Annotated in this window: 101 protein-coding genes, 1 tRNA gene and 1 pseudogene (2 of these 103 cut by a window edge); 34 read left to right on the top strand and 69 right to left on the bottom strand. The window is 65.0% G+C overall.

Going from position 1 to position 115,343, the window contains the following annotated elements; all coding sequences use genetic code 11:
• Together nosZ and RPPS3_RS10505 are read right to left on the bottom strand one after the other, a co-directional pair.
• A protein-coding gene (gene nosZ / locus RPPS3_RS10510; RefSeq protein ID WP_107344022.1) for a TAT-dependent nitrous-oxide reductase crosses the window boundary here: on the bottom strand, positions 1-427 show its 5' end (the start). Its footprint begins 1,511 nt before the window's first position; only the first 427 of its 1,938 coding nucleotides appear in the window; it begins with the start codon at positions 425-427; its stop codon lies off the left edge, out of view.
• A gap of 18 nt (positions 428-445) precedes the next feature.
• Positions 446-2,677: a 4Fe-4S binding protein gene (locus tag RPPS3_RS10505; protein ID WP_434006781.1), complete on the bottom strand. Its 2,232-nt coding sequence runs from the start codon at positions 2,675-2,677 to the stop codon at positions 446-448.
• Positions 2,678-2,918: 241 nt separating this feature from the next.
• Between RPPS3_RS10505 and RPPS3_RS10500 the strand changes: the two genes are divergently transcribed.
• Positions 2,919-3,782: a hypothetical protein gene (locus RPPS3_RS10500; RefSeq protein WP_434006780.1), complete on the top strand. Its 864-nt coding sequence runs from the start codon at positions 2,919-2,921 to the stop codon at positions 3,780-3,782.
• A gap of 73 nt (positions 3,783-3,855) precedes the next feature.
• Positions 3,856-4,125, top strand: coding sequence for a DUF2249 domain-containing protein (locus RPPS3_RS10495; protein ID WP_107344020.1), 270 nt, complete (start codon positions 3,856-3,858; stop codon positions 4,123-4,125).
• 60 nt (positions 4,126-4,185) lie between these two features.
• Here RPPS3_RS10495 and RPPS3_RS10490 read toward each other — a convergent pair whose 3' ends face one another.
• The 8 genes from RPPS3_RS10490 to RPPS3_RS10455 form a co-directional block, all read right to left on the bottom strand.
• Positions 4,186-4,554 carry a hypothetical protein gene (locus tag RPPS3_RS10490; RefSeq protein ID WP_107344019.1) on the bottom strand — a complete coding sequence of 123 codons (369 nt, stop codon included), beginning with the start codon at positions 4,552-4,554 and terminating at the stop codon, positions 4,186-4,188.
• A gap of 11 nt (positions 4,555-4,565) precedes the next feature.
• Positions 4,566-7,766: an efflux RND transporter permease subunit gene (locus tag RPPS3_RS10485; protein ID WP_107344018.1), complete on the bottom strand. Its 3,201-nt coding sequence runs from the start codon at positions 7,764-7,766 to the stop codon at positions 4,566-4,568.
• A gap of 30 nt (positions 7,767-7,796) precedes the next feature.
• Positions 7,797-8,792 (bottom strand): divalent metal ion exporter adaptor subunit IhpB, encoded by a 996-nt coding sequence (ihpB, locus tag RPPS3_RS10480; protein WP_107344017.1) that lies wholly within the window; start codon positions 8,790-8,792, stop codon positions 7,797-7,799.
• Positions 8,789-10,060, bottom strand: coding sequence for a divalent metal ion exporter subunit IhpA (gene ihpA, locus RPPS3_RS10475; protein WP_107344016.1), 1,272 nt, complete (start codon positions 10,058-10,060; stop codon positions 8,789-8,791). The genes ihpB and ihpA overlap by 4 nt, the downstream gene beginning before the upstream one ends.
• 54 nt (positions 10,061-10,114) lie before the next feature.
• The gene (locus RPPS3_RS10470; RefSeq protein ID WP_107346544.1) at positions 10,115-10,474 is read right to left on the bottom strand and encodes a hypothetical protein; all 360 of its coding nucleotides are present in this window, start codon (positions 10,472-10,474) and stop codon (positions 10,115-10,117) included.
• A 126-nt stretch (positions 10,475-10,600) separates the two neighbouring features.
• Entirely contained in the window at positions 10,601-12,085 is a 1,485-nt protein-coding gene (locus RPPS3_RS10465; protein WP_107344015.1) for an efflux transporter outer membrane subunit, read from the bottom strand.
• The gene (locus tag RPPS3_RS10460; protein WP_107344014.1) at positions 12,085-15,306 is read right to left on the bottom strand and encodes an efflux RND transporter permease subunit; all 3,222 of its coding nucleotides are present in this window, start codon (positions 15,304-15,306) and stop codon (positions 12,085-12,087) included. Before RPPS3_RS10460 ends, RPPS3_RS10465 begins: the two co-directional genes overlap by 1 nt.
• A 27-nt stretch (positions 15,307-15,333) precedes the next feature.
• Positions 15,334-16,461 carry an efflux RND transporter periplasmic adaptor subunit gene (locus RPPS3_RS10455; RefSeq protein ID WP_107346543.1) on the bottom strand — a complete coding sequence of 376 codons (1,128 nt, stop codon included), beginning with the start codon at positions 16,459-16,461 and terminating at the stop codon, positions 15,334-15,336.
• 274 nt (positions 16,462-16,735) lie between these two features.
• Here RPPS3_RS10455 and RPPS3_RS10450 point away from each other — a divergent pair, with 274 nt between their 5' ends.
• Both RPPS3_RS10450 and RPPS3_RS10445 read left to right on the top strand, forming a co-directional pair.
• Positions 16,736-17,410: a response regulator transcription factor gene (locus tag RPPS3_RS10450; RefSeq protein ID WP_107344013.1), complete on the top strand. Its 675-nt coding sequence runs from the start codon at positions 16,736-16,738 to the stop codon at positions 17,408-17,410.
• Positions 17,411-18,778 (top strand): sensor histidine kinase, encoded by a 1,368-nt coding sequence (locus tag RPPS3_RS10445; protein ID WP_107344012.1) that lies wholly within the window; start codon positions 17,411-17,413, stop codon positions 18,776-18,778.
• Positions 18,779-18,819: 41 nt separating this feature from the next.
• Here RPPS3_RS10445 and RPPS3_RS10440 read toward each other — a convergent pair whose 3' ends face one another.
• Positions 18,820-19,401: a GNAT family N-acetyltransferase gene (locus RPPS3_RS10440; protein ID WP_107344011.1), complete on the bottom strand. Its 582-nt coding sequence runs from the start codon at positions 19,399-19,401 to the stop codon at positions 18,820-18,822.
• The gene (locus tag RPPS3_RS10435) at positions 19,385-21,742 is read right to left on the bottom strand and encodes an Orn/Lys/Arg decarboxylase N-terminal domain-containing protein (protein WP_107344010.1); all 2,358 of its coding nucleotides are present in this window, start codon (positions 21,740-21,742) and stop codon (positions 19,385-19,387) included. The genes RPPS3_RS10440 and RPPS3_RS10435 overlap by 17 nt, the downstream gene beginning before the upstream one ends.
• A gap of 356 nt (positions 21,743-22,098) precedes the next feature.
• Between RPPS3_RS10435 and RPPS3_RS10430 the strand changes: the two genes are divergently transcribed.
• Positions 22,099-22,944, top strand: coding sequence for an alpha/beta hydrolase (locus RPPS3_RS10430; protein ID WP_107344009.1), 846 nt, complete (start codon positions 22,099-22,101; stop codon positions 22,942-22,944).
• A 3-nt stretch (positions 22,945-22,947) separates the two neighbouring features.
• Here the strand turns inward: RPPS3_RS10430 and RPPS3_RS10425 are convergent, their stop codons facing one another.
• From RPPS3_RS10425 to RPPS3_RS10380, 10 genes are all read right to left on the bottom strand, one after another.
• Positions 22,948-23,319, bottom strand: a complete 372-nt coding sequence (locus tag RPPS3_RS10425) for a Rieske (2Fe-2S) protein (RefSeq protein ID WP_107344008.1) — start codon at positions 23,317-23,319, stop codon at positions 22,948-22,950.
• On the bottom strand, positions 23,312-24,016 hold the full coding sequence (locus tag RPPS3_RS10420) for an ABC transporter ATP-binding protein (protein ID WP_107344007.1): 705 nt from the start codon (positions 24,014-24,016) through the stop codon (positions 23,312-23,314). Before RPPS3_RS10420 ends, RPPS3_RS10425 begins: the two co-directional genes overlap by 8 nt.
• The gene (locus RPPS3_RS10415; protein ID WP_107344006.1) at positions 24,009-24,782 is read right to left on the bottom strand and encodes an ABC transporter ATP-binding protein; all 774 of its coding nucleotides are present in this window, start codon (positions 24,780-24,782) and stop codon (positions 24,009-24,011) included. The genes RPPS3_RS10420 and RPPS3_RS10415 overlap by 8 nt, the downstream gene beginning before the upstream one ends.
• A 32-nt stretch (positions 24,783-24,814) precedes the next feature.
• Positions 24,815-25,849 carry a branched-chain amino acid ABC transporter permease gene (locus RPPS3_RS10410; protein ID WP_107344005.1) on the bottom strand — a complete coding sequence of 345 codons (1,035 nt, stop codon included), beginning with the start codon at positions 25,847-25,849 and terminating at the stop codon, positions 24,815-24,817.
• Entirely contained in the window at positions 25,846-26,718 is an 873-nt protein-coding gene (locus RPPS3_RS10405; protein WP_107344004.1) for a branched-chain amino acid ABC transporter permease, read from the bottom strand. The genes RPPS3_RS10410 and RPPS3_RS10405 overlap by 4 nt, the downstream gene beginning before the upstream one ends.
• Positions 26,719-26,786: 68 nt before the next feature.
• On the bottom strand, positions 26,787-27,941 hold the full coding sequence (locus RPPS3_RS10400) for an ABC transporter substrate-binding protein (RefSeq protein ID WP_107344003.1): 1,155 nt from the start codon (positions 27,939-27,941) through the stop codon (positions 26,787-26,789).
• 77 nt (positions 27,942-28,018) lie between these two features.
• A complete protein-coding gene (locus RPPS3_RS10395) occupies positions 28,019-29,206 on the bottom strand; it encodes a xanthine dehydrogenase family Fe-S subunit (protein ID WP_107344002.1) in 1,188 nt (395 codons plus the stop codon).
• Positions 29,203-30,033 (bottom strand): FAD binding domain-containing protein, encoded by an 831-nt coding sequence (locus RPPS3_RS10390; protein WP_107344001.1) that lies wholly within the window; start codon positions 30,031-30,033, stop codon positions 29,203-29,205. The genes RPPS3_RS10395 and RPPS3_RS10390 overlap by 4 nt, the downstream gene beginning before the upstream one ends.
• A complete protein-coding gene (locus tag RPPS3_RS10385) occupies positions 30,030-32,321 on the bottom strand; it encodes a xanthine dehydrogenase family protein molybdopterin-binding subunit (protein ID WP_199852222.1) in 2,292 nt (763 codons plus the stop codon). The genes RPPS3_RS10390 and RPPS3_RS10385 overlap by 4 nt, the downstream gene beginning before the upstream one ends.
• Positions 32,322-32,415: 94 nt before the next feature.
• Positions 32,416-33,693, bottom strand: coding sequence for an amidohydrolase/deacetylase family metallohydrolase (locus RPPS3_RS10380; RefSeq protein WP_107343999.1), 1,278 nt, complete (start codon positions 33,691-33,693; stop codon positions 32,416-32,418).
• A gap of 164 nt (positions 33,694-33,857) precedes the next feature.
• On the opposite strand from RPPS3_RS10380, the gene RPPS3_RS10375 reads away from it, so the two are divergent.
• Positions 33,858-34,352 carry a MarR family winged helix-turn-helix transcriptional regulator gene (locus RPPS3_RS10375; protein WP_234820168.1) on the top strand — a complete coding sequence of 165 codons (495 nt, stop codon included), beginning with the start codon at positions 33,858-33,860 and terminating at the stop codon, positions 34,350-34,352.
• Positions 34,353-34,786: 434 nt separating this feature from the next.
• On the opposite strand, the gene RPPS3_RS10370 is transcribed toward RPPS3_RS10375, so the two are convergent.
• The 7 genes from RPPS3_RS10370 to RPPS3_RS24475 form a co-directional block, all read right to left on the bottom strand.
• Positions 34,787-34,862 (bottom strand) — tRNA-Lys (locus RPPS3_RS10370).
• 344 nt (positions 34,863-35,206) lie between these two features.
• Positions 35,207-35,806 (bottom strand): Spy/CpxP family protein refolding chaperone, encoded by a 600-nt coding sequence (locus RPPS3_RS10365; RefSeq protein ID WP_107343998.1) that lies wholly within the window; start codon positions 35,804-35,806, stop codon positions 35,207-35,209.
• Positions 35,807-35,938: 132 nt separating this feature from the next.
• Entirely contained in the window at positions 35,939-37,264 is a 1,326-nt protein-coding gene (locus RPPS3_RS10360) for a TRAP transporter large permease (RefSeq protein ID WP_107343997.1), read from the bottom strand.
• A complete protein-coding gene (locus RPPS3_RS10355) occupies positions 37,261-37,845 on the bottom strand; it encodes a TRAP transporter small permease (RefSeq protein ID WP_107343996.1) in 585 nt (194 codons plus the stop codon). The genes RPPS3_RS10360 and RPPS3_RS10355 overlap by 4 nt, the downstream gene beginning before the upstream one ends.
• Positions 37,846-37,983: 138 nt before the next feature.
• On the bottom strand, positions 37,984-38,988 hold the full coding sequence (locus RPPS3_RS10350; protein WP_107343995.1) for a TRAP transporter substrate-binding protein: 1,005 nt from the start codon (positions 38,986-38,988) through the stop codon (positions 37,984-37,986).
• Between the two features lie 223 nt (positions 38,989-39,211).
• Positions 39,212-40,786: a 2-isopropylmalate synthase gene (locus tag RPPS3_RS10345; protein ID WP_107343994.1), complete on the bottom strand. Its 1,575-nt coding sequence runs from the start codon at positions 40,784-40,786 to the stop codon at positions 39,212-39,214.
• 96 nt (positions 40,787-40,882) lie between these two features.
• Entirely contained in the window at positions 40,883-41,032 is a 150-nt protein-coding gene (locus RPPS3_RS24475) for a hypothetical protein (RefSeq protein ID WP_159059326.1), read from the bottom strand.
• Positions 41,033-41,301: 269 nt separating this feature from the next.
• Between RPPS3_RS24475 and bioB the strand changes: the two genes are divergently transcribed.
• A complete protein-coding gene (gene bioB, locus RPPS3_RS10340) occupies positions 41,302-42,312 on the top strand; it encodes a biotin synthase BioB (protein WP_107343993.1) in 1,011 nt (336 codons plus the stop codon).
• Between the two features lie 56 nt (positions 42,313-42,368).
• On the opposite strand, the gene RPPS3_RS10335 is transcribed toward bioB, so the two are convergent.
• From RPPS3_RS10335 to RPPS3_RS10320, 4 genes are all read right to left on the bottom strand, one after another.
• Positions 42,369-43,085 (bottom strand): NUDIX hydrolase, encoded by a 717-nt coding sequence (locus tag RPPS3_RS10335; RefSeq protein WP_107343992.1) that lies wholly within the window; start codon positions 43,083-43,085, stop codon positions 42,369-42,371.
• 7 nt (positions 43,086-43,092) lie between these two features.
• Entirely contained in the window at positions 43,093-44,115 is a 1,023-nt protein-coding gene (locus tag RPPS3_RS10330) for an ABC transporter substrate-binding protein (protein WP_107343991.1), read from the bottom strand.
• A gap of 58 nt (positions 44,116-44,173) precedes the next feature.
• Positions 44,174-44,968, bottom strand: coding sequence for an ABC transporter permease (locus tag RPPS3_RS10325; RefSeq protein ID WP_107343990.1), 795 nt, complete (start codon positions 44,966-44,968; stop codon positions 44,174-44,176).
• Between the two features lie 226 nt (positions 44,969-45,194).
• Positions 45,195-46,055 carry an ABC transporter ATP-binding protein gene (locus tag RPPS3_RS10320; RefSeq protein WP_234820166.1) on the bottom strand — a complete coding sequence of 287 codons (861 nt, stop codon included), beginning with the start codon at positions 46,053-46,055 and terminating at the stop codon, positions 45,195-45,197.
• A 47-nt stretch (positions 46,056-46,102) separates the two neighbouring features.
• Between RPPS3_RS10320 and RPPS3_RS10315 the strand changes: the two genes are divergently transcribed.
• Together RPPS3_RS10315 and RPPS3_RS10310 are read left to right on the top strand one after the other, a co-directional pair.
• Positions 46,103-46,897, top strand: coding sequence for an ATP-binding cassette domain-containing protein (locus RPPS3_RS10315; protein WP_434006779.1), 795 nt, complete (start codon positions 46,103-46,105; stop codon positions 46,895-46,897).
• Positions 46,894-48,441: an ABC transporter permease/substrate-binding protein gene (locus RPPS3_RS10310; RefSeq protein WP_107343988.1), complete on the top strand. Its 1,548-nt coding sequence runs from the start codon at positions 46,894-46,896 to the stop codon at positions 48,439-48,441. Before RPPS3_RS10315 ends, RPPS3_RS10310 begins: the two co-directional genes overlap by 4 nt.
• Before the next feature lie 21 nt (positions 48,442-48,462).
• On the opposite strand, the gene RPPS3_RS10305 is transcribed toward RPPS3_RS10310, so the two are convergent.
• The 5 genes from RPPS3_RS10305 to RPPS3_RS10285 form a co-directional block, all read right to left on the bottom strand.
• A complete protein-coding gene (locus RPPS3_RS10305; protein WP_107343987.1) occupies positions 48,463-49,314 on the bottom strand; it encodes an SDR family oxidoreductase in 852 nt (283 codons plus the stop codon).
• A 124-nt stretch (positions 49,315-49,438) separates the two neighbouring features.
• Positions 49,439-50,671, bottom strand: a complete 1,233-nt coding sequence (locus tag RPPS3_RS10300) for an ABC transporter substrate-binding protein (RefSeq protein ID WP_107343986.1) — start codon at positions 50,669-50,671, stop codon at positions 49,439-49,441.
• Positions 50,672-50,769: 98 nt separating this feature from the next.
• Positions 50,770-51,498, bottom strand: a complete 729-nt coding sequence (locus RPPS3_RS10295; protein WP_107343985.1) for a FadR/GntR family transcriptional regulator — start codon at positions 51,496-51,498, stop codon at positions 50,770-50,772.
• A 239-nt stretch (positions 51,499-51,737) separates the two neighbouring features.
• The gene (ilvC, locus tag RPPS3_RS10290; RefSeq protein ID WP_107343984.1) at positions 51,738-52,757 is read right to left on the bottom strand and encodes a ketol-acid reductoisomerase; all 1,020 of its coding nucleotides are present in this window, start codon (positions 52,755-52,757) and stop codon (positions 51,738-51,740) included.
• Positions 52,758-52,949: 192 nt separating this feature from the next.
• Positions 52,950-53,825, bottom strand: coding sequence for an EamA family transporter (locus tag RPPS3_RS10285; RefSeq protein ID WP_107346540.1), 876 nt, complete (start codon positions 53,823-53,825; stop codon positions 52,950-52,952).
• Positions 53,826-54,036: 211 nt separating this feature from the next.
• Here RPPS3_RS10285 and RPPS3_RS10280 point away from each other — a divergent pair, with 211 nt between their 5' ends.
• Positions 54,037-54,435, top strand: a complete 399-nt coding sequence (locus RPPS3_RS10280; protein ID WP_107346539.1) for a host attachment family protein — start codon at positions 54,037-54,039, stop codon at positions 54,433-54,435.
• Between the two features lie 3 nt (positions 54,436-54,438).
• Here RPPS3_RS10280 and ilvN read toward each other — a convergent pair whose 3' ends face one another.
• From ilvN to miaA, 3 genes are all read right to left on the bottom strand, one after another.
• Positions 54,439-54,981 carry an acetolactate synthase small subunit gene (ilvN, locus tag RPPS3_RS10275; protein WP_107343983.1) on the bottom strand — a complete coding sequence of 181 codons (543 nt, stop codon included), beginning with the start codon at positions 54,979-54,981 and terminating at the stop codon, positions 54,439-54,441.
• Between the two features lie 140 nt (positions 54,982-55,121).
• A complete protein-coding gene (locus RPPS3_RS10270) occupies positions 55,122-56,900 on the bottom strand; it encodes an acetolactate synthase 3 large subunit (RefSeq protein WP_107343982.1) in 1,779 nt (592 codons plus the stop codon).
• Positions 56,901-57,337: 437 nt separating this feature from the next.
• Positions 57,338-58,288, bottom strand: a complete 951-nt coding sequence (miaA, locus tag RPPS3_RS10265) for a tRNA (adenosine(37)-N6)-dimethylallyltransferase MiaA (RefSeq protein WP_107343981.1) — start codon at positions 58,286-58,288, stop codon at positions 57,338-57,340.
• Between miaA and serB the strand changes: the two genes are divergently transcribed.
• Positions 58,287-59,180 carry a phosphoserine phosphatase SerB gene (serB, locus tag RPPS3_RS10260; RefSeq protein WP_107343980.1) on the top strand — a complete coding sequence of 298 codons (894 nt, stop codon included), beginning with the start codon at positions 58,287-58,289 and terminating at the stop codon, positions 59,178-59,180. The genes miaA and serB overlap by 2 nt on opposite strands.
• 24 nt (positions 59,181-59,204) lie before the next feature.
• On the opposite strand, the gene RPPS3_RS10255 is transcribed toward serB, so the two are convergent.
• Positions 59,205-59,786, bottom strand: a complete 582-nt coding sequence (locus RPPS3_RS10255; protein WP_107343979.1) for a hypothetical protein — start codon at positions 59,784-59,786, stop codon at positions 59,205-59,207.
• Positions 59,787-60,118: 332 nt separating this feature from the next.
• Here RPPS3_RS10255 and RPPS3_RS10245 point away from each other — a divergent pair, with 332 nt between their 5' ends.
• Positions 60,119-61,870: an ATP-binding protein gene (locus RPPS3_RS10245; protein ID WP_107343977.1), complete on the top strand. Its 1,752-nt coding sequence runs from the start codon at positions 60,119-60,121 to the stop codon at positions 61,868-61,870.
• Between the two features lie 4 nt (positions 61,871-61,874).
• Here the strand turns inward: RPPS3_RS10245 and RPPS3_RS10240 are convergent, their stop codons facing one another.
• Positions 61,875-64,199 (bottom strand): TonB-dependent receptor, encoded by a 2,325-nt coding sequence (locus RPPS3_RS10240; RefSeq protein WP_434006778.1) that lies wholly within the window; start codon positions 64,197-64,199, stop codon positions 61,875-61,877.
• Positions 64,200-64,571: 372 nt separating this feature from the next.
• Here RPPS3_RS10240 and RPPS3_RS10235 point away from each other — a divergent pair, with 372 nt between their 5' ends.
• A complete protein-coding gene (locus tag RPPS3_RS10235) occupies positions 64,572-65,051 on the top strand; it encodes an MgtC/SapB family protein (RefSeq protein WP_107343975.1) in 480 nt (159 codons plus the stop codon).
• 8 nt (positions 65,052-65,059) lie between these two features.
• Here RPPS3_RS10235 and RPPS3_RS10230 read toward each other — a convergent pair whose 3' ends face one another.
• Positions 65,060-65,683, bottom strand: coding sequence for a ParB-like protein (locus RPPS3_RS10230; protein WP_107343974.1), 624 nt, complete (start codon positions 65,681-65,683; stop codon positions 65,060-65,062).
• Positions 65,684-65,875: 192 nt separating this feature from the next.
• Here RPPS3_RS10230 and RPPS3_RS10225 point away from each other — a divergent pair, with 192 nt between their 5' ends.
• The 8 genes from RPPS3_RS10225 to RPPS3_RS10190 all read left to right on the top strand — a co-directional run bounded on the left by RPPS3_RS10225 (position 65,876) and on the right by RPPS3_RS10190 (position 73,954).
• On the top strand, positions 65,876-66,229 hold the full coding sequence (locus RPPS3_RS10225; protein ID WP_107343973.1) for a hypothetical protein: 354 nt from the start codon (positions 65,876-65,878) through the stop codon (positions 66,227-66,229).
• Between the two features lie 166 nt (positions 66,230-66,395).
• Positions 66,396-66,677, top strand: a complete 282-nt coding sequence (locus tag RPPS3_RS10220; RefSeq protein ID WP_011157577.1) for an acyl carrier protein — start codon at positions 66,396-66,398, stop codon at positions 66,675-66,677.
• A 27-nt stretch (positions 66,678-66,704) separates the two neighbouring features.
• On the top strand, positions 66,705-67,175 hold the full coding sequence (locus tag RPPS3_RS10215) for a 3-hydroxyacyl-ACP dehydratase FabZ family protein (protein WP_107343972.1): 471 nt from the start codon (positions 66,705-66,707) through the stop codon (positions 67,173-67,175).
• A complete protein-coding gene (locus tag RPPS3_RS10210) occupies positions 67,168-68,376 on the top strand; it encodes a beta-ketoacyl-ACP synthase (RefSeq protein ID WP_107343971.1) in 1,209 nt (402 codons plus the stop codon). The genes RPPS3_RS10215 and RPPS3_RS10210 overlap by 8 nt, the downstream gene beginning before the upstream one ends.
• Positions 68,377-68,387: 11 nt before the next feature.
• Positions 68,388-69,668 (top strand): beta-ketoacyl-ACP synthase, encoded by a 1,281-nt coding sequence (locus RPPS3_RS10205; protein WP_107343970.1) that lies wholly within the window; start codon positions 68,388-68,390, stop codon positions 69,666-69,668.
• A gap of 96 nt (positions 69,669-69,764) precedes the next feature.
• Positions 69,765-70,787 (top strand): zinc-binding dehydrogenase, encoded by a 1,023-nt coding sequence (locus RPPS3_RS10200; RefSeq protein WP_107343969.1) that lies wholly within the window; start codon positions 69,765-69,767, stop codon positions 70,785-70,787.
• Positions 70,787-71,719, top strand: coding sequence for a lipid A biosynthesis lauroyl acyltransferase (locus RPPS3_RS10195; RefSeq protein WP_107343968.1), 933 nt, complete (start codon positions 70,787-70,789; stop codon positions 71,717-71,719). The genes RPPS3_RS10200 and RPPS3_RS10195 overlap by 1 nt, the downstream gene beginning before the upstream one ends.
• A gap of 279 nt (positions 71,720-71,998) precedes the next feature.
• Positions 71,999-73,954 carry a B12-binding domain-containing radical SAM protein gene (locus RPPS3_RS10190; RefSeq protein WP_107343967.1) on the top strand — a complete coding sequence of 652 codons (1,956 nt, stop codon included), beginning with the start codon at positions 71,999-72,001 and terminating at the stop codon, positions 73,952-73,954.
• Between the two features lie 15 nt (positions 73,955-73,969).
• On the opposite strand, the gene RPPS3_RS10185 is transcribed toward RPPS3_RS10190, so the two are convergent.
• From RPPS3_RS10185 to RPPS3_RS10135, 11 genes and pseudogenes are all read right to left on the bottom strand, one after another.
• The gene (locus tag RPPS3_RS10185) at positions 73,970-75,109 is read right to left on the bottom strand and encodes a hypothetical protein (RefSeq protein ID WP_107343966.1); all 1,140 of its coding nucleotides are present in this window, start codon (positions 75,107-75,109) and stop codon (positions 73,970-73,972) included.
• 113 nt (positions 75,110-75,222) lie between these two features.
• Positions 75,223-76,338, bottom strand: a complete 1,116-nt coding sequence (locus tag RPPS3_RS10180; RefSeq protein ID WP_107343965.1) for a polyamine ABC transporter substrate-binding protein — start codon at positions 76,336-76,338, stop codon at positions 75,223-75,225.
• A 7-nt stretch (positions 76,339-76,345) separates the two neighbouring features.
• Positions 76,346-77,503, bottom strand: a complete 1,158-nt coding sequence (locus tag RPPS3_RS10175; protein ID WP_107343964.1) for an aminotransferase — start codon at positions 77,501-77,503, stop codon at positions 76,346-76,348.
• 22 nt (positions 77,504-77,525) lie between these two features.
• Positions 77,526-77,852 (bottom strand): rhodanese-like domain-containing protein, encoded by a 327-nt coding sequence (locus tag RPPS3_RS10170; RefSeq protein WP_164634743.1) that lies wholly within the window; start codon positions 77,850-77,852, stop codon positions 77,526-77,528.
• Positions 77,853-78,062: 210 nt separating this feature from the next.
• Complete coding sequence (locus RPPS3_RS10165) at positions 78,063-79,952, bottom strand: potassium transporter Kup (protein ID WP_107343962.1); 1,890 nt, start codon at positions 79,950-79,952, stop codon at positions 78,063-78,065.
• Positions 79,953-80,188: 236 nt separating this feature from the next.
• Complete coding sequence (locus RPPS3_RS10160) at positions 80,189-81,013, bottom strand: OmpA/MotB family protein (RefSeq protein WP_011157565.1); 825 nt, start codon at positions 81,011-81,013, stop codon at positions 80,189-80,191.
• Between the two features lie 30 nt (positions 81,014-81,043).
• Positions 81,044-81,817, bottom strand: coding sequence for a motility protein A (locus tag RPPS3_RS10155; RefSeq protein WP_107343961.1), 774 nt, complete (start codon positions 81,815-81,817; stop codon positions 81,044-81,046).
• Between the two features lie 233 nt (positions 81,818-82,050).
• Positions 82,051-82,770, bottom strand: coding sequence for an RraA family protein (locus RPPS3_RS10150; protein WP_107343960.1), 720 nt, complete (start codon positions 82,768-82,770; stop codon positions 82,051-82,053).
• A gap of 134 nt (positions 82,771-82,904) precedes the next feature.
• A complete protein-coding gene (gene pssA, locus RPPS3_RS10145) occupies positions 82,905-83,777 on the bottom strand; it encodes a CDP-diacylglycerol--serine O-phosphatidyltransferase (protein WP_107343959.1) in 873 nt (290 codons plus the stop codon).
• 73 nt (positions 83,778-83,850) lie between these two features.
• A pseudogene (locus tag RPPS3_RS10140) lies at positions 83,851-84,552 on the bottom strand (phosphatidylserine decarboxylase); the annotation flags it as partial.
• Positions 84,553-84,597: 45 nt separating this feature from the next.
• Positions 84,598-86,553, bottom strand: coding sequence for an ABCB family ABC transporter ATP-binding protein/permease (locus RPPS3_RS10135; protein WP_199852206.1), 1,956 nt, complete (start codon positions 86,551-86,553; stop codon positions 84,598-84,600).
• Between the two features lie 194 nt (positions 86,554-86,747).
• On the opposite strand from RPPS3_RS10135, the gene RPPS3_RS10130 reads away from it, so the two are divergent.
• Both RPPS3_RS10130 and RPPS3_RS10125 read left to right on the top strand, forming a co-directional pair.
• Positions 86,748-87,347, top strand: coding sequence for a TIGR00730 family Rossman fold protein (locus RPPS3_RS10130; RefSeq protein ID WP_107346537.1), 600 nt, complete (start codon positions 86,748-86,750; stop codon positions 87,345-87,347).
• 183 nt (positions 87,348-87,530) lie between these two features.
• The gene (locus tag RPPS3_RS10125) at positions 87,531-89,600 is read left to right on the top strand and encodes a c-type cytochrome (RefSeq protein WP_107343958.1); all 2,070 of its coding nucleotides are present in this window, start codon (positions 87,531-87,533) and stop codon (positions 89,598-89,600) included.
• Between the two features lie 24 nt (positions 89,601-89,624).
• Here RPPS3_RS10125 and RPPS3_RS10120 read toward each other — a convergent pair whose 3' ends face one another.
• From RPPS3_RS10120 to cysS, 6 genes are all read right to left on the bottom strand, one after another.
• Positions 89,625-91,034 carry an FAD-binding oxidoreductase gene (locus tag RPPS3_RS10120; RefSeq protein WP_107343957.1) on the bottom strand — a complete coding sequence of 470 codons (1,410 nt, stop codon included), beginning with the start codon at positions 91,032-91,034 and terminating at the stop codon, positions 89,625-89,627.
• An 11-nt stretch (positions 91,035-91,045) separates the two neighbouring features.
• Positions 91,046-92,605, bottom strand: a complete 1,560-nt coding sequence (locus RPPS3_RS10115; RefSeq protein ID WP_107343956.1) for an acetolactate synthase large subunit — start codon at positions 92,603-92,605, stop codon at positions 91,046-91,048.
• A 203-nt stretch (positions 92,606-92,808) separates the two neighbouring features.
• Positions 92,809-94,407, bottom strand: coding sequence for a citramalate synthase (gene cimA / locus RPPS3_RS10110; RefSeq protein WP_107343955.1), 1,599 nt, complete (start codon positions 94,405-94,407; stop codon positions 92,809-92,811).
• Entirely contained in the window at positions 94,404-94,913 is a 510-nt protein-coding gene (locus RPPS3_RS10105) for a GNAT family N-acetyltransferase (RefSeq protein WP_107343954.1), read from the bottom strand. Before RPPS3_RS10105 ends, cimA begins: the two co-directional genes overlap by 4 nt.
• A complete protein-coding gene (locus tag RPPS3_RS24815) occupies positions 94,913-95,044 on the bottom strand; it encodes a hypothetical protein (RefSeq protein WP_011157553.1) in 132 nt (43 codons plus the stop codon). Before RPPS3_RS24815 ends, RPPS3_RS10105 begins: the two co-directional genes overlap by 1 nt.
• A 218-nt stretch (positions 95,045-95,262) precedes the next feature.
• Entirely contained in the window at positions 95,263-96,654 is a 1,392-nt protein-coding gene (gene cysS, locus RPPS3_RS10095; protein ID WP_107343953.1) for a cysteine--tRNA ligase, read from the bottom strand.
• Positions 96,655-97,053: 399 nt separating this feature from the next.
• Here cysS and RPPS3_RS10090 point away from each other — a divergent pair, with 399 nt between their 5' ends.
• Together RPPS3_RS10090 and RPPS3_RS10085 are read left to right on the top strand one after the other, a co-directional pair.
• Positions 97,054-97,362 carry a hypothetical protein gene (locus RPPS3_RS10090; RefSeq protein WP_011157551.1) on the top strand — a complete coding sequence of 103 codons (309 nt, stop codon included), beginning with the start codon at positions 97,054-97,056 and terminating at the stop codon, positions 97,360-97,362.
• A 185-nt stretch (positions 97,363-97,547) separates the two neighbouring features.
• Positions 97,548-98,717, top strand: a complete 1,170-nt coding sequence (locus tag RPPS3_RS10085; RefSeq protein WP_107343952.1) for a DUF2865 domain-containing protein — start codon at positions 97,548-97,550, stop codon at positions 98,715-98,717.
• Between the two features lie 96 nt (positions 98,718-98,813).
• Here the strand turns inward: RPPS3_RS10085 and RPPS3_RS10080 are convergent, their stop codons facing one another.
• The gene (locus tag RPPS3_RS10080) at positions 98,814-99,239 is read right to left on the bottom strand and encodes a cupin domain-containing protein (protein WP_107343951.1); all 426 of its coding nucleotides are present in this window, start codon (positions 99,237-99,239) and stop codon (positions 98,814-98,816) included.
• Positions 99,240-99,376: 137 nt separating this feature from the next.
• Here RPPS3_RS10080 and RPPS3_RS10075 point away from each other — a divergent pair, with 137 nt between their 5' ends.
• The 4 genes from RPPS3_RS10075 (at position 99,377) to RPPS3_RS10060 (ending at position 102,060) form a co-directional block, all read left to right on the top strand.
• Positions 99,377-99,571, top strand: coding sequence for an antitoxin (locus RPPS3_RS10075; protein WP_434006777.1), 195 nt, complete (start codon positions 99,377-99,379; stop codon positions 99,569-99,571).
• Between the two features lie 256 nt (positions 99,572-99,827).
• Positions 99,828-100,340 carry a potassium channel family protein gene (locus tag RPPS3_RS10070; RefSeq protein WP_107343950.1) on the top strand — a complete coding sequence of 171 codons (513 nt, stop codon included), beginning with the start codon at positions 99,828-99,830 and terminating at the stop codon, positions 100,338-100,340.
• On the top strand, positions 100,337-100,942 hold the full coding sequence (locus RPPS3_RS10065) for a GIY-YIG nuclease family protein (RefSeq protein WP_107343949.1): 606 nt from the start codon (positions 100,337-100,339) through the stop codon (positions 100,940-100,942). The genes RPPS3_RS10070 and RPPS3_RS10065 overlap by 4 nt, the downstream gene beginning before the upstream one ends.
• A 212-nt stretch (positions 100,943-101,154) precedes the next feature.
• A complete protein-coding gene (locus tag RPPS3_RS10060; protein WP_159060663.1) occupies positions 101,155-102,060 on the top strand; it encodes a hypothetical protein in 906 nt (301 codons plus the stop codon).
• A 443-nt stretch (positions 102,061-102,503) separates the two neighbouring features.
• Here the strand turns inward: RPPS3_RS10060 and RPPS3_RS10055 are convergent, their stop codons facing one another.
• From RPPS3_RS10055 to rpiA, 6 genes are all read right to left on the bottom strand, one after another.
• Positions 102,504-104,261 (bottom strand): NAD+ synthase, encoded by a 1,758-nt coding sequence (locus RPPS3_RS10055; protein ID WP_107343947.1) that lies wholly within the window; start codon positions 104,259-104,261, stop codon positions 102,504-102,506.
• A gap of 46 nt (positions 104,262-104,307) precedes the next feature.
• Entirely contained in the window at positions 104,308-104,661 is a 354-nt protein-coding gene (locus tag RPPS3_RS10050; protein WP_107346536.1) for a diacylglycerol kinase, read from the bottom strand.
• Between the two features lie 329 nt (positions 104,662-104,990).
• Entirely contained in the window at positions 104,991-106,379 is a 1,389-nt protein-coding gene (locus RPPS3_RS10045) for a class II 3-deoxy-7-phosphoheptulonate synthase (protein ID WP_107343946.1), read from the bottom strand.
• Positions 106,380-106,565: 186 nt separating this feature from the next.
• Positions 106,566-107,951 (bottom strand): glutathione-disulfide reductase, encoded by a 1,386-nt coding sequence (gene gor, locus RPPS3_RS10040; RefSeq protein ID WP_107343945.1) that lies wholly within the window; start codon positions 107,949-107,951, stop codon positions 106,566-106,568.
• 17 nt (positions 107,952-107,968) lie between these two features.
• The gene (locus RPPS3_RS10035; RefSeq protein WP_107343944.1) at positions 107,969-108,478 is read right to left on the bottom strand and encodes a DUF2059 domain-containing protein; all 510 of its coding nucleotides are present in this window, start codon (positions 108,476-108,478) and stop codon (positions 107,969-107,971) included.
• Between the two features lie 26 nt (positions 108,479-108,504).
• Positions 108,505-109,203, bottom strand: coding sequence for a ribose-5-phosphate isomerase RpiA (gene rpiA / locus RPPS3_RS10030; protein WP_107343943.1), 699 nt, complete (start codon positions 109,201-109,203; stop codon positions 108,505-108,507).
• A gap of 147 nt (positions 109,204-109,350) precedes the next feature.
• On the opposite strand from rpiA, the gene RPPS3_RS10025 reads away from it, so the two are divergent.
• From RPPS3_RS10025 to RPPS3_RS10005, 5 genes are all read left to right on the top strand, one after another.
• Positions 109,351-110,028, top strand: coding sequence for an HAD-IA family hydrolase (locus tag RPPS3_RS10025; RefSeq protein WP_107343942.1), 678 nt, complete (start codon positions 109,351-109,353; stop codon positions 110,026-110,028).
• Positions 110,029-110,191: 163 nt separating this feature from the next.
• The gene (locus tag RPPS3_RS10020) at positions 110,192-110,644 is read left to right on the top strand and encodes a hypothetical protein (protein WP_107343941.1); all 453 of its coding nucleotides are present in this window, start codon (positions 110,192-110,194) and stop codon (positions 110,642-110,644) included.
• A gap of 106 nt (positions 110,645-110,750) precedes the next feature.
• Entirely contained in the window at positions 110,751-111,785 is a 1,035-nt protein-coding gene (gene moaA, locus RPPS3_RS10015) for a GTP 3',8-cyclase MoaA (protein ID WP_107343940.1), read from the top strand.
• 173 nt (positions 111,786-111,958) lie between these two features.
• The gene (locus RPPS3_RS10010; RefSeq protein ID WP_107343939.1) at positions 111,959-112,555 is read left to right on the top strand and encodes a TRAP transporter small permease subunit; all 597 of its coding nucleotides are present in this window, start codon (positions 111,959-111,961) and stop codon (positions 112,553-112,555) included.
• 37 nt (positions 112,556-112,592) lie between these two features.
• Entirely contained in the window at positions 112,593-114,434 is a 1,842-nt protein-coding gene (locus RPPS3_RS10005; protein WP_107343938.1) for a TRAP transporter large permease, read from the top strand.
• Positions 114,435-114,633: 199 nt separating this feature from the next.
• Here the strand turns inward: RPPS3_RS10005 and RPPS3_RS10000 are convergent, their stop codons facing one another.
• Positions 114,634-115,343: the 3' portion of a TRAP transporter substrate-binding protein gene (locus tag RPPS3_RS10000; protein WP_107343937.1), read on the bottom strand. Its footprint extends 382 nt past the window's final position; 710 of the gene's 1,092 nt are visible here — the last part of the coding sequence; the start codon falls outside the window, past its right edge; it ends in the stop codon at positions 114,634-114,636.

Here is a 115,343-nt window from a genome sequence, read left to right as displayed (position 1 = left end):
GATGCAGGTCGCCGTTGACATAAGTGCCTCCGCGGCTCTTCAGGAATTCGCGGCTCTCGGGCAGCAGGCCCTCGGTCAGCACCTTGAGGCTTTCGTTGGTCTGGCCCCAACCGGTAGCGCTGCAGCGGTTGAACACCGGGACCCGCATCAGCTCGCGCATCGACGGCAGACCAACGATCCGCAGTTCGCCCGACTGGCCGCTGGAGAAGAACACGTAGTATTCGTCGAGCTCGCCCGGATGGACTTCGCTCTTCTGAATCGCAGGACGCGCCGGGCTGCTCGGCTTGGTCTGCGCTTCTGCGGTCGCGATCAGCGTGCCGCCGGTGCCGAGGGTCGCGCCGCCGACAATGCCGACGCCGGCCGCGACGGCACTGCTTCCGAGTAGCGTTCGTCGGCTAAGGCCGTGTCCGTGATCCTGGTCGCCCATAGTGCTCTCCTTGGGGTTTTACTGTGCTGGAGGTGGTTGAGTGGCGCCCGCCGACTGGGCGGCAAGCGGCTTGCCCCCGGCGAGGATCACGGTCGCGGGGCCTTTGCCGCCGCGCATCGATGTCGACGATAGCGCTTCGCGCTTTTCCCGCTTCAGCCGCAGCTGAATCATGTGCGGGCAGCGGTGATCGTCGAAATACAGTTCCTGGCAGTGCATGCAGTAGATGCACTCGTTGACGTTGATGTGCCCTTCCGGGTGGATCGCCTGGACCGGACATTCCTTGGCGCATCGCTGGCACGGCGAGCCGCATTCCGGCCAGCGGCGCAGCCATTCGAACATCCGGATACGGCCCGGGATCGCCAGCGCTGCACCCAGCGGGCACAGATAGCGGCAGAAGAACCGTTCGACGAACAGGCCGGCTGCGAGCAGCGTCGCCGCGTAAACCACGTACGGCCATTCCCGCGCGAATTTGAGAATGATCGAGGTCTTGAACGGCTCGATCTCGGCGAAGTGCTCGGCGGCCGCGGTGGAGTAGATCGACAGGCCGAACAGCCCGAGGAACACGATGTACTTGACCGGCCACAGCCGCTCGTGCAGCCCCCACGGCACGTTGAACTGCGGGACCTTCAGCGCCTTGGCGATGTTGTTGAGCAGCTCCTGCAGCGCTCCGAAGGGACACAGCCAGCCGCAGAACGGTCCCCGCCCCCAGAACAGCAGGGCTGCAGCCACCGACGCCCACAACACAAAGATCAACGGCGCCGACAGGAAGTAATCCCAGCTGAATCCGGTGATCAGGGAATTCGTGAAGGTCAGGACGTTGACGACCGAGAGCTGCGCGTTGGCGTACCAGCCGAGCCAGACCAGGATGAAGGTGAGATACGCGCGGCGCACCCAGACATAGACCGTCGGCCGCCGGACCAACTGGTTCTGGAAGAAGAAGATCAGCGTCAGCGTGCCCAGCGCGACGGCAAGAATGCCGATCCGCACCAGATCGCCGCGCCAAATCCGCATCCACAGCGGTTCGTCCTGCGCCTCATCTGCGGCGGCCGCCGAAGGCGAAGCGGGCTTGGCTGGAGCACCTGGCGCAGAGGCTGCCGGCGCCGGCGTGTCGCTCACCGTCACGGCGCGCTGCTCGCGCTTGATATAGATTTCCGGCAGCGCGTAGCCGAGGTCGAAGGTCAGGAACGCCTTGTCACGCGCGCCGATCACGCGCTGCACCAGGAGCTGCAGCGACCACGGCTCGGTCGGATCGAAGCCGAACTCGGTCGGCACCAGGAACAACCCGATCTCGGGGAAATCCGGCGCGCCCTCGGCGGCAAGGTCGCCGAGCCGGGTGTGATCGCGATCGCGGAAACGGATGCTGTTGCCGTCCTGGATCAGCTCGATGCGATCGAAGATGCCGCCACGCACGTAGCCGGAGCCCTTGAACGAATAGGTGCCGTGGCCGGCGATCACCAGGGCCTGCTGTCCTGGCTGCAATCGCGCTTTCAGCCGCTGATAGCCGTCATCGCCGAGCAGGCTGCGTCCGATCGTCGGTACGCCGACATCAGCAGCATAGAGCTCAATGAACGTGTCGGTCGGCTCGCCGGGCTCGGGACGAGCCGCCGCTTCGCGGTTGCCGGATTTCTCGAACGCCTGATCGACGTCCGCATTGGTCAGCAGCAGCCGGCGCACCGAACCGTCGCCGACTAGGCTTTCCCAGTCCCGCACCTCGCTCTTGGTGAGATCGACCGTCTTGTTGACCGGAGGCGCCTGCGCGACGTCTCCCTGCCCGCCGCCGATACGGCCACTCTTAATCAGTTTGGTCGCCGAGCGTACGATACTGTCGCCGATCACCAGCACGGTGACGGTCGCGCCGCTGACGATATCGACTTGCGGCGCCGCTGCCTTGCCGCGCGCCACCGGCGCCATATCGGCACCGATCAGCTTGTTGACGGCGGCGAGGATCTTGGCTTCCGGAATGCCGACCAAAACGATCGGCTCTTTGTGATCGACCAGCTTCAGGCCGGTGATCACACCGTTCGGATCGATGCCGATCAGCATCTGGATCGGCTTGCCGGAATAGCCGGTGGCGTTAACAAAGTCCGAATTCAGATAGGCGAAACCCAGTAATCGATCGCCTTGATACGCCGGGGCGAGCGCAGGATCGCCCTGCATCGGACCGAAGCGGTCTGCGCCCGGCACGAGCTCGGAAGGTGTCGCACGGCCGAGATAATCGCCCAGATGGCTCGCGGCATCAGCAGCCGTCACGCTGCTCGCCAAAGCGAGCAAAAACAACAACAGGGCAAGGATTGGGCGCAATCTTCTCAACGGTCCGGTTCCAAGTAGTGAACAGAACGCCGTTGTTCTGGATCGCGTGGTCGACTTTCGATAGCAGCCGACAAAGACACCGATTTGCGCCAGCGCAAATTCGGCACATAATGCCTAAACTGCTCAACCAGAGACGACCATGCGTAACACTCCGCTCTTGACATCAACACCGACGCACGCGGTGAAGACTCTTGCCGAGCTCTACGCCATCGCTCTGGCGCAGGCCGAACGCGCCGCCTCGACTTACGATCAGATGGCGGCGTCGCTGACAGATGACAGCGATCACAGTGTCGAACCTGTGCGCTGTGTGTTCGAGACACTGCGCGAGCGCGAACAGGATCGGATCGCCGAGATCAAGCTACGTCGCTCGACTCTTCCGCGCAAGGAGGCCGATGCCGCACCCGCGATCGGCCCCGTTGAAGATCTGGTTCCAAAATCGGAACTCGTTGAACTGGCCGACTCGTCACTTTCCACGCCGTACCAAGCGTGGGCGATCGCCGTTCGGCATCGGCAGCGAGCTTTCGTGTTCTGGACCTACGTCGCGGCGCATGCCGCAGCGCCCGAGCTTCGAATCGCAGCGGAAGCGATGGCGCGAGAAGCGCTGGTCGACTCCGACCTGCTGCGGCGCGAGCGCCGGTTGGCGTGGCGAGCCGAGCAACCACGCAAAGGCGAGGACGCAGTGGAGCAGACGACGGGGGAAATGTCCTCGGCCGCACTGATGGAAAGCCTGCTGCTGAAAGAGATCGTCCGCTGGTCGCAAACTCTGCCGCCAACGGACCAAGAGCGGCTGTTGTCATCGAATGGCCTTGCTTCAGCCGACCTTGCGGCTCTCAGCGCCGAGCTGCCGGGGAAATCCGACAGTGAGACCACGGCAGACGTGCCGCGACGCGTGGTGCGCTATGCCGAGCAACTGACCTCGATTTATCTGGACGAATCCGACCGCGCCACCGATCAGGCGGGTTTGGAACTGGCGCAGAGCCTCGCCGCCTCGTCGATCGCCCGGCTCGCACGGCTGCGGGCGTTCGCCAACTCGCAGCGATCTTAAGAGCGCGTCACGTCGCCGCTTTTGTTTGCGCCCCGACAACGATCGCGGGCGCCGTCGCGGCGATGCTGTATGCATGACAGATCAAATCACCACCGTCATCGACGTCAGGCTGTTTCCCCGGCCGCTACGCCATCCGATCGTGTTCAGCCTGTTCGACCAGCTCACGCCCGAGCGAGGGCTTGAGCTGGTCAGCGATCACGACCCGCGGCCGCTCCGCTATCTGTTCGACGTGAAGCGGCCCGGGAGTTTCTGTTGGGACTATCTCGAGAGAGGGCCGGAGACTTGGCGCGTCAGGATTCGCAAGGCGCTCCAAGTCCCCTACTGCAGAGCCGCAGTGGGATAGTTTGCGCGCCACAGCGCGGCCAGCATTCCGACCAGCGCGCTAACGCACAGCCGAATTGCCTCATGGCTTGAACTTCGCCTGCCCGGTCTTGCCGTCCGCCGTCTTCAACGTAAGGCTGACCGAGGCGCCTTTAGCGATCTCCGATTTGGACTCGGCCTTCAGCGCCGTGCCGGCTGCAGTGAGTGGCAGCGTCTCGCGCTCGCTTCCGGAAATCAGCAAGGCGGCGCCGGAGAAGCCGTTGGTCGGCAGCGGCTTATTCGACTCGTCGAAGACGTTGAACGTCACGGTCTTGCCCGAGGCGACCATCTCGACATGCACCCCGGCGACATCTTCGACCGGGCCGCCGTTCGGCCCCTTGTGGTGGTCGTGTTGCGCCCACGCCGGCGCGGCGAACAACAGCGCGGCTGCGACGATCAGCATCTTCTTCATCGATGAGCTCCTTAAGTGTTAGGGACAGGATCCGTATCGGCACACGCAGTTGCCGTTTCGCGGCGGAACAGGATGTAGAGCGCAGGCAGCACCAGCAGCGTCAGGATCGTCGACGACACGATGCCGCCGATCACCACGGTCGCCAGTGGCCGCTGCACCTCGGCGCCGGCACCGGTGGCAAGCGCCATCGGCACGAAGCCGAGCGAAGCGACCAGCGCGGTCATCAGCACCGGACGCAGCCGCGTCAGCGCGCCCTCGCGCACCGCCTCGACGATCCGCCGGCCTTCGCCACGCAGTCGCTCAATGAAGGTGATGATGACGAGGCCGTTCAGCACCGCGACGCCGGACAGCGCGATGAAGCCAATGCCGGCGCTGATCGACAGCGGAATGTCGCGCAGCAGCAGCGCGAAGATCCCTCCGGTCAATGCCAGCGGCACACCACTGAACACCAGCAGTGCATCGGCAGCGGAGCCGAGGCTGATGAACAGCAGCAGGAAGATCAGCAGCAGCGCGATCGGCACCACGATGGTCAGGCGCTGGGTCGCCGAGACGAGTTGCTCGAACTGCCCGCCCCAGCCGATCCAATACCCGGCCGGCAGCTTGACCTTGTCGGCGATCAGCTGCTGCGCCTCGCCGACGAACGAGCCGAGGTCGCGGCCGCGGACATTGGCCGAGACCACGATGCGGCGCTTGCCGTCTTCGCGGCTGATCTGGTTCGGCCCCGGTGCCACCACGATCTCGGCAAGCTCGGACAGCGGTGCGTAACGCATCTGGGACAGCGGCGAGACGCTGAACGCCGCCGGTGTGGCTTTCGCCTGCCCCTCGGCCGGCGGCAGCGGGATCGGCAACGCCTTGATCGCCTCGATATCGGTACGGATCTGATCCGGCAGCCGGACGACGAGATCGAAGCGGCGATCGCCTTCAAACACCAAACCGGCCGATTTGCCGCCGACAGCGATCTCGACCAAATTCTGCACATCGGCAACGCTGATGCCGAACCGCGCCAGCGCCTTGCGGTCGAGCTTCACCGTCAACACCGGCAGCCCGGCGACCTGCTCGCTCTTCACGTCGGCGGCTCCCTTGATGGTCTGCAGCACCGACTGCACTTGCCCGGCGACCTGGGTGAGCACATCGAGGTCGTCACCGAAGATCTTGACGCCGACATCGCTGCGCACGCCGGAGATCAGTTCGTTGAAGCGCAACTGGATCGGCTGCGACAGCTCATACAGGCTGCCCGCCACCTGCTCGGCCGCCGTTTCGATTTGTTCGACGACCTCAGCTTTCGGTTTCTTGGGATCCGGCCATTGATCGTGCGGCTTCAGCATCACATAGCCGTCGGAGATCGACGGCGGCATCGGGTCGGTCGCTACCTCCGCCGTGCCGGTGCGGGCGAACACATCCTTCACCTCAGGAATTGCCAGGATGCGCTTCTCCAGCGCGATCTGCATGTCGAGCGATTGGGTCAGGCTGGTCCCGGGAATCCGCATCGCCTGGATCGCGACGTCGCCTTCATCCAGGCTCGGAATGAACTCGCCGCCCATCCGCGTCGCCATGTAGCCGCTGACGACCACGAGCATCACGGCCGCCATGACGATCAGCCGCCGAAACCGGATCGCCAGATCGAGCAGCGGCAGATACGCCCGGTGCGCCAGGCGCATGAACCAATTCTCTTTCTCGGACACTTTGCCTGTGACCAGCAGCGCTACCGCGGCGGGCACGAATGTCATCGACAACAGGCTGGCGCCGAGCAGCGCCATCAGCACGGTCAACGCCATCGGCGTGAACATCTTGCCTTCGACGCCCGTCAGCGTCAGCACCGGCAGATACACCACCGCGATGATCAGCGTGCCGAACAGACTCGGTTTGATCACTTCGCGCGAGCCGGCGATGATGGTCTCGAACCGTTCCTGACGGGTCAGCAGCCTGCCTTGCCGCTGCTGCTCGTGGGCCAGCAGCCGCAGGCAGTTCTCGACGATGATCACGGCGCCGTCGATGATGATGCCGAAGTCGATTGCGCCGAGGCTCATCAAATTGGCGCTGACCTTGTTCTCGAACATCCCGGTGATGGTGAACAGCATCGCCAGTGGGATCACCAACGCAGTGGCAAACGCCGCTTTGAAGTTGCCGAGGATCAGGAACAGGATCGCGATCACCAGCAGCGCGCCCTCGACGAGGTTCTTCTCCACCGTCGCGATGGTGGCGTCGATCAGATGGGTGCGGTCGTACACCGCGCGGAGCGACATACCTTCCGGCAGCGACTTCTCGATCTGCTGCAGCTTCGCGGCAACCCGCTGTGCCACGGTGCGGCCATTATCGCCGATCAGCAGCATCGCGGTGCCGAGCACGACCTCCTGTCCGTTCAGCGTCGCAGCGCCGGTGCGCAGGTCGGTGCCTTCCTTCACCTCGGCGACATCCATGATCCGCACAGGCACGCCGCTGCGCGAGCCGATCACGATCTGCCGGATTTCCTCGACGTCACTGACCTGCCCCGGCGTGCGCACCAGATACTGCTCGCCGTTCTTCTCGATGTAGCCGGCGCCGACATTGGCGTTATTGCTGGCGAGCGACGTCATCACGTCGCGGAAACTGAGGCGATGGGCCATCAGCTTCGCCGGATCGGGCAGCACGTGGAACTGCTTGGCGAAGCCACCGATCGTGTTGACTTCGTTGACGCCGGGGACGTTGCGCAGTTGCGGCTTGATGATCCAGTCCTGCGCGGTGCGCAGGTCGCTGGGCGTGAACGGCTTGCCGTCGGCGCGCGTCGCACCCTGCTTCGCCTCGACGGTGTACATGTAGATTTCGCCGAGCCCGGTCGAGACCGGTCCCATTGCGGTCTCGATTCCGATCGGCAGCACATCCTTGGCGCGCTGCACGCGCTCGTTGACGAGCTGCCGGGCGAAGTAGATATCGGTGCCGTCCTTGAACACCACGGTGACTTGGCTCAATCCGTAGCGCGACAGCGACCGCGTGTTGACGAGGTTCGGCAGCCCGCCCATCGCGGTTTCGATCGGAAAGGTGATCCGCTGCTCGACTTCAAGCGGCGAATAGCCGGGCGCGTTGGTGTTGATCTGAACCTGGACGTTGGTGATGTCTGGCACCGCGTCGATCGGCAGCCGCGTGAAATTCCAGGCGCCGAACGCGCCCATCATCAGCACACCGATCATCACCAGCCAGCGCTGGCGGACGGAGAATGCAAGAACCCGGTCGATCATGCGCGATCTCCGCGAACCGAGGCGACCACATTAGTGCTCATGGGAGGCCGATCCCTTGCCGAGCTCTGCCTTCACCACGAAGCTGTTGGCTGCGGCGTAGCGATCACCATCGAGCAAGCCGAACACGACCTCGACATTCTCGGCATCGCGGTCGCCGAGCTCGACGTCGCGCACCTCGAACTTGTCGCCACTGCGGACAAACACCACGCTGCGATTTTCGACAGTCTGGATCGCCGAGGCTCGCACCGCGAGGGGCACCGGCTTGGCCGAGAGGATCAGCCGCGCCGAGACGAACAGGCCGGTGCGCAGGCGCAGCGCATCGTTCGGCACCACGGCACGGGCGAGCGCGCTCTGCGTATCGCTGCTGCCGACCGGGGAGATGTACGACAGGCTGGCCTCGATCGGCTTGCCGCCGTCGGCGACGTCGATCAGGATCTTGTCGCCGATCCGCACCCGCGGCAGATCGCGCCGATACACCGACAGGTCGACCCACACCGTGGAGACATCGGCGACGATGAACGCCGGCTTCTGCTCGGAGGCGTATTCGCCCAGCGAAATCTGGCGATCAATCACGGTGCCGGAGATCGGCGCGCGCATCTCGTAGACGCTGAGGCTCTGATTGCTTTCGATCTTGGCGAGCAGCTCGCCCTTCTCGACCGTGTCGCCGATCCGCTTCTTGATCTCCCGAACCACGCCGGGGAACCGCGGCGTGACCTGCACCAGCGTCTCCTGGTTGGGCTGCAGGATGCCGTTGAGCACCAGCGACTCGTGCAGCGTCTCCGCTTTGGCGGTGCGGATCTCGATGCCTGAGGCCGCGACCTTGGCGTCGCTCATCTCGACCGCACCCTCCTCGCCGTGGCCCTCATGACCATGGCCCTTCTCACCCTCGGCGTGATTGTGTCCCTTCGAGTCCTTCGCAGCCTGCTGGGCCGGCTCGCGCGATCCGATCGGCGCGTAGGCGGAAACGGCGGCACCGAGCGCAAACATCGCGGCGGCACCACAGATCAACATCAACAGTTTCATCATCGCGCGCCTCCCCGCGCCAATGCGAAAGGATTGCCGACGAGCCCCTCAATGGTGGCGACGGCGACATGGAAATTCTGCTGCGCCTCCTGCTCGCGCAGCCGCGCCTGCGCGACGCTGCCTTGGGCATCGAGCACTTCGAGCAGCGAGTAGCGCCCCTGGCCGTAACCTTCGGAGATCGCGGCGGCGGCATCCCTGGCTTTCGGGATCGCGGTGTCGCGCAAGATTGCCAGCTCGCGCAGCGAGCCCTGCAGCGAGTCGTAGGCCCGTCCCGCGATCACGATCAGCGTATTGCGATTGGCCTGTCGTTCCGCCGCGGTCTTGGCCAGGCTCTCCTGCGCCGACAGGATGTTGCCCTGGTTCTGATCGAACAGCGGGATCGGCACCGACACCGATAAACGGACGGCGTTGTCGCCGGTCTCGTTGTAGCGCCGCCAGCCCGCCGCCACGGTGACGTCCGGATACGGCTTGAGGCGCGCCAGCAACAGCTCGGCGTTGCGCTGCGCATACACCGCCTTCCAGCGCACCAGCTGCGGGTTGGCGTCGATCGCCGCGATCACGGACTGAAACGCCGGCGGTTTGCCGATCGCTTCGAGCCGGCCGGAGACCGCAGCGAACTTCGCCGCCGTGTCGCCCATCAGGATCGCGAGCTCGCGGCGGGCGGTGGCGAGCGCCGACCGGGTGCGTTCGCGATCCGCCTTCACCAGCGCGGAAGCGACCTCGGCCCGGCCGGTCTCCGCCACCGACGATGCGCCGGCTTCGACGCGGCGCTGCAGCAGCGGCGTGATCGCGTCGATCGCGACGATCTGCTCGTCGAGGATCTGAATGCGCCGCTGCAACCCGAGCACGGTGACGAAAGCGATCGCGGTCTCGGACAGCACCTCGAGCCGCACGGCCTGGCGACCAATGGAGGCGGCATCGAGCCCCGCCTGCCCGGCGGCGATGCGGGCGTCGCGCTTGCCCCATAGCTCGAACATCTGGCTGATTTGCAGCGTCGACTCGGCCGACCGCGTGCCGCGATACGCGCCTGAGCCAAACGAATTGTCCTGCTCGTAGGAGATCTCGGGATTGATCAGCGCACCGGATTGAATGCGCTGGCCCCGCGCGATGCCGACGTCACGTTCGGCGGCGGTGAGCCGCGGACTGGCGTTGAGGGCGCGCTGCAGCGCGTTGCCCATAGTCAGCGTTTGCGCACGGGCCTCTCCCGCCAGCACACAGCCGGCGAACAAGACGGCCGCGCACGCGAGCCGCGTGGCGATCGAAGACAACATGATGAAGACCTGACGAACGACGGATTGAGGGCGCGTGGCACCCAGCGGTCATGTTCAGATCAGGGCTTTTGGTGGCGGAGGTTCGATTCCACGCTGAACGCTGCGGCGTTCGGCGTCTTCATAGTGCATGGGCGCAGTGGCGAGCTCGGCCGCGGTCGCGACGACGCTCGGGCTCGGCAGCGACACCGAGAAGCAACCGTGGCAGTGGTGATCGCCCGCGATGATGTTATCCGAATGGTCGCCGCCGTGCGACGGCAGCGAGACGATCGCAGTGGCGGAACCGGTGGTCACGTCGAGATCGCACAGCCCGTGCATGGCGCCCGCGAGCAGATACATCGCCAGCACGGCCATAGCGACGGCCTGGCGCGAGATGCGCAGCAGACGATGCTGGAAAATGCGGGCGATCAGCTTCACGATGGCACTCACGGGTCGAGACAAGCGGATAACACGCGCCTCGCATCCGTGTCGATCTGCAATAACATAACAAAATCGCGCCGGATCGATCTGTCGCAGGCCGGGAACCCGCCTGCTCCTTCGGGCCTACTGCAAAGCTGCCGTGACCGGCAGATCGTCGAGCACGCAGCTTCGCCAATCAGTTCCACATCCCGCCGGCCAGCTTCCGCCGATGGCCATGAACAGCGCCGCCGCATCTGACAGGCGCGTCGCCTCCGCCTGAACATGCGCGATCGAGGCATTGAGGTAGGTCTGCTGGGCATTCAGGACCACAACCTGATTAACCTGCCCGAGCGCAAGCTGCTTGCGGATGATGTCGAGGCTGGCCTTTGCTGCGGCCTCCGATTTGGCGGCAGCGCGCACCAGGGCTGCATCGTGCTGCAGGCTCTGCAGCGCGTCGGCGACATTCTGCAGCGCCGAGATCACGGCCTGGCGATACTGCGCATCGGCTTGATCGAGCGCCGCCTCGGCGGCGCGCTGCTTGTGCAGCAAGGTCATGCCGTCGATGATCGGCTGGGTGGCATTGGCGGCCAGCAGATAGAACCCGGTGCCGGGCGCGAACAGTTGCGCAAAGTTGGTAGCGCTCGCGCCGGCCGTGCTGGCGCCGACGCTGATGTTCGGCAGGCGCGCCGCCACCGCCACACCGACCTGCGCGCTTACCGCATGCAGATTGGCCTCCGCAGCCCGCACGTCCGGCCGGCGTCGCACCAGCGTGCTCGGCACCACAACCGGAATGTTGCGCGGCAGGCTGAGGCGCGCCAGTTCGAAACGCTCCGGGACTTGGGCTGCCGAATAGTTGCCGGCCAGCGCGGTCAACAGATCTCGTTGAATCGCGAGTTGCTTCTCCAGCGGCGGCAAGGTCTGCTCGACCTGGGCAAGCGCCGCCTCCTGGGTCAGGACATCCACCTGCGCCGCCTGCCCTGCCTCGAACTGCGACTTCAGGATGCCGAGGATGTCGCGCTCGAGCGCCACGATCTTCTTGGTGGCAGCGATCTGGCCTCGCAGCGAGGCTTCCCCGATCGCCGCGGTGACGACATTGGCGGTCAGCGTCAAATGCGTCGCCTCCAGCACGAACTGCTGTTGCTCGGTGACGGCATCAAGACTCTCCACCGCGCGCGCGTTGCCGCCCCAGACGTCGAACGTGTAGGCGATGTTGAGCTGCGCGGTGTGCAGCGACAGCCGCTGCTGCGGCGAATCGGAGGCCTCGTTATTCGACGTCAATTGTGTCGATGGACCATAGCTGGCGCTGACCTGCGGAAAGAACAGTCCACGCTGCGCCAGCGCATTGAAGTGCGCCACCTTGATTGCAGCATCCGCCGCCTGCAGGGTCGGATTGCGCACCACCGTCGCGCGCACCAGCCGGTCGAGCGGCTCGGAGCGGAACGCCGACCACCAGCGGGTCGGCACATCCTCCGCGGCGACAAACGGCTGGGTCTTGCCTAGCGACTTCGCCGGCAAGGCAGCCGCCGTGTAACGATCGACCTCGGGGGACGGCGGCTGTACGAAATTCGGCCCGACAGCACAGCCGGCGACGAAGATGCACGTGCCGAGGGCGCTAAGCCAACGCAGCATCACGGCTCTCCCTGTGGTGCGGCCTGGGGAGTAGCGCTGCTTCGACCGGCCTCCTCGCGAGCAAAAGCGAGCTTGCGCAGCGCCGGTGCCACCGCCAGCAGCAACAGCGGACCGATGAACATGCCGCCGACCACAACGGTCGCCAGCGGCCGCTGCACCTGGCTGCCGATGTCGTGCGAGAGCGCTGCAGGAAACAGCCCGACGCCAGCCGACAGCGCCGTCATCAGCATCGGCCGCATCCGTTGCTCGGAGGCCTGCCGCACCGCATCGGCGACGCTCACGCCGCTGGCGCGCAGCTCGCGGAAGTATGTGATGTTGAGGATGCCGTCCATCACCGCGACGCCGAGCAGCGAGATGAAGCCGATCGCGGCCGAGACGCTGAATTCCAGTCCCGACAGATACAGCGCGATGACGCCACCGCCGGCCGCGAACGGAATGCCGAGCAGTGCGATCAGGCTGTCGCGCAGCGTATTGAACAACGCGTAGAGCAGCACGAACACCAGCAGCAGCGTGATCGGGACCACGATCATCAGCCGCGCTTTGGCATCCTGCAGATTGTCGAACTCGCCGGACCAGATCAGCCGATAGCCGGGCGGCAGCTGCACCGCATCGTTGACCCGCTGCTGCGCCTCGGCGACGGTGCCGCCAAGGTCGCGGCCACGGACGCTGAACTTGATCGGAATGTAGCGCTGGCTCCTCTCGCGGTAGATGAAGGACGCGCCGGTATCGAGCGAGATGGTGGCGACTTCGCTGAGCGGGATGTAGGCGTTGACGCCGCTCGGCGTCGCGTAAGCGATCTTCAGCTCGCGCACCGCATCGACGCTTTCGCGAAACTTCGGATCGAGCCGCACCGCGACGCCGAACTGTCGGTCGGCTTCGAGCACTGTGGTGGCGATGCTGCCGCCGACCGCCGCCTGAATCACCGAATTGACATCGCCGGTGTTGAGGCCGTAGCGCGCGGCGCGCTCGCGATCGACCTTGATGTTGAGATTGGGCTGGCCAAGCAAATGAAACACGCCGAGGTCGGCGACGCCGCGCACCTTGGCCATCTCCTGCATCACTTGCCCGGCGAGTTGCTCCAGCACCTGCAGGTTCGGACCGACGATCTTGACCGAGTTGGCGCCCTTCACCCCGGACAGAGCCTCCTCGATATTGTCCTGGATGTACTGCGAGAAATTGAAGGTGACGCCCGGCAGCTCGGCGTCGAATTCCTTCTGCAGCTGCTCCGCCAGCATCTCCTTGGTCAGGCCGGCTGGCCATTCCGAGAACGGCTTCACCGGGGCGAACAGTTCGACGTTGGAGAACGCAGAGGCGTCGCTGCCGTTGTCGGGTCGGCCGTGCTGTGACACCACGGTGATGACTTCCGGATGCCGCAACAGGATCTCGCGCATCTTGCGGACGTAACTGGTGCCGGCATCGAGCGACATCGTCGGCGGCATCGCGGCCCGGATCCAAAAGTTGCCCTCCTCCAGCGCCGGCAGGAACTCGCTGCCGAGACGGCTCGCCGCTAGACCGGCGACACAAAGGAACACCAGGCCAACAACGGCCGCGACCTTGGTGCGGCCAAGCGACCAGCGCAGCACGGGCTCATAGGCGCGGCGCAGACCGCGCACGATCGCGGTCTCGTGTTTCTCAATGGTCTTCGGCAGCAGCAGCGATGCCAGCACCGGTGTGATCGTGAAGGTCGAGATCAGCGCACCTGCCAGTGCATAGCCATAGGTCCGCGCCATCGGCCCGAAGATCTGGCCTTCGACGCCCTGCATGGTGAACAGCGGCACGAACGCCGTCACCGTGATTGCAGCGGTGAATAGCACCGCTTTGTCGACCTGCAGTGCGCTGAGAAAGATCAGCCGCAGCCGATCGGTCCACACCTGCGGCTCGCCTGTACCGGCGCCGCTCTGCTGCAGCTGCACCAGCATCCGCCGCTGCTGCTCGGCCGGCGACTGCAGATTGCGGAAGATGTTCTCCATCATGATCACGGCGGAGTCGACGATGATGCCGAAATCGACCGCGCCGAGCGACAGCAGATTGGCATCCTCGCCGCGCAGCACCAGGATGATGATCGAGAAGAACAGCGCGAACGGAATGCTGGCGCTCACGATCAGCGCGCTGCGCAGATCGCCGAGAAAGATCCACTGGATCAGGAACACCAAGAGGCAACCGACGATCAGATTGTGCAGCACCGTCCGGGTGGTTACCGCGACGAGCGCGCCGCGATCGTAATACGGCACGATCTTGACGCCGGACGGCAGGCTGCCGTCGCGATTGAGCTTGGCGACTTCCTCCTCGACCTTCGGCACGATATCGTTGGTGTGCTGGGTCCGCCCCATCACCACGATCGCGGCGGCGACGTCGTCGCTGCTGTCGCGCCCGGCGATGCCGAGCCGTGGCACATAGCCGACCGAGACCTTGGCGACATCCTTGATCTGGATCGGCAGCCCGCCCGACTGGGTCAGCACGACGTTTTCGATGTCCTGGACCTTGTAGCCATTGGCGATGGAATCATCGCCGCCGGAATCGACCAACCCAATGCCGCGGATGTTCACGGACTGTTGGCCGATGGTGATTTCGCGCGCACCGACGTTGAGGTTCGCGTTGCCGAGCGCCGACACCATCTGCGGCACGGTGATGTTGTAGGCCTCCAGCTTCTGCAGGTCGGCGTCAACATTGAACTGCTTGGTGGTCCCCCCCCAGGCGTTGATCTGCACCACCCCAGGCACCGTCATCAGCCGCCGCGCCACGATATAGTCCTGCACGGTGCGCAGATTGGTCAGCCCGTAATTCGGCGGACCGACCAATTGATAGCGGAAGATCTCGCCGACCAGGCTCGACTGCTGAATGGTCGGCACCAGATTATTCGGCAGCGAAATGTTCTGCTGGATCGAATTGGCAGCCTGCGTCAGCGCGAAATAGTAGTCGACCCCGTAGGCAAAGGTGACGCGGACGAACGATAGGCCGTAGAACGATGTCGAGCGGATGTTGACCACGCCGGGTGTCGGATACAGCCCGACCTCCATCGGGATGGTGTAGTACTTCTCCATCTCCTCGGCTGATAGCCCCGCGGCCTGCGCGGTGATCTCGAGGATCACCGGCGCAGGATTTGGATAGGCCTCGACGTTGAGCCGGGTGAACGCGGCGATGCCGGCGCCACCGAACACGATCAGCGCCAGCACGATGATGGCCTTGCGGGTCAGGCCGAACTCGATGATGCTCTTGAACACGATGAACGCCGCCGGCAGTTGTGTCGGTCAGCCGCTCGCGGCGTTCGCGAGCTTGTTGCTGAGGAAGATCGCGCCGGCGCCCACCACCAGCTCACCCGGGGCGACGCCGTCGAGGATCTGGCGGCGGCCGTTTTGCGCCAGACCGATCTTGACCAGCCGGCGCTGAAAGCTGCGGCGGTCGCGTGTCACCCAAACCGCCATGGTGCCGTCACCTTCGCGCACCACCGCATCGAGCCGCACCGCGGGGGACGTCACCGGCTTCGCCACCTCGATAGTGAAATTGGCCAGCATGCCGGGGCGCAGCAGATTGGCCGGGTCGTCGATCTCCGAGCGAACCAACTGGCGGTGCGAACTCGGATCGATGCTGCTGCCGAGCGCCGTCACCCGGCCGCGAAACACCTGCCCAGGATAGGCCGCAACCCGCGCTTCGACCGGCTGGCCGAGCCGGAACGCGGGCGCATCGGTCTCGACGACGTTGGCCACCATCCATTTGATCGACAGATTGGCGAGCGTCAGCGGCGCAGGCGCGCTGCCCGGTTGCACGTAGAGGCCGGGTGCCGCGTTGCGTGCGGTCACCTGCCCGTCCACCGGGCTGCGCACGATAAGGGTCGAGTCGACGTGTCGCTCGGCGATGATGCGGTCGATCTCGGCTTCCGATTTGCCGAAGATGCGGACCGCATCGCGCGCGGCCTTGTGGTTGCCTTCGGCGGTCTGCTGATCGGACGTGGCCTGATCGACATCGCGCTGCGGCGCACCGCCGGTCTTCAGCAGCTGGCGCACGCGGTTGAGATTGCGGTTCTGCAGCTCCAGCACGCCGGCGGTCGCCAGCAGCGTCGACTCTGCCTGCAGCAAGTCAGAGCTGTCGATAGTGAACAGCGGCGCGCCCTTCTTCACCTCGTCGCCGAGATTGAAGAAGGTGTCGATGATGCGTCCGGCATAGGGCGTGAACACCTGCACCAGCAGGTTTTCGTTGTAGGCGATCGAACCCAGCGCGTCCTTGGTGATGCGGAATTCGCTCTGCTCGACCGCTTCGATGCTGATCGCCTCGACCTGCTTGGCCGAGAGCGCGATCGTCTGCTGGGCGAGATCGATGCCATCCCGGCCCGTATCCGCCGGCTGCGCCCCTGCCGGCGCGACGAGACTGCCGGATCGCATGGCAAGCCCCACGCACCCGGCCGCAACCAGAAGCGCGACCGCTGCAGCGTAAATCAGTGTTTTCCAGCTGTGCTGCATCTGCGCCCCCGCAGTCGAACAGATCGGCCGTTTCCGGACGCCTTCGCTGTGGTTAGCAGACCGAGCTTACACCAACCTGACACGGCGCCCTCGCGCTCGCAAAATTACCAATCATGGCGCAGATCTGTCTGCTGTACGCTCGCGGCTTGCACGTGGTACGAAGCCCAAGCACAGATCGTCAAAGCTTTGCCCCGCGATGCGCCTCCTGATCGTCGAAGACAACCTCGAATTGGCGGACCTGATTTCGCGGGGCATCAACGCCGCCGGCTACGATGTCGACATTGTCAGCGGGGTCGAGGATGCGCGCGCTGCACTCGCATCGGTGAACTACGTCGCGATGGCGCTCGACCTCGGATTGCCGGACGGCGACGGCATGTCGCTGTTGCGCGAACTGCGCGCCGGCCATGAGTCGATCCCGGTGCTGGTGCTGACCGCGCGCAGCGGCGTGCAGGACCGCGTCTCCGGCTTAAAGGCCGGTGCCGACGACTATCTGGTCAAGCCGTTCGCGATCGAGGAGATGGTGGCGCGCATTGAAGCCATTCTGCGTCGCCCTGGTCAGCTGCTCGGCCGCTCGCTTACCCTCGGAAATCTGACTTTCGATACCGAAGGCCGCCAGATCTTGATCAGTGGCGAGCCGCGCCTGTTGTCGGGCCGCGAGCTCAACGTGCTCGAATTGCTGCTGCGCAGGCAAGGTCGCGTCGTGCCGAAGAAGACGCTCGAGGATCAGATCTTCGGCCTCGGCGGTGACGTCGCCTCGAATGCGGTCGAGGTCTATGTCTCGCGGCTGCGCAAGCAGCTCGAAGAACTCGGGGCCACGGTGCAGATCCGGACGATTCGCGGCGTCGGCTATCTGCTGTCGGAGATCAAGTAAGTGTTCCGGCGCGACTCGCTGACCACCCGCATCCTGCTGCTGCATGTAGTGGCGCTGACGATCACCGCGGTGGTGCTGCCGCTGATCCTGTTCTGGCTGCTCAATCGCGAGATCGATCGGCTGCACAGCGATGCGATGCGTCGCCAGGCCGAAGTCGTTGCCGAACATCTCACCTTCGGCTCGGACGGGCAACTCGATCTCATCCTGCCGCAGGACTTGCGTGACGTGTATTCGGCCGCCTATGGCCGCTATGCCTATGCGGTGATCGACAGCTCGGGCCAAGTGCTGTTCAGTTCGAACACGGACCGCAAACCGCTGCTACCGCGCCGATCCGCGGACCGCGCCTCGTGGTTCGGTCTCGTCACCGGATCGACCGGCCTTTCGGGAGACAGCATCGAGCGACGCATTGGCGGCCGGACACTGACGATCCAGGTGGTCGAAGATCTGTCGAATGGCGACGTCATCATTGACGACATCGCCGCCAACTTCTTCCATCGCGCCGGCTGGATCGTTCTGCCGATCCTGCTGCTGCTCCTCGCCTTCGACATCGTGATCTTCCGGCGCGCGATCCGCCCCCTGGTCGACGCTTCGGAGCGCGCCGCCAGTATCGGCCCGAGCCGCACCGACATCCGGCTGCCGATGCAGGGCATCCCCAGCGAAATCCGGCCGTTGGTCAGCGCGGTCAATCAGGCGTTCGATCGGCTCGAACACGGCTTCAACGAGCAGCGCCGGTTCACCGCGGACGCCGCTCACGAACTGCGGACGCCGCTCGCGATCCTCAGCGCGCGGATCGAGACGCTGGAGCCGAAACCAGCCGGGAAAGACCTGCAGCGCAATCTTACCGCGATGAGCCGGATCGTGTCGCAGCTGCTTGATGTCGCCGAGATGGACGCGATGCGGGTCGATCCGGACGAGACCGTCGACCTCGTCGAGATCGCAACCGAACTGATCGAGACCGTCGCGCCGGCTGCGCTCGCCGCCGGCAAGGAGATCGGCCTGCGCGGCGGCGATCACCCCGTCCCTGTGCGCGGCAATGCCGAGATGATCCGGCGCGCGCTACGCAACCTCGTCGACAATGCGATCCGCCACACACGACCAGGCACCGAGGTGATGATCGAAGTCGATGCGGCGGGCCCCTGCGTCGCGGTGCGCGATCATGGCCCCGGCATCGCCGAGGCCGATCGCAACTTGATCTTCCAGCGATTCTGGCGGGGCAACCGCGCCCGCAGCGATGGCGCCGGACTGGGCCTTGCGATCGTCAAAGCGGTCGTCGACGAACATGGCGGTGCCATCGACGTGGCCGACGTTCCGGGCGGCGGCGCGCTGATCACGTTGACGTTTCAGAAGCCGGAGGTGACCTCACGCTGACGCGCGCGGCCTGAGAGGGAGCATGTCGGATTGAGCTCCGATCAAATCACAGGAGGCGTGGTCACGCCGGCACCCAGCGATCGCTGCACCATCACCGTATCGGCCCAGCGGCCATAACGATACGCGACGCCCGGCAGCCGTCCGACGGTGGCAAAGCCGAAGCTGTGATGCAGGCCGAGCGAAGCGGTGTTGTCACCGTCGATATAGCCGATCATCTGACGGAAGCCCGCCGCCGCGCAAGCGTCGATCAGCTCGTGCATCAACAGCCGGCCGATGCCGCCGCCGAGGTGATCCGGATGCACATAGATCGAGTGCTTCACCGTATAGCGATAAGCCGGCCGCTTCCGGAACAGCACCACATAGGCATATCCCACGACGGTCTCGCCACGGATCGCCACCAGATGCGGGAAGCGGCGATTACGCAGGTTCTTGCGCCGCTCTTTCAGATCGCCCGGCTGCGGCGTGCCATGATCGTCGATTCCCTCATCGAGACCGCGCCGGATGTAATAGCGATAGATATCGAGCATCGCCTCGACGTCGCCGTCGTGCGAGGAGCGGATTAGGATCGGCGAAGCGGCGTCCACGGCAACTCCAAAAGGCGGCAGGCTATTCGGCCACGACATAGGTGTAGAGACGCACCCGCCCCGCTTCGTCGAACTCGCGGTAGACGCCCTGGATCTCGACTTCGAAGCCCGAGAATTCGTTGAAGCTGCGCTCGAACATCTGCAAGTAATCAAGCATCGGCTTGGCCCGTTCACTCATCCGCTCGCCGGGAACAATCGTCGCGATCCCCGGCGGATAAACCACGAAAGGCGTAGTGGCGATCCGGTTCGCGATCTGGCTGATCGGCAGATAATCGACATCGTTGCGCACCAGGCAGCGCGCGGCGTCGTGCGGCGACATTGCGATCTCGGGCAGGTGTTCAGGCAGGAACTGCTTGGCCTGCAGCGCGCTGACGTCGGCATCGCGGAAGAACCGGTGCATCTGGCCGCACAGGTCTCGCAGCCGCACGCCGGCATAGCGCGCCGGCCGGCGCCGACAGAATTCCGGAATCACCTCGTCGAGCGGCGCATTGTCGTCGTGGAGCTTCTTGAACGCGACAAGGCCACTAATGAGCGTGCCGGCCTTGCTCGCCTCGACGCCCGGCGTCAGCAGAAACAGCAACGAGTTGAGATCGTTCTTCTCCGGCACAATCCGGTTCTCGCGCAGATATTGCGCCACCACCGGCGCCGGCACGCCGTGCTCGGCGTAGCGGCCGGTCGCCCGGTCGAAGCCCGGCGTCAGCAGCGTCAGCTTGTTCGGATCGGTCATGGCGAAGCCGGGCGCCATGTCGGCAAAGCCGTGCCAGGCCGCGCCGGGCGAGATCTGCCAGAATGCCGGGTCGGTCGCGAGCTGATCGGTGCTCACCGCCTCCCAGGCGACGTCGTGCACCGCGCCTTCGCGCGCGGCGTCCGCGATCGTCACCCGATCGGGCACGAACGGATCGAAGAACCAACGCCGCTCCGGCCTCGCCTCCTTCTCTTCGAACTCTCGCCGCACCGCGCGGATCTTCTTGCGCAGCTCGATGCCGAGCCGGATCGTATCGTCCCATAGCACCTCGCCGGAGCGGCCCTTCATCATCTGCGCGCCGACATCGAGGGAGGCGAACAGCGGATAGAACGGCGATGTCGAGGCGTGCTGCATGAAGCTCTCGTTGAAGCGCCGGTGCTCGACCCGGCGCTTCTGGCCGCGGATGTGGCGATCCTTGATGTGGATCTGCGACGCCTGGGAGAAACTGGCGAGCTGCTTGTGGGTCGACTGCGTCGCGATGATGCCGGGGGCGTCGTCGCCGAGATTAGCGAGCCCCATCGCAAAGCGGCCGGCGTAGAGCGGGTGAAACTTCATGAAGCCGGCCCAGGCTTCGTCGAACAGGATGTAGTCGCACAGATGCCCGATGCGGCGCAGGATCATCTCGGCGCTGTGGATGGTGCCGTCATAGGTGCACTGTTCGACCACGGCGACGCGGAACGGGCGCGGCTTGCGCCACGCCTCCTTGTCTTTGACCAGCGGATGGTTGCGGATGCGCTCGCGTAGCGCCTCTTCGTCCAGCGCATCCCATGCCATCGGGCCGATCAGCCCCCAGGCGTTGCGGACGGTGGGGATGTAGACCGGAATCCCGCCGCCCATCATCAGCGCGCCGTGATGCGCCGCCTTGTGGTTGTTGCGGTCGAACAGGACGAGGTCGCCGTCGGTGACGAGCGCACCAAGCGCGACCTTGTTGGAGGTCGAGGTGCCGTTGAGCACGAAGTAGGTCTTCTCGGCGCCGAAGATCTGCGCGGCCTCCTTTTGCGCGCGCAGCGCCGGCCCCTCATGGGTGAGCAAATCGCCGAGGTCGAGCACCGAATTGTCGAGGTCGTCGCGAAACACCGCCTCGCCGAGATGCTCGATGAACACCCGCCCGATCGGGCTGCGGCTGTAGAACATGCCGCCGTTGTGGCCGGGACAGGTCCAGAGCTGGTTGCCCTCCTCCGCGTAGTCGACCAGCGCGCCGAAAAACGGCGTCTTCAGCGTGTCGGCATATTGCTTCAGGCGGCTGATCAGATTGCGCGCGATGAAGGTCGGCGTCTCTTCGGAGAGAAAGACGTAGCCGTCGATGAAATCCAGCACCTCGACCGGCACTTCCTCAAACCGCTTGCGGCGGATCAGCAGCACGATCGGGAAATCGAGACCCCGCCGCCGCATCAGATTGATCAGCGCAGCAGTCTTGCCCTCGAGCCCCTTCTTGCCCCAGTCGACCACCATGCAGCCGATCGCGGCGTCAGTCTGCACCGCGATCTCGGCATCCTCGAGCTTGCGCGCCTTGACGATCTCGAAGCCGGACCGTTCGATCTCGGCGACGATCTGGTTGAACCGGATGCCCTCGAGATCATCCGCCTCGAAGGTGGGTGCCGAGAACAGAAAGGTGAAACGCCTGAAATAGTCCATGAGGGTGCCCACGTGAATCGCCGACACTCTCTCGCCGCGTTGTGTGACAGTGTGGTGACAATGACTGTGGCCAGCGGCTGCCATGGATGACGCGCGAACGGCGGTCGCGGTAGCCGGCGCAACAACTTCAAGTGGTGCGGCGTAGCACAGGCCGACGACTGTTCGCGCGATGTACGCGAGCCGACGCTCCCCAGCGAACGGGGCCGCCCCTCCATGATCACGCTCTGACCGCTGATGTCCGTTGTCCGCGGACCTGATTAATCGCGAGGCGGCATCTGCCTGGACAATGCGGTCGACAGGCGAGCGGCATTACTGCAAAGCTGGCGGAAATCAGCCCACAGCCGAATGGAGCCGTAATGACGAATGACCGCCCTACCGATCCCCGCACCAATTGGGCGCAACTTTCGCAAAGCGAGCGCGACGCGGCTTACGACAACAACAGCGCCGTCAAGAACAGCCCCGAGTTGATCGCCGAACGCAACTCCTCGTCCGCGCAGGCGCGTGAGACGTTGAAGTCGGTGCTCGACCTGCCCTACGGCCCACGCCCGAACAACAAGATCGACCTTTATCCCGCGGCCGAGCGCGACGCGCCCTGCCTCGTGTTCTGGCATGGCGGCTATTGGCAGAAGAATTCGCGCGAGCTATTTGCCATGTTGGTCGAAGGCATCGCCGCGCACGGCTGGTCGATGGCAATCCCCGGCTACTCGCTGGCGCCCGACGTGTCGCTCACCACGATCGTCGACGAAAGCCGCGCCGCGCTCGACTGGCTCGCGGCGCACGGCCCCGAGCATGGTGTCGCCGGCCCCATCGTCACCTCGGGCTGGTCCGCCGGCGGACATCTGGTGGCGATCACGTTGGATCATCCGCTGGTCACCGCGGGCCTGTCGATCTCCGGCGTGTTCGATCTCGGCCCGATCCGCGACACCGGTCTCAACAAGGCATTGCAACTGACCGATGACGAGATCGAACAACTGTCGCCGCTGCGGCAGCCGATGATCGACAAGCGGCTCGATCTTGCTTACGGCGCCAACGAACTGCCGGCGCTGGTGCTGGATTCGATGGACTTGTACGCACGCCGTCAGGCCGCAGGTGCACCGGGGCGGCTACTGCCGCTCGCCGGCCACGACCACTTCTCGATCCTCGCCGAACTCCGCCGGCCCGACGGCGCGCTGGTGAAGGCCGCGCGCGAGCTGATCGACTGAAGCTCAGCTCTCGCGCGGAGGCTTCAGCGCGGCGGCGTTGATCAACACTTCGCCGCGCTCGACCCGGACCGGATAGAGCCGTAACGGCCGGCTCGGCCAGCCGTCCGAGATGGCTCCGTCAATCAGGCTGAAGGAGGCGTCGTGGCGCGGACAGGCCAGCCGCCCGTTGACCACTCGTCCGCAGGCGAGATCTGCCTGCTCGTGCGGACAGGCCCGCTCGCACGCCGACACCATGCCGCCGTCCGAAATCAACGCGAGATCAACGCCGGCCACACGAACCGCGACGATGCCCTCGGCCGTCAGCCGCGGCAGGCTGCAAACCGGAAACCATTGGTCCTGAGAGCGCGCAACGCCGCCGGTCCAATCCTCAGCCACCGAGATACGCCTTGCGGACGTGCGGATTGGCGATCAGCTCGGCGCCGGTGCCCGACAACACGATGCGGCCGCCTTCGAGCAAGTAAGCGTGGTCGCACATGTCGAGTGCTGCGAAGGCGTTCTGCTCAACCAGCAGCACCGTGGTGCCGGTGTCGCGGATGCGGCGGATGATCGCGAAGGTGCGCTCGACGATGTTCGGCGCCAGCCCGAGCGATGGCTCGTCGAACATCACCAGGCGCGGCCTGCTCATCAGCGCACGACCGATCGCAAGCATTTGCTGCTCGCCGCCGGACAGCGTTCCAGCGGCCTGTTTGCGGCGCTCGGCAAGTCGCGGAAACTCGCCGTAGATCCGATCGCGGTCAGCGGCCACCTCGGATCGATCGCTGCGCAGATAAGCACCCATGTCGAGGTTTTCCTCGACGGTCATATGCGGAAACACGCGGCGGCCTTCCGGGCAATGCGCAATGCCGGATTTGAGGATGCGCGGCGGCCGCGCGCCTGTGAGCACTTCGTTGTCGAACCGCAGCGCGCCGGCACGCAGCGGCACAAGGCCGGAGATCGCCCGCAGCGTCGTGCTCTTGCCGGCGCCATTGGCTCCGATCAACGCGACCAGTTGACCAGCCTTCACCTCGAAGGTGATGCCCTGCAGCGCGGTGACGCCGCCATAGCCGCATACAGCGTTGATGAGCTCAAGCATGCTTCACCCCCTGGCCGAGATAAGCTTCGATCACCGCCGGATCGTTGCGGATCACGTCCGGCGTCCCTTCGGCGATGATGCGGCCATAGTTCAACACCACGATCCGATCCGACACGCTCATCACCATCGGCATGTCGTGCTCCACGAGAAGAATAGTGATGCCGCGATCGCGGATCTTCCGGATCAGCTGGACGAAGGTATGCGTCTCCGATGCGTTCATGCCGGACACCGGTTCGTCGAGCAGCAGCATCGACGGCTCGGCGGCCAGCGCCAGCGCCACGCCGACCAGGCGTTGCTCGCCGTAAGATAGCGAGCCGGCGAGATCATGCGCACGGCGGCCGAGGCCGACCCATTCGACCAGCTCGGCCGCCTTCTCTTTCAGCTCCGCCTCCAGCCGCCGCACCCGCGGCAGCCCGAGCACCGACGGCAGCACGCCGACCCGGCCGCGGCGATGCAGCCCAATCAGGACGTTGTCGTAGACCGTGTCGTTGGGAAACACGCTTGTGCGCTGGAAGGTGCGGATCAGACCGAGATCGGCAATCGCCTGCGGCTTCATCCCGCGCAGCGACTGGCCGCGATAGGTGACGTCTCCGTGCGTCGGCGTCAGGAAGCCGGTGACGACGTTGAATGCCGTGGTCTTGCCGGCGCCGTTGGGGCCGATCAAGCTGACGATCTCGCCCTCGCCGACCGAGAACGTCATGTCGGAGATCGCAACGAGGCCGCCGAAGTGCATCGCGACCTTGTCGACGCTCAGCGCCGTCCGCATCGCAGGCTGCTTCAAGGCTACTGAGGCTGTCATCATGCGCCCTCCTCGACGCCGCGCTTGGCGAAACTCGGCGTTGCCACCGACTTCATCCGCGGGAGCCACTGCACCAGCGCCGGCACGATGCCGCGCGGCATGATGAACAGGATGACGATCAGCGCGCTGCCATAGGCGATCCACTGCGCCTCCGGCGCCATCACCGGCCGGAGCGCCACCGGCATCAAGCCGAAAATCAGCCCGCCGACCACCGGCCCGGCGAGCGTGCCCTTGCCGCCGGTGATCACCATGATCACCATCGTCACCGTGTTGATGAAGGCGAAAACCTCAGGATCGATGATCTTGATGTAGTGCGCATACAAGCTGCCGGCGCCGCCGCAGATGCCGGCCGAAACCACAGCCGCCAGCGTCAACGTCTTGGTGACATCGATGCCGATCGACACCGCCAGAGTCTCGTTCTCCATCAAGCCACGCATCGCCCGACCGACATGCGAACGCACCAGCCGGGCAATCAGGAGATAGCAAAGAACGGCAACGCCAAGCACTAGGTAGTAGTTGTGCAGCTTGGTGCGGAAGATGAACTCGCCGAGCCCGGGGAAGCTCACCTGCATCGGCGGAATGCTGGTCAGCGCCAACGGCCCCTGCGTCAGCTCGACCCAGTTCAGCGCCACCAAACGCACCACCTCGGCGAACGAGATGGTGACGATGACGAAATAGGCGCCGCGCACCCGGAACGATAGCCGCCCGACCAGATAGCCGCACAGCGCCGACACCAGCACGGCGACCGCGAAGCCGGCCAGCGGCGGCCACGGCTCGTGCACGACGTGCAATCCGAATGGCAGGCTGATGCTGAAGCCGAGCGAGGTCAACGCGCTGACATAGGCGCCGATGCCGAAGAAGGCGATGTGGCCAAGGCTGAGCTGGCCGGTGAAGCCGAGCAGCAGATTGAGGCTCATCGCGCCGATCACGAAGATCCCCGTGGTGATCAGCGCGTTGAGCAGATACGGATCGCTCAGCCATAGCGGAACGGCGGCGAGCGCGGCGACAATGATGATCGACAGCAACAGTTTCATCCGACGCGCTCCGCACGAGGAAACAGCCCGGTCGGGCGGAAGATCAGCACGGCGATGATGATCAGGAAGCCCATCGCGTCGCGATAGCCGGACGAGATGTAGCCGGCGCCCAGCTCTTCGGCGAGCGCCAGGATAACGCCGCCGATCACCGCGCCGGTGATGTTGCCGAGACCGCCGAGAATGACGATGGCGAACGCTTTGACGGCGGCAAGATCGCCCATCGCTGGATAGACCACGTAGACCGGGCCGAGCAGTGCGCCGGCCGCGGCGGCGAGGCTCGAGCCCATTGCGAAGGTCGAGGTGTAGATCAGGTTGACGTTGACGCCCATCAGCGCTGCCGTGTCCTGATCCTGGAAGGTCGCGCGCATCGCGCTGCCGAGCCGAGTGCGGTTGATCAGCACGTAAGTGAGCACGATCAACGCGCCGGCAGCGAGCAGCACGAACAGCCGCAGCCACGACACTGAGATCGGGCCGATCTCCAGCGGCGCGTCCGGAAACGGCGTCGGCACCGATTTGGCGACGCCGCCCCACACCCACAAAGTCGCCGACTGCATTGCGATCCAGGCACCGATCATCACCAGCATGGTGGTGTCGATGTCCGAGCCCCGCAGCGGTCGCAGCAGCGTCAATTCCACCAGCGCGCCGAGGGCCCAACCGCTTGCGATCGCCAGCGGCAACGCGACGAAGAAGTTCAGCTCGAGCTTCTGCACCACAATGAACATCACGTAGGCACCGAAAGTGTACAGAATGCCATGGGTGAAATTCACGACATTCATGATGCCGAAGATCAGCGTGAGGCCGATGCCGAGCAGCGCATAGGTGCCGCCGAGCACGAGCGTGTTGATGAGATGCTGGAGTAATTCGCCCAAGGTCGATCCTCACCTGCCGGGGAAGGACGAGGCGCTGGTTGCGCCTCGCCGGTGGTCGTGTCGTGCGATCAGAGGTCCTTCATCCCGACTTTGCCGTCGGCGATCTCGATCAGGTACACGTTGGGCTGGCTCTGGCCGCTCTCCTTGCCGGCGGGGCCGGACTTCTGGAACACAATGTCGCCGTTGAGGCCCTTCAGCTTGATGTCCCACAGCGCGGCCTTGATCGCGGCCGGCTCGGCCTTGCCGGCCTTTTCGATCGCGGCCGCCGCGGTGCGGATGCCGTCATAGCCGCGGAAGCTCTCAGTGCAGCCCGCGAAGTCGAAGCCGCGCTTCTTCCATTCGGAGACGAAGTACGTCGTCGCTTCCGGGTTCGGCGTCTTGTCCGGGAACCACGGCAGGAAGGTCGTCAGATGCATCGTGCCGTTGGCGGCGGCCCCCGCCTGGGCGATGATCTGGTCGGGGTTCTGCGAACCGCCGGTGGTGATAATCCGCTTCTTCAGGCCGAGCGCGGCCGCCTGCTTGAAGAGCAGCGTCAACTGATCGACCGCGGCAGTGACGATGATCGTTTCGGAGTCCGAGCCCTTCAGTTTGGACAGCTGCGCGCTCATGTCCTGCGCGCCCTGGTCCATGGTCTCGACCAGGCCGACGCCGATGCCCTTCTCCTTCATCATCTTGCCGAAGTCCTCGGCGGCGCCGCGGCCCCAATCGTTGTTGATGACCAGGAAGTCGACCTTCTTCAGGCCGAGCTTGTCGATGATCTTGGCGAACGCGGCGGCCTCGATCGCCGACGGCGGCGAAATTCGGAAGATGTAGGGATTACCCGTGGTGGTGATTTTGCCCGAGGATGAGGTCTCCACCACCATCGGCACTTCGTATTCGATCAGCTTGGGCATCACCGCCAGCGTCAGGCTCGATCCCCAGGCGCCCATCATCACCGGCGTCTTGTCGCGGGTGATCAGTTTCTCGGCAACCGCGGCCGCTTCGGTCGGGTTGCTCTTGTTGTCCTCGATCACCAGTTCGATCTGTTTGCCGAGCACGCCGCCCTTGGCGTTGATCTCGTCTGCGGCGATCTTGGCGCCGTTGACGACGTAAGTGCCCGACGCCGCGAAGGCGCCGGTCAGCGGTTCGTTGACGCCGATCTTGATCGTCTCGGCCGAGGCCGAGGCCATCAGGCACGCCGTCGCCAGCGCGATGACAGAAGCAGTCCGCAGGGTTCGCATCATCCTCGTTTCTCCGTGATCGTTTGTTGTTTCACCGGACGCCGCCCCCGGCGTCCGTCGCACGTCGACTTCGCCCGCCGCTAATGGCGGGACGTCCCTCCCAGCCAGCGCGGCAGCCGCGCCCTTATCAGGCTGAGCAGAAGTGCCAGCCCGTTGAGATGTTGTGCAGCTTGAGCAGGACCGACCGTCTCACCGGACAGCTTGCGTTCGAGATTGGCTGCGAACTGATCGACCAGCCGTCGCGCAAGATCGCGCACCAGGCCGCTACGTCCGACCTGCGCCAGCAGACCAGTGAGCGTGTAGCCGATCGTCAGATCGACCCGTGTCACGCGCCCCTCACCCAGCGGCGTCAGTCGGTAGCGGATTTCACCCTGGGTCGACGACCGGCTGCGGCGATCATTGCCGGTGCCGATGATGCGACCCGAGCAGCCGTCAGCGGCACGCTCGATCCGGGCGACGCCCGCGAATTGCGCCGCGATCGGCCCGACCTGCACGCGGATCTCGCCTTCGATGCGATTGGGATCGGCGGCGTTGGTCAGAGCGACGCCAGGCAAACAGGCAGCGACCGCGGCGACATCTGCGAACAACGCAGCGACGTCCGCGGGCGGATGCTGCACCTCGAACGCCTGCTCGATCGTGGCGGTCGGCGTGAAGTCAGCAATCGCAGCAGCCGGACGAGTCGCTGTTACGCTCGCCGCCGCAGACGGCGACGCCACACGGAGATCGGCCTTCGCCGCGCCATGCCCCGATCCAGCCGGCCCAAGTATCGTACGCCCCCCACCGACGACGGGTTGGATGCCACGCGCGCGACGCGCGGCAATCACCGACATCACTGCGCGGACGATGCCGACATAGCCGGTGCAGCGGCAGAGATTTCCACTCATGCCGATACGAATCTGATGCTCGTCCGCATCGGGCAGCCGCAGCACCAGATCGCGCGCCGACACCAGCATGCCGGGGGTGCAGTAGCCGCATTGCAGCGCGTGTTCGCGTGTGAACGCGGCGCGGAGTTCGGTCGCGATCTCGTCGTCGTCGAGTCCTTCGATGGTAGTGACAGCAGCGCCTTCGCAAGCCGCTGCGAAGGTGATGCACGAACGCGCCGGAACGCCGTCGATCAACACCGTGCAGGCACCGCAGACGCCGTGTTCGCAGCCTAGATGCGTACCGGTCAGATCGAGTTGATCGCGCACCAGGTCGGCGAGGCTGGTGCGCGGCTCGGACCGGCAATCGACGGCACAGCGGTTGACGGTCAGCGCCAGCGTGCTCATGCGGCCTCCTGCAGGGCGCGCTTCAGCACCGTGAGATGGATGTGGCGATGCACGGCATCGGTGACGCCTGCTTCGTTCAGCAATCGGTCCGCCACGCGCGGATCGAACCGGGTCTTGTAGTCGGCGTCGACACGGCCGCCGAACAGCTCGGCCGGCTTCGCGATCAGGACCGGTGCGGCATCGAGCGCGCCGATGACGATTCGCGCACTGCCCGCGCCGGGATCGATCAGCGCCGCGCACTGGCCGTGCGCGAACTCGCCGGTCTTGCGGCAGGCCTTCACATAGCCCCAATGAGCCGCACCAGACCGCTTCGGAATATGGATCGCAGCCACCAGTTCGCCGGGCTGCAAACAGCTCTGCAGCGCACCGACGATGAATTCGGACAATGACACCTGTCGGCTTGCGGATGCGCTGCGCAGCGTCACGCGTGCGCCGAGCGCCGTCAGCACCGACACCCAGTCGGCAGCCGGGTCGGCATGGCTCAGCGAGCCACCGATCGTGCCGCGATTGCGCACCGCGCGATAGGCGATATTGGCCGCGACGCTCCGCATCGCGCCGGCGCTGACGTCCGGGACGCGGCCGTCTTCGATATCGGCGTGGGTGACGCAGGCGCCGAGCACCAGCTCGTCGCCGCGGATCTCGGCCTGCTTCAGCTCGTCGATGGCGGTGATGTCGACGATCTGCTCCGGCTGCGCCAGCCGCAGGTTCAGCATCGGCCCCAGCGACTGGCCGCCGGCCATCACCTTGGCGCCGGCGTTGCTGGCAAGCAACGCCAATGCAGAGGTGAGATCGCGCGGGCGGGCGTAATCGAACGGCGCGGGCTTCATGCGGCCGCCCTCCGCGCGTTCTGCGCCGCGATCAACGCTTCGACCACACGATGCGGCGTGATCGGAGACCGCATCAGTTCAGCGCCATAGGGCCGCAGCGCGTCGTTGACGGCGTTGGCGATCGCGGCCGGCGGCGCGATCGCACCACCCTCGCCGATCCCCTTGACGCCGAACCGCGTATAGGGCGCCGGCGTCTCCATGTGATCGAGCCGTGGCGCCGGCACTTCGGTCGGGCCTGGCAACAGATAATCCGCAAATGTCGTCGCCAGCGGCTGACCGCTCGCATCAAACGGCATCTCTTCATAGAGCGCGGTGCCAATGCCCTGCGCGAGGCCGCCGAAAATCTGGCCGTCGACCACCATCGGATTGATCAGCACGCCGCCATCTTCGACGATCACGTAGTCGAGAATTTCGACCGCGCCGAGATCGGGATCGACGGCGACGACCGCCGCATGCGCGGCGTAGCTGAAAGTGCCGCTATCGCGCTGCGGCTTGTAGCCGGAGGTGACGTCGAGGCCGCCGGGATCGACATCCTTCGGCAGATCCTGCGGGCGGCGATACCAGGTGTGGGCGATCTCGCGCAGCGTCACGCTGCCGTTCGGGCCGTGGACCTCGCCGTCGCGCAGTTCGACGTCGGCCAAATCCTGCTGCAGCAGCTTGGCGCCGATGCGCTTGATGCGGTCGCCGAGATCGCCGCACGCGGTCGCCACTGCTCCGCCGGCCATCACGGCGCAGCGCGAGCCCCATGTGCCGGTCGAATACGGCGTCATCGCCGTGTCGCCCAGGATGATCCGCACGTTGCCGACATCGATGCCGAGCATCTCGTGGGCGACCTGCGCCAGCGTGGTTTCCATGCTCTGGCCGTGCGAATGCACGCCGACGCGCAGTTCGAGCCCGCCGTCCGGGGTCAGCCGGGCCGTTGCCTGCTCATGGCCCGGCACCATCGGGATGCCCCAGCCGGAATACACCGACGTGCCGTGCGCAGCCTGCTCGCAATAGATCGACACGCCGAGCCCGATACGGCGTCCGTCCGGCTCGCCGCGGCGCTGCCGCGCGCGCAGGGCCTCGATATCAATGGCCTCCAGCGCCCGCCGCATCGCTTCTGGGTAGTCGCCGCTGTCGAAATGCTTGTTGGTGATGTTGTCGAACGGCATCTGCTCGGGCCGCACCAAATTGCGCAGCCGCACTTCGCTCGGCTCCAGCCCTGTTTCGGCCGCGACGAGATCGAGCATCAGTTCCAGCGCGAAGCAGACACCGGTGCGCGCGACGCCGCGATACGGCAGGATCGGACATTTGTTGGTCGCGACTGAAAAGGTCCGGCAGCGATAGGCCGGCATCACATACGGCCCGGGCAGGATGCTGGCGACCTGCGCGGCTTCGAGGCATGCGGAGAACGGATAGGACGAGTACGCGCCGGAATCGACCGTCGCCTCGCAATCGATCCCGCGCAGCTTGCCATCGCGATCGGCATAGAGCGTGATCTTGTAATGATGCTCGCGGCAATTGGCGCTGGCAGTGAGATGTTCGCGACGGTCCTCGATCCAGCGCACCGGATGGCCGAGCCGCATCGTCAGCCACGACAGGCAGACTTCCTCGGGCAGCAGGATGCCCTTGTGCCCGAACCCGCCGCCGACATCCGGCGAGATCACCCGGATGCGGCCCTGGTCCATGCCGAGGCATTCGGCAAGGCCGCTCCGATTGATATGCGGCATCTGCGCCGAGGTCGTGACGACGAGCTGATCGAGCCGGTGATCAAAGCTGGCGACCACTCCGCGGCCTTCGAGCGGCGCCATACACTGCCGCGCCGTGGTGATCTCGCGCGACACTTTGACGGGCGCGTCGAGCGCCGCCGAGATGTCGACCTCGAAATTGGTTTCGAGGAAGACGTTATCGCCCCAATGCTCGTGCACCAGCGGCGCACCGGGTGCGCGCGCCTGCCGCATGTCGTGCACCGCCGGCAACTCTTCGAGATCGAGCACCACGGCGGCCGCGATATCCTCGGCTTCAGCGCGCGTCGGCGCGACACACATCGCGATCAGTTCGCCGACCTGCCGGACCTTTTCGGTCGCCAGCACCGGCTGTTCGGAGATCTTGAAGCCCGGCAGTCCCGACACCGCCCGGATCGGATTGACACCAACGAGATCCGCGGCGGTGAACACCCGGTCGCGATACGCTTCCGGCACATGGATGCCGCGGAGGCGAGCATGCGCCAGCGGACTGCGCACGAAGGCGACGTCCTGCATCCCGGCGAGGCGGATGTCGGCCACGTATTGGCCGCGACCGCGCATCAGGCGATCGTCCTCCTTGCGCGGCAGGCGTGCACCGACGCCCTGCCCGCTGCCCTGACGCTGATCGATCCGTCCGTGCACCGCCGATCCCTCCTCAGGCTGCAACGGCTTCGGGCAGGATCGCGGCGTCGGCGTCGTAGCGAACGCCGGCGCGCAGGCAGAAGGCCGGCTGCAGCAGGCTGTCCGCGATGACTTCGGTGTTCTCATTGTCGCGCAGCACGAAGCGGCCGGCGCGCTGCGTCAGCACCGACACGTCCGCCGCCATCCCGACCTTCAGCGCGCCAATCTCATCGGCTCGATTGATCATCTTGGCCGGATTGGCGGTGACCATCGGCACCACCTGCTCCAGCGACAGGCCGAGCGCCATCATCGAACTCATCGCCTGCACCAGGCTGAACTTGGCCTGCCCGGCGAACGGATGGTTCTCCTCGTCCTCGTGCTGATCGGGCGTTCCGGCCGGCGCCGGCACATGGGTGTTGTAGCCGTGAATGTCGGCGCCAAGCGTCGTCGGCACGATGCCAGCGGCGATCGCCTTCTTGGCAAGCCGATAAGAGAAGTGGCTGCCGTGGCCGACATCGACCTTCAGACCGCGATCGAGCGCCGCCTGAATCACAGGATGGACGACGCCTTCGCGATTGATGAAGCCGCCAGGGTGGCGCGTGAACGGATGCGCCAGCACGTCGCCTTCCTTCAGCAGCGGAATGACGCGGGTCAGGATCGTGTCGGCGTCTTCGCCATTGGCGCCGCTCTCCGGCAGGCCCCAGAGCTGGCCGAAATGCACATACACCGGCAGCTCGGCGCGGCGGCCGATCTCCGCCGCCATCTCGATGACGCGAATGCCCCAGCGTGCAAAGCCGCCGATCTCCGCATGCGCTTTGATGCCGCGCACGATGTCCGGATTGGCGCGCGCGGCCTTCACGGTGGCGTCGATGTCGACGCCCTCCGGGCTGTAGAGCTGCGGGTAGTAATGACCTTCCAGGCCACCAACCAGATACGCCGACAGGAACGCATAAACGCGCGACTTCGCCGGCTCGGCGATGAAGTGACGGAAGCCCGGCAGCGTCATGCAAGACGGGCCGCCCTGATCGATCAGCGCCGTGACGCCCGACCGCACGCCGACCATATCGGGGTTCATGCCGAAGCGGCCGGACACATACTGATAGATGTGCGCGTGCGTATCGATCAGCCCGGGCAGCACCAGCTGGCCGGCAACGTCCACCACCTCCTTGGCGCTCGACGGCAGAATGTCCTTCTGCACGGCGGCGATCTTGCCGCCCCTCACCGCGACATCCATCACGCCATCGATGCCGGACGCCGCGCAGATCACGCGCCCGCCACGCAACAGAAGATCAAAGCTGGCACTCACCGACATCGAACTGCTCTCCACGAACCTGACCAAAATTACGAAGCATGCTTCGCATTTGCATCTAGCAAGGCTTATGCCAAAGTCTAAGAGACCAAGGACGGAGAGAATCGCGTTACTGATTTTCGCTGCGCGGCGCCGGCCGTTCAGCTTGCAGAGATGGAGAGAAACGCTTGCGGCAGAAGCATTTCCGCGCGGTCGAGGCGACGCACGAACCTTGGCCCTTGGCCCAGCGTCCCGGCTTTCTGATCCGGCGCTTGCACCAGATCCATGTGGCGCTGTTTCAGCAGGCATGTGCTGAATTTGAAGTCACACCGCTGCAATACAGCCTGCTGTCTGCGCTCGCGGCCCGCAAAACCGCCGATCAAACAACGCTCGCGGCTGACATCGCGCTCGACCGAACCACGACCACCGGCGCACTCAAACGCCTCGAAGCCCGCCACCTGGTCGAGCGACCGGTCAACGCCGAAGACCGCCGCGCCCGCTTGTGCCGCCTCACGAAGGCCGGCGCTCATCTCCTGGCTAAGATCGAAGGCGCCGCCCGCTCCGCCCACGAGGCGACGCTGCAAGGCCTGTCGGCACGCGAGCGAACTCAGTTCGTCGCAATGATGCAGCGCATCGTTGCGCAGAATGCCAACCAGGACACCGAGGCGCCCTCGCTCGAATGAACCGCTGCTGGTCCCTTACTCGCAAGATGCTCACACGTTGATCATTGGTCTCAAATCAACGCTGAGATCGAGAGGCGCTCACCTTCTGGAACGGAACTAATTTGCGGATCGCGCAACGTCGAGCAGCTTACTGATCGCCGCACCTGGCAAGAATTTGATCTGCAATGTGATGAGCTTTGGCGAACGAGAGTCGCGATCGTTTGTTCGCGTAACAAATACAGACGATGTGGCCGCTTCCGCGACACCAATCGGCTCAGTCTACGGAGGATCAATCGTACGCGCTGCTCAACAGAGGGTCAGCGCGAATTGCGGCGTACGGAGATCAAGCCAATACGCTCGAGCGCCTGCATAGGTTCGGTCAGGAAACACAAAGCCGTCGTGCGTCTGCACGTCGGTCGTGTTTTAACACCATTCAACATATGAGAAGGTTGAAGTGGTGGGCGCACTAGGGCTCGAACCTAGGACCCGCTGATTAAGAGTCAGCTGCTCTACCAACTGAGCTATGCGCCCGCAGCCGTTTCGGCTGGGTCCCTTGCGGGGACGGCGTCGTTTAGCAAAGCCCACCGGGGATGTCCAGCAATGCGGACGACTTTTTTCACATCTGTGGGGAGAAACTTCGGGTCGCGAAAATCGCAGCAGTTTCAGCGGGTTTGAAGCAGGCCAAGACGGCCGTGCGCTCCTGCCGAAGCCTCCTGTTCTCCCACAATCCGATGCGCGGCGCGCGAGGACCTGCCAAACGGCCGGCTCGTGCTCTTCCGAGGACGCATGACCGCTGTCGGAGACGGTCTAAGGTGAATCTGGAAGTGACCTCCGGCGGCTTATGCGGCCGCCGGAGGTCCTTGTCGAAGTCTAAGTCAAAGCCGGCTCGGGCCGTCGCCGTCGTCCATCGGGCCGTGCCGGTCCATCATCGGGCCGCGGCCGCCGCGCTCCCAGCGCGGGCCGCGATCGTCGTCGCCGTCACGGTCGCGGTGCATGAAGCCGTGATGATGGCGCCAGCCGAAACCGCCGCCCTCCATCCGGGTCAGCACCCGCAGGCGGCGCTTCTGGCTGTCGTCGAGCGATTTGTAGAGCGGGTCGGCGGCGTCGGCGATCTTCTTCATCGCAGCCGCGGTCGCGGCCATCGAATCGGCGCGGTCCCGCAGCCGTGCCACCGGATCGGCATCACGCGGCTCGCGGTCGTCGTCGCGGGCCTTCATCCGCGCCTGGGCGCGGTCGATCCGCAGCTTGACCAGATCCTTCACCGCGGCCTCGACCGGCGGCCACAGCTTCTCCTGATCGGGGGTGAGCTGCAGCCCGGCCTTCACGGCCGCGATCTTGGCGTCGGCGAACGCGCTGCGATCCTGAGCGCTGAATGCGTGCCGGCCATGATCGAACCAGCCGCGATGCTCGGCGTAAGCCGCCGTCGAACCGGCGAACACGAGCGCGGCGACGCCGGCGAGCAGAACCTTCTTCATGGCAACCTCCTTCAAAAGGTAGCCATGAAGATGAGCGCCCTGCCCGGCGGCTTCAACTTAACGATTGGACAGACGAGGCCGTATTACCAAGATGTAATGTGCTGTTAGCAGACCGAAACGAACGGACACCAACTACAACATACCGAGCATCCGCGGCAGCCACAGCGAGATCTCGGGCACGTAAGTGACCACCGCCAGGAACGCCAGCATGGTGAGCAGCCACGGCATCACCGCCACCGTCAGCTCGGTAATGCCCATTTTGGCGATGCCGGAGGCGACGTAGAGGTTGAGGCCGACTGGCGGGTGGCACATGCCGACCTCCATGTTCACCACCATCAGGATACCGAGATGGACCGGGTGAATGCCGAGCTTCACCGCCACCGGGAACAGGATCGGCGCCATGATCAGCACGATCGAGGTCGCCTCCATCACGTTGCCGGCGAGCAGCAGCAGGATGTTCACCACCAGCAGGAACCAGACCCAGTTCACGCCCGCGGTCGACATCCAGGTCGCGATCTGCTGCGGGATGTTTTCGTTGGCCATCAGGAACGAGAACAGCACGGCGTTGGTGATGATGTAGAGGATCATCGCGCTCATGTTGGCCGAGCCGAGCAGCACCCGCGGGACATCGCGCAGGCGCATGTCGCGATAGACGAACACTGCGATGATGAAGGCGTACACCGCACTGATCGCCGCCGCTTCGGTCGGGGTGAACATGCCGGCATAGATGCCGCCGAGCACGATCACGATCAGCAGGAGGCCCCAAACGCACTTGCGGAACGCGTCGAACCGCTCGGCCCAGCTCGCCTTCGGCAGCCGCGGATAGTCGTGCTTCCAGGCGCGGTAGAAGGTCGTGAGGCCGAGCAGCGAGGCCAGCATGATGCCGGGAATGACGCCGGCCATGAACAGCTGGCCGACCGAGGCCGACGACACGCGATTGCCGTCCGGATCGAGCGCGATCGAACCGCCGGTCGCCACCGCATACACCACCATGACAATGGACGGCGGGATCAGGATGCCGAGGGCGCCCGAGGTGGTGATGACGCCGGCGCCGAACCGCTTCGGGAAGCCCTGCTTCACCATCGCCGGCAGCATGATCGAGCCGATCGCGATCACGGTCGCGGGTGAGGAACCCGAAACCGCGGCGAACAGCGCGCAGGCCATCACGCCGGCCAAGCCGAGGCCACCGTACCAGTGGCCGACCATCGTGGTAGCGAAGTTGATCATGCGGCGGGCGACGCCGCCGTGGGTCAGGAAGTTGCCGGCCAGGATGAAGAACGGGATCGCCATGATCTCGAAGTTCTCGATGCCGGTGAACAGCTTCAACGACACCGCTTCCATCGGCACGTTGGTCATCAGCACGACGAACGACAGCACGGTGAGACCGAGCGCGATCGAGATCGGCATGCCGGTCAGCATCAGAGCGATCAGCAGCCCGAAGATGATTGCGGTGTTCATCGCACCGCCTCCGCCGCTGCGGCCGCGGACCCGGGCATATGTGGTTCGTCGATGCCCTCGACCTGACCGTGGTCGTGATGCGGCAGATGATCATGGCGCCAGAAGTGGTAGGCGACCTGGAGGAAGCGGAAGCACATCAGATAGGAACCGAGCGGAATGCAGAGATAAACGATCCAGCTCGGGATCTCGAGATCCGGCGAGGTCTGGTTGGTATCGATCAGGCCGTAGACGAATTTGGCGCCCATCGAGCCGATGATGAAGGTGAAGAACGCGCCGCAGAACAGACCGAACAGGATCGTCGCCTTGCGCAGGTTCGGACGCATCACGTTGACCAGCACGTCGACGCCGACATGGATGCCGGTGCGCACGCCGTAGGCGGCACCGAACTTCGCCATCCACACGAACATGTAGATGCACAGTTCCTGCGCCCACGACAGGTCGATCGGAAACAGGATCGGATAGAGGATTGGGATGCCGACCAGATAGCGGTGCATCACCGCGATGAAAATCAGCAGCGTGGCGCCGCCGATCATCGTGGCAATCAGAATTTCCTCGAGCCTGTCCAGGATGCGCAGGACCATAGATTCCCCCTGTGGATCGGCCGGTCGCTGCGGTGAGGACGAGAAGACGGCCGTCGCTTGATTCCAGTCCCGCAGCCCCTGCGGTCCGGCAAAAGCAGAGGGCGCCCGCGTCGAAACGCGGGCGCCCGTTCGCAAATGTTACTTGGTCGGACCGCCGCCGCTTTCCTTGATGAACTCTTCGATCAGAGCCTTGCCGACGCGGCCGCCGACGTCGTCGTACACCGGCGCCATCGCCTTGCGCATCGCGAGGTTCTGCTCCGGCGTCAGGGTGATGATCTCGGTCTTACCCGACTTCTTCATCTCCTCGAGGGCTTCCTCGTTTTCCTTCTGCGACTGGCTGTTGCCGAATTCGGTGGCTTCCTTCATCGCCTTGTCGAGCTGCGCACGGACGTCGGCCGGGATGCCGTCCCAGAACTGCTTGTTCACGATCACCGCGTAGCCGATGTAGCCGTGGTTGGTGACGGTGGTGTACTTCTGCACTTCGTGCATCTTCTGGGTGTACATGTTCGACGGCGTGTTCTCCTGGCCGTCGACGACGCCGGTCTGCAGCGCCTGATACACTTCGGAGAACGCCAGCACCTGCGGGATCGCGCCCAGCGCGCGGAACTGAGCGTCGAGCACCTTCGACGACTGAATCCGGAACTTCAGGCCCTTGTAGTCTTCCGGCGCGATCAGCTTCTTGTTCGCGCTCATGATCTTGAAGCCGTTGTCCCAATAAGCGAGACCGGTGATGCCCTTGGAATCGAGCAGCTTGAACAGCTTGGCGCCGACCGGACCGTTGGTCACCTTCCGCAGCGCGGCGATGTCCGGCAGGATGTAGGGCAGATCGAAGACTTCGAATTCCTTCACGCCGGCCGGGCCGAACTTCGAGATCGAGGGCGCGAGCATCTGCACAGCGCCGAGCTTCAGCGCGTCGAGCTCTTCCTTGTCCTTGAACAGCTGCGAGTTCGGATAGACTTCGACCTTGACCTTGCCGTCGGTGTACTTCTCGGCGAGCTCTTTGAACTTATCGGCGGCCATGCCCTTCGGCGTGTTGGGCGCCACCACATGGCTGAACTTGATGACGATCGGCGACTGCGCGGCGGCCGGGCCGACGAGCCCGAGCACGGCGATCGATGCGAGTGCTAGAATGGATTTACGCATGTTTTCTCCCGATTCCTTATGAGGAACGCACCCGCGTCCCCGCCCCGTTCGATTACCAGCCGCACCAATACAGAGAAGCACTACGAAAGGCTATTGCCCCTTCGCAGGGTCGCCGTCAACAACTGCTGCAACGCGGAAAAAGGGCGATGCACAGCGGCATCGCCCTTTCGAACCGTTCCAGAAGTTGTAGCTGTCAGCCGCGGTTGTGCGACTTATTCACGCATCAGCCGGCGACGGCCACCGTCGGCGCATCTTCGCGCACGCTGCGCTGACGCTTGGCGACGATTTTGTTGAGCGCGCCCAGGTAAGCCTTCGCCGAGGCCACCAAGGTGTCGGGATCGGCTGCGCGCGCGGTCATCGAGCGGCCTTCATGGCTCAGCCGGACCGATACTTCCGCCTGCGCGTCGGTGCCCTCGGTGACGGCATGCACCTGATACAGTTCCAACTTGGCATCGTGCGGCACCAGCGCCTTGATGCAGTTGAACACCGCGTCCACCGGGCCGTTGCCTTCGGCTTCCTCAATCCGGATCTGGCCGTCGACGTCCAGCTTCATGGTGGCGCGCTGCGGGCCATGGGTGCCGGCGATCACCGTCAGCGACATCAGCTTGATCTGGTCCTGGCCGTGCAGCAGCTGCTCGTCGACCAAGGCCTCGATGTCCTCGTCGTAGACGTCCTTCTTGCGGTCGGCCAAAGCCTTGAACCGCACGAACACGTCCTCGATCTGGTTGCGGGACAGCTTGTAGCCCAACTCTTCCAGCTTGTGGATCAAGCCGGCGCGGCCGGAGTGCTTGCCCATCACCAGCGAGGTGCCCTTCACGCCCACCGTTTCGGGCGTCATGATCTCGTAGGTCTGGGCGTTCTTGATCATGCCATCTTGGTGGATGCCGCTCTCGTGCGCGAACGCGTTCCGGCCGACGATCGCCTTGTTGTACTGCACCGGGAACGAGGTCGCCGCCGATACGGTCTTGGAGGCGTGAGTCAGCATCGTCGACTCGATCCGGTTCCAGTACGGCAACTTGTCCTGCCGCACCCGCATCGCCATCACCACCTCTTCCAAGGCGGCGTTACCGGCGCGCTCGCCGATGCCGTTGATGGTGCATTCGATCTGGCGGGCGCCGCCAGCGACGCCGGCCATCGAATTGGCGACCGCCATGCCGAGGTCGTTATGGCAGTGGACCGAGAACCGCGCCTTGTCGGAATTCGGCACCGTCTCACGAACCTTGCGGAACAGCTCACGATATTCCTCCGGCACCGCGTAGCCGACGGTGTCCGGCAAGTTGATGGTGGTGGCGCCGGCTTTGATCGCCGCCTCGATGCAGCGGCACAGGAAATCGAACTCGGTACGGGTGGCATCTTCCGCCGACCATTCGACGTCGTCGGTGTGGTTGCGGGCGCGGGTCACCGACGAGATCACCATCTCGTAGACCTGCGCGGCGTCCATCTGCAGCTTGTACTTCATGTGCACCGGCGAGGTGGACAGGAAGGTATGAATACGGCCGCGCTCGGCCGGCTTGATCGCCTCGGCGCAGCGGTCGATGTCCTTGTGGGCCGCACGCGACAAGCCGCAAATCACCGAATTCTTCGAGCGCTTGGCGATTTCATGCACCGCCTCGAAGTCACCATCGGAGGCGAACGGGTAGCCGGCCTCGATCACGTCGACGCCCATGTCGTCGAGCATCCGGGCGACGTTCAGCTTCTCCTCGAATGTCATGGTGGCGCCGGGGCACTGCTCGCCGTCGCGCAAGGTGGTGTCGAAAATGATGACGCGGTCCTGTTCGGACTGGGTGGTGGTGGTCATGAAAAATGTCCTTTGGTCGGGGCGCCGCGCGGGCGCATGAGGGCCTGGCTGTCGTGCGATCCCCTGAGTGCCCAGGCAAAACTGCCCAGACGGCCCTCAGGGGCGGCTAAGAAGCAGCAGCCCGCCAAGCGCGAGGGTCTCGAGCGCTTCGAAAGCGGCGGCGGTCGGAATCAGCACAGCCGGAATCGCGGACGCGGCGGTGATCGCCGTTCCTTCCATTCCAATGCTGCCGCTGCCAATCGTCATTCCCGACACCTTCAGGGTCCTATCGTCGGCGACAACCGCTAAAAGAGCGTTAGGTTGACGCAAGAGTCCGACGGACCGAACGGATAGTCTTGTAAACGACCTCGCCACTGTTTCGCAACGCCAAATCGTGGGCAAAAGCCCTGATAAAGCGTCAGAAACCCTGACCTAAACCATGGTCGGGCTGGCGATGCGTCGCCGTGGGTTTCTTCACCCGCCGAAACCGCTTATGGCTGTGCACCAGCCGAACGACCCCGACCGGAGCACCGACGTTGAACTCGATCGCCCATTCCACGCTTGCCGCCGCCAGCCCCACCATCCGCCACGACTGGACCCGCGAGGAAGCCGCGGCGATCTATCATGCGCCGTTCGCCGACCTGATGTTCCGGGCGCAGACGATTCACCGCCAGACCTTCGATCCGAACCAGGTCCAGTGCAATCAGCTGCTCAACGTCAAGACCGGCGGCTGCGCCGAGGATTGCGGCTATTGCAGCCAATCCGCCCATCACGATACCGCCCTGCCCGCCTCCAAGCTGATGGAGCCGGCTAAGGTGATCGAGGCCGCCAAGGCGGCTCGCGACGCCGGCGCGACGCGCTATTGCATGGGCGCAGCCTGGCGTTCGCCGAAGGAGCGTGACATGGCGCCGGTGATCGAGATGGTGAAGGGCGTCAAGGCGCTCGGCATGGAAGCCTGCATGACGCTCGGCATGCTGACCGACGATCAGGCCAAGCAGCTCGCCGACGCCGGCCTCGACTACTACAACCACAACATCGACACCTCGGAAGAGTTTTACGCCTCGGTGGTGAAGACCCGCAGCTTCGGCGACCGCCTCGATACGCTGGAGAAGGTCCAGGACGCCGGCATCAAGGTGTGCTGCGGCGGCATCCTCGGCCTCGGCGAGAAGCCGACCGACCGTGTCGAGATGCTGCGGACGCTCGCCAACCTGCCGCAGCATCCGGAGAGCGTGCCGATCAACATGCTGATCCCGATCGAGGGCACCCCGATCGCCCAGACCGCGACGCCGGTCGATCCGTTCGAATTCGTCCGCACCATCGCGCTGGCGCGCATCATGATGCCGAAGTCGGATGTCCGCCTCGCCGCCGGCCGCACCGCGATGAGCGACGAGATGCAGGCGCTGTGCTTCCTCGCCGGCGCCAACTCGATCTTCATCGGTGACACCCTGCTGACCACTCCGAACCCGGGCGACAGCAAGGACCGCGCGCTGTTCAACCGCCTCGGCATCACCCCGCGCGACGACCTCGGCGTCCACGCGCACAGCTGAGACGCGCCCCCAAAGACCGTCGTGGCCGGTCCCGGCCATGACGGTTGGGAAAGTAATTAGTCCTCGCCGCGCAGCAGCATCGTCAGAAAGGCGGTGACGAAGCGTGGCATCGAGGGCAGGAAATCGTCCTTCGAACGCACCAGATACATCCGGCTGAACTCCGGCAGTTCCTCTTTCGCCAGATGCTTTTCGACCCGGGCCTTCAGCGCCTCGCCCGGCTGATCCACATCCAGAATCCGCAGCATCGCCACGGAGGCGCCGGCCTCGACGCAGTGCCAGTGATCGGCGGCGTGGTAATCGAACCGCGTCAGCCCGGTCTCTTCCTTCACCTCGCGCGCCACGCTGGAGGCCATCTCCAGCCGGCGGTTGCGGACGTCGGACGGGTCCGGCGTGCCGCCGGGAAAGTACACCCGGCCGGCATTGGCAGTGTGGGCGCCCATCTCGCCGAGCAGGATCGCGCCGTCGCTGGCGCGAAGCACACCCATGCCGAAGCCGTTGAACACGGAGGCGTCGGGAAACTCCCATTCACGCCAGCACATGAAGCTGGCGAAGTCGGTTTCGAAGAACTCGGCGCTGAAGTACGGGCCATCGAACTGCGGCCGGCGCGCCATCAGCACGCGTCCGTTCCACAGCTTCGGCTGCTCGGCCTGCCGGCGTTCGAAATGCGCATCGATGTCGGCGCGGCGCGCCTCTGCGAATCGCCACGCGTAGTCGCTGACCCAGAGGTCCAACTGGCCGACGCGGTGGATAGTAACGGGCGGCGATGAGCTCATTGCAGCGTTATTTGGCGGGACCGGCCGCCTTCGCCTGTTCGACGAAGGCGTTGGTGTAAGTCTTGGTGACGTCGATATTGGCCTTCGCCACGTCCGGTGAGCCGACGCTGAACACCGCCAGCACGGCATCTGCCCCCTTCGGGTCCATCAGCCCGGTGGTCGAGTACATCGGGATCGTGTTCTTCAGCGCCGCGACGTACTGCGCCTTGTCCTTGCCGACGATGTTGGCCGGCATCTTATCGGCGATCTCCTCAGCCGAATGCGCGTGGATCCAGCTCAGCGTGCCGAGGATCGCCTTGGTCAGCCCCAGCGCCTCGTTCGGATGCGCCTTGATCCAGGCCGTGGTGGCGTACAGCGCGCCGCCCGGATAGTCGCCGCCGAACACCTCGCGGGTGTCGTGCTCGGTGCGGGTGTCGCTGAGGATGCGGAGGTCGGCATGCGCCGCCTGCAGGATCGTCACCGCCGGATCGAGCATCACCGCGGCGTCGATCTGGCCCTGCTGCATCGCCGCTACCGCGGTGGCGCCGAGGCCGACACCGACCACCGAGACGTTGTTCGGATCGATGCCGTTCTTCTTCAGCTGATACTTCAGGAAGAAATCGGTCGACGAGCCTGGGGCGCTGACACCGACCTTCTTGCCGGCGAGATCCTTGATCGACTTGATCTCCGCGGTGTGGGCCGGAGACACCGCCAGCACCAGACCGGGATAGCGGTCGTACACCACGAAGCTCTGCATCTCCTGCTTCTTCGCGGCGAGGTTGACGGTATGGTCGAAATAGCCGGAGACGACGTCGGCGCTCCCGCCGAGCACGGCTTTGAGCGCATCCGAGCCGCCCTTGAGGTCGACCAGTTCGACGTTGAGCCCGGCCTTGTCGTACTCGCCGAGCTGCTTGGCCAGCACGGTCGGCAGATAGCACAGGCAGGCGCCGCCGCCGATCGCGATCGTCACCTTGCTCTGCGCCTGAGCGGCGCCGGCGGTGAGCAGGATCGCGGCGAGCGCCGCAGCGAAGTGTCGAAAGTCGGCCTTCATGGCGTTGGTTCTCCCCAGACGAAGCGGCAAGGACAATAAGCCAAAGCCGCGCCCTGCTCTAGTCCGCCTGCTGCGCCCCGCTCGGCTGCGGCCGCCACACCAACAGGCGCCGTTCGACCAGGCTGACCGCGAGATCGATCAGGATCACGAACACCGACAGCACGAACATCCCGGCAAACACGCCGGCGACATCGAAGGTCCCTTCGGCCTGCTGGATCAGGTAGCCGAGCCCGGCCGCGGCGCCGAGATACTCGCCGACCACCGCACCGACCACCGCAAAGCCGATTGCGGTGTGCAGCGACGAGAACATCCAGGACAGCGCCGACGGCCAAAATACGTGGCGCATCATCTGCCGCTCGCTCATCCCGAGCATCCGGGCGTTGTCGACCAGTGTCGCGCTGGTTTCCTTGACGCCCTGATAGACGTTGAAGAACACCACGAAGAACACCAGCGTCACGCCGAGCGCGACCTTGGACCAGATCCCAAGCCCCAGCCACAGCGTGAAGATCGGCGCCAGCACGACGCGCGGCAGCGCGTTGACCATCTTCACATAGGGATCGAACACCGCCGCCACCCGCGGCTGCCGGGCGAACCAGAAGCCGACCAGAACGCCGGCGAGCGAGCCGATCACGAAGGCGAGCAGCGACTCCTGCAACGTGATCCACAAATGCTTCCAGATCACGCCGGAGGCGAACCAGGCGATCACCTGCTTGGCGACATCGACCGGCGTCGAGAAGAAGAACGGTGGCAGCAGCAGCTTGCCGGCGATCGGCACCGTGGTGAACAACTGCCACACCGCCAGCGCGACGATGGCGACGAGGAGCTGCAGGGCGAGGAGCTTTACGCGAGACATGCCGCAGCCCCTCCAAGCGACCACGTAGCACCGAAGCGAAGCGCCCTCTTCTCCCCTCCCCCTTGCGGGGAGGGGTCGGGGGTGGGGGTCCGCGGCGGAAGCCTATCCTTGGAGCTTCGCCGAACCGAGGCGCCGTCCGCGCGGCGCCCCCGCCCCAACCCTCCCCCGCAAGCGGGAGAGGGAGCGCGCTGTGCTCCGGGCAAGTCAGCGACCAGAGTCAAATGCATCACGCCACCTGCCCATATGCCTTCATCACCTGCTCGCGCAGCACGGCCCAGATCTCACGATGCAGCGCGTGAAACTCGTGGGTCAGGCGGATTTCGAAGATGTCGCGCGGGCGCGGCAGTTCGATGCGCCAGTCGCCGACGATGCGCGAGGATGGACCGGCCGACATGATCACGACCCGGTCGGCGAGCGCGATCGCCTCTTCCAGATCGTGGGTGACGAACAGCACCGCCTTCTTGTGCGCGCTCCACAGCTGCAGCAGCAGATTGCCCATGATCTGCCGGGTCTGCGCATCGAGCGGGCCGAACGGCTCATCCATCAGCAGGATCTTGGGATCGCGGATCAGCACCTGCGCGAGCCCGACGCGCTTGCGCTGGCCGCCGGACAGCATGTGCGGATAGCGCTGCGCGAACGCGCCGAGCCCGACCGTCTCCAGCCAGCCGTGCGCGCGGCTCAGCGCCTCGCTGCGCGGCGTGCCGGCGATTTCCAGCCCGATCGCGACATTGTCGATTGCCGTCTTCCAAGGAAACAGCGCATCGGCCTGAAACAGATAGCCGGCCTGCGGATTGAGGCCGTCGAGCTGCGCACCGAAGATCCGCACCGCGCCGGCGGCGGGACGCAGCAGCCCGGCCGCCACATTGAGCAACGTCGACTTGCCACAGCCGGTCGGCCCGACGATGGCAACGAACTCACCATCGGCCACCGTCAGCGTCGCATGCTCCACTGCCGTATAGGTACGCGCATCGGCGAGGCGGAACGCCACCGTGGCGTTCTGCAGCGCCACCGCCGCATTGTCCGTCTGATTCACGCCCTCTCCCCGCTTGCCTGCTCGCCGCGACCATTCAACGCCGCGCGCCGACATGCAAGTCTGGCTTGCGCCCGGCCGTCTCGGGCGGCCATGCTGCGATCATGACGAGCGCTGCTTCGCCGATGATCGCCTATGACAGGATCACCAAGAGTTTCGGCGGCGGCCGGATCAAAGCGATCGACGACGTCTCGCTTGCGGTGCAGCGCGGCGAACTGCTCGCCATCGTTGGCGGCTCGGGCTCCGGCAAAACCACGCTGCTGCGGCTCACCAATCGCCTGATCGACGCCGATGCCGGCGCAATTGCCATCGACGGCCACGATATCCAAACAGCCGATCCGATCGCGCTCCGCCGCGGCATCGGCATGGTGTTCCAGAATGGCGGGCTATTCCCCCACCTCACCGTGGCACGCAATATCGGAATCACGCCCAAGCTGCTGAACTGGTCGAAGACCGATATCTCCACCCGGGTCGATGAACTGCTCGAGCTGGTGCGGCTCGATCCCGCCCAGCATCGGGACCGCTTCCCGCACGAACTCTCCGGCGGCCAGCGCCAGCGCGTCGGCGTCGCCCGCGCGCTCGCAGCCGGACCGGAGATCGTACTGATGGACGAGCCGTTCGGCGCGCTCGATCCGCTGACGCGCGATGCACTCGGCGAAGACTTTCGCGCGCTGCACGACCGGCTGAAGCTCACCACCGTGCTGATCACCCACGACATCACCGAGGCGCTGCTGCTGGCCGACCGGATCGCGGTGATGCACCGCGGCCACCTGCTGGCGCTCGGCACCGCGAGTGAGCTTGCGGGTAGCCGAGACGCCTACGTCGCCGAACTCTTGCAGACGCCACGTCGGCAGGCGCAGCGGCTCGGCGCGTTGCTGCCGCGGGACGGCGCGGCATGAGCCTGTTCGCCGATCCGCGCTGGCATGACGCGCTGAGCAATCTGCCCGACTATCTCGGCGCCCATGTTCGCGTCAGTCTGGCGGCTCTCGCGCTCGGGCTGATCGTCAGCCTGCCGCTGGCAATCTTCGCCCGGCACCGGCCGGTGTTGCGCGGCGCCCTGCTCGGGTTTGCCGGCGTGGTGCAGACCGTCCCCGGCCTTGCGCTGCTGGCGCTGTTCTATCCGCTGCTGCTGGCACTCGCGGCGTTGTCGATGAGCACCTTCGGCGTCGGCTTCTCCGCTTTCGGCTTCCTCCCAGCGGTGCTGGCGCTGGCGCTGTATTCAATGCTGCCGGTGCTGCGCAATACCATCACTGGGCTCGATGGCGTCGACCCGGCGCTGATCGAAGCGGCACAGGGCGTCGGGATGACCGAGCGCCAGGTGCTGACCATGGTCGAGCTGCCGCTGGCGCTGCCGGTGATCATGGCTGGAATCCGCACCGCCGCGGTGTGGGTGATCGGTACAGCGACGCTGTCGACCCCGATCGGCCAGACCAGTCTCGGCAATTACATCTTCGCCGGCCTGCAGACTCAGAATTGGATTCTGGTGCTGTTCGGCTGCGCCGCCGCCGCCGTGCTGGCGCTCGCGGTTGATCAGTTGCTGGCACTGGCGGAAACAGGGCTGCGGCGCGGCAGCCGCTGGCGGATCGGACTGGGGTCGGCAGGCATCGCCGCGATCGTGATCGTGACGTTGCTGCCGGCCACCGCGGGGCGCAGCTCCTACGTGATCGGCGCCAAGACCTTCACCGAGCAGTATGTGCTCGCCGCGTTGCTGCAGCAGCGCCTCGAGGCCGGTGGCCTGGCCGCGACGGCGCGCGCCGGGCTGGGCTCCAGCGTGATCTACGACGCGATTAAAAGCGGCGACATCGACGCCTATGTGGATTACTCCGGCACGCTGTGGGCCAACCAGTTCAAACACCCCGGCATTGCCGCGCGCGATCAGGTGCTTGCCGAGCTGAAGCAGGATCTCGCCAAAGACGGCGTCACCCTGCTCGGCGAACTGGGCTTCGCCAATGCCTATGCTCTGGTGATGCCGCGCACCAAAGCCGAGGCGATGAAGATCCGTTCGATCGACGACCTCACCGCCCGCGCGCCGTCGATGACGATCGCCGGCGACTACGAGTTCTTCTCGCGGCCGGAATGGGCCAACCTGCGCCGCGCCTATGGGCTTGCCTTCAAGACCGAACGGCAGATGCAGCCGGATTTCATGTACGCCGCCGTCGCCTCCGGCGAAGTCGATCTCATCGCCGGCTATACCTCGGACGGGCTGATCGCGAAATACGACCTCGTCGTGCTCGACGATCCGAAACAGGCGATCCCGCCCTACGACGCGGTGCTGTTGCTTGCGCCGAAGCGCGCAAACGACACTAAACTACGCACCGCCCTGAAGCCCCTGCTCGATCGTATCGATATCGAAGCGATGCGCGCCGCTAACCTGCAGGCGGGATCAGGCAGCACGCCCGACGTAGCGGCACGCGCGTTGTGGGAGCGCGTAAAACCACGCTGATCAACTCGCCGAATGTCGGCGCTACGTCTTCGGCTTCAGTCCCAGCCGTTTGGCGACGATCTTGTCGATCCAGCGCGGCGGCAGTTTGGTCGACAGCCAGAACTGCAGCGGACCCGGGGTGATGACGTCGTGCGCCTTGGGTGATGGCGCGGTCAGCGCGTCATAGACGCGCTGCGCGATCGTCTCCGGCGGCAGACCGCTTTCGTCCATTTCAGGCAGCAGCGCGCGCAGCTTCTGCAGCGCCGGATAGAACGGCGAACTCGCAAACCGCGACACGTCCTCCCGCTCGGCCTTGCCCCAGATTGGCGTCTTCACCGCGCCCGGCATGATCACCACCACGTCGATGCCGAACAGCATCAGCTCGCGCCGCAGCCCGTCCGACAGGCCGTTCAGCGCGTGCTTGGAGGCGGAGTATGCAGCCATCAAGGGATTGCCGAACTTGGCGGCGATCGACGACATCATCACGACCCGCCCTGGCGCGCCGCGCAGCGACCGGTCGGTGCCGAGCAGCGGCCCGAACGCCTGGGTCGCGAGGATCGGCCCGATCACGTTGACGTCGAACTGGCGGCGGAATTCATCGGCTGGCAGATCGAGCACCGGGCCCGCCACCGCGATGCCGGCATTGTTGACGAGCCCGGCAAGCGTCTCGCCGTCGAGCGCCGCGCGCACCTCGTCCGCCGCGGCCCGGACCGCGGCTTCATCCGTAACGTCGAACACCAGCGGGGTGAAGCCGGACCCCAATTCGACAATAAGCCGCTCGGCATCGCTGTGCTTCCGCACGCTGCCGAATACCCGGAATCCCTTGTCCAGCAGCATCCGCGCAATGGCATGACCGATCCCGGTGGACACGCCGGTGATGACGATAGACTTCATGGCTTGCTCCGTTCGAACGCCGGACATTCTACCACAGCAAAACGGGACCGCGTCACCGCGATCCCATTTATGACAGTTGGTAGAGCGCGCCGCGAGGCTAAGCGCACGGCGCGCTGAAGCTGCGTTACCGTCCCGCTTCCGCGACCTCGCCCTTGATGACATCGCCGAAGCGCTGCCAGCGTTCGCCCTTGAAGCTCATCATCTGGAACTGATCGATCGGGGCGAAATCGGTCGGCGAGGTGTTGACGGTGACGCCCGGCAACAGACCGTCGAGCTGCACGCCCTTCATATTGGCCGCCTGCTTCATCAGGTTCTCGCGGGACAGATCGTCGCCGCACATCCGGAGCGCCTGCTCCATCGTCTGGGCGATGCTGTAGCCGGACAGCACGGTGCTTTCCATCGCCTTGCCTTCGGGAATGTATTTTTCGACAAAAGCATGGAATTTCTTCATGCCTGGGTCGTCGTTCCACTGCGGATCGGTCGGGTCCTTGGCGAAGGTCGCGGACACCAGATCCTGTGCGTTCTCGAGGCCGGCCGGCTTCAGCACGGTGCCGAGCGACGACGAGGCGTTGGGCACGATGTGCAGCGGCTTCCAGCCGAGTTCGGCGACCTTCTTGATCGATTGCGCGGCGAACTTGCCGGTGGCGAACGAGAACAGCGTGTCGGCGCCGGACGCCTTCAGCTTGACGATCTGGGAGTCGATGGTGGGCTCCGCGACTTCGTAACTGGCCTCAGCGATGAGCATCGACGCCGCCTTGTCGCCCAGCCCTTCCTTCAGGCCACGAATGTAGTCCTTGCCGAAATCATCGTTCTGATAGAGCACGCCGATCTTGGCGTTCGGCTTCTCCTTCAACAGATACTTGGCGTAGGCGGTGGCTTCGGCCTGATAGCTCGGCAGCCAGCCCATCGTCCACGGGAACTGCTTCGGATCGTTCCAGCGGGTGGCGCCGGTGGCGAGGAATAGCTGCGGCACCTTGCGGGCGTTCAGATACTTCTGAATCGCGACGTTCGACGCAGTGCCGACGTTACCAACGATCGCCATCACCTCGTCGCTCTCGACCAGCTTGCGGGTCTGCTCGACCGTCTTCGGCGGCGAGTACGCATCGTCGTAGGAAATCACGTTGATCTTGCGGCCGTTGATGCCGCCTTCTTCGTTGATCTTCTTGAAGTACGCCGCATAGGTCTTGCCGAGGATGCCGTAAGCCGAAGCCGGACCGCTATACGGCACGGTGTTGCCGAGCTTGATCTCGGTATCGCTGGCACCGGGGCCGTACTTCTTCTGAGCAAGCGCCGGCCCTGCAGCCAGCATCGCAATCGCGGCCGCCAGGGCAGCCACGGAAGTCGTCGTCATACGCATTTTTGATCCTTCTTCTTGCGTTTCCTCGATACGGCAGACGCCGCGCGAAGCTCTCCCGTTGACCGGGGCTGTTGTGGCGCGTCAGGGACGCGGGTGTTTCAGGTTGTATTCGCCGCGGCGGAGCCGCCCTGCTCCGCCAGTGCGCGAACGTCGGCCGCGGCGGTCTCGACGTGGCGGCGCAGCAGCGTCGCGGCCACCGTTTCGTCACGCGCCTCGATCGCAGCGACGAAAGCGCGATGATCGTCCAGCGACCGGCGGCGGATCGCGTCGGACTCGAAGTAGCGCTCCCGCCAGCGTCGGCTCATTAGCATCAGCGGCGTCAGCGTCCGAACCAGAATGCGGTTCTGGCCGGCGGCGACCAACGCAAGATGAAATTCGACATCCGCTTCGGCCATATCGCCGCCGGTCTGGATGGTCGCCGCGTAGGCTTGCAGTGTCTGATGCAGCTTGGAGAGATCGGCGTCGGTCCGCCGCCGACAGGCCAGCCGCAGCGCCTGCTCTTCGCAAATGATGCGGGCCTCGGTGACGTCGCGGGTAACCTGCGGATCGAAGGTCAGTCCGAGATCGGCCTGCAGCACCAGCGCCTCGAGCCCGCCATCCTCGACGGCGTTACGCAGATAGATGCCCGATTTCGGCCGGCGTTCGGTGATGCGCATCGCGTCCAGCACCGCGAGCGCCTCGCGCACCGAGCTGCGGGCCACCCCGAACCGCTCTGACAGTTCCCGCTCCGACGGCAGCCGATCGCCCTTCGCCAGCCGATGATGCTGCACGAACTCGAGCGTCTTGCGGACCGTATGCGAAGTCTCGGAGTTGAGCGGAGCTGCCATAAGTGACCCTACCAATCTGGTCAGACCAGATCAAGCAGGTGAGGCTGCGGCGGATTGCACCGGCGCCAAACGGAAAACGGGACCGCGTCGCCGCGATCCCGTTTGATGACCTGTCATTGCGAGGAGCGAAGCGACGAAGCATCCAGTCTTTGCTGGAGCTTCTGGATTGCTTCGCGGAGCCTGTCCTCGGGCCGGCCAGAGGCCGGACCCGTTGGCTCGCAATGAGCAGCAGAGGCTGCTTAGTTCTTCGACTTGTCGACCAGCGCGCCCTTCTTGATCCAGGGCATCATGTCGCGCAGCTTGGCGCCGACTTCCTCGATCGGGTGCTGCGCCAGCTTGGCGCGGGTGGCCTTGAACGAGGTCTGGTTGACCTTGTTCTCGAGCATCCAGTTGCGGGTGAAGATGCCGTTCTGGATGTCTTCCAGCACCCGCTTCATCTCCGCCTTGGTCTCGGCGGTGATGATGCGCGGACCGGTGACGTACTCACCATACTCCGCGGTGTTGGAGATCGAGTAGTTCATGTTGGCGATGCCGCCTTCATAGATCAGGTCGACGATCAGCTTCACTTCGTGCAGGCACTCGAAGTAGGCCATTTCCGGCGCGTAGCCGGCTTCGACCAGGGTCTCGAAGCCGCCCTTGATCAGCTCGACCAGACCGCCGCACAGCACCACCTGCTCGCCGAACAGGTCGGTCTCGCATTCCTCGCGGAAGGTGGTTTCGATGATGCCGGCGCGGCCGCCGCCGATCGCCGAGGCGTACGACAGGCCGAGGTCATGGGCGTTGCCCGAGGCGTCCTTGTGGATCGCGATCAGGCAGGGCACGCCGCCGCCGCGCTGATATTCGGAGCGCACGGTGTGGCCCGGGCCCTTCGGCGCGACCATCAGCACGTCGAGGTCGGCGCGCGGCTCGATCAGGTTGAAGTGGACGTTGAGGCCGTGAGCGAACAGCAGCGCCGCGCCCTGCTTCATGTTGTCGTGCAGATGCTCGCGATAGATGTCGGCCTGCAATTCGTCGGGCGTCAGCATCATCATCACGTCGGCCCACTTGGCGGCCTCGGCGACGTCCATGACCTTGAAGCCGGCGTTCTCGGCCTTCTTGGCCGACGCCGAGCCCTTGCGCAGCGCGATCGCGACGTCCTTGACGCCCGAATCCTTCAGGTTCAGCGCGTGGGCATGGCCCTGGCTGCCATAGCCGATGACGGCGACCTTCTTGCCCTTGATCAGGTTCAGATCGGCGTCGCGATCGTAGTAAACTCGCATCCTCGTTCCTCTTTCTCGGCGGCCCGTCCCGCCCGTGCTGGTATGATCGGGCCATGCCGGCCGACCGTTGAATTGCCGCTGGTTTTTAGGGGTCCGGGTGCCCGGACACAAGCCCGCGGCGGCGATTTGTGGCGGTTAGGACAGCATGGCTGCCGCGATGCGGAAAACCGCCAATCCTACGACTTTCGGCGCTCAACCCACCTCCGGCAGCGACGGCCGGGCGCGGCCGAACAGCAGCATGATCGCAAGGCCCGCGACCACGATCAGCATCCCGGTGAGCCGCAGCGACCCGAACGTCTCCCCGAACACCAGGCTCGACGCCCCCGCCCCGATGAACGGCACCAGCAAAGCAAAGGGCACAACCTGGGCAGCGCTATAGGCGTGCAGCAGCCGCCCCCAGATCCAATAGCCGATGGTGGTGGAGCCGACCGACAGCGCCAGCATCGCGCCCATCACGCCGGGCGACAGATGCGTCAGCGACTGGACGATGGCCGGGACGCCATCGCTGACCCAGGCCGCCAAGGCGAGCGGCGGCAGCGACGCCAGGCTGATCCAGGCAAACAGGTCGAGCATCGGCACGTCGCGGGCGCGGCGCAGCAACAGATTGGTGAAGGCGAAGCTGATCGGGGCGGTCATCGTCACGGCGAAGGCCAGCACGGTGAAGTCGTAGCCCACCGTCAAGCAGATCATCAGCAGGCCGCAGGCGGCGACCGCAATGCCAGCCAATTGCGCTCCGGTCGGACGCTCGCCCAGCAACAGCGCCGCGAACCCCACCGTAAACAGCGCCTGGCTCTGCACGATCACCGCGGTCAATCCGGCCGGCACGCCGTGGGCGATGCCATAGGTCTGGGTGAGATACTGCCAAACCAACAGCAGGCTGATGCCGATCCACACCGGCCACGCCAGCTTCGGTCGCGGCAGCAGCAGGCACGGCAGCGCCGTGATGGCGAAACGCAGCAGGTTGAGCAGCGACGGAGACATTTCGGTCAGCGCGTAGCGCGTGAACACGAAGCCGAGGCCCCAGATCACCGCCACCAGAACGGCGAGCGCCGTATCGGCGGGCTTCATCGTCGTTTCCGTCCCCTCGTCCGGCACCAACCGCGCCGCGTTCCCTGGGTCGTAGCTGATCCGTCCGCACCCGGTAACCCGCCCCGCACGCGGAGCTGTATCCCGCGCGACGATGCCGCAGCCGGGAACGAAACATCGGGACATCCGGTTGGCGAATGGACGCCCGGTCAACACCCACGCCGGGCGCTGCTATCGAAAGGACGATCCGGATATGACGCTGATTCCGCACAACACGCTCGTCGTCGTCGCTGATGGCCGCGGCGCCTTGCTGCTGCGCAACACCGGCAAGCCGGCCGACGTGACGCTGCGCCAGGAGCGCAAGCTCGAGCCGACCAATTTGGACGACGACGGCCCGTCGGGCTCGCGCCCCGAGGAGCAGAGCCAGAGCCAGACCGACGAAGCGACCTTCGCCAAGCAGCTCACCAACACGCTGAACAAGATGAAGCTCGACGGCGAGTTCGACCAGCTGGTGCTGGTCGCCGACCCGCAGACGCTCGGTCAGATGCGCCCGATCCTGCACAAGACCGTCGAAGCCTCGCTGATCCGCTCGCTGGCGAAGGATCTCACCAACCACCCGCTCGATCAGATCGCCGAGGCGATCGCGGCATAGCGGTTACATCCCCTCCGCGCCGCGGCCGATCGCGGCGACGCCGGTGCGCACCACTTCGACCAGGCCGAGCGGGCGCATCAGCTCGATGAACTGATTGATCTTCGACGAGTTGCCGGTGATCTCGAACACGAAGCTCTCGGTCGAGGCGTCGATCACCCGGGCGCGGAAGGCCTCGGCGAGCCGCAACGATTCAACGCGATGCTCGCCGACGCCGCGCAGCTTGACCATCGCAAGCTCGCGCTCGATCGAACGGCCGCTCAGCGTCATGTCGACGACGCGATACACCGGGACCATACGGTCGAGCTGGTTCTTGATCTGCTGGATCACCATCGGCGTGCCGGTGGTGACGATGGTGATCCGGGACAGGTGCTTCTGCGCCTCGGTCTCCGACACCGTAAGACTTTCGATGTTGTAGCCGCGGCCCGAGAACAACCCGATCACTCGGGCCAGAACGCCGGGCTCGTTCTGCACGATCACCGACAGCGTATGAGTCTCGTTCGGATCGTGGCGCTCTTCCATGAAGTAAGCGGATGCGGGCTGGGTCATGTCTGTTCTCAGGTTTGAGCCGAATTGTTAGTGAGCGTCATTGCCGGGCTTGACCTGGCAATCCATCATTCTTGCGAAGATCGATGGATGCGCGGGTCAAGCCCGCGCATGACGTCGTTGTTGAAGCGAAGCGCCTTGGATCACACCAGCGCCTTGCCGCCGGCGAAGGCGGCTGCGGTGGCTTCGTCGGTGGCTTCGGCCGGCAACAGCATTTCGTTGTGCGCCTTGCCCGACGGGATCATCGGGAAGCAGTTCTCCAGCGCGGCAACGCGGCAGTCGAACAGCACCGGCTTGTTCACCTTGATCATGTCCTGGATCGCGCCGTCGAGATCGGACGGCTTGATCACCTGCATGCCGACCGCGCCGTAAGCTTCAGCCAGCTTGACGAAGTCCGGCATCGCTTCGGTGTAGGAGTGCGATAGCCGGTTGCCGTGGAGTAGCTGCTGCCACTGCCGAACCATGCCCATGTACTGGTTGTTCAAGATGAAGATCTTGATCGGCAGTTCGTACTGCACCGCCGTCGCCATCTCCTGGATCGTCATCTGCACCGAGGCATCGCCTGCGATGTCGACGACGAGGCTGCCCGGATGCGCCACCTGCACGCCGAGGGCTGCCGGCAGACCGTAGCCCATGGTGCCGAGACCGCCCGAGGTCATCCAGCGCTTCGGCTGTTCGAAGCCGTAGAACTGCGCCGCCCACATCTGATGCTGACCGACTTCGGTCGTGATGTAGGTATCACGGCCGCGGGTCGCCTCGTACAGCCGCTGGATCGCGTATTGCGGCATGATGACGTCGTTGTTCTTCTTGTAGGCGAGCGAGTTGCGCGCGCGCCAGGTCGCGACCTGCTGCCACCACTGCTTGATGTCGGGCTTCTTGGCCTCGGCCTTGAAGACGCCGAGCAGATCCTCGAGCACCGTGGCAACATCGCCGATGATCGGCACGTCGACCCGGATGTTCTTGTTGATCGACGACGGATCGATGTCGATGTGGATCTTCTTGGCGTTCGGCGCGAACGCGTCGGTACGGCCGGTGATCCGGTCGTCGAACCGCGCGCCGATGCACAGCATGACGTCGCAACCATGCATCGTCATGTTGGCTTCGTAGGTGCCGTGCATGCCCAGCATGCCGAGCCAGTTCTTGCCCGAGGCCGGATAGGCGCCGAGGCCCATCAGCGTCGAGGTGATCGGGAAGTCGGTGATCTCGACCAGCTCACGCAGCAGCCGCGACGCTTCGGGGCCGGAATTGACCACGCCGCCGCCGGAATAGATCACCGGACGCTTGGCGTTCGCCAGCAGCGCAACTGCCTTGCGGATCTGAGCAGGGTCGCCCTTCTTGTTCGGCACGTAGGAGACGTGGACGTCGGCCTTGCGCGGCGGATGATAGGTGCCGGTGGCGAACTGCACGTCCTTCGGCACGTCGACCACCACCGGGCCCGGACGGCCGCTGGTCGCGACGTAGAACGCCTCGTGCAGCACCTTCGGCAGATCCTCGATCCGGCGCACCAGCCAGTTGTGCTTGGTGCACGGCCGGGTGATGCCGACGGTGTCGCATTCCTGGAAGGCGTCGTTGCCGATCAGATGGGTCGGCACTTGGCCGGTGATGCACACCAGCGGGATCGAATCCATCAGTGCGTCGGCGAGCGGGGTCACCATGTTGGTGGCCCCCGGCCCCGAGGTCACCAGCACCACGCCCGGCTTGCCGGTCGAGCGCGCATAGCCCTCGGCCGCATGGCCGGCGCCCTGCTCGTGGCGGACCAGAATGTGTTGGACGTCCGACTGCTGGAAGATCTCGTCATAGATCGGAAGTACTGCGCCGCCCGGATAGCCGAAGATGTGCTCGACACCGTGATCCTTCATCGCGCGGACGATCATCGCCGCACCGGTCATCTGGTTCGGATCGTGGCTATTGCTGTCGCTCATGGTTGGCTCCGGATGCGCCTTCGGGCGCTGTCGTTCGTGGTTCGGGATGGTTCAGGCAATAAAAAAGGGCCCGTCGAAGGCCCTCAGCGCACCGTCCGTTCGCGGGGTGGAGTCTATCCACCCCCGGCGGTGCGCCTGGGTACGATGACGAGAAGCAGGTCGGAAATTTTGTGTCGCATGTGGCCGGCTCGGCTTCCCAAAGGTTGCGCGGGACCATACCCCTCAAACCCCGAATGTCAAGGCAGGGGAAGACCCGTACGGATCAAACCTTAGCCGGATTTTGGGGTGGTCGCGAGCGGTAATAACAGGCAGGCGGGCATGCTGCGGAGTAAGATGCGCGGGTCCGGTACGCTCCGGCTGCAGCCGTCTGCGCAGGAGGTCGTGCCTGAACCTCCACGCGCGCCTCCCCTACCCAAGCGCGTCATTCCGGGTTCGCGCTACGCACGCCCCGAAATGACAGTGTTCAGCAACGCGTCCGCCTCCTCCGGCCTCACCCATTTGAATTCCGGCAACTGGTGCCGAAACCAGGTGAACTGCCGTTTGGCATAATGCCGGGTGTCGGCGGCTCCGATCGCGGCGGCCTCGTCGAGGCCGATTTCGCCGCGCAGGTGCCGGATCAGCGCCGGCACGCCATGGGCTTTCATCGCCGGCAGCAGCGGATCAAGCCGACGCTCAGCCAAGGCAGCAACCTCGTCCAGTGCGCCGGCCTGCAGCATCGCGGCGAATCGGGAGTCGATCCGCGCGTACAGCGCCTCGCGATCCGGGGCCAGGAATACCGCCACCACGTCGTCCGGCGGCAGCAGCGGCGGCGAAGCCTCCTGGTGCCAGTCGGCCAATGGCCGACCGGTCGCCAACACGACCTCCAGCGCCCGCGCGATTCGGGTGCGGTCGGCCGGCGCCAGCCGCGCTGCAGCCTCGGGATCGTGGCCCGCCAGCTCCGCGTGCAGCGCCTGAACCCCGTCCCGGTCGAGCCGCAGCCGCACCGCGTCGCGAACTTCGGCCGGCACCGGCGGCACCGCCGAAAGCCCCCGCGTCAAAGCCTTGAAATACAGCCCGGTCCCGCCGATCAGGATCGGCAGCCGCCCGGACGCGCGCGTTTCCGCCAGCGCCGCAGCGGCGGCCTCGACATAGGCCCCGGCTGAGAAATTCACCGCGGCATCGACCGTGCCGTAAAGGCGATGCGGCGCCAGCGCCTCCTCGTCCAGTGTCGGCCGGGCGGTGATGATGCGAAGGTCGCGATACACCTGCATCGAATCGGTGTTGATGACGGTGCCGCCGCTCGCTTGTGCCAGCTTCAGCGCCAAGGCCGACTTGCCGCTGGCGGTCGGCCCTGCGATAAGCACGGCCGCCGGCCGCCGGCCGCGCCGTTCCGGACCTTCCGCTGTCATGTCGCTCGTCGCCACGCTCATCTGCAATCCGAACAATCCCGCGCTGGATTCGACCGTGATCGAGGGGGCGCGTGCGGTGCTGCCTCAGCCCAACGAAGCGGTCTGGCTGCACGACGAGATCGCCGCTGACATCTTCTTTGCCAGCACCGAAGATCCCCTGGTGCTCGCCGCCCGGCTCCGCGCCGCCCGCGGCGATCTGCCGATCGACGTCGTGGTGCAGCCTGCCGCGACCCGGCGCAAGAAACTTTTTCTCGCCGACATGGATTCGACCATGATCGGCCAGGAATGCATCGACGAACTCGCCGGCTTCGTCGGGCTGAAGGACCATGTCGCTGCGATCACCGAGCGGGCGATGCGCGGCGAGATCGAATTCGAGCCGGCGCTGCGCGAGCGCGTCGCGCTGCTCAAGGGCCTGCCGCTCGAGGTGATCGGCCAGGTGCTGGACACCCGCATCACGCTGACGCCGGGCGGCCGCGCGGTGGTGCAGACGATGCGCGCCCACGGCGCCTACACCTGCCTGGTGTCCGGCGGCTTCACTCAGTTCACCCATGTGGTGGCCGAACGGCTCGGCTTTGCAGAACACCGCGCCAATGAGCTTCTCAGTCAGGACGGCAAGCTGACAGGCACGGTCGCCGAGCCGATCCTCGGCCGCGACGCCAAGCTGGCGACGCTGCTGGAGCTGCGCGAAGCCGACGATCTCGATGCGATCGACACCCTGGTGGTCGGCGATGGCGCCAATGATCTCGGCATGATCCAGGCGGCCGGTCTCGGGATCGCCTATCACGCCAAGCCTGCGGTCGCCGCAGCGGCCCACGGCCGTATCGATTTCGGCGACCTCACCGCGCTGCTCTATGCGCAGGGCTATCGGCGAGACGAATTCGTCGCCGACTGATCCCTTCCCTGTCTCGGTCCCAGGCTAACGCAGCAGTTCCCGCCGATAGTGCTCACGCAAATCGGCCAGCACGATTCCTGACGCCATCATCACCCCGTGGATGTGCAGCATGAAAGCCTCGGGCGGCGAGAAGCCCTCGGTGCGGGCCAACTGCGCCAGAACCGCTTCAGCTTGAGCCTCATTCTCGCCGGCCTTATCGGCGCGCAGCGCAATCGTGGTGATCCGCTGCGGGCGCAGGCTCGCGACCACCGCGCCATAAGGCCGAACACCATCGGCAATTGCGTCACGCATGGCCGGCGGCAGCCGCTCCGGCACATACCAGTTCTCGGCTTCCGACAGCACACGGTGGCCCCAGCGCAGCCAGACCCGGCGGCGGCGTAGCGTTTCGCCAGCCCGCGGCTGCAACGGTCCATCGTAGCAATCCGCCGCCACCGTCTCGTCAGCGAGCAGCGTGATCGCGATCGCCTCGGCCTCATAAGGATGATGGCGCCGGCACCACGCGATCAGCGCCGCAGTCGCGGTGTCATGCTCCCGCATGACCTTCAGGAACTTGTCGACGCAGCTCACGAACTCGGCCCAGCTTTCAACGAACGCGCCACGCAACACGCCGTGACATCAGCCGGGTATCGGTCTGTGGCGGCGATTCCACCATTCACCGATCCTCCAATGCGGCATCACGTCCTCTCGCCAAGACCTGCCGCATTTGCTCGTCGCCGCCTCGTGTCATCGTCAACAGCGCGTTAATCCGGATCGCGCGAACATCGTTCAAATGACGTACTTTGGCGTCCGCGATTACCTCAAAATCGTACCGATGTGGCTGCGCCACGCACCGAAGTTGATCAATTGTCGGAAGGATCGGGGAGCGCTCACTTAACAGTTTGTCCAGCAACGCTGCCCATAGTCACGCTCGAAATTCCTCATCTGTGAGTTTGCGAGACATGGCAGAAGCTGTTGCTCTAGGGGCGTTCGGCAAGGTGATCTCGGTGCGCGGTTCCGGTGCGCGCGTCGGGCTGTTGCCGTCGAGCCGGCTGGTGCCCTCTGCCGTACGCGCCACCGTGGGCCGCTTCGTCAGCATCCGGACCGCAAGCTCCACCATCATCGCGATCATCACCGAGGTGTCGAGCGAGAACCTCGCGGAGACCGACGAGCATATCGCGGTCGCGTCGGTCGACCTGCTCGGTGAGATCCTGCCGGGGCCACTTCGACCGAAGTTCCAACGCGGCGTCACCAACTACCCGACCATCGGCGACTCGGTGGACCTGATCTCCAGCGACGACCTGCGCATTGTCTATGAGCCCAGCGGCTCCGACCAGATCGATGTCGGAACCCTGCAGCAGGATCCCTCGGTAATCGCCTATGTCGACATCGAAGAAATGCTGTCGAAGCATTTCGCCGTGCTCGGCTCGACCGGCGTCGGCAAATCCACCGGCGTGTCGCTGCTGCTCAACGAAATCCTGAAGTCGCGCCCGGCGCTGCGCATCTTCCTGCTCGACGTCCACAACGAATACGGCCGCAGCTTCGGCGACAAGGCGCTGGTGCTCAATCCGCGCAACCTGAAGCTGCCGTTCTGGCTGTTCAACTTCGAGGAAATCGTCGACGTGCTGTTCGCCGGCCGCCCCGGCGTGCCCGAAGAACTCGACATCCTGGCCGAGGTGATCCCCGTCGCCAAAGGCCTTTACGTGCAATACACCAGCACCGACCGACTCGGCCTCAAGCGGGTCGATCCGAAGTCGATCGGCTATACCGCCGACACGCCGGTGCCCTATCGCCTCGTCGACCTGATCTCGCTGATCGACGAGCGCATGGGCAAGCTGGAAAACCGTTCCTCGCGCATCATCTATCACAAGCTGATCTCGCGCATCGAGACGGTGCGCAACGACCCGCGCTACGCCTTCATGTTCGACAACGCCAATGTCGGCGGCGACACTATGGCGGAAGTGATCAGCCATCTGTTCCGCCTGCCCGCCAACGGCAAGCCGATGACGATCATGCAGCTCGCCGGCTTCCCGGCCGAGGTGGTCGACTCGGTGGTGTCGGTGCTGTGCCGGATGGCATTCGACTTCGGCCTGTGGAGCGACGGCGTGTCGCCGCTGCTGTTCGTCTGCGAAGAAGCCCACCGCTACGCTGCGGCCGACCGCGCCATCGGCTTCGGCCCGACCCGCAAGGCGGTGTCGCGCATCGCCAAGGAAGGCCGCAAATACGGCGTCTATCTCGGTCTCGTCACCCAGCGCCCGGCCGAACTCGACGCGACGATCCTGTCCCAGTGCAACACGCTGTTTGCGATGCGGCTCGCCAACGATCGCGATCAGTCGCTGCTGCGGTCGGCGGTGTCCGACGCCGCGGCCAACCTGCTCTCCTTCGTGCCCTCGCTCGGCACCCGCGAAGTCCTGGCGTTCGGCGAAGGCGTGGCGCTGCCGACCCGGCTACGCTTCAAGGAAGTGCCGGCGCATCAGTTGCCGCGCAGCGAGGCTGCGATCTCGACCGTGCCGTCGGCGGCCGCGGGCAACGACATGCACTTCGTCAGCGCGGTGCTGGAGCGCTGGCGCGGCGCGACCTCGCATCGCGACGTGCCGAACGATCCGGGCATCACCGAGCGCCCGCTCGCACGGACGATGGATGCTCCGATGCTGCAGCCCTCGCTGGGGCTCGATCCGGACCGCTTCTCGCTGCTGAAGAAGCCGCTGCGCTGAGGCCTCAGAAGTCGAAGCTCGCCGAGACTAGGTAGGTCCGCGGCGCGCCGGGGCTGAGAATCCCGCGGCCGGTCGTGGCCCAGTAGTTCTCGCCGGTGACGTTCTGGACATTGGCCCGCAACGTCACAGGAACTCGGTCGATCTTCGTGGTGTAGCGAACGCCGAGATCGAGCGTGGTCCAGGCTGGAATGCTCTGGGTGTTGGCCTGATCGTAGAACTGCGACGCGGTGTGGATCACCCGGCCGGTCATCGTCACCCCCCGGGCAGGCCCCGGCAGATCGTATTCGCCGTACAGATTGAGCTGCATCGTCGGGACGCCAACCGCCGTATTGCCGTTGAACGCGGGGTTCGCTGCTTTCGTCAGCACGCCTTCGATCCAGCTCACGCCGCCGACGACACGCAATCCCTCGACCGGTTGCCCGAACACGTTGAGTTCGACGCCGCGATTGCGTTGCTCGCCATTGAGCGCAAACACCCGGGTGGTCGGATCGAGGAAGCCGCTCGGCTGCTTGATTTCGAATCCGGCGACTGAGACGCCGACTGGGCCGAAGTCATACTTCGCGCCGGCCTCGATTTGCTTTGACACCGTCGCGGGAAAGCTCTGGTTGAGGTTCACCGCATTGGTCGGCGGCGCCGTCGAAGTCAGTCCTTCGATGTAGTTGGCATACAGCGACAGCCGCTCGATCGGCTTGATGACCAGGCCTGCGCCCGGAGAAAACGCATCGTTGCGCGCGTCGGACGTCACCAGGCCGGTCACCGGGCTCAGCGTCTTGGCGTCGATCCCCTGCCAGCGGCCGCCGATCGTCAGCTCGACGCGATCGTTCAGCACCGACATCGTGTCGGCAATCGCAATGCTGCGGTTGAAGCGCTCTGCCGTCGTGGGCGATGTCCGCGGCAGTCCGGCATCGCTGCGCGGCGGCGCGTACACCGGATTGTAGATGTTCGAGGTAATGGTCGCACCAACCGGAATGTTGGTCAGACCGGTGTCCTGCCAGAGGCCGGATGCCGCGACGCCGACCCGGTGCTTCACCGGTCCGGTGTCGAACTGACCGCGCACGCCGACCTCGCCGGTGTTGCTGTTGGTCTGGAACGGGGTCAGTTGGATCGTATCGCGGTAGTCGCCACGCGCGTTGATGATCGACGGCAGACCGCCGAAATAGACCTGATGGAACTCACTGTGGCCGTAAGCGGCATAGACGGTGAGTTGATCGGTCAGATCATACTCGGCGCGGAGCGCGGCCGATTTGTTGTTGCTGTCGCGATATTCCCACGGCTGCTGCTGATTGATCCGCAGATCCGGCGCTTGCGGGATCGGAAAGCCCGGCAGCACCGAGCGATTGCGCAGCGGCGAATTGAAGTCGACCTTCTGATAGCCAAGGTCGAGACCGACCCGCAGGCGTTCGCCGCGATAATCGAGGGCGAGCGACGTGACGCCGTATTCCTGTTTCTGGTTATCGATTGGCGTGCTGCCGGACTGATACGCGCCGTTGAAGCGGATTCCCCACTCGCCATTGGTCCCGTAACGTCGACCGACATCGATTGCGTTGTAGCTCTGGGCGTTCGAGATGAATCCGGTCGTGAACCGCGTCAGCGGCACGTCACCGGCGCGTTTCGGAATCAGGTTGATCGTCCCGCCGATCGTGCCGAACGGCGGCATGCCGCTCAGCATCGTGCTGGGGCCGTGCTGCACTTCGACGCGCTCGATCGGCTCGAGCGCCGGATTGAAGGAGTCGGCGACGCCATACAGGCCGTTGAAGGCGATGTCCTGGGCGAACACCGGGAAGCCGCGAATGAAGAAGCCCTGGATGCCGCTATAGGCCGGCACGTTGGAGCGCACGGAGGGATCGTTGCCGAGCACGTCGAGCAGCGTTCGCGACTGCTGATCCCGGATGAGCTTCTCGGTGAAGCTGGTGAGGCTGAACGGCGTCGACATCACGTCGCGGTTGCCGAGCAGACCGACGCCGGCACCGCGCGCAACCTGATCGCCCGGAAAGCCAGCCGGCAAGGTCGCCTGCAGAGCGCCTGCCGAAACCGGGCGGGGCTGCGCTGCAACGCTGGTCGGGTTGGGAGCCCGTCGGCTGGCTGTCGATCGGGACGCTTGCGACGGCCTGCGCTGCGGGGACGTCGCCGCGGCGCGGCGGCGCGACGTTTCGACGACGATGGCAGGTAGTGAACGTCCTGTCGCGCTCGCCGGAGATTCCGTTGAAGCACCCGCAGCGGAAGCCGGCGCAGGAGCTTCCTGTGCAGCGGCCGCATGAGAGAGGAGGAGAACCGACGCACAGACACACGACAGCGCTCCCGCTGCCGGGAAATTCAGGTCCTTCAACATGCCCCCCAAAAGATCTTCAGTCGGTGATGCCGCCTTGTGCTCGGCTATGCAGATCACCAACGGCACCATCCGATAAGCAAACGGCGGTAACGGGCACCACTAGAACCGTTCTAGCGTGCTGTTGAAGAAACCTGCGGCATGCGGCCCAACGTGATTTTCCTTTGATGTGAGCGAAGGTTTGCCCTCGATATGCGAAGAAGTGTCGCACCTGCCCACGCGCACGGATCGTCGTCCCAGATTGAGCCCAACGCGCGCGTGCTGGATCCGCCCATGACAACCTGATCGGCTCGAAGAACAGATCGGCAATCCTCGCGTTATTCGGAGCGGCACGACGCAAGCGACACGGAGCTTCGACACGAGGGAGGATTGGCGTTGCTACCCTGGTGGGACATCCTGCTGCGTCTTGGCGTTGCCGCGATGGCCGGCGGGCTGATCGGGCTCAACCGCGACCTCAAGAACAAGCCGATCGGGATGCGCACGCTGGCGCTGGTCGCGCTCGCGTCCGCGCTGTTAGTGGCGCATGCCGACCATTCGGCGACGAGCGATCAATTGTCCGATCCGACCAGCCGTGTGATCCAGGGCATTCTCACCGGCATCGGCTTTCTCGGTGCCGGCGTGATCGTTCGCAGCGGCAACCGGCTGGAAATCCACGGCCTCACCACCGCGGCATGCACCTGGCTCGCCGCGGGCATCGGCATCGTCTGCGGTGCGGGACAGTGGTTGATCGTCGGCGTGGCGCTGGTGATCACCTTCGCGGTGCTGATCGGCGGACATCCGGCCGAACGGCTGCTGCATCGCCTGCTGGGCGGCGCCAAGGACGAACGCGGCCATAGCGCCGCGCCCGAAGACTGAAGCCGGCCTTAATCGTCTGCAGCGGGCCCGCACCAGCCGGGCAGATAAATCGCGTCTTTGCTCTTGGCGAGCGCCAGCGCTTTCTCAGCCGCGTTCTGGAAGTCGGCGGTGACGCTTTTTCGCGACAAGCGCCGGCGCAGGAAATCGGCCCACAGGAATTCGCTGAACGGCGTGGTGTCCTTGGCATAGCCGCCGACGCGGCGGAGTTCGCCAGCGAGGCTGCGGAATGGATCATCCTTCAGGCCCGCAACCGTTTTGGGAATCTCGCGGTAATGATGCCGCTCGCCCTTGGCGTCGTACGGATAGACCCAGCGCCGGCTATCGAGCACCACCCAGAACGCGTCGCGATCGACCATGGTGAGGTCGGCGATCACCGTGACCAACACCTCCTTGACGCCCTCGTCGTGGAGCGCCCGGGCCAAATGGTGATGATCGATTACGTAGTGCGTCTTGCCGGGGCCAAGCACCACCGGAATCATGTGATTGCCGAGCAGTTCGGCCTGCTTCTTCGGCTTGTGCTGGCGCCAGCGCAGCCGCTTCTCCTTCACCTCGCGCATCCCGACCGTCATTTGAGTCGGACGTAGCGACAGGATCGGGATCGTATGCAGCAACGGTTCACGCGGATTGGTCATCGCTGGGTCTCCTGAATTGCCAGGTTCCCGCGGAGTATGGCACGGCCCTCCCCGCCGGCAACGCGGCGCCGCAGGTGCCAGACACGCCCGGCCGGCATGTTCCATCCGGTCTATTGCGGAGTTTTCCCGAAATCGTATCCTCACTAGGATGATCGGGTCGAACCCGTTCCGGGCGACGGCTGGACGGCAGCGATGAAGAATCAGCGCATCTCCCTCCCCGATGACGACCACCGCGTATTGCCGTTTCGGCCGCGCGACGCCGTGCCTGCGCCGGCCCCAGAAGATGGCGGTCGCCCCTCCGCAACCATTCTACCCTTCCGGAGAGAGATGCCGCAGCTCGAGCACGATCCCGACGAGACCGGCCGCGACAACGCCCCGGACGATTTCCGCCACCGGATGCTGACTAACATCGCCGCTCTGGCGCTGACCATCACGCTGACAGTGGTCGGCATCTGGCTCGCGACCAGCATCGCCGATATGCGGCGGACTCAGGACTGCGTGCTGATGGGCCGGCACGACTGCGCCGCCATCGCAGCGCCGCGCTAGATTCGCCAGAGCTTCCCGCTAGTTGCCCAAAACCCGCGCAATGCGTGGATTTGCCCGCCATTGAACTCGGAGCAACGCTCCGTTATACGGGCAATCGCCTGTCACCAGGATGACGGCTGAAGCCGCCGTAAATCGGCCATTTCCGACATAATATCAAAGGCTTAAAATGACTTCCACATTCGATCGGGTGGCCACCATCATCGCGGAAACCTGCGACATTCCGCGTGAGACGATCACCCCGGAGAGCCATGCGATCGATGACCTGGGGATCGACAGCCTCGATTTCCTCGACATCGCGTTCGCGATCGACAAAGCTTTCGGTATCAAGCTGCCGCTGGAGAAGTGGACCCAGGAGGTCAACGACGGCAAGGCGACCACCGAGCAGTATTTCGTTCTCAAGAATCTCGCCGCCCGCATCGACGAACTGGTTGCCGCCAAGGGCGCGTAGTGGCGCGGTTCGGAAGCCGCCCACGCCATGAACCTTGAATATTTCCACCTGATCGACCGAATCGCCGAGCTTCGCCTCGCTGACCGCAGCATCACGGTCGAGGCTCGGGTGCCCGAGACCAGCACGATCTTCGAAGGCCACTTCCCCGGCTATCCGCTGATGCCGGGCGTGCTCTTGATCGAGACCATGGCCCAGAGCTCGGGCTGGCTCTTGATCGCGCTGATGCAGTTTCAGCGCATGCCGTTCCTGGCCGCGGTCAAGGAAGCCAAGATGCGCACCTTCGTGACGCCCGGCGAGACCTTGTCGATCGACGTCTCGGTGGTGCACGAGGGCTCCGGCTTCACGATGACCGAAGCGAAGATCAAGAGCGGCGGTAAGCTCGCGTGCAATGCCACGCTGACGTTCCGCCACGTCCCGTTTCCGCATCCCGACCTGCGCGGGCATATGGAAGCGATGGCGAAGCAAATCGGATTTCCGGAGCAGATGATCCATGGCTGACACCAACACGTCCCGCGCCGAACCGATCGAAGCCTGGATTACCGGCATCGGCCTCGCCAGCTCGCTGGCCGAGGGGCTCGACGCCCATTGGGATGCGCTGACCGAGCGCCGCGTCAACGTCGATACCACCGGTTTTGCGCCGTACGTCGTGCACCCGCTGGCGCCGCTCAGCTTCGACAAGCAGATCCCCAAGAAGGGCGATCAGCGCCAGATGGAAGCCTGGCAGCGGATCGGCACCTATGCGGCCGGTCTGGCGCTCGAGTCCGCCGGCATTAAAGGCAACACCGAGATCCTGTCGCGGATGGACATGATCGTCGCCGCCGGCGGCGGTGAGCGCGACCTTGCGGTCGATTCCGCCGTGCTCAATGGCGAAGGTTACGGCACCGTGCCGCCGAACGCGCTCAACGAGCGCCTCATGAACGACCTGCGCCCCACCCTCTTCCTCGCCCAGCTCTCCAATCTGCTCGCCGGCAACATCGCGATCGTGCACGGCGTCACCGGGTCATCGCGCACCTTCATGGGTGAAGAGGAAGCCGGCGTCGACGCCGCACGGATTGCGCTGGCGCGGATTGCGGCCGGCCAAAGCGATATCGCGCTGATCGGCGCCGCCCAGAACGGCGAGCGCAAAGATCTGCTGATGCTGTACGAGTTCGGCGACTTCAATCTGAAGGACAACTACGCGCCGGTGTTTGCGCGCGGTCCCAAGGGCGGTTTCGCGCTCGGCTCGGGCGCGGCGTTCCTGGTGATCGAGTCGAAGGCGCATGCGCAGGCGCGCGGCGCCAAGCCGTATGCGCGGCTAAAGAACGTCGTCGCCGACCAGTCGCGCCGCCGCAACGCCGGCGACGTCACGGCGTCGCTGGAGAAGCTGTGGTCGCAGCTCGGCCCGCGCGATGGCGCCACCGCGATCATCACCGGCGCAACCGGTGCCGAGCCGGTGACCGCGGAGGAAACCGCATTCCTGCGCAATCACTCCGGCACCCCGGTGCGCGGCACCGCGACGCCGTTCGGCCATGTGATGGAAGCGCAATTCCCGCTCGGTATCGCGCTCGCGGCGTTGTCGCTGTCGCGCGGCGCGCTGTATCCGCCGAACGACCCGACCGGTCTCGAAGTTGAAATGAGCAAGACCCCCGACCAGATTGTCGTGATCGGGGCGGGCCACTGGCGCGGCGAAGGCATGGCGCTGGTCGAGGCCGTTCGGTAAGGGGGGACGCAATGACCGTGACGCGGGACAAATTCGGCAGACCGATCGTGGTCGTCACCGGCATGGGCGTGGTCACCTCGCTCGGCGCCGGCAAGACCGACAACTGGGCCAAGCTCACCGCCGGCGAATCCGGCATCCGCACCATCACTCGCTTTCCGATCGACGGGCTGAAAAGCACGATGGCCGGCACCGTGGACTTCGTCCCGGTCGAGCCATTCTCCTCGGTCGTGCTCGGTGAAAAGCTCGCCGACCTCGCCACCGAAGAGGCGATCGCGCAGTCCGGTATCGGCCGCAAGGGCGACTTCCCGGGCCCGCTGTTTCTCGCGGTCGCGCCGGTCGAGCTGGAATGGCTGCCGCGTCAGGAATTGGCGCGCGCCACCGGCGCCAACACCGCGATCGATTACGATGCCCTGCTCCGCGTCAGCGGCGGCGGTGCGTTCACGCAATATCATCGGCGCTTCCTGTTTGGCTCGGTCGCCGATCATCTCGCCGGCACCTTCGGTACCAAGGGCTCGCCGATCTCGCTGTCGACCGCTTGCGCCTCCGGCGCGAGCGCGATTCAGCTCGGCGTCGAAGCGATCCGGCGCGGCGAAGCCGATGCGGCGCTTTGCGTCGCGACCGACGGCTCGGTGAACGCCGAAGCGCTGATCCGGTTCTCGCTACTGTCGGCGCTGTCGACCCAAAACGATCCCCCGCAAGCGTCCTCGAAGCCGTTCGCCAAGAACCGCGACGGCTTCGTGATGGCCGAAGGCGCCGGCGCGCTGGTGCTGGAGAGCTACGAGTCGGCGGTGGCGCGCGGCGCGTCGATCCTCGGGGTGATCGCCGGCTGCGGCGAACTCGCCGATAACTTCCACCGCACCCGCTCGAGCCCGGACGGCAAGCCGATCATCGGCTGCATCAACAAGACGCTCGCCGACGCCGGCATGAGCGTCGACCAGATCGACTACATCAACGCCCACGGCACCGGCACGCCCGAGAACGACAAGATGGAGTATCTCGGCATCTCCAGCGTATTCGGCGAGCGCGCTTCGTCGCTGCCGGTATCGTCGAACAAATCGATGGTCGGCCACACCCTGTCGGCCGCCGGCGCGGTCGAAGCGATCTTCTCGCTGCTGACGCTGGAGCATCAGCGGATTCCGCCGACCATCAACTACGACGTGCCGGATCCGGCGATCCCGCTGGATGTGGTGCCCAATCAGGCCCGCGACGCCCGCGTCACCAGCGTGATGTCGAACTCGTTCGGGTTCGGCGGCCAGAACGCCTCGCTGATCCTGACCCGCGAACCGGCCTAACCGCCTGTGAGTCGCAGTTCCGGCTGCCGCGGTTGACGCCGCGGCCGCCAACGGCGATACGCAGGGCGCAAGCCTCCAACCGTTCGGACGAACCCCATGCGCGCGCTCACCCTCGTTGCCGACCGCAATCTCGTGGTCGCCGACCTGCCGTCTCCTCCGCCCCCGGCGGCTGGCGAGGTGCAGGTCCGCATTGCCGCGGTGGCGCTGAACCACATCGACGTGTGGGGCTATCGCGGCATGGCCTTCGTCAAGCGCAAGCTGCCGATCGTGGTCGGCGCCGAAGCCTCGGGCACGATCGAAGCCGTCGGTGACGGCGTCACCACGTTCAAGCCCGGGCAGAAGGTCGTGATGTACGGCGCGCTGACCTGCGGTCACTGCAAGGCGTGCCAGGAAGGCCGCGACAATCTCTGCGAAAACGTCGGCGGCCTGATCGGCTTCCATGTCGACGGCTTTGCGCGCGAGCTGATGAACATCGCGGCGCGGCTGGTGATCCCGGTGCCGGACGGCGTCGATCTGCGCGACGCCGCCTGCGCGCCGATCGCATTCTCGACCGTGCAGCATATGCTGTTCGACAACGCCAAGCTGCAGCCTGGCGAAACCGTGCTGGTCCACGCCGGCGGCTCAGGCATCGGCACGGTTGCGATCATGATGGCGAAGGCGATCGGCTGCACGGTGATCACCACTGTCGGCGACGATTCCAAGATCGAAGGCGTCAAGAAGCTCGGCGCCGATCACGTCATCAACTATCGCCAGGACCGCTTCGAGCACGAGTGCCGCAAGATCACCAAGAAGAAGGGTGTCGACGTGGTGTTCGAACACGTCGGCGCCGACACCTTCAACGGCTCGCTGCTCAGCTTGAAGCGCGGCGGCCGGCTGGTGACCTGCGGCTCGACCTCGGGCCCGACCACCACCCTCAACCTGATGCAGCTGTTCCAGCAGCAGTACAAAATCTTCGGCTCGTTCGGCGCGACGATGAAGAACATCGCCGAAAGCCTCGACAAGATGGCGGCCGGCATGCTGCCGGTGATCGACACCGAAGTGCCGCTCGACGACGTCGGCGCCGCACTGAAGCGGATGGAAAGCCGTCAGGTGTTCGGCAAGATCATCGTCCGGTTCTGATGAAGGTCGCCCTTTATCGCGCCAAGCTGCGCGCCCAGCGCGCGGCCAAGGACGTCGTCGGCAAGATCGTCGGGCCGGTGGCGATCGGCGCGCTGCATCTGGCGCGGAAGTTCGATCCCGACAAGAGCGCCCGGCTGTTCGGCGCGGTTGCCCGCAAATTCGGCCGGCGCTTTCCGGAGCAGCGGATCGGCCGCGACAACCTCACCGCGGCATTTCCGGACAAGTCGCCGGACGAGATCGAGGCCATCCTCACCGGCGTCTGGGACAACCTCGGCCGATCGGCCGCGGAGTTCGCGCATCTCGACTCGGTGTGGGACTACGACGTCGAGCATCCCGAGCGCAGCCGCATCGAGGTGACCGGCCGCTCCCTCGAGCTGTTCGAAAAGCTCCGCGACGATGGCAAGCCGGCGCTGATTTTCGCCAGCCATCTCGGCAACTGGGAGTTGCCGGCGGTCGCCGCCGTCGCGCACGGCCTCGACACTGCGGTGCTGTATCGCCGGCCCAATATCGAAGCCGCCGACCGCATCGTCGAAGAAATCCGCTCGGTGAAGATGGGGCAGCTCGTCGCCGCCGGATCGAGCGCGCCATTCAAGCTGGCGCAGGCGCTGCAGGACGGCAAGCACGTCGGCATGCTGATCGATCAGCACTTCACCAAGGGCGTCGACGTCACCTTCTTCGGCCGCACCGCGAAGGCCAACCCGCTGCTGGCAAAGCTGCTGCGCCAGATCGAGTGCCCGCTTCACGGCGCCCGCGTCATCCGCCTCCCCGATGGCCGTTTCCGCGCCGAGTTGACCGAAGAGATCGAGCCGGTCCGCGATGCCGACGGCCGGATCGATATCCAGGGCACGATGCAGGCGTGCACCTCGGTGATCGAAAGCTGGATCCGCGAAACGCCCGAGCAATGGCTGTGGCTGCACCGCCGCTGGCGGTAACGATCCGCTTAGTCAGCGCTTAGTGCGTCGACGTGCGCCCGCCTATCCGAAATTCGCTTAGTTCGCTCAGGACCTGATTACGCTCAGACTCGGCCTGCGTGACGTCTTGAAGACGAGCTGCGCCGCTTGGCCAATCTGCCCGGGCTCAGACGCATCGGCGCGGAACCATGCGGAACCTGCTGCGCTGCGGCGGGCCGTCAACTTGACCGATTCGGGTATTAACCTCACAGTGGCGCTCGCAAATCACTTTGCGGCCGTCCATCTGGATCGAGGAAATACATGGAACTTCCAAGGCGTGCCCGCGGTGATGAGCTTCTGGTTCCCGGCAAGATGGCGAGCCTCCGCGCGCGCCTCCGCCGGCTGTCGGGGCAGCATGACCTGACGACCGTCATCGTCAGCGCGTTCGATCATCGCACACGCGTCCTGCCCTTCGTGCTCGCCGACACCCGGATGGCGCCCGGCGGAGTCCGGTCGATCGGTTCCGCGCTGGCCGACGTCGGCTTCGACAAGACTCGGATCGTGCTGCAGCAATGGAACCGCAATTTCAGCCCGCTGCAAATGCGACTCGACGGCCGGATTCCGGACCTGTTCCTGGTCTCGAGCATGCATCTGCATTCCGCCGAATGCGATCGCCTGATCCGGGAAGCCTGCCAGATCGAGCCTGACAAACGTCCCCTGATCATGGTCGGCGGACCTCGGATTCGCTACGAGCCGTGGCATGTGTTCGGCGGCGGCGATCCGTCCTGGGCGGCCGATGTGGCCGTCACCGGCGAAGAATATGTCTTCCTCGAATTGCTCGATGTGCTGCTGTCGATGCGCGCGGCCGGCGAGTCGATGCGCTCGGTGTTCCAGCGTGCTCGCGATGGCGGCGCGCTCGATGAGGTGGCGGGCATCGTCTACGCACGCCGCGCCTCGCGTAGCGGTCCGATCGAGGAGCTGATCGACACCGGCGTGCAGCGCCTGCTCGGCGATCTCGATGAGCTTCCCGATCCGGTGCACGGCTACAAGCTGCTGGAGGCGCCGAGCAACAGCGCGACGCTGGCCAGCCAGGCGTTGCCGATCAACCGCGTGAAGCGATACAGCCCGATCGCCAGCATCGTGATGACCGCGGGCTGCAAATTCCGGTGCTCGTACTGCCCGATCCCCGCCTACAACCAGTCGCAGTTCCGAGCCAAGAGCGGTGAACGCATCGCCGAGGAGATCGGGCAGATCGCCAGCACCTTCGGCATCTATCACTTCTTTGGTGCCGACGATAACTTCTTCAACGATACCAAGCGGACGCTGGACATCGCCGGCACGCTCGCGCGCAAGCGCTCCGAACGGCCGTTCTGCAAGGTGCGGCTCGGCACCGAGGTCACGGTGCACGACACCGTCGGGATGCGCGATCACTTGCCACTGATCCGCGATGCGGGCTTTGCGGCGGTGTGGCTCGGCGTCGAGGACATGACCGCAACGCTGGTGAAGAAGGCGCAGGACAAGGATAAGACCCAACTCGCCTTCAAGCTGCTGCGCGAGAACAACATCCTGCCGATGCCGATGATGATGCACCACGACAGCCAGCCGCTGGTGACCTGGAAGTCGAACTACGGCCTGATCAACCAGATCAGGCTGCTGCGGCAGGCCGGCTCCATCAGCACGCAGGTGATGATGCTGACCCCTGCCCCCGGTTCGAAGTGGTACGAGAACGTGTTCCAGTCCGGGATGGCGTTCAGCCGCGCCGGCGATATCCAGGTCGAGCCGCATATCATGGACGGCAACTACGTCGTCGCATCGAAGCACCCGCGGCCCTGGCTGAAGCAGCTCAATCTGCTGATCGCCTATACTTACTTCTTCAACCCGATCCGCTTCGTGAGCGCGCTGGTGTTCTCGAAGTCGGCAGACGTGTTCTCCAGTGCGGAAACCCGTCCCGCGCACGAGGTCGCGCATTTCTCGCCTGCAAAGCGGATGCGGCGGCGCGCCTGGCTGAAATTCCGTGCCCACATCGTCGATGCCGGTGCGCAGATCTATGGCATGATCGGGCTTGCGCACACCTATCGTCGAACCGCCGGCTGGGCGTGGCGGCTGCTGCGCGGCGACATCGAGCGGCATGACCGCGCCCCGGTCAGTCCGATCCCAATGCGGGGCGTCGGCGACAAGCCATCCGACCACGCGTTGCCAGGGACGGTCGATCTACGGGATCTCGAACAGGTTACTCTCCACGGCGCGCCGGCACCGAAACTGGCGAAGTCCGCCTGATCGCTAGCCGCCGCGCTAAAATGAGTACTCCATGCCGACCGTGACGCCTTGAAGAAGCGTCGACGAGCGACAATCGACCCCGACCGCCGTCACGCTGCTGGACGTGGTTGAGGTCGCCTGAACTTGGGCCGGCGCCAACGCCACGCGGCCGAGCCACAACGCTTCGTATCCGAGCTTGACGGCGACGCGATCGCTCAGCCGATATTTCGCCGCGATGCCGCCCTGTCCAACGAAGGCGGCCGCGTCGGTCGCCGCGTATGTCGGGTAGAGCTGCTTCTGCATGCTGACCTGCGCGGCTTGCGTCGCATGGTTGTCGAACACGCCGGCCTTCAGCACCGCGTCGACCGAGACGCGTTCGATCTCCCATAAAGTCGCTCGCACGCCGACTTGAACGCCGTAAAGGTTGTTCGTCGTCGAGCTCGTCCAGAACGGCGGATTGATCACGACCGGGCTGCCGGGGACCGGAACGGCATCGGACAGCCGGCTCGGCACTCTGAACTTCCACATCGGCTGGCCGAGATCGGCCGGATCCAGCGTCCCTTGCAGCTGATCGTGCAGTTGCAGCCAGCGAACACCTGCCAGCAGCGTCACGCGCGGCGTTATCTCCAGCCGCGCATTGGCCTCCAGACTGTGCAGCCGGGTATCGTCCTGCCACGCCATTGCTTGATAGGCATAGTCCTGCGTCTGCCAGAACGTGCCGGGCGCTTTCATCACCAGCCATTGTCCCGGCGTCTCGGGGCCAACGCTTTTTGACGCCCTCAGCCCGAGCACATTGAAGTAAGACAGCTCGACGCCGTAACCCGATGGGTCTCGGTAGCTGACACCGATCCTCGGACCAGCGGCCAAGCGCTGATTGAGCTGATTGCTGTTCAACACCTCCGCACCGGGGACGTTGGTGGTGTTCGGGCCGACCGGTGTCCACCACGGCACATCGCCCGGCACGAGCGAAACAAGCGATTGATTACCTGTCCCGGCGCGGCCAAGCACCAGAGCTTCGGCCGAAACAGTCCAGCGCGGAGCCGAGCGCTCGCGAGGCGGATCGCCAGCGCTGGCGGTCCCCGTGACGCCGGTGAGGACAGCAAGACTGCACAGCCAAAGGATGGCCAGAGAACAGCCGCCACGAAGTCGCGCGAAGGATCGGATCGCCATTGGCATGAACCGATCCTGCGCTCGCTGAGGCCGATTCGGGCACTCGTGCGCCTACGCAGTTTGTTGGGTTATCGAGGCTCGGAATTACTCCCGTACCTGCAGGCGATCGATACCGCGCGTCAGCGCCCCGTCTTCACCCGCGTCCACAGCCGGTTGATCGTGCGCTGCGTCGCGGGATCGCGCGCGGTGATCACGAACAACCGCCCCTGGGTGTCAGCGTCCGGATAGATCGCCTTGTCGTTCAGCACCCTTGGATTGATGAAGTCCTGACTGGTCTTGTTGCCGTTGGCATAGGACAGGAAGTCTGAATTGCGCGCGGCGATGTCGGGCCGGTACAGGAAGTTGATCAGTTCGTGCGCCTCGGCGACGTTCTTGGCGTCGGCCGGAATCGCCAGATTGTCGAAGAACATCTGCGCGCCCTCTTTCGGGATCGCGTAGCCGATTTCGACGCCGTTATGAGCTTCGGCCGCGCGCGACTGCGCCTGCTTGATGTCGCCCGACCACGCCACCACCAGGCAGATCTCGCCGGTGGCGAGAGCGTTGAGATATTCGGACGAATGGAACTTGCGCACCGAAGGCTGGACCTTGCCGACAACCTCGGCGGCCTTGTCCAGATCGTCCTTGTTGGTCGAATTCGGATCACGGCCGAGATAGGTCAGCGCTGCCGGAAGGATGTCGTCGGCGGAATCCAGCATGTGGACGCCGCAGTCCTTGAACTTCGCCAAGTTCTCCGGCTTGAAGATCATCTCCCAGCTATCGATCACGGCGCCCTCGCCGAGAATCCGCTTCACCGCGGCGACGTTGTAGCCGATGCCGGTGGTGCCCCACATGTAGTTGACGGCGAACTGATTGCCGGGATCGTACAGCGCCAGCTTGTCAGTGACGAAGTCCCATGAGTTCTTCAGGTTCGGCAGCTTCGACTTGTCGAGTTTCTGGAATACGCCGGCGGTGATCTGACGCTGCAGGAAATAAGCGGTCGGCACCACGAGGTCGTAGCCGGACTTGCCGGCGAGCAGCTTGGTCTCCAGCGTCTCGTTGGCGTCGAAGGTGTCGTACACCACCTTGATGCCGGTCTCGCGGGTGAAATCCTCGAGCACGCCCGGTGCGACGTAATTCGACCAGTTGTAGAAATTGACGGTGCGGTCCTGCGCCCAGCCAGGCAGCGTGAGCGACACCGACAGAGCGATCCCCGCGCCCAGAGTCAGCAGTCGCCGCCGCATCGTATCCCGCATCATGACATCCCTAGCGCCCGTGAACCGCATCCGACAGGCGCTCGAGGGCGGTGTCGAGCGTCTGATCCTTCTTGGCGAAACAGAACCGCACCACCGAGGTGACCGGCTCTTCCTCATAGAACGCCGACACCGGGATCGCCGCGACCTTGTAGTCGGTGACGATGCGTTTGCAGAACGCCTCGTCGGTTTCGTTGAGGCCGAGCGGCGACAGATCGACGGTGAGGAAATAGGTGCCCTGCGAGCGGATCACCGGAAAGCCGATGCTGGACAGCCCCTGCGCCAGCCGGTCGCGGCTGCGGGCCAGGTCCTTGCGCATCTGCAGGAAATAATCGTCGCTCTTGCCGAGACCGTAGGCGACGGCCGCCTGCAGGTTCGGTGCCGTGGTGAACGCCAGGAACTGGTGCACCTTGGCGGCAACGCGCAGGAGCTTGGGCGCGGCACAGACGAAGCCGACCTTCCAGCCGGTGAGCGAAAAGATCTTGCCGGCAGATCCGATCTTGATGGTGCGGTCGCGCATCCCGGGGATGGTGATCAGCGGGATGTGGCTGAGGCCATCGAACGTGACGTGCTCCCACACCTCGTCGCAGATCGCCACCGCGTCGAACTCCTGGCAGAATCGTGCCAGCAATTCGAGGTCTTCGCGCGGATACACCACCGCGGCCGGGTTCAGCGGATTGTTGAAGACGATCGCCTTGGTCTTGGCGTTGAACACACGCCGCAGCGACTCTTCGGTGATCCGCCAATGCGGCGGTTCGAGACGAACGAGCCGCGGAATGCCGCCGGCCTGCCGGATGATCGGCAGATACGAGTCATACACCGGCTGGAACACGATCACTTCGTCGCCGGGTTCGACCACCGACAGGATGGCACTCGCCAGCGCTTCGGTCGCGCCGGAGGTCACCATCACCTCCGTCATCGGATCGAGCTGGACGCCGTGCCAGTGCGCATAGTGGGTCGAAATCGCCTGCCGCAGCTCCGGCAGCCCCATCATCGACGGGTACTGGTTGTAGCCGTTGAGAACGGCATCCGCGGCGGTGCGACGGATATCCTCCGGCCCCGGATCGTCGGGAAAGCCTTGTCCCAGATTGATCGCGTCGTTGTCGCGCGCGAGCTGCGACATCGCCTCGAACACGGTGACCGGGAGATCGGCGAAGACCTTGTTGCTCATCGGATGGCGGTCATCGTACGGATCAACGGCCCGGCTTGGTCGGCAGACCGGCCGCCTTCCAGCCGAGGATGCCACCGGCGAGGTGCCGGGTGTAGGCGAGACCCGCGGCCTGGGCGGCCATCGACGCCGTCACCGAGCGCTTGCCGGAACGGCAAGCGAACACGACCTGCTTGCCGGCCGGGTCGGGGATCGCCTTAGGGTCGAAGGTCGAGAGCGGAACAACCACGGCGTCCGGATAGGCTTCGGCGGCGACCTCGTTCGGCTCGCGAACGTCTACCAGCAGATAGCGCCCGTCGGCGATGCCCTGAGCGACCTCTTGCGGCGTCAAATCTTCAACCTGGCCTGCCACTTTCTTCTCTCCCGCGATCGCACTGCCCGGATCCATGAGCGCAACAACGAGAACGAGGCTCGGCCATTGCGGCGCCAAGGTTGCGCCTAGCGCGAGGAAAATCAAGCTTCTCAACGAGATCATCGGCATGTTTGCTGGATAGGCGCAGCGGGCCGCGAAAGCACTGCCGCTTTTGGTCGAAGCCGGTCGCCCTGCCCTCGCGGCCGGCAGCTAGATGGTGACCTGGGCACCGACCTCGACCACCCGGCCGGTCGGGATCTGGAAGTAGTCGGTGGCGTCGTTGGCCGACTTGGCGAGAGCGACGAACAGCTTGGTCTGCCACCGCCACATCCCCGATTGCGCGGCCGGCTTCAGCGAGCGGCGCGACACGAAGAACGAGGTCGACATGATGTCGAACTCCCAGCCGAGCTTGCGCGCCAGCACCAGCGCCTTCGGCACGTTCGGCGTCTCCATGAAGCCGAACCGCAGCGCCACCTTGCTGAACTTCTCGCTGACCTTCACCAGCCTGATCCGGTCGGCCGCGTCGACCCGCGGAGTGTGAACGGTCTCGATCGTCAGGATCACATTATGCTCGTGCAGCACCTTGTTGTGCTTGAGATTGTGCAGCAGCGCCGGCGGCACGAATTCGGCATCGGCGGTCAGAAACACCGCGGTGCCCTTGACGATGTGCGGCGGATGTTTCTCCAGGCTGCCGATCAGATCGTCGAGCGGCACCTCGGCCCGGCGCGACTTGACCATCAGCAGCGCGACGCCGCGCCGCCACGTCCAGATCACCACCGCCATCGAGAGGCCGAACAGCAGCGGCACCCAGGCGCCGTCGAGCAGCTTCAGCAGATTGGCGCTGAAGAACATCGCATCGACCAGCACCAGCGGCACGATCACCAGCGCCGCGGCCGGCCAGTTCCAGCGCCACAGTTTCCAGATCACCACGAAGCCCATGATGCCGTCGACCACCATCGTGGTGGAGACCGCGATGCCATAGGCAGAGGCGAGCCGGCTCGAGGTCTGAAACAGCAGCACCAGCAGCAAGACGCCGATCAGCAGCAACGCGTTGACACGCGGCAGGTAGATCTGACCGGCATTGGTCTCGGAGGTGTAGCGCACCTCGAACCGCGGCAGCAGCCCGAGCTGCACCGCCTGGCTGATCAGCGAGAATGCGCCGGTGATCACAGCCTGGCTGGCGATCACGGTCGCTGCGGTCGCCATGAGCGTCAGCGGCAACACCAGCGCCTCGGGCACCATCTTGTAGAATGGGTTTTCCAGCGCAGCCGGATTCGACAGTACCAGCGCACCCTGGCCGAAGTAATTGATCAGCAACGCCGGCAGCACGAAACCAAGCCAGGCAGTCTGGATCGGGCGGCGGCCGAAATGGCCGAGATCGGCGTACAGCGCCTCGCCGCCGGTGACCGCCAGAAACACCGCGCCCAGCGTCACCAGTCCGATGGTGCCGTGGCTGGCGAGGAATTGCGCCGCATACCACGGGTTGATGGCGGCCAGCACTGACGGATCGTCCATGATGTGCATCGCGCCCATCGCCGCCAGCGTGGCGAACCACACCAGCATCACCGGGCCGAAGAAGCGCGCGACAATCGCGGTGCCATGGCTCTGCACGCCGAACAGCAGCACCAGGACCAGCACGGTCAGCGGCACGACGTAATGTTCGAGCGCGGGGGCCGCGATTTTCAGGCCCTCGATCGCCGACAGCACTGAGATCGCCGGCGTGATCATCGAGTCGCCGATGAACATCGACGCACCGATCACGCCGAGCACCAGGAGAAACAAACTGCGGCGGCCGAGCGCGCGGCGGCCGAGCGCCATCAGCGACAGCGTGCCACCTTCGCCGTTGTTATCGGCGCGCAGCAGCAACAGCACGTACTTGGCGGTGACGACAATCAGCAGCGCCCACAGGATCAGCGACAGCACCCCGAGCACCAGCACCCGGCTTGCCGGTGCGCCGCCAGCCGCGCCGGCGACCGCCTCGCGGAATGCGTACAAGGGAGATGTGCCGATATCGCCGAAAACAACGCCGATCCCGCCGAGCGTGAGCGCCCAAAAGCTGGTTTGTTCAGGCGCTTCGGTGGTTGCCGCGCTGAGGGCCATGGCTGCCGTAGAACGCTCGATCGCTGGATTTGATCCAAGAGCCGCGACGCCGCACCGGCAAGGCCTTCAAAGATAGCGCGCCTGCCGCCGTGACGAACCTCAGGCTAGCGGGCCGACCGCGACCGATGCAACCACGGGATGCCGAATACCGAACCCATCGGATTCGGATGACACGCGATGAAGCGGAGGTCCGGCTTGCGATCGAGGTGGCCGCCACAAGCGGCCGAGCAAAACGCTTACGGCTTCATGCCGGGCGGCAGCGCCGGGCTCTCGCGCATCAGCGTGATGGTCACGCGGCGATTGGCGGCGATCGACGGATCGTCGGGAAACAGCGGCTGGCTGTCGGCTTTGCCGGTCACGGCGAAGATGTGCGAACCGGGCAGCCCTTCCCGCTCCAGGATTTGGCGCACCGAATTAGCGCGGTCCGACGACAGGTCCCAACCGTTATAGTCGCTGCGCTCCGGCATCAGACCGGACGAGGTGTGGCCGACGATGGTGACCCTGAGCGGTGTGGCACGCAGCGGCACAGCAAGCCGCTGCAGCAGCAGGCGGGTGCGTTCGAACGGCACCTTGGAGCCATCGGCAAACATCGAGCGACCGTCCTGATCCATGATCTCGAGGTTCAGACCCTGCTTGGTCTCCTCGAACATGATGTTCTTCGACAGCTCGGAGATCTCCGGCATGTTCTGCAGCGCCTGCCGCAGCGACGCCGAGGCGAGCGCGAATTCGCGGTCCTCTTTGGTATTGATGCCCTCGTCGCGCGTCACCTCACCCGGTGACGGCTTGGCGGTCGACAGCTCCGGATTGACGTGCTCGGTGTTTTTGACCTTGCCCCGGGTCGGCAGACCGTCGTTCTCGATGATGCCGGAGTAGCGCGCGTCGTTCTGCACGCCGAACGCCTCGCGCATCGAGCCGGCGACGATCATCAGCTTGGCTTTGTCCTGGGTCGAGAACGCGACGAGCATCACGAAGAAGCTCATCAGCAGGCCCATCAGGTCGGCGAACGTGACGAACCAGCCGTGGCCACCGGCATGCTCTTCGGCTTTCTTCTTTTTGGCCATGGCGCCTTCCGACGATCGACTGAGGTCGGGTTAAGCCGGGACCGCTTCGTCTTCTTCCGAACGGTGCTTCTCGGGCAGGTAAGCCAGCAGCATTTCACGCACCAGCGCCGGGCTCTTGGAGTCACGGATCATCAGGATGCCGTCGATGATCAGCGTGCGGTTGGTTTCTTCGTCGATCTTCTTGGTGTGCAGCTTGTCGGCGATCGGCAGACAGAACAGGTTCGCCACCAGAGCGCCGTACAGCGTCGCCAGAAGCGCGGTCGCCATGAACGGTCCCAGCTTCGACGGGTCGGACATGTTGGAGAACATCTGCACCATGCCGATCAGCGTGCCGATCATGCCGAACGCCGGGGCGCAGTCGCCGATGGCGCGGTAGATCTTGCTGCCCTCGTCGAGGTGCATCAGGAAGTTATCGCGGTCGCGCTCGAGGTTATCGCGGATGAATTCGATGTCGTAACCGTCGGCCACGTAGCGGATGCCTTTGGCCAGAAACGGGTCTTCGGCCTCAACCTTTTCCAGGCCGACCGGACCGGACTTACGGGCGATCTCGGCGATGCTGGCCAGCTCATCGACCAGATCACGCGCCGACAGCCGGCTCATCGTGAAGGCGAATTTGGCGCCGAGCGGCAGGCCGTGCAGGATCACGTTGAGGGGGAAGCGGATCATCGTGGCGGTCAACGAACCGCCGAAGATGATGATCATGGCATGTTCGGAGATGAACATATGGACGTCACCGCCCATCAGCATCATCACGGCAATGACTGCGATGCCGCCGACCAGGCCGGCTGACGTCATGATGTCCATTATTCACTCCGACGCGCACACACCAGCCGCGCGGCGCGAGCCGTCGGCACTGATCGTTCTGAGCAGCGGTTCCGAAACTATGCATTCGCCATTAAAGACGGGTAAAGTATTCGGCGCTGCGCGATCTCTGATGCGGCGAGCAACCCCGTAATATTACCAAGCATCTGTCTTCTGGGCGCGCCGCCGCGGCGGTGACAGCCGCGGTCGGCCGTAGAGCGCCCCTCGCCCCGAACTCAGTGAATCTCCGAGGCCTTCGCGAGCGCCTGCTTCAGCTTGTCGAGGGAGAACTCGGCGTTACGGGCGACTTCCAGGATCGGGACCTCGCGCCGGCCGCAGAGTTCGGCCGCCTCCGGCAATTGCGCGGCCAAATGGTGCGGGATCACCACCGCGCCGTGACTGTCGGCGTGGATCAGGTCGCCATCGCACACCGTCATGCCGGCCACCCGAATCTCGGCGCCGAAGCCGGTGACATGAACGTGAGCATGCGATGGCCCGATCGAGCCGGCCAGCGCCTGGAAGCCCGGCGCCCATTGCGGCACGTCGCGGATCGAGCCGTCGGTGATCACGCCGAGGCAGCCGAGCGCCTTGTGCACGGCGCTGTTGACCTCGCCCCAGAACGCTCCGAATCCGGCATCCGGCCCGTCAATGTCCTGGATCACGCTGATGCGGGGGCCGGCGCCGGAGCCGACATATTCGTAATAGGCCATCTGCTTAGCCCTCCGCTCGGCCGGCGGCAGGCTGGACGGCACGGTGGCGCGGATGGTCGCGGTGCGGGCATAGCCGACGATCGGCGGAAGCTGCGGGAACGGACAGACCAGCGGCCGGGTGGTGAAGCCGATCGCGCGCCGCTCGGGGGCGACCACTTCCATCGCGTTGCAGATCGTGGGGGTGTCGTAGCGGGCCAGGGCTTCGAGCACGGCGGCCGGCACGGGACCGGAATCAGGTTGGCTCACGGGCGTCCTCCAGCGTCGCCAGACCCGGCCGTCCGTTGGCGGCGGCCGTTCAACCCCGGCGACAGCCCTGCCCTATAGCGAGTTTCAGAATACCGCCCAAGGGGCAGCGCGTGACGCCACTGACCGTCCTGCGGTCAGTTCAGCCGCGCCGGGCGGTCGTCGTCGCGTGGGGCCGGATCGTTCACGACCAGGGTCGGCTTCTGCCCCGAAGGCGCGGCTTTGCCCTGCTGGGCTGTTGCGGCATTGCGCTGATGGTCGCGGTACGACCGCCAGCCGACCGGCAGGCTGAGCAGGTACAGCACCGAGCAGGCCGACAGGATGTGCCAGGGGTAGCCGATCAGCAGCGCGATGAACAACACCACCGAGACGAACAGCGGCAGCACCATCTCGGGCGCCACCCGCATCTTCACCGTCTTGCCGGAGAACACCGGCAGCCGCGACACCATCAGGAAGGCGATCAGCAGCGTATAGACCGCGGTCAGCACCGCCGGCGGCGTCGGCGCGCCGAGGAAGCCCATATAGACCGGCAGCAGCACGGTGATGGCGCCGGCCGGCGCCGGTACGCCGGTAAAGAAGTTGGCGGCGAACGCCGGCTTGTTGGGATCGTCCATGGTGGCGTTGAACCGCGCCAACCGCAGGCCGCCGCTGATCGCGAACACCATGGCGGCGATCCAGCCGACATTGCTGAGGAAATGCAGCTGCCAGAAATATAGGATCAGGCCCGGCGCGACGCCGAAATTGACGAAATCCGCCAGGCTGTCGAGCTCGGCACCGAATTTCGACTGGCCCTTGATCATCCGGGCGACGCGGCCGTCGATCCCGTCGAGCACCGCCGCGAACACGATCGCCGCGACCGCTAGCTCCATCCGCCCCTCGGTCGCCAGCCGGATCGCCGTCAGGCCGGCGCAGATCGCCAGCAGGGTGATGACGTTCGGCACCAGCAGACGCACCGGAATCGGCCCGAACCGGCGACGCGGCGTCTCAGGGGAATTCAGATCGAAAGGCATCGGTTTCGCTCTCGTCTCGGAACCACCATCCTGCTCGGCCATCATGGCAACCTTCGGGCCGGCGGCCCTGATGTTAGTCGGTCCGGTACGTCCGTCCAGCGTCGCCGCCCTTGAGGTCGGCCAGGATGGTCTCGCCGGCGATCGCGGTCTGGCCTTCGGCGACCAGCGGCTTGGTGCCCTCGGGCAGATAGACGTCGAGCCGCGAGCCGAACCGGATCAGACCGAAACGCTCGCCGGCGACCAACGGCTGGCCCTCACGGACGAACGACACGATCCGGCGGGCGATCAGGCCGGCGATCTGGATCACGCCGATCTGGCCGTGCTCGGTCGACAGCACCATCGAATTGCGTTCGTTGTCTTCGCTGGCCTTGTCGAGCTCGGCGTTGATGAACTTGCCGGGCGAATACACGATCCGCTCGATGCGGCCGGCCACCGGGCTGCGATTCACGTGGCAGTTGAACACGCTCATGAAGATCGAGACGCGCGGCAGCGGCTTGGCGCCCAGCCCCAGCTCCGGCGGCGGGATGATGTCGACCACCATCGAGACGCGGCCATCGGCCGGCGACACCACCAGACCGTCGCGCACCGGGGTCGTCCGGGCCGGGTTACGGAAAAAATAGGCGCACCAGATCGTCAGCACGGTGCCGATCCAGCCGAGCGGCGACCAGATCCAGAACAGAATCAGCGTCACCAGCGCAAAGGCGCCGACGAACGGATAGCCCTCCCGATGGATCGGCGGGATCTGGGCGCGAACGGAATTGACGATGGACATCGGACGTCCCCTAACTTCGAAAGCCTGTTGCGTGGCGCTGCGACACGATTACTCCGCCGCCGCCGAAGTTGCCAGATCGTCGTCGATTTCCGGCTTACGAACCGGTGAATCATCGTCGCCGATCAGCGCCAGCCGCTCGCGCGCCTCTTCGGCCTCGCGCTGCCTGTTCCACATGCTGGCGTAAAGCCCGCCAGCGGCCAACAGTTGCGCATGCGTGCCGCGTTCGGCGATCCGCCCCTGATCGAGCACGATGATCTCATCGGCCCCGACGATGGTCGAAAGCCGGTGCGCGATCACCAGCGAGGTGCGGTTTTGTGCCACACGCTCCAGGGCGCCCTGGATTTCATGTTCGGTGTGGCTGTCGAGCGCCGAAGTTGCCTCGTCGAGCACCAGAATCGGCGGCGCCTTGAGAACCGTTCGCGCAATCGCCACGCGCTGCTTCTCACCGCCCGAGAGCTTCAGCCCGCGCTCGCCGACTTCGGTGTCGTAGCCCTTCGGCGACGCCTTGATGAAGGCGTCGATCTGCGCGGTCCTGGCCGCCTCCTCCACCTCGGCGTCGGTGGCGTCCCAGCGGCCGTAGCGGATGTTGTAGCGGATGGTGTCGTTGAACAGCACGGTATCCTGCGGCACCATGCCGATCGCCGCGCGCAGCGAGGTCTGGGTGACGCTGCGGATGTCCTGACCGTCGATCAGGATGCGGCCGCCCGAGACGTCGTACAGCCGGAACAGCAGCCGCGAAATCGTCGACTTGCCGGCGCCCGACGGGCCGACGATCGCCACGGTCTTGCCGGCAGGGACTTCGAAATTGAGGCCCTTCAGGATCGGCCGCGCCGGATCATAAGCGAACTTCACGTCCTCGAACCGCACGGTGCCGGCTTCGACCGCCAGCGGCTTGGCACCGGCGCGATCCTCGACCTCCGGCTTTCGCGACAGCACCGCGAACATCTTCTCGATGTCGATGATCGCCTGCTTGATCTCGCGATACACCATGCCCATGAAGTTCAGCGGCTGATACAGCTGAATCATCATCGCATTGATCATCACGAAGTCGCCGACGGTGTTGCTGCCGTTGCGGACGCCCGAGGCGCACATCAGCATCGTCGCGGTCAGGCCGAAGGTGAAGATCACCGCCTGCCCGGCATTGAGAACCGCCAGCGAGGTGTAGGTCGCGACGCTGGCGTCCTCGTAGTGACGCATCGACCTGTCGTAGCGGTTCGCCTCGCGCTCCTCGGCGCCGAAATACTTCACCGTCTCGTAGTTGAGCAGCGAGTCGATCGCCTTCTGGTTGGCGTCGCTGTCGGAATCGTTCATGCGGCGGCGGATGCCGATCCGCCACTCGGTCGCCTTGTAGGTGTACAGCATGTAGAACACCACGGTGACCATCACGACCGCGACGTAGCGCCAGTCGAACTGCCACAGCAGCACCGCCATCACCAGCGACAGCTCGATGATCGTCGGCACCAGCTGCAGGATCACCATCCGCACGATCACTTCGATGCCGAGCCGGCCGCGCTCCAGAACGCGGGTCAGACCGCCGGTCTTGCGCTCGAGGTGAAACCGCAGCGACAGATCGTGCATGTGCACGAAGGTCCGGTACGCCAGCTTGCGCACCGCGTGCATCGCGACCTTGGCGAAGATGCCGTCACGCCATTGCGTCAGCACCGCCATCAGGGCACGGACCAGGCCGTAGCTCGCAGTCAGCGCAAGCGGCGACGCGATCAGCCACAGCGTCCAGTTCGACGGCTCGATCGGTGCGGTATCGGCACCGGTAAGTGCGTCGGTCGCCCATTTGAAGGTGAAGGGGACGATCAGCGTCGCCGCCTTGGCGGCGATCAGCAGCACGATCGACCACACCACCCGCATCTTCAGATCGGACCGGTCACCGGGCCAGATATACGGCCACAGATGCATCAGGGTGCCGCCGAGCGTCGCCTTCTGTGCGATCTTGTCTTCTGGAATCGCGACAGGAGAGCCGCTGCTCGAATGCGAGTGTGGGTGAGCCATCAAAGCTGCCTGAAAAGGTCCGCGGAGCCGAATCCATGCTCGCGAACGACATCGTCCATAGGGTCCGCCTTCATATAGTGTTTCGTTCCCGCCGTGCACCCTGAGATGCGATTCTTTGCGTCATAACAGACTGTTGCAACGGCATGGCGGTGGTCGTCTTGACGCTGTCATCCCGCGGTGCCACATCCGCCACCATGAGCAAGATCAAGACCGTCTGCGTCTATTGCGGCTCCGGCCCCGGCAGTAACCCCCGATTTCTCGAAGCGGCGACAGCCTTCGGCAAGGAACTCGCCGAGCACGGCGTCGGGCTGGTGTACGGCGGCGGCGCGATCGGTCTGATGGGCGCGGTGGCCAACGCGGTGCTCGATCACGGCGGTACGGTCACCGGCATCATTCCCGGCTTTCTCAGCTCTAAAGAGATCGCGCTCGACCGCGTCTCGGAGCTGATCGTCACCGAGGACATGCACGAGCGGAAGCGGCTGATGTTCGAGCGCTCGGACGCCTTCGTAGCATTACCAGGCGGCATCGGAACGCTCGAAGAACTCGTCGAGCAGATGACCTGGCAACAGCTCGGCCGTCACACCAAGCCGATCCTGATCGCTGACATCGACGGCTTCTGGCAGCCGTTGCTCGAACTGCTGGCGCATATGCGAACAACCGCCTTCATCCGCCCCAACCTCGCGGTCGAGATACTGAAGGCCGACAAGGTCGAAGACATCCTGCCGAAGCTGCAAGCCGCCTCGGCGCCGCAGCCCACGCGTGCGATGCCACCCGAGATTGCCGATCGGCTCTAGCTTTCGCACTGCTGTTTTGAGCCGTTGCTAACCATAGCCGCAGCCGTTCACGCTGCCGGTGCGCGCAAAGCGATCATTCGCTTCGCCCGATAAACCTTCACGATCTAAGTGGTAGGCCCGAGTTGAGGCGGCGCAGGGTCGCGCCTAGCGTCGCACCGCAACAAACCTCGAGTCGAGTCTGCCATGTCTCATTCCAGCGGCCGCGCCGCCAAGACCCTCGCTGTTCTCGCCGCGTCCGCTCTGGTCGTGATCGGAGGTGCGGCGCTGTGGATCATCCAGCCGCCCGCCGTCGATGCCAAGCTCAAGGCTCTCGACGCCAAGGCCGATCCCGAGTTGATCAAGCGCGGCGAGTACATCGCGCGCGCCGGTGATTGCGTCGCCTGTCACACCGCGCCAGGCGGCACATCAATGGCCGGCGGCCTGAAACTCGACACACCGTTCGGCAGCCTGTGGTCGACCAACATCACGCCCGATCGCGCGACCGGCATCGGCAGCTGGTCGTTCGGCGAGTTCGACCGCGCGATGCGCAAAGGCGTCGCGGCGGACGGGCACAATTTGTATCCGGCGATGCCGTATCCGTCCTACGCCAAGATCAGCAGCGACGACATGGTGGCGCTGTGGGCGTACCTGACCCAGGGCCTCGCACCGGTCGCACAGGCCAATCGCGCGCCGCAGATGAGCTTCCCGTTCAACATGCGGATCGGGCTGGCGTTCTGGAACGTCGCCTTCCTCGATGCGTCGCCGTTCAAGCCGGAGCCGAACCAGGACGCGGTGTGGAATCGCGGCGCCTATCTGGTGCAGGGCCTCGGTCATTGCGGCGCCTGCCACACCCCGCGCGGCATCGCCTTCCAGGAAAAGGCGATGAGCGATGCCGGAGCGAACGGCCGCGACTATCTCGCCGGCGCCAAGGTCGAACATTGGAATGCGCTGAACCTGCGCGGACTGTGGACCGTGCCTGACACCGTGCAAATGCTGAAGACCGGCCAGAACCGTTTCGCCACGGCGGCGGGCGGCATGACCGACGTGATCCGGCATTCAACCCAGCACATGACCGATCAGGATCTCACCGCGATCGCCACCTACCTGAAGGCGCTGCCGACCGATCGGCCGGCGCCCGCGGCCGCCGTGGCTGAAGTGCCGGCGTCGACCTACTCCACGGCCGGCGGCCTCGGTTACACGCAGTTCTGCGCCGACTGCCATCGCGCCGACGGCGCCGGCGTCCCCGGCGTATTCCCGCCGCTCGCCGGGAATCCGACGATCGCCGCCAAGGATCCGGCGACGCTGGTGCACATCACCCTCACCGGCTGGCAGACGACAGCGACCACCGCGCATCCGCGGGTTTGGACGATGCCGTCGTTTGCGCGCCTGAATGATCGCGAGATCGCCGACATCCTCAGCTTCGTGCGTGCCAATTGGGGCGGCAACGCCAGCGCCGTCACGGCCGAGCAGATCGCGGCCGCGCGCGCCGCGCTCGATCCCAAGATCGATACCTCGCGGTTCGAGACGCCGCGGATCGCCGATATCCTGTCGCAACCGAACGCCGAGCAGCTGGTGCGCGGCATGCGGCTGAACGCCGAAACCCACACGCTGCTGCCGAACAATGTCGGCAACGACCTGAATTGCAGCTCGTGTCACCTCAACGCCGGGACCGTCGCCGACGGCAGTCCCTATGTCGGCGTCGCGGCGTTCTTCCCGAGCTACGCGCCGCGCGCCGGCCGCGTCATCACGCTGGAGGACCGCATCAATGGCTGCTTCCTACGTTCGATGAACGGCAAGCCGCTGCCGGTCGACGGCCCCGACATGAAGGCGATGGTGGCGTATTTCGACTGGATGCAAGGCTCGACCAAGCCGGAGGACAAGGTCGCCGGCCGCGGCGTCGGCAAGGTCGATCAGTCGCTGGTGCCGAACCTCGACAACGGCAAGGAGATCTACACGGCGCGCTGCGCGGTGTGTCACGGCGACAATGGCGAAGGGCTGAAGGACGCCGCCGGCCGCGTGGTGTATCCGCCGCTGTGGGGCCCGCGCTCGTTCAATATCGGCGCCGGCATGGCGCGGACCTACACGGCGGCCGCCTTCGTCAAGCGCAACATGCCGATCGCGAGCCACAACAAATTCCCGCTCGGCCAGGGTGAGCTGTCCGATCAGGAAGCCGTCGACGTCGCGGCGTACTTCACCCAGATGGAACGGCCGGACTTCCCCGGCAAGGTGAAGGACTGGCCGAAGGACCCGAAGCCGAAAGACGCGCGCTACTGATCGCAGCGGCGCAACGGCCTCCCATCAACGTCCCCCGACCACTGGGCCGGGGTCGAAGATTTTGCCGGGGTTGAGAATGCCCTTGGGATCGAGCGCCTGTTTCAGCGTCCGCATCAGTGCGATCTCGTTGGCGCTGCGGCTGACGTAGAGATACGGCTTCTTTTCCAGGCCGATGCCGTGCTCGGCCGACACCGAACCGTTGCAGGCGGCAAGCGGCCGATACACCAAGGCTTCGACCTTGGGCCGCAGCGCCAGATACTCCATCGGCTTGACCTGCACGACGACATGCAGATTGCCGTCGCCGAGATGGCCGAAGATCCACAGCCGGTGTTCGCCGATTTCGCTTTCCAGCGTCTCCCGAAGCGTTTCGGCATAGCCCTCCATCGCGGCGATCGGTAGTGAAACGTCGAACACAATCGGCAAGCCGCCTTGCAGCACCTGACCGACGTCATCGCGGAGCGCCCAGAACGAGCGGCAATCCTCGTCCGACTGAGCGATCGCCGCATCCGCGATCAGCCCGGACTCCAGCGCGGCCTCCATCGCCGCAGTGAAGCGCTGGCTGTCGAGGTCGGGATCGGAGCCCTGGCTTTCGACCAACACGTAGTAATCGTGATCCTGCCCGATCGGCGGCCGCCCCTTGGCTGGCGGGCTGGTAACCAGTCGATAGAACGACTGCCACATCACTTCAAAGGCCGACAGCGTGCCGCCGAGCGCGCGGTCGCAGTGCTTCAGGAACTTCGCCACCGCATCGAAGCTGTCGAGGCCGACGAACGCCATATTGGTCGCGAGCGGCTTTTCGCGCAGCCGCAGCACCAACCGCGTGATGACGCCGAGCGAGCCTTCCGAGCCGATGAACAGCTGCTTGAGGTCATAGCCGGCGTTGTTCTTGATCAGATGATTGAGCGACGACAGCACGGTGCCGTCGGCGAGCACGACTTCGAGGCCGAGGATCATCTCGCGTGTCATGCCGTAGCGGATCACACGGTTGCCGCCGGCGTTGGTGGCGGCATTGCCGCCGAGCGTGGCGGTGCCGCGCGAGCCGAGATCGAGCGGAAATGCCAGATCGTGCTTGTCGACCTCTTCCTGCAGCGCCTGCAGCGGCACGCCGGCCTGGACAACAGCGGTGCGCTGCTTCGGATCGATCTCCTCGATCGTGCGCATCCGCTCCAGCGACAGGATCACTTCGCTGGGTTCGGCATCGGCGCCGTGAACGAGCCCGGTCAGGCCGCCGTGGGTGACGACGTGAACGCTATTGGCATGGCACCAGCGCAGGATCTCGGACACCTGCTGCGTCGAAGTCGGTCGCACCAGCGCCGCGGCCTTCAACGTGTCGAACCGATAGGTGCCGGCGGAGCGCTTCGACAGCTCGGCAGCCTCGAGCACGCCGCCGTCGCCGACGATGGTGCGGAGTGTGCCGACGATATCCAGGGTCATCGGCCGCTCCCTCAGATCAAGGCTTCGATCAGCCGCGGGCCGCGCTGACTCATCGCCGAAGCGTATTGCGCGGAGAATTCCTCGGCGGTGGTGGCGCGGCTGGCTTCGACGCCGAGACCTTCGGCGATCTTCATCCAGTTCATCTCCGGATTGTGCAGATCGAGCATCGACAGCGCATTGGCGCCGGCGCCGGAAGCACCGACCCGCTGCAGCTCGATGTTGAGGATCGCATAGGAGCGGTTGGCGTAGATCACCACGGTGACGTCGAGCTTCTCGCGCGCCATCGTCCAAAGCGCCTGCATCGTATAGGCAGCGCCGCCGTCGCCATGCGGACAAACCACCTTGCGATCGGGTGCCGCGATCGCCGCGCCGATCGCGAGCGGCAGCCCCTGCCCGATCGAGCCGCCGGTCAGCGGCAGATGGGTGTGCGGCCGCGCCTTCGGCAGGATCATCTGGAACGGCAGGCCGGAGGTGTTGGCCTCCTCGGCGTAGATGGCGTGGTCGGGCGTGAGATGCGCAATCGCCTGCGCGACGCCGAGCGAATTGAGCTTGCCCTTCGGCAGGTCGGGCAACACCAGCTGCGTCCGAGCGGCGGGCTCGGCCGGCGCGTCGACCGCGGCGGCGAGATCCTTCACCGCCTGCGCGCCATCTTCGTGCGGCTGCGCCAGGTAATCGATCAGGCAGCCGTCCGGCGCGCCCCAGCTCGGCTTGCCGGGATAGGCGAAGAAAGACACCGGCGGCTTCGAGCCGACCAGGATCAGTTGCTCGACGTCTTTCAGGAACGCGGTGATCTGCTCCGAGAAATACGGAATGCGCTCGAGCGGCACGCGGCCGGCGCCGAGTTCGGTCTGCGGCGCGAAGGTGTCGCACAGCAGCCGGACGCCGGTCTTCGCGGCAACCCGGCCGGCCGCCTCCAGCGCCTCGCCGAGCAGCGCCTGACCGCGCAGCAGCAGTGCCGATTTCTTGCCGTTCGAGAGCAGCTTGGCGATCGCCTCGACGGTGTCGGCCGCAACCTTCGCCGGGCCGATCTCCGGCAGCTTGTGCGCCGCGCGCGCGGCCGGATTCCAGGCAACGTCCGCCGGCATGATCAGCGTGGCGATGCCGCCCGGCGCCGCGCTAGCCGCCTGCACCGCGCGCGCCGTATCGCTTGCCACCGCTCCGGCGCTCTTGGACTCGTGGATCCAGGTCGATACCGGCCGGGCGAAGCCGGCGATGTCGGAGGTCAGCGGCGCGTCGTATTGCAGGTGGTAAGCGGCGTGGTCGCCGACGATGTTGACGATCGGCGTCGCGGCGCGGCGGGCGTTGTGCAGATTGGCAAGGCCGTTGGCGAGGCCGGGGCCGAGATGCAGCAGGTTCACCGCCGGCTTGCCGGCGATCCGGCCGTAGCCATCGGCGGCGCCGGTGACCACGCCTTCGAACAGGCACAGCACCGGCCGCATCCCGCTGACCGAATCCAGCGCCGCGACAAAGTGCATTTCCGAGGTGCCAGGATTGGCGAAACATACTTCGACGCCGCAATTTACCAGCGTCTGAACGACCGATTGCGCCCCATTGATTCCGTCCACGAGCATTCCCCCTACGGCCGGCGTGAATCCGCCGGGCTACGACCTGTTTGGGGGATATGTTGTCAGCGCGGCGCGGCGATGACAACCGCGCTCAGGGCATTGTTCTCTCGTCATTGCGAGGAGCGAAGCGACGAAGCAAACCAGCTCGATGCACGGAGCTGGATTGCTACGCCTTCGGCTCGCAATCACGGAGAAAGGACTAGGCAAAATTATACCGGCGCGTTCGACTGCACCAGCTTGTAGACGACCGAATCCATCAGCGCCTGGAACGACGCGTCGATGATGTTCGGCGACACGCCGATCGTGGTCCAGCGCCGACCGTCCTCGTCCTCGCTCTCGATCAGCACCCGAGTCACGGCCTCGGTGCCGCCATTGAGGATACGGACGCGGTAATCGACCAGCTTCAGGCCCTCAATGTACTTCTGGTACTTGCCAAGGTCCTTGCGCAGCGCCACGTCGAGCGCGTTGACCGGGCCGTTGCCTTCGGCGGCCGAGATCAGCGTCTCGCCGTCGACCTCGACCTTGATCACCGCCATCGCCACGGTGACGCGCTGACCGTGCGAGTTGTAACGCTGCTCGACATTGACATCGAACTTATCGACCCGGAAGAATTCCGGCACGGTGCCGAGCGTGCCGCGGGCAAGCAGATCGAACGAAGCGTTGGCCGACTCGTAGGCGTAGCCGGCGGCTTCCCGCTCCTTCAGCTTCTCGACCAGCCGCGACAGGCGCGGATCGTCGCGGTCGAACTGGATGTTGGTGCGCGCCAGCTCAGCCAGCACATTCGACTTGCCGGCCTGATCCGACACCAGCACCTTGCGGTGATTGCCGATCGACTCCGGCGGCACATGCTCATAGGTCTGCGGATCCTTCAGCACCGCCGAGGCGTGGATGCCGGTCTTGGTGACGAAGGCGCTGCCGCCGACGTAAGGCGCGTGCGGATTGGGCGCGCGGTCGAGGATGTTGTCGAGCGCGCGCGACACCTGCACCAGGCTTGCCAGCTTGTCGTCGGAGACGCCGATCTCGAACTTGTCGGCGAACTCCTTCTTCAGCTTCAGCGTCGGGATCATCGAGCACAGATTGGCGTTGCCGCAACGCTCGCCGAGGCCGTTCAGCGTGCCCTGGATCTGCCGCGCACCCGCCCGCACCGCGGCGAACGAGTTCGCCACCGCCTGCTCGGTGTCGTTATGGGCATGGATGCCGACATGCGCGCCCGGGATGTGCTTGACCACCTCGCCGACGATCGCCTCGACTTCGTCCGGCATGGTGCCGCCATTGGTGTCGCATAGCACGACCCAGCGTGCGCCGGACTCATACGCCGCCTTGGCACACTGCAGCGCGAATTCCGGATTGGCTTTGTAGCCATCGAAGAAGTGCTCGCAATCGACCAGCACCTCGCGGCCTTTTTCCTTGGCGAGCGAAACGCTGTCGCGGATCGAGGCGATGTTCTCCTCGTTGGTAGTCTCGAGCGCGACCCGGACCTGATACTCCGACGATTTGGCGACGAAGCAGATCGCATCCGCCTTGGCGTCGAGCAGCATCGCGATGCCGGGATCGTTCGAGGCCGAGCGGCCGGGCCGCCGGGTCATGCCGAACGCCGCGAAGGTGGCGCGCTCGAGGTTCTGCTCCGCGCCGAAGAATTCGGTATCGAGCGGATTGGCGCCCGGATAGCCGCCTTCGACATAATCGATGCCGAGATCGTCGAGCAACGAAGCGATCAGCTTCTTGTCGTGCAAGGTGAAGTCGACGCCGTTGGTCTGGGCGCCGTCGCGCAGCGTGGTGTCGTACAGATAGAGACGTTCGCGGCTCATGAGGAGGCTCCGGGCGCGGCGGCATCCGCCAGCGACTTTGTCATCGTGGTGTTGGCGAGCCATTCGCCATTGATCGAAACGGTGTTGCGCTGCTTGGCGACGTAGCCGCGCTTGGCGAAGAATTCGGCGGCATTGTCGCTGGCGTCGACGGTGAGGATCAGCGCGCCGCGCGCACCGGCGAGCTTCTCCAGCGCGTCGATCAGCGTCGCGCCGACATCGCGGCCGACGTAGTCGGGATGCACGAACAGCATGTCGATGTGGTCCGGCACCTTCAGCGAAGCGAAGCCGACCGGCACGCCCTGCAGCGTCGCGATCAGCGTCAGCTGACCGGCCAGACGCGCGGCGAACTTGGCTTCGTCGTCGGCCGCCGAGGCCCATGCCTCCCGCTGCTCTTCGCTGTAGTCATCGGCGGCGAGCTGCTCGATCGACGCCACGAAGATGGCCGCGGCGACCGCGGCATCCTCGGGCAGATACGGCCGCAGCGCGGGCCCTGCGCGCGTGCTCATCACCAGAACCCGTACAGCTTCAGCACCAGCGCGGTGGCGCCGGCCAGCAGCGCGATCTTGATCGCGATGTAGTACAGCCAATGCTTCGGAAACGGCGTATCAGGCCGCCCGGTCGGCTTCTGCTCGGTCATCGTGAAGACTCCTTAATCGCCGACGCAAGGACCCTATGGTTCGTCATTCCGGGCTCGCGCTGCGCGCGCCCCGGAACGACGGGGTGAGGCAGTGCACCACCACACACCGATGTCATGCGCGGGCTCGACCCGCGCATCCATCGTCGAAACAATCACTACGTCGTTTGTTCGATGGATGGCCGGGTCAAGCCCGGCCATGACGACCATGGAAAAGACACTCACCGCGCCAACTCCCAGGTCGTCACCGGCTTGCCGTCGGCGTCCTTGCCGTCCTTCAGCACCACGCCCATCGTGGCGAGCTCGTCACGAATGCGGTCGGACTCTTTCCAGTCCTTGTTGGCGCGGGCGGTGGTGCGGGCTTCGATCAGCGACTTCGCGGTCGCATCGAGATCGACCGGAGCGCGGACGACCGGATTGATCCCCAACAGCTGCATCGCGCCGCGGAGCTCATCGGCCTTGCCGGCGCGGCGCAGCGCGTGCAGCTCGGCGATCATCTTCGGCGTGTTGAGGTCGTCGGTCAGCGCGGCGATGACTTCGTCGCATCGCGCGGGCGTCGCATCCTTGGTGAAGTCCGACCAGTCGAGGATCGCCTTCTCCGCTTCGTTCAGCGCGTCGGCAGTCCAGTCGATCGGCTGCCGATAATGCGTCTTCAGCATCGCCAGCCGCAGCGTCGCGCCGTCCCACTTCCGTTCACCGAACTTTTCCGTCGCCAGCAGCTCGCGGATGGTGATGAAGTTGCCGAGGCTCTTCGACATCTTCTCGCCTTCGACCTGCAGGAAGCCGTTGTGCATCCAGGTCTGCGCCATGCGCGAGGTGTGGAAGGCGCAGCAGCTTTGCGCGACTTCATTCTCGTGGTGCGGAAAGACCAGATCGATGCCGCCGCCATGGATGTCGAAGGTCTCGCCCAAGTGCTTCCACGACATCGCCGAGCACTCGATGTGCCAGCCGGGACGGCCCGGCGTGACGATGCCGGCCGGCGACGGCCAGGACGGCTCGCCGGGCTTCGACGGCTTCCACAGCACGAAGTCGGTGGCGTCGCGCTTATACGGCGCGACATCGACGCGGGCGCCGGCGATCATCTCGTCGAGCGAGCGGTTGGCAAGCGATCCGTAGCGCGGCAGCACGCCATTGGCGGCATTCATCGCGCTCGGCGAGAACAGCACGTGGTCCTGCTCGACATAGGCGAAGCCGCCGGCGACCAGCTTTTCGATGATGCTGCGCATCTCGCCGATATGTTCGGTGGCGCGCGGCTCGACGGTCGGCCGCAGGCAGCCCAGCGCATCGACGTCGTCGTGGAATTGCCGCTCGGTCTGCTCGGTGACCTTGCGGATCGCCTCGTTCAGCGGCAGGCCGGGATAGTCGCGCGCGGCGCGGTCGTTGATCTTGTCGTCAACGTCGGTGATGTTGCGGACGTATTTGACGTGGGCCTCGCCATAGAGATGGCGCAGCAGCCGAAACAGCACGTCGAACACGATCACCGGCCGGGCGTTGCCGATATGGGCGAAGTCGTAGACCGTCGGGCCGCAGACATACATCCGCACATTGGCCGGATCGAGCGGCGTGAACGGCCGTTTGTCCCGCGTCAGCGTATCGTAAAGGCGTAATTCCATGGATACCCGTCCCCTGCGGCCGGGCGTCCAGTGCTCTCGATAGGAGAAAAGACGGCCTCAGCCAGCGTGTCAGCTAGCTAATAATCTCGCAGCGAATGCAAATGGCGAGGAAACCGTTCATCGCCGCACCATGGCGACCGCCCTCGAAGCCGTCAAGTCCGTCGATCGCCGGAGGACGTCGTTCTTTTCGGCGGCGAATCGAGTGGTCGTCCGCGCGGGTCCGCCGAAGGCGAGCTACGCTCGCGTCATCCAGGCGCCGCCCCCAGCCCCCACAAACCGCCCTGCTCGGCCGATTTTGGCCATGATCGGCGCCTAGCCCACGCTCTGGCCACTATGGTTAACGTTTTTTAACCCTTTTCAGGGTACGGACGGGGGTCATCCCCTCGTTCCTGGTGCACCATGAAACTGATTCCTGCCCTCTTTGCCGGCGCAGCGCTGTTTGCGGCGACGGCGGCTTATGCCGACAGCCGGGTCTTCATCGTCGCCAACCAGCCGGACGGCTACGGCATCGACCTCTGCCTCGCCCGCGGCGAAAAATGCGGCGCGCCGGCGGCTGCCGCCTACTGCCAGTCGCGCGAATTCGCCCAGGCGGTCGCCTATCGCCGGGTCGACCCGGACGAAATCACCGGCGCGGTGCCGAAAGCCAGCAGCTCAGCGTGCGCCCACGGGGTCTGCAACGAATACGTCGCGATCACCTGCCAGCGCTGAAAAGCCACGCCGGATCAGCGGGGATCGCCACAGTGACGCCCCGGAAACGACGTGACCCTGCCGAAAGAAGCGGCTAAGAAATGGTCAACGTCGCGGTTACAATGGGATCGTTCCGCGGCCCCGATCGCGCGGATTTGCTGGATGTGATTCGGCGGATCGCCGGCATCACCCGCTCGGATTCCTGAATGCCCGACATGTTCGATAACGCCACCCGTTTCCGCTGGCTGGCCGGTGCCTTGATCGTCGCCGCCGCGTCGCTGACCTCCGCGGCGTTCGCCCAGCAAGGCTATCCGTCGTCGCAAGGCTACAATCCGCCGGGCTACCAGCAGGCGCCCGCCGCCGGCCAACCCGGCAGCCCCGCCGCCAATCCGATGTGCCCGCGGCTGGAAGCGCAGCTCGCCTCGATCGACCGCGGCAGCATGGACCCGGCCCGCGCCGACCAGATCCGCCGCTTCGAAGACGCCGCCGCCCGCCAGCAGGCCGAGCTCGACCGCGTCAGCATGCAGGCGAAGCGGATGGGCTGCGAAAGCTCCGGGTTCTTCTCGCTGTTCACCGGCCAGTCGGCGCAATGCGGTCCGGTCAACAGCCAGATCCAGCAGATGCGCGGCAATCTCGACCAGATGAATTCGTCGCTGGAGCGGCTGCGCAGCGGCGGCCCGGGCGGCAACGACCGCGAGAACCAGCGCCGCTCGGTGATCCTGGCGCTGGCGCAGAACAATTGCGGCCCGCAATACGCCGCGGCCGCGCAGCAGAGCGGCGGCCTGCTCAACAACCTGTTCAACGGCGGCAACGCCGGGGCTCCCGGCGTCGGCGTGCCGGGCACCGACTACGGCAGCACCGAGGGCGGCACCTACCGCACCGTCTGCGTCCGCACCTGCGACGGCTATTACTTCCCGATCTCGTTCGCCACCGTGCCGAGCCGGTTCGGCGACGACGAGCGCACCTGCAAGAGCCTGTGCCCCGCGTCCGAAGCGTCGCTGTACGCCTACCGCAATCCCGGCCAGGACATGAATCAGGCGGTGTCGATCAACGGCCAGCCCTACAGCTCGCTGCCGAACGCTTTCCGCTATCGCCAGGAGTTCAACCCGTCCTGCACCTGCAAGCCGGCGAACCAGACCTGGGCCGATGCGATGAAGGGCGTCGATGACCGCTCGGCCGCCGAGCACGGCGACATCATCGTCACCGAAGAGAGCGCCAAGCGCATGGCGCTGCCGCCGGCCCAGCGCGCCGCCGCCAAGAATGGCGCCAAAGCCGCCCCGGCGACAAACACGCCCGCCTCGCCGCCCGCGGCCGCATCGAACGACCCCGGCAAAATCCGCAGCGTCGGCCCGACCTTCCTGCCGAAGGCGCAGTAACAGCCGTTCCACTCCAGTAGGCGTGCCCGCGCTTGGCGCGTCGCTTGTCCAAGCCAAAAGAGGCCGCCGAAATGGCGGCCTCTTTTGCGTGAACCATCAGGCCGGGCTGGCCAGCGGCTTGCCCTTTTCGACGATGTAGTTGACCATCAGCCGCGTCTTGCTCGACGACGGCTTGCCGCCGGCATGCGGGGTGTTGGGCGGCACCTGGAAGGCATCGCCGGCCTTCGCCGTCTTGGTGGGCTGCCCTTCGATCGGAAGTTCGATTTCGCCCTCCATCACATAGGTCGACTCGATACCAGGATGAGTATGGCGGCCGACGGTCGCTCCGGCATCGAGCGTCACGTCCATGATGATGGTCTCATAGCCCGCCGCCGGGCCATCGGTGCGGCTCAAGATCTTGCGCGTAACGCCGTTTGCCGTGGTCGCGGCCGCACCTTGCGCGAACGCTTCAGTCGCCCCGAACCCCGCGATGCTGCAGATCGCACAGCCTGCGACTGCCGCAAATCCTCTCCGTGTCAGCATGACGTTCCTCCATAATCCACCCGTCTGCGCGGGTGTGGGGAAAGTCTGGCAGAGACAATGGGTATTGGGAAGGAAGTTCTACCAAGTAGTCGCCTCGGCTACCGAGCTTCCTGATATCCCCTATCGACGATATACTGGTGATATTCATCACGCGCGGGAGGCCGCTGCTGACATCCCGGACCGCCAAGATCTTCACGATCGACAGCGGCCAAGCCGTCGAGCTACCAGCGGAGTTTCGCTTCGAAGGCAGAGAAGTGTTTGTGCGCCGCGATCCGAAGACCGGCGATGTCACCCTGTGGCGACAGACACGGGCGGCCACATCGGGTCGCTAATTCGAACCAGAGGGGCCGATCACCTCAGCTGCGCAACGTCGACATCCACACCCCAGCGTCACCGCAGATGTAGCGGCATACCATCCCTCTGCATCAATCGGGCCCACGCCTCCCAGGCGACCGACTGGCTCGCACAAAAGACCACAGGGTGGACGAGACTACGACCGTGGTCGCACAGCCAACGGTTGACGACGCCACACCCTACTAGCGAAACGCTCAAGCTTTTGTATCCTAGGGCGTTTATCCGGGAGGGAGCATGGCTTATACTGAACTTATCATAGGCACACCGGTAACCGTTTTGCGGCACATGAGGTTCAACTGGCGTTGGATTCTCGTTGCGCTTCTCATTATCGGCGCCCTGATACTGTCATCCGCCACACTTTTCGAATACTTCGAGGCGGCTGCGCAAAGCGCGTCGCTACCCCGCGCGTCACCGTTTGGCTGGTTTGATAGCTTCTATTTCACGATCATAAACGTCACCACCGTTGGCTTTGGAGATATCGTCCCAAAAACGACCGCTGGACACTGGATAGCTATTGCAAATTCCCTCCTTGGTCTTACCGCGTTTGGCTGGTTTGTCGCCGTATTCACCATCGCACTTCAGCCTGCTTCCAGCCGACCGACAGAGATAAAGATAGTGCTCGACTGGGAATTGTTGCTGAGGCTGTTGGACAGTTCTTCTCGTGAGCAGAATGATGACGCCTCAAAAAGTGGGCCATCCGACAAGCCACGACGCCGCCTAATCATTGAACTCGACGATAGCCGATGAAGGACGTTCTCACCGAGAGCGAACTACGTTTCTTGAGTAGCCAGGGTCTTTGCCCTGACGACGTTATGGACGTTCGCCATATGCCTCAACGGATGTGGTTTCAGGAGATCAAAGAGAGAGGAAAGACGATTGCCCTCGGCAGCAGATGCCGAAAAGCGGGGCACAGACTCAGGTCCACAAAGGGCCATTGCGTACAGTGCGACACAAGAATCCTGGCCTTCGCCAGCCGATTCAATCTTAAGCAATACCTCTACATTGCGGGATCGCTGAACGCCCGCCTTATCAAGATTGGCGTCTGCAAAGACCTAGGGCAGCGCATTCGCCAGATCTGCGCCGAGCGCCTTGGAGATGCACGCGACTGGGAAGTCATCTATGCCGTAGAAATCGAGCGAGCAGGCGAAATCGAAGATCGAGTGCTTAGCAGGTTGGGCCAATATTCTATTTATTCCCACTATTGGAAAGGCGGCGTGCTTCAGCAGTCGATTGAGCTTCGCCGCTGCACAATCAGCCAAGCCATGGAAGCCATGAACGCCGAAATAGACGGCAAGGACTACTATCTAACGATTAATTGGCGCGATAAATCTGTCTACGAGTTCAAGTAGCTGCCAACAGCAGCGACGGATACCATATTAGTCGCGGTCGAGAATTTGTCGCGGCCTGGCTTATCGTCGGGCCCTACGAACGTAGAGCTCGCAACGTCAGCCCTTAGGCGGATTACGCATTCGGCTCCAATACACCCTCGCTCTCTACGCAACGTATTCTCAGAACAACGCTGGATGTGAATTCAGAGGTCTTTCGTGATATGGGCGATTCGATGGAATATGACCCCTCTCAGATCATGAAGCGTGCGGTAACGCGTCGGGCATGGGATCCCGACAGCACGCCTCTGTATGGGTGCCTCACCGCTTTAGAATTGCCAGGAGAAACTTACGACCTTGGGCCGGGATTGCTCTTACGCCGTGTATACGTGGACATCTTTGACGCCCCGATGATGGCCTTCGCTGCCCCTATCAAAATGGGTACGGCTCATCCTACACCCTGGGTAGCGGTGAATGGCGGGTTCTCATTTAAAAGCCGGGTCGAGCTGACAGTCGCAGGGAACGGTGTCGTCGACACTCTCACCCCTACCCTGACAGCGTGGCTTATCGCGGCTCTCTTCCGATTAAGAATGTACGCTCCCATACGTATGGTCGTGGTCGGCAGCATGCCGTTCATGGAAATGGGCGCACAGTGGCGGACCGCTCAGGCGCACGCGTTCGAGGACGCGCCGCAGCACCTTGGCGTATTCAAAACTGACTTGTGCACGGCCGATGAGGACGATCTATTTTTCGTCCGCAACCTGCTGCCCCGGGCAGGACGCCTCTACCATCAGGACCGCTTCTACCGCGCCTTTAGCCTTTTCGATGCGGCTTCTTGGAGCCCAAGCATAGAGCAAGCGATGACGCTCATTTGGACCGCGATGGAAGTTCTCTTCGGTATCAGTTCCGTGGCTCAGAAGACGAAGTCGATCGCGACCGCTGTTTCAGACTACGTCGGCGCTTCAACCGAGGATAAGGCGCGGGCCTATGAAGTAGTGGACGAGATGTATCGGTGGCGAAGTAAGGTCGTACATGCCGCCCGGCAGCTCGACCCAAAGGCCTTCATGCAATCAGCCTCGCTTGCGCGCTGCGTCTTTGAGCGAACTCTCATAGATGGCGAGCTTCCCGCGCTACCGCCATAGCCGGCCCATCGAGCGTCCTTATCAGCACACGCGGAGAACGCAACGTTGTATAGGACCCCCTCCCTTCCAGTCGGAAGCGAACGCTTCCCTCCGTGGAGGTCTGATGCGCGGTGATTCAACGAACCGTAACGGCCGGAACACAACGGCTAGAACTGGAGTGGACGGGCGGCACCCTCTGTCTGCCGACGACAGCCGTCTTTGCACCGGAGCCTTCCGAGGTCCGTTAAGGGCTGAATGCGGACGCTGGTAACTCGGTCGCAAAAGACCGCTCCAGGTCGGTTGCAGCATTCACCAACTGATCCTGCCACGTCCACTTCGGAGAACGCCGGCACGATCCGGAGTCGATCGTCCATCGCCACGCTCGACAGGTCAGTTGCACATCGAACAAGCCGAGCGCGCGACGCTCGCGAAGGGCCGGCAGTACGCGCGCGCCCGACCTACCCCTACCCCTCGAACGCCTCGCTCGACGCCCGCCCCGCCTTCGTCACCAGCGACTCGTCTGGCGCCGGCAGCGCTTCGGCCTTATCGCGGAAACGGTTGGTGATGGGGTAGCGGCGGTCGCGGCCGAAGTTTTTGCGCGTCACCTTCACGCCTGGGGCTGCCTGGCGGCGCTTGTATTCGGCGATGTTGAGCAGGCGGTCGATGCGGACGACGGTGTCCTTGTCGAAGCCTTCGGCGACGATGCTGGCGAGCGGCTCCTCACGTTCGACTAGACGCTCCAGGATGGCATCGAGCACGTCGTAAGGCGGCAGCGAATCCTGGTCGGTCTGGTTTTCGCGCAGCTCCGCGGTCGGCGGGCGGATGATGATGCTTTCGGGGATCACCTCGCCGTCCGGGCCGAGCGCGTCGTCCGGCTTCCAGTGATTGCGCAAGGATGACAGCCGGAACACCTGGGTCTTGTAGATGTCCTTGATCGGGTTGAAGCCACCGTTCATGTCGCCGTACAGCGTGGCGTAGCCGACGCTCATCTCCGACTTGTTGCCGGTGGTCACCACCATCGCGCCGGTCTTGTTGGAGATCGCCATCAACAGCGTGCCGCGGGTGCGCGCCTGCAGGTTCTCCTCGGTGATGTCGCGCTCCAGCCCCGCGAACGGCTTCGCCAGGATCGCCTCGAAGCCTTCGACGGCTTGCGCGATCGGCAGCACCTCGTAGCCGAAGCCGAGCGCGCTCGCGAGACGGCCAGCGTCCTCGAGCGAGATCTGCGCGGTGTAGCGGAACGGCAGCATCACGCCGCGAACCTTGTCGGCGCCGAGCGCGTCGACCGCGATCGCCGCGCACAGCGCCGAGTCGATGCCGCCGGAGATGCCGAGCAGCACGCCGGGGAAGCCGTTCTTGCGGACGTAGTCGCGCAGGCCCAGCACGCAGGCCGCGTAGTCCGCCTCATCGCCTTCGATCACCGGCGCGACCGGGCCGTCGCAGCGCCAGCCCGCCGCGCCTTTGACGAAGCTCAGCGTAGTGATGCTCTCGACGAAGCCGGGCAACTGCGCCGCCAATGTGCGATCGGCGTTGAGCACGAACGACGCGCCGTCGAACACCAGTTCGTCCTGGCCGCCGACCTGATTGACATAGACCAGCGGCAGATCGCTCTCGGTGACGCGCGCCACCGACACCGACATCCGCATGTCGTTCTTGCCGCGCGCGTAAGGCGAGCCGTTCGGCACGACCAGCAGTTCCGCGCCGGTCTCGGCGAGGCACTCCACCACGTTCTCGTAGTCTTCGGATTCTTCGAGCCAGGTGTCTTCGCAGATCGGCACGCCGATCCGGACGCCGCGGATCGTCACCGGACCCGACACCGGCCCGCGGGCGAACACCCGCTTCTCGTCGAACACGCCGTAGTTCGGCAGGTTGACCTTATAGCGGATCGCCGCGATCCGGCCGCCGTCGAGCAGCGCGCAGGCGTTGTACAGCTTGCCGTTATCGACCCAGGGCGAGCCGATCAGCATCGCCGGCCCACCGTCGGCGGTTTCGCGCGCCAAGTCCTCGATCGCCGCGCGGCAGGCGGCCTGGAACGCCGGCTTCAGCACCAGATCTTCCGGCGGGTAGCCGGCGATGAACAGTTCCGGATAGACGATGAGATCGGCACCATCGGCCGCCGCGCGTCGGCGCGCCGCGCGCGCTTTGTCGGCATTGCCGGCGATATCGCCGACCGTCGGGTTGAGCTGGGCGAGCGAGATCGTCAGGCGGGCGGCATTTTCGGTCATAGCCGAGATGTAACCGCAGCCCGCGGCCTCCGCAATCGGCGCCGCGTCAAAGCAGCCCGATCCGCTCGGCGAGCGCGAACAGCCAGAACAGGCCGGCGATTCCCAGCGCGACGCCGACGGCTGCGGAGCCCATGTCCTTGACCCGGCCGATCTGCGGATCGTGTTCCGTGGTGAGCCGGTCGCTAAGCTTCTCGATCGCGGTATTGAGCAGTTCGACCACGATCACCAGCGCGACCACCGCAATGAGTTCGACGCGGCGTGCCGCCGTGGTGCCGATCAGCCAGGCGGCCGGAACGGCGAGGACCAGCGCGACCAGCTCTTCGCGGATCGCCTGCTCGGAGCGGGTCGCGAATTTCAGCCCGCGCCACGAATTGATCGTCGCCCGCCAGAACCTCAGCACGTGATCCATAGCCCCTATGAGTCGTCATGCCCGCGCTTGTCGCGGGCACCTACGTCTTGGAAAGCCAAGCAAGTGAAGGCTCGGATCGCCTGCTCGTCGGCCATCCGCGGAGAGCAGGTCTCGAGCGCTTGATCGATGCAATATCGCCCTCGCCACCTTGCACTGTGTCCTCATCCTGAGGAGCCCGGCGCAGCCGGGCGTCTCGAAGGATGGGGCCACACTGCACCAGTGGCCCCATGGTTCGAGACGGCGCTGCGCGCCTCCTCACCATGAGGTTGTGCGTGCGGCGGGCATCCCTATCGCGCGCCGCATCGATTGCAGCAGAGCCTCTACAGCCCGGCCGCCGCCTGCAGCGGGCTGGCCTTGCCGGCGCGGCCCTGCTTGAGCAGATCCGCGATCAGGAACGCCATGTCGATCGACTGCTCGGCGTTGAGCCGCGGATCGCAGGCGGTGTGATAGCGGTTGTTGAGGTCTTCGTCGGTGATGGCGCGGGCGCCGCCGAGACACTCGGTGACATTCTGGCCGGTCATCTCCAGATGCACGCCGCCGGCATGCGTCCCCTCCGCGGCGTGGACCGCGAAGAACGACCGGACTTCCGACAGGATGCGGTCGAACGGCCGGGTCTTGTAGCCGGAGTTCGACGTGATGGTGTTGCCGTGCATCGGGTCGCACGACCACACCACGGTGCGGCCCTCGCGCTGCACCGCGCGGACCATCGCCGGCAGATGCTCGCCGATCTTGTCGGCGCCGAACCGGCCGATCAGCGTCAGCCGCCCCGGCTCGTTCTCGGGATTGAGGATGTCGATCAGCTTGAGCAGTTCGTCGGTCTTCAGCGACGGACCGCACTTCAGGCCGATCGGATTCTTGATGCCGCGGAAGTACTCGACATGGGCGTGATCGAGCTGACGAGTGCGATCGCCGATCCACAGCATGTGGCCGCTGGTCGCGTACCAGTCGCCGGTGGTCGAGTCGACGCGGGTCATCGCCTGCTCGTAGCCGAGCAGCAGCGCTTCGTGGCTGGTGTAGAAATCGGTGGTGCCGAGCGAGGAATCCACCGCGAAGGTCAGGCCGCAGGCGCGCATGAAATCGAGCGCACCGGAGACGCGGTCGGCGAGATCCGCATAGGCCTTCGACTGCGGACTATCGCTGACCGACTGCAGCATCCAGCGATGCACGTTTTCGACGCTGGCGTAGCCGCCCTTGGCGAAGGCGCGCAGCAGGTTCAGCGTCGCGGCCGACTGCCGATACGCTTCGATCTGCCGGCGCGGATCGGGCACGCGGGCTTCCTCGGTGAACGCCACGTCGTTGATGATGTCGCCGCGATAGCTCGGCAGCTCGACGCCGTCGCGCTTCTCGACCGGGGCCGAACGCGGCTTGGCGAACTGGCCGGCGATGCGGCCGACCTTCACCACCGGCGAGGCGCCGGCATAGGTCAGGACGATCGCCATCTGCAGGAAGACGCGGAACAAGTCGCGGATGTTGTTGGCGCCGTGCTCGGCGAAGCTCTCGGCGCAGTCGCCGCCCTGGAGCAGGAAAGCGTCGCCGGCCGCAACGGTGGCCAGCGCCTTCTTCAGGTTGCGCGCCTCGCCGGCAAACACCAGCGGCGGAAAGCTCGCGAGCTGCGCCTCGACATCCGCGAGCGCTTTCACGTCGGGATATTGCGGCATCTGCTGCACCGGCTTGGCGCGCCAGCTATCGGGTGTCCAGCGTTCGGACATAGGCCACTCCTGAAGAAACAAGCCGCCAGTTAAAAATGGGTCGCGGCGGCCGCGTTATACACAGCAGCCCTGCCAACCGCTAGTTGGAAATCAGGGGGCAGAATACAACCCCTTGCGGGAAAAGCCTATTTTGTTGGTGGCCCGGCCCGCCTGAAATTTCGGCAAGGCCCGGGACGCCGGAGCCGGCTATTCGGCGGCTTCGCGCTGGTAGCGCGCGGTCCGGGTGCGCATCGTCACCAGCTCTTCGGCGGCGGTGGGATGCAGCGCCATGGTGCCGTCGAAGTCGGCCTTGGTGGCCTTCATCTTCATCGCGACCGCCACCACCTGGACCAATTCGGCGGCGTCCGGCCCGACGATATGGCAGCCGAGCAGACGATCGGTGGTGCCGTCGACGATCAGCTTCATCAGCACGCGCGACTGGCTGCCCGACATCGTCCCCTTCATCGGGCGGAAATCGGTCTTGTAGATGTCGACGACGCTGTACTGCGCCCGCGCCTGGGCCTCGGTCAGCCCGACAGTGCCGACCTGCGGCTGCGAGAACACCGCGGTCGGAACGCAGGAATAGTCGACCTGGACCTGCTTGCCGCCGAACACATTGTCGGCGAAGGCATGGCCCTCGCGGATCGCCACCGGGGTCAGGTTGGTGCGATGGGTGACGTCGCCGACCGCGTAAATGTGCGGCACCGAGGTGCGGCAATGGTCGTCGACGGCGATGCCGCCATTGTCCGGATTGATCGCGACGCCGGCCTTCTCGAGGCCGAGATTGGCGACCGCCGGATGCCGGCCGATCGCGAACATCACCTGGTCCGACGCCACGCTGGAGCCGCTCGACAGATGCGAGGTGTATTCCTCGCCGAGCTTCTCGACAGCCGTCACGGTGCAGCCGGTGATGATGGTGATCCCTGCCCGCTCCATCTCGGTGCGGACATGGGCGCGCACGTCCTCGTCGAAACCGCGCAGGATGTTGTCGCCGCGGTACACCACGGTGACGTCCGAGCCGAGGCCGGCGAAGATGCAGGCGAATTCGAGTGCGATGTAGCCGCCGCCCTGGATCAGGATGCGCTTCGGCTGCTCGCTGAGGTGAAACACCTCGTTGGACGAGATCACGTGCTCGATGCCGGGAATCGCCTTGCCGTGATTGGGCGCGCCGCCGGTCGCGATCAGGATCGTCTTGGCCCGCACCTTCTCGCCGGTCGACAGCAGCAGCGTATGCGGATCCTCGAACACCGCGCGCCCCTTGATGGTGCGGGCGCCGGCCTTCTCGACGTTGTTCGCGTAGATCTGCTCGAGCCGCGCGATCTCCTTGTCCTTGTTGGCGATCAGCGTCGACCAGTTGAATTCCGCGGTCGGGATGCTCCAGCCGAAGCCGGCCGCATCCCGGATCTCCTCGTGCACCTGGGAGGCGTAGACCATCAGCTTCTTCGGCACGCAGCCGCGGATCACGCAGGTGCCGCCGAACCGATACTCTTCGGCGACGACGACGCGGGCGCCGTAGCCGGCGGCGATTCGTGCGGCTCTCACGCCGCCAGAGCCACCGCCGATAACAAACAGGTCCGCGTCGACGTCTGCCATTTCGCCTCTCTGGTCGATCAGATGTTCTTGCCGCGCTTGCGCATCTCGGCGCGGAATTCGCCGTTCACTTCCTCGGCGAACTTCTGCGCCCACTGATTCATGAACTGCATGCTTTCGGCAATCGACTTCGGCTCCTGGGTCAGCAGCTTCTGGCCGAGCGGCGACTTGTAGAAGGTGACGAGGTCCTTGAGCTCCTGCTCGGTGAAATCGGTGGCGTAGATCTTCGCCATGCCGTCGCCGATTTCCTTCTCGCGGCCCGCCATCTTCTTGGCGATCACCACCGCGACCTCCTTGAGGTCCTGCTGATAGTTCAGGTTGCTCTGCATCAGCGTGTCCATGGTGCGCTGAATGATGTTCGGCACCGCCTGGGCGTAGATGCCGCCGGCCCGCTTCAGCTCCAGAATCTCCTTGGCGGACGCGATCGCGGCCGGCGACGGCTGCTTGGTCTGCGCCTGCGCCTGATGGCCGGCCAGAGCGACGCCGAACACCAAAGCGGCGGCCAGCAATGCCTTCGACAGATATTTCATTCCAATTCTCCTGAGATGATCGGCGCTCACGCGCGTTCGATGGTTCGAATTCCGTCGGCCCCTGCCAGCACGACGGTGCTCGCCATCCCGACAAACAACCCATGCTCGACTACGCCCGGAATCACGGACAGCAAATGGGCCAGACGAGGAGCATCGGGTATGCGCCCGAGCTGGGCGTCGAGGATCCAGTGGCCACCATCGGTGACGAAAGCATGGCCGTCTTTGCCGGGCCGGAGCTTTAATTCGCCGTCACAGCCGGCGGCGGTGAAAGCATTCTGCAGCGCCCGGCGGGTGGCGCCGAGGCCGAACGGGATCACCTCGATCGGCAGCGGAAAGCGGCCCAGCGTGCCGACCAGCTTGGATTCGTCCGCGATCACGATCATGCGATCCGAGGCAGCCGCGACGATCTTCTCGCGCAGCAGCGCGCCGCCGCCGCCCTTGATCAGGTCGAGATTGTGGTCGACCTCGTCGGCCCCGTCGATGGTGATGTCGAGGCGGTCGACTTCATCCAAAGTCGTCAGCCGGATACCGCAACGTTCGGCATCGGCGCGCGTCACTTCCGACGTCGGCACGCCGATCACGTCGAGCCCGACCCGCACTCTTTCGCCAAGTAGTTCAACGAAATGCTTCGCCGTCGAACCGGTCCCGAGGCCGAGCTTCATGCCGCCCCGCACCTCTTCCAGCGCCCGCGCCGCAGCCCGCCGCTTCAACTCTTCCTTGTCCATGACCCGGCCTACCCCGTTTCCGCCCCTGATGTCCCCGGCGCGGCGCGGCATATCTAGCGGCGTTTGGGCGCGGCGAACAGCACGGATTCTGGGGTTGAGCATCGCCAGACGGTTGCAGAAAGCCGCGGAGAAGGTTAGCGGTCGAACATGACCGCATCTCCCATTGTTGTCTTCGATCTGGACGGCACGCTGGTCGATACCGCGCCCGACCTGATCAACGCCCTGAATTTCATCCTCGTTCGCGAAGGCATGCCGGCCGTTCCGATGGCCGTCGCGCGCAATATGATCGGACAAGGCGCCCGCCGCCTGCTCGAACGTGGCCTCGAACTCGATGGCCGTGTGATCGCGCAGGACGACGTCAATCGCCTCACCGTCGATTTCATCGACTATTACGCCGCCCACATCGCCGACGAGTCGCGCCCGTTCGAAGGGCTGGAAGCGACGCTCGACGAGCTGTCGGACAGCGGCTACCGCTTCGCGGTTTGCACCAACAAGCTGGAATGGCTGTCGAAGCTGCTGCTCGACCGGCTCGGGCTCAGCCCGCGCTTTGCCGCAATCTGCGGCGCGGACACCTTCGGCGTCGCCAAGCCCGACCCGGCGATCCTGCGCGAGACCGTGGCCAAGGCGGGCGGCGACCTCGCTGCCACCATCATGGTCGGCGACGCGGGGCCGGATGTCGGCGTCGCGCGGCGGGCCGGCGTGCCGGTGATCGGGGTCGAATTCGGCTACACCGAAGTGCCGATCGCCGAGCTCGAACCGGACCTGTTGGTCGGCCATATGCGCGAGCTGCCGAACGCCGTGGGACGGCTGCTGCCGCGGCGCTGACCTGAAGGCGATACCTTTGAAATTGTGGCGAAATTCAGTTCGCTAACAGGTCGCGTTAACTAACTCTTAAGTTTGTTGGACGCGCAGTTGCCAGCGTTATAGCAGGCTCCTATGGTCCGCGCGGGACTGTGGCCGTTGGCCGCACTGAACGGATGGGAGTATCATGCGTCATCTTGTTGTCATCGCCCTGGCAGGGCTCTCGCTGGGGGGCTGCGCGTCGATGTCCGACGCCTTCAAGTCGACCCCGCCCGACGTCACTGTTCAGCTCGATTCGGTGCCGCCGGGTGCGGACGCCGTCGCCTCCACCGGGCAGAGCTGTAAGACCCCGTGCTCGATCAAGGTGCCGCCGGCCGATTTCACCGTGACCTTCTCGATGGACAAGTTCCAGACCACGACGGTTCCGGTGCAGGTCTCGGTCGCGCAAGGCGGCTTCATGTCGGAAGGCACCACGACGGTGACGCCGAACCCGGTGACCGCCGAGCTGCAGGCCGCCAAGCCGTCGCGCAAGGCGCGTCAGGTCCGCAAGCCGCGCAAGCCGAAGCCCGCCGCAGCGGCACCGGCCGCCGAGGCTCCGGCAGAGTCGTCGTCGCCGTTCCCTGCCCCGGCAGCGCGCTAACATATTGCAGCGCATCACGGCGCGTGATTGTGCGCGCCGCTGATCGTGCCTAGATAGTGCGGAGACATTTGCCGCGACTGGCGGCGACCGCGACAGGGCACGCCACATGACCAGCGCCGCGATCACTCCGCCAACCACCGTGGATCGGTCGATGACCGATCCGTTCGGGCGGACCATCGACTACCTGCGCGTCTCCATCACCGACCGTTGTGACTTCCGCTGTGTGTACTGCATGGCCGAGGACATGACCTTCCTGCCCCGCGCCGACCTGCTGACGCTGGAAGAACTCGACCGGCTGTGCTCGGCGTTCATCGCCAAGGGCGTGCGCAAGCTGCGCCTCACCGGCGGCGAGCCGCTGGTCCGCCGCAACATGATGTCGCTGGTGCGGTCGCTGTCCCGGCATCTCAAGAGCGGCGCGCTCGACGAACTCACCCTCACCACCAACGGCTCGCAGCTCGCCCGTTTCGCCGCGGAGCTGGCCGATTGCGGCGTCCGCCGCGTCAACGTTTCGCTCGACACGCTCGACCCGGACGAGTTCCGCCGGATCACCCGCTGGGGCGATCTCGACCGCGTGCTCGCCGGCATCGACGCCGCACGCGCCGCAGGCCTTGCGGTGAAGATCAACACCGTGGTGCTGAAGGGCTCCAACGAGGACGAGATCCCGTCGCTGATGCGCTGGGCACATGGCCTCGGCATGGGGCTAACGCTGATCGAAGTTATGCCGCTCGGCGAAATTGGCGAAGGCCGGATCGATCAGTACGTCCCGCTGTCGCTGGTCCGCGCCCGGCTCGCCAACAACTACACGCTCACCGACCTGCCCGACTCCACCGGCGGCCCGGCGCGCTACGTCCGCGTCGAGGAGACCGGCGGGCGACTCGGCTTCATTACTCCACTCACGCACAATTTCTGCGAATCCTGCAATCGGGTGCGGATTACCTGCACCGGGACGATTCACACCTGCCTCGGCCACGAGGACGCTTCCGACCTGCGGCGGCCGCTGCGCGCTTCCGCCGACGACGCTCTGCTCGGCGCCGCGATCGATCAGGCGATCGGCTCGAAGCCGAAGGGCCACGACTTCATCATCGACCGCCGCCATAACCGGCCGAGCGTCAGCCGGCACATGAGCGTCACCGGCGGCTAAGCGCTCCCACCTGCGACTAATCATTCCGCTGAACAGCGCTCCTGATTGCCATTTTCCAATTGACGGAACGGTGACGCGCTGGTTTGGTGCGCACGCTTCGCGAGCCCTCGGCTACAAAAAGCCGCTTCGCGTTGTAATCGCGCAGGCCGGACGAACCGGGAGGAGACCGAGCGTTGCGAGCATTGCTTGGACTGAGCAGGACGATCGACGCCTTCAACACGTTTGTGGGCCGTTGGGTGTCCTGGCTGATCGTGGCGGCGGTGGCGATTTCGGCAGTCAACGCCGTGGTCCGCAAGATCTTCGATATGTCGTCGAACTCGTTCCTCGAATTGCAGTGGGTGCTGTTCAGCGTGGTGTTCATGCTGTGCTCGCCCTGGACCCTGCTCAGCAACGAACACATCCGCATCGACATCATCAATCACAGCCTCCCGCTCAAGCTGCGCGGCTGGATCGACATGATCGGCCACGTGTTCTTCCTGATGCCGTTCGCGATCATCCTGCTGTGGTGGTCGATCCCGTTCTTCCTGGTCTCGTATCACCAGAACGAGCAGTCGTTCAGCGCTGGCGGTCTGCCGCAATGGCCGGCCAAGGCGCTGATCATGATCATGTGCGTGCTGCTGATCATTCAGGGCATCTCGGAGATCATCAAGCGCCTCGCGATGATGGTCGGCGCGATCCCGGACAGCAACGCTTCCGCACAATCCGCACACAGTTCCGCCGAGCTCGAAGCCGAGCGGCTGTTGCTCAACATCGGCGGCGACAAAAAGTAAGCCGCTTCGTGGTCATCGCATTGGGGGGCCGGTCCGCATGACCGCACTGTTGATCCACTACATGGCGCCGATCATGTTCGCGTCGTTGGTGGTATTTCTGCTGCTGGGCTATCCGGTGGCGTTTTCGCTCGCCGCCAACGGCCTTCTGTTCGCCTTCCTCGGCATCGAACTCGGCCTGTTCCGTCCCGACTTCCTGCAGGCGCTGCCCGATCGCGTCTACGGGGTGATGAACAACGAGACGCTGCTGGCGATTCCATTCTTCACCTTCATGGGGTTGGTGCTGGAGAGATCCGGCATGGCCGAGGATCTGCTCGAGACCATCGGCCAGTTGTTCGGCTCGATCCGCGGTGGCATCGCCTATGCGGTGGTGTTCGTCGGCGCCCTGCTCGCCGCCACCACCGGCGTGGTCGCCGCCTCGGTGATCTCGATGGGCCTGATCTCGCTGCCGATCATGCTGCGCTACGGCTACGACCGCCGCGTCGCCACCGGCATCATCGCCGCGTCCGGCACGCTGGCCCAGATCATCCCGCCGTCGCTGGTGCTGATCGTGATGGCCGACCAGCTCGGCCGTTCGGTCGGCGACATGTACGAAGGCGCCTTCATTCCGGGCATCGTGCTGTCGCTGCTGTATGCGCTGTACATCTTCCTGGTGACGGTCTTCGCCCCGAAGGCGGCGCCCGGACTGCCGCTCGAAGCGCAGACGCTGCGTGAGCCGGAGACCGCCAAGCACCCGCTGATCATGCCGCTGGCGGCGCTGTCGGCCGGCGGTGCGGCCTATCTGTTCACGGTGCATTGGGGCGCGTTCGACTGGAGCAAGCCGGCGTTCGACAAGGTCGGCCTGTCGCAGCTGGTGATGCAGGGCTTCTGGTTCGTGATCCTCACGGCCGTGCTGTTCCGCCCGTTCATCGGCATCATCCGCACCATGACGATGTCGCTTTACTTGGTGGTCGCTGCGTCCACCGCCGCCGGCATCGTGGCGATGAGCTTCACCGACGTGAAGTCGGGCGCCGACTACATCGTGCTGACGATGTCGGTCACCGTCGCGCTGTCGTTCGTGATCGCGGTGCTGAACCGGCTGCTGCGGTTGAAGCTGCTCTCCAAGCTCGCCGAGCAGGTCGTGTTCGTGATGGTGCCGCCGCTCGGACTGATCTTCCTGGTGCTCGGCACCATCTTCATCGGCGTCGCGACGCCGACCGAAGGTGGCGCGATGGGTGCGGCCGGCGCGATGATTCTGGCGCTGATGAAGGGCCGGCTGAGCTTCGACCTCACCCGCCAGGCCACCGAGTCGACCGCCAAGCTGACCGCCTTCGTGGTGATGATCCTGGTCGGCGCCCGCGTGTTCTCGCTCACCTTCTACGGCGTCGACGGCCATCGCTGGGTCGAAGAACTGCTGGTGTCGCTGCCCGGCGGGCAGCTCGGCTTCCTGATCTTCGTCAACGCCTTCGTGTTCGTGCTGGCGTTCTTCCTCGACTTCTTCGAGCTCGCCTTCATCGTCATCCCGCTGCTCGGGCCGGCGGCTGAGAAGCTCGGCATCGACCTGATCTGGTTCGGCGTCATGCTCGGCGTCAACATGCAGACCTCGTTCATGCATCCGCCGTTCGGCTTCGCCCTGTTCTACCTGCGCTCGGTGGCGCCGAAGCTGCCCTATATCGACCGCGTCAGCGGCAAGCAGATGGCGCCCGTCACCACCGGCCAGATCTATTGGGGCTCGGTGCCGTTCGTGATCATCCAGCTGATCATGGTCGCCATGGTGATCGCCTTCCCCGGAATGGTGATGCACTACAAGGGCGTTGCAGGCGACATCGACCCATCCAAGGTCAAGATCGACATCCCGCAGATCGAGATGCCGCAGATCGATCTCGGCCCGCCGAAGTTCTGATCGAGGACAGCTTCCCCTTCCCGTCATTGCGAGGAGCGCAGCGACGAAGCAATCCAGCTCAGTGCACTGAGCTGGATTGCTTCGCTTCGCTCGCAATGACGGTGAAGCTGGACCGCCCGTCTCACCAGGAAGACTGGTAACAACAAAAAAAGCCCGGCCTCCTCGCGGAGGCCGGGCCTTTTCATTTGAGGCGTTCAGATCAGCCGCGGGTGCGCGAGCGGATCATGAAGCTGTCGAAGGTGTACTCCGCGACCTGCCACCACAGGTACTGGTCGGAGCGATACGCCTGCATGGCGTCGATCGCCTTCTTGAAGTCCGGGTTCTTCGCCGAGATTTCGCCCCACAGCTCGTTGGTGGCCTTGAGGCAGGCGTCGAGGATTTCGTTCGAGAACGGACGCAGCTGCGTGCCGCCGGCCACCAGCCGCTTCAGCGCGGTCGGGTTGAGCAGGTCGTAGCGGGCGTTCATCCAGGTGTTGGTGTTCACCGCCGCGTTGGCGAGGATCGCCTGATAGTTCTTCGGCAGCTGGTTGAACTTCTCGAGGTTGGTGAAAGCGTGCACCGTCGGGCCGCCTTCCCAGAAGCCCGGATAGTAGTAGTACTTCGCGACCTTCTGGAAGCCGAGCTTCTCGTCGTCGTACGGGCCGACCCACTCGGCGGCGTCGATGGTGCCCTTTTCCAGCGCCGGATAGATGTCGCCGCCGGCGATCTGCTGCGGCACCACGCCGACCTTCTGCAGCACCTGACCGGCAATGCCGCCGATGCGCATCTTCAGGCCGCTCATGTCGGCAACGGTCTTGATCTCCTTACGGAACCAGCCGCCCATCTGGGTGCCGGTGTTGCCGCAGGGGAAGCCGACCAGGCCGTACTTCTTGTAGAATTCGTTGGCGAGCTCGTTGCCGCCGCCCTGAT

It is taken from the genome of Rhodopseudomonas palustris (genome assembly GCF_003031265.1).
GTDB lineage: Bacteria > Pseudomonadota > Alphaproteobacteria > Rhizobiales > Xanthobacteraceae > Rhodopseudomonas > Rhodopseudomonas palustris_H.
Note: the sequence above shows the minus strand (reverse complement) of the source record. Positions and strands in the feature narration are given on the sequence as shown.

Excerpts from the sequence above, each read along its gene's own strand:
- RPPS3_RS10495 (WP_107344020.1), top strand. The coding sequence starts at position 3,856 with ATGACAGATCAAATCACCACCGTCATCGACGTCAGGCTGTTTCCCCGG.
- RPPS3_RS10490 (WP_107344019.1), bottom strand. The coding sequence starts at position 4,554 with ATGAAGAAGATGCTGATCGTCGCAGCCGCGCTGTTGTTCGCCGCGCCG.
- RPPS3_RS10485 (WP_107344018.1), bottom strand. The coding sequence starts at position 7,766 with ATGATCGACCGGGTTCTTGCATTCTCCGTCCGCCAGCGCTGGCTGGTG.
- ihpB (WP_107344017.1), bottom strand. The coding sequence starts at position 8,792 with ATGATGAAACTGTTGATGTTGATCTGTGGTGCCGCCGCGATGTTTGCG.
- ihpA (WP_107344016.1), bottom strand. The coding sequence starts at position 10,060 with ATGTTGTCTTCGATCGCCACGCGGCTCGCGTGCGCGGCCGTCTTGTTC.
- RPPS3_RS10465 (WP_107344015.1), bottom strand. The coding sequence starts at position 12,085 with ATGCTGCGTTGGCTTAGCGCCCTCGGCACGTGCATCTTCGTCGCCGGC.
- RPPS3_RS10455 (WP_107346543.1), bottom strand. The coding sequence starts at position 16,461 with ATGCGATCCGGCAGTCTCGTCGCGCCGGCAGGGGCGCAGCCGGCGGAT.
- RPPS3_RS10450 (WP_107344013.1), top strand. The coding sequence starts at position 16,736 with ATGCGCCTCCTGATCGTCGAAGACAACCTCGAATTGGCGGACCTGATT.
- RPPS3_RS10440 (WP_107344011.1), bottom strand. The coding sequence starts at position 19,401 with ATGTCGTGGCCGAATAGCCTGCCGCCTTTTGGAGTTGCCGTGGACGCC.
- RPPS3_RS10435 (WP_107344010.1), bottom strand. The coding sequence starts at position 21,742 with ATGGACTATTTCAGGCGTTTCACCTTTCTGTTCTCGGCACCCACCTTC.
- RPPS3_RS10430 (WP_107344009.1), top strand. The coding sequence starts at position 22,099 with ATGACGAATGACCGCCCTACCGATCCCCGCACCAATTGGGCGCAACTT.
- RPPS3_RS10420 (WP_107344007.1), bottom strand. The coding sequence starts at position 24,016 with ATGCTTGAGCTCATCAACGCTGTATGCGGCTATGGCGGCGTCACCGCG.
- RPPS3_RS10415 (WP_107344006.1), bottom strand. The coding sequence starts at position 24,782 with ATGCGGACGGCGCTGAGCGTCGACAAGGTCGCGATGCACTTCGGCGGC.
- RPPS3_RS10410 (WP_107344005.1), bottom strand. The coding sequence starts at position 25,849 with ATGAAACTGTTGCTGTCGATCATCATTGTCGCCGCGCTCGCCGCCGTT.
- RPPS3_RS10400 (WP_107344003.1), bottom strand. The coding sequence starts at position 27,941 with ATGATGCGAACCCTGCGGACTGCTTCTGTCATCGCGCTGGCGACGGCG.
- RPPS3_RS10395 (WP_107344002.1), bottom strand. The coding sequence starts at position 29,206 with ATGAGCACGCTGGCGCTGACCGTCAACCGCTGTGCCGTCGATTGCCGG.
- RPPS3_RS10390 (WP_107344001.1), bottom strand. The coding sequence starts at position 30,033 with ATGAAGCCCGCGCCGTTCGATTACGCCCGCCCGCGCGATCTCACCTCT.
- RPPS3_RS10385 (WP_199852222.1), bottom strand. The coding sequence starts at position 32,321 with ATGCGCGGTCGCGGCCAATACGTGGCCGACATCCGCCTCGCCGGGATG.
- RPPS3_RS10380 (WP_107343999.1), bottom strand. The coding sequence starts at position 33,693 with ATGTCGGTGAGTGCCAGCTTTGATCTTCTGTTGCGTGGCGGGCGCGTG.
- RPPS3_RS10365 (WP_107343998.1), bottom strand. The coding sequence starts at position 35,806 with ATGAAGAAGGTTCTGCTCGCCGGCGTCGCCGCGCTCGTGTTCGCCGGT.
- RPPS3_RS10360 (WP_107343997.1), bottom strand. The coding sequence starts at position 37,264 with ATGAACACCGCAATCATCTTCGGGCTGCTGATCGCTCTGATGCTGACC.
- RPPS3_RS10355 (WP_107343996.1), bottom strand. The coding sequence starts at position 37,845 with ATGGTCCTGCGCATCCTGGACAGGCTCGAGGAAATTCTGATTGCCACG.
- RPPS3_RS10350 (WP_107343995.1), bottom strand. The coding sequence starts at position 38,988 with ATGCGTAAATCCATTCTAGCACTCGCATCGATCGCCGTGCTCGGGCTC.
- RPPS3_RS10345 (WP_107343994.1), bottom strand. The coding sequence starts at position 40,786 with ATGACCACCACCACCCAGTCCGAACAGGACCGCGTCATCATTTTCGAC.
- RPPS3_RS24475 (WP_159059326.1), bottom strand. The coding sequence starts at position 41,032 with ATGACGATTGGCAGCGGCAGCATTGGAATGGAAGGAACGGCGATCACC.
- RPPS3_RS10335 (WP_107343992.1), bottom strand. The coding sequence starts at position 43,085 with ATGAGCTCATCGCCGCCCGTTACTATCCACCGCGTCGGCCAGTTGGAC.
- RPPS3_RS10330 (WP_107343991.1), bottom strand. The coding sequence starts at position 44,115 with ATGAAGGCCGACTTTCGACACTTCGCTGCGGCGCTCGCCGCGATCCTG.
- RPPS3_RS10325 (WP_107343990.1), bottom strand. The coding sequence starts at position 44,968 with ATGTCTCGCGTAAAGCTCCTCGCCCTGCAGCTCCTCGTCGCCATCGTC.
- RPPS3_RS10320 (WP_234820166.1), bottom strand. The coding sequence starts at position 46,055 with ATGTCGGCGCGCGGCGTTGAATGGTCGCGGCGAGCAGGCAAGCGGGGA.
- RPPS3_RS10315 (WP_434006779.1), top strand. The coding sequence starts at position 46,103 with ATGACGAGCGCTGCTTCGCCGATGATCGCCTATGACAGGATCACCAAG.
- RPPS3_RS10310 (WP_107343988.1), top strand. The coding sequence starts at position 46,894 with ATGAGCCTGTTCGCCGATCCGCGCTGGCATGACGCGCTGAGCAATCTG.
- RPPS3_RS10305 (WP_107343987.1), bottom strand. The coding sequence starts at position 49,314 with ATGAAGTCTATCGTCATCACCGGCGTGTCCACCGGGATCGGTCATGCC.
- RPPS3_RS10300 (WP_107343986.1), bottom strand. The coding sequence starts at position 50,671 with ATGCGTATGACGACGACTTCCGTGGCTGCCCTGGCGGCCGCGATTGCG.
- RPPS3_RS10295 (WP_107343985.1), bottom strand. The coding sequence starts at position 51,498 with ATGGCAGCTCCGCTCAACTCCGAGACTTCGCATACGGTCCGCAAGACG.
- ilvC (WP_107343984.1), bottom strand. The coding sequence starts at position 52,757 with ATGCGAGTTTACTACGATCGCGACGCCGATCTGAACCTGATCAAGGGC.
- RPPS3_RS10285 (WP_107346540.1), bottom strand. The coding sequence starts at position 53,825 with ATGAAGCCCGCCGATACGGCGCTCGCCGTTCTGGTGGCGGTGATCTGG.
- RPPS3_RS10280 (WP_107346539.1), top strand. The coding sequence starts at position 54,037 with ATGACGCTGATTCCGCACAACACGCTCGTCGTCGTCGCTGATGGCCGC.
- ilvN (WP_107343983.1), bottom strand. The coding sequence starts at position 54,981 with ATGACCCAGCCCGCATCCGCTTACTTCATGGAAGAGCGCCACGATCCG.
- RPPS3_RS10270 (WP_107343982.1), bottom strand. The coding sequence starts at position 56,900 with ATGAGCGACAGCAATAGCCACGATCCGAACCAGATGACCGGTGCGGCG.
- serB (WP_107343980.1), top strand. The coding sequence starts at position 58,287 with ATGTCGCTCGTCGCCACGCTCATCTGCAATCCGAACAATCCCGCGCTG.
- miaA (WP_107343981.1), bottom strand. The coding sequence starts at position 58,288 with ATGACAGCGGAAGGTCCGGAACGGCGCGGCCGGCGGCCGGCGGCCGTG.
- RPPS3_RS10245 (WP_107343977.1), top strand. The coding sequence starts at position 60,119 with ATGGCAGAAGCTGTTGCTCTAGGGGCGTTCGGCAAGGTGATCTCGGTG.
- RPPS3_RS10240 (WP_434006778.1), bottom strand. The coding sequence starts at position 64,199 with ATGTTGAAGGACCTGAATTTCCCGGCAGCGGGAGCGCTGTCGTGTGTC.
- RPPS3_RS10230 (WP_107343974.1), bottom strand. The coding sequence starts at position 65,683 with ATGACCAATCCGCGTGAACCGTTGCTGCATACGATCCCGATCCTGTCG.
- RPPS3_RS10225 (WP_107343973.1), top strand. The coding sequence starts at position 65,876 with ATGAAGAATCAGCGCATCTCCCTCCCCGATGACGACCACCGCGTATTG.
- RPPS3_RS10220 (WP_011157577.1), top strand. The coding sequence starts at position 66,396 with ATGACTTCCACATTCGATCGGGTGGCCACCATCATCGCGGAAACCTGC.
- RPPS3_RS10215 (WP_107343972.1), top strand. The coding sequence starts at position 66,705 with ATGAACCTTGAATATTTCCACCTGATCGACCGAATCGCCGAGCTTCGC.
- RPPS3_RS10210 (WP_107343971.1), top strand. The coding sequence starts at position 67,168 with ATGGCTGACACCAACACGTCCCGCGCCGAACCGATCGAAGCCTGGATT.
- RPPS3_RS10205 (WP_107343970.1), top strand. The coding sequence starts at position 68,388 with ATGACCGTGACGCGGGACAAATTCGGCAGACCGATCGTGGTCGTCACC.
- RPPS3_RS10200 (WP_107343969.1), top strand. The coding sequence starts at position 69,765 with ATGCGCGCGCTCACCCTCGTTGCCGACCGCAATCTCGTGGTCGCCGAC.
- RPPS3_RS10195 (WP_107343968.1), top strand. The coding sequence starts at position 70,787 with ATGAAGGTCGCCCTTTATCGCGCCAAGCTGCGCGCCCAGCGCGCGGCC.
- RPPS3_RS10190 (WP_107343967.1), top strand. The coding sequence starts at position 71,999 with ATGGAACTTCCAAGGCGTGCCCGCGGTGATGAGCTTCTGGTTCCCGGC.
- RPPS3_RS10185 (WP_107343966.1), bottom strand. The coding sequence starts at position 75,109 with ATGCCAATGGCGATCCGATCCTTCGCGCGACTTCGTGGCGGCTGTTCT.
- RPPS3_RS10180 (WP_107343965.1), bottom strand. The coding sequence starts at position 76,338 with ATGATGCGGGATACGATGCGGCGGCGACTGCTGACTCTGGGCGCGGGG.
- RPPS3_RS10175 (WP_107343964.1), bottom strand. The coding sequence starts at position 77,503 with ATGAGCAACAAGGTCTTCGCCGATCTCCCGGTCACCGTGTTCGAGGCG.
- RPPS3_RS10165 (WP_107343962.1), bottom strand. The coding sequence starts at position 79,952 with ATGGCCCTCAGCGCGGCAACCACCGAAGCGCCTGAACAAACCAGCTTT.
- RPPS3_RS10160 (WP_011157565.1), bottom strand. The coding sequence starts at position 81,013 with ATGGCCAAAAAGAAGAAAGCCGAAGAGCATGCCGGTGGCCACGGCTGG.
- RPPS3_RS10155 (WP_107343961.1), bottom strand. The coding sequence starts at position 81,817 with ATGGACATCATGACGTCAGCCGGCCTGGTCGGCGGCATCGCAGTCATT.
- pssA (WP_107343959.1), bottom strand. The coding sequence starts at position 83,777 with ATGCCTTTCGATCTGAATTCCCCTGAGACGCCGCGTCGCCGGTTCGGG.
- RPPS3_RS10135 (WP_199852206.1), bottom strand. The coding sequence starts at position 86,553 with ATGGCTCACCCACACTCGCATTCGAGCAGCGGCTCTCCTGTCGCGATT.
- RPPS3_RS10130 (WP_107346537.1), top strand. The coding sequence starts at position 86,748 with ATGAGCAAGATCAAGACCGTCTGCGTCTATTGCGGCTCCGGCCCCGGC.
- RPPS3_RS10125 (WP_107343958.1), top strand. The coding sequence starts at position 87,531 with ATGTCTCATTCCAGCGGCCGCGCCGCCAAGACCCTCGCTGTTCTCGCC.
- RPPS3_RS10120 (WP_107343957.1), bottom strand. The coding sequence starts at position 91,034 with ATGACCCTGGATATCGTCGGCACACTCCGCACCATCGTCGGCGACGGC.
- RPPS3_RS10115 (WP_107343956.1), bottom strand. The coding sequence starts at position 92,605 with ATGCTCGTGGACGGAATCAATGGGGCGCAATCGGTCGTTCAGACGCTG.
- cimA (WP_107343955.1), bottom strand. The coding sequence starts at position 94,407 with ATGAGCCGCGAACGTCTCTATCTGTACGACACCACGCTGCGCGACGGC.
- RPPS3_RS10105 (WP_107343954.1), bottom strand. The coding sequence starts at position 94,913 with ATGAGCACGCGCGCAGGGCCCGCGCTGCGGCCGTATCTGCCCGAGGAT.
- RPPS3_RS24815 (WP_011157553.1), bottom strand. The coding sequence starts at position 95,044 with ATGACCGAGCAGAAGCCGACCGGGCGGCCTGATACGCCGTTTCCGAAG.
- cysS (WP_107343953.1), bottom strand. The coding sequence starts at position 96,654 with ATGGAATTACGCCTTTACGATACGCTGACGCGGGACAAACGGCCGTTC.
- RPPS3_RS10090 (WP_011157551.1), top strand. The coding sequence starts at position 97,054 with ATGAAACTGATTCCTGCCCTCTTTGCCGGCGCAGCGCTGTTTGCGGCG.
- RPPS3_RS10085 (WP_107343952.1), top strand. The coding sequence starts at position 97,548 with ATGCCCGACATGTTCGATAACGCCACCCGTTTCCGCTGGCTGGCCGGT.
- RPPS3_RS10080 (WP_107343951.1), bottom strand. The coding sequence starts at position 99,239 with ATGCTGACACGGAGAGGATTTGCGGCAGTCGCAGGCTGTGCGATCTGC.
- RPPS3_RS10070 (WP_107343950.1), top strand. The coding sequence starts at position 99,828 with ATGGCTTATACTGAACTTATCATAGGCACACCGGTAACCGTTTTGCGG.
- RPPS3_RS10065 (WP_107343949.1), top strand. The coding sequence starts at position 100,337 with ATGAAGGACGTTCTCACCGAGAGCGAACTACGTTTCTTGAGTAGCCAG.
- RPPS3_RS10060 (WP_159060663.1), top strand. The coding sequence starts at position 101,155 with ATGGAATATGACCCCTCTCAGATCATGAAGCGTGCGGTAACGCGTCGG.
- RPPS3_RS10055 (WP_107343947.1), bottom strand. The coding sequence starts at position 104,261 with ATGACCGAAAATGCCGCCCGCCTGACGATCTCGCTCGCCCAGCTCAAC.
- RPPS3_RS10045 (WP_107343946.1), bottom strand. The coding sequence starts at position 106,379 with ATGTCCGAACGCTGGACACCCGATAGCTGGCGCGCCAAGCCGGTGCAG.
- gor (WP_107343945.1), bottom strand. The coding sequence starts at position 107,951 with ATGGCAGACGTCGACGCGGACCTGTTTGTTATCGGCGGTGGCTCTGGC.
- RPPS3_RS10035 (WP_107343944.1), bottom strand. The coding sequence starts at position 108,478 with ATGAAATATCTGTCGAAGGCATTGCTGGCCGCCGCTTTGGTGTTCGGC.
- rpiA (WP_107343943.1), bottom strand. The coding sequence starts at position 109,203 with ATGGACAAGGAAGAGTTGAAGCGGCGGGCTGCGGCGCGGGCGCTGGAA.
- RPPS3_RS10025 (WP_107343942.1), top strand. The coding sequence starts at position 109,351 with ATGACCGCATCTCCCATTGTTGTCTTCGATCTGGACGGCACGCTGGTC.
- RPPS3_RS10020 (WP_107343941.1), top strand. The coding sequence starts at position 110,192 with ATGCGTCATCTTGTTGTCATCGCCCTGGCAGGGCTCTCGCTGGGGGGC.
- moaA (WP_107343940.1), top strand. The coding sequence starts at position 110,751 with ATGACCAGCGCCGCGATCACTCCGCCAACCACCGTGGATCGGTCGATG.
- RPPS3_RS10005 (WP_107343938.1), top strand. The coding sequence starts at position 112,593 with ATGACCGCACTGTTGATCCACTACATGGCGCCGATCATGTTCGCGTCG.